Source organism: Agromyces sp. H66 (assembly GCF_004959775.1).
Classification (GTDB): domain Bacteria; phylum Actinomycetota; class Actinomycetes; order Actinomycetales; family Microbacteriaceae; genus Agromyces.
This window is the reverse complement of sequence record NZ_SJZG01000007.1, coordinates 113,880-226,094: the sequence shown is the minus strand read 5'-3', so window position 1 is coordinate 226,094 and position 112,215 is coordinate 113,880. Positions and strand designations below refer to the sequence as shown.

Genomic DNA, 112,215 nt, shown 5'->3' with positions numbered 1-112,215 from the left:
CACAGCTGTGACGGTGACGAACCGGGTGATGGGCGTGCCGGAGTTGGTGATGAACTGCTTCGAGCCGTTGACGACCCACTCGTCGCCGTCGAGCACGGCCGTGGTACGCGTCGCTCCGGCGTCGGATCCGGCCTCGGGCTCGGTCAGGCCGAATCCGGCCAGCGCCCGCCCCGCCAGGAGGTCGGGCAGGTACTCCGCCTTCTGCTCGTCGGTGCCGTGCCGGTAGACCGGCATCGCGCCGAGTCCCACGCCTGCCTCGAGCGTGATGGCGATCGACTGGTCGACGCGGCCGAGCGCCTCGATGGCGAGGCACAGCGCCATGTAATCGCCGCCCTGGCCGCCGACCTCCTCGGGGAAGGGCAGGCCGAACAGGCCCATCTCGCCCATCTGCCCGACCACGTCCATCGACAGCGTGTGGGTGCGGTCGGCCTCGTACGACTGCGGGGCGACGACGGTGTCCGCGAATTCGCAGACGGTGTCGTAGAGCTCCTGCTCCTCGTCGCTCAGCTGATACGGCATGGGTTGCTCCTCATTCCTGGTGGGATGCGCTCGGTGCGGCGCCGTCGTGCGGGCCGCCCGAGGGGTCGGGGTCGGATGCCTCGGTGGGCTCGGCGTGGGGTTCGATGCGGGCGACCGCCTGGTCGCGGGCCACGAGATCGCCGACCGCGACCGAGATGCGCACGACTCCGTCGAGCCCCGCGACGACGCGGTGCTCCATCTTCATCGCCTCGATCGCGATGACGGCGTCGCCCTCCTCGACGGCATCGCCGTCGGCGGCGAACACGGCGGTCACGGTGCCGGGCATGGGCGCGCGCAGTTCGGGCTCGGCGGCGAGGCCGCCCCGCTCGGCCGCGTCGCGACGGCGCTGGGCGTGCGTGCGGCGGTCGATGCGCACGAACGCCGCCGCCTCGCCGCCGTGGTGCACCCAGACCACGTCGTCGCCGACCCGCACGACCGGCCCGTCGTCCGCGCCGGAGCCCGCGGGCATGGCGGCGACGGTACGGATGTCGTGCGGATGATCGCGCGGAGCGAGCAGCACCTCGGGTGCTCGAACGACGCCCGGGCGCCAGCCCGTGGCCGAGCGCCAGGCGGCGGGGCCGGCGGCATCCGCTCCGAGCCGTGCCCGGGCCTCCTCGCCGGCGAACCGCCGGGCCGCCGCCTCGACGAGCGTCGGCGACGGGTCGACGACGCCGGCACCGGCCTCGGGCATGCGGTCGATGAGCCCCGTGTCGAGGCGGCCCGCCTGCACGTCGGGCTCGGCGATGAGGCGCCTGAGGAACCCGACGTTGGTGTCCACGCCGAGCACGACGGTGTCGGCGAGGGCCCGGTCGAGGCGCTCGAGCGCCTCGGCGCGGTCGGCGCCGTGTGCGATCACCTTGGCGATCATGGGGTCGTAGTGGGCCGTGACCTCCTGGCCCTCGGCGATGCCCGCGTCGACCCGGACGCCCTCGCCGGCGGGCGGGCGCCACGCGAGCACCGTTCCGGTCGACGGGAGGAAGCCGCGGTGCGGCGTCTCGGCGTAGACCCGCGCCTCGATCGCGTGGCCGGCGAGCCGAACGTCGTCCTGCGCGAGCTCGAGCGGCTCACCCGCCGCGATGCGGAGCTGCTGCTCGACGAGATCGACGCCCGTGACGAGTTCGGTCACGGGGTGCTCGACCTGCAGGCGGGTGTTCATCTCGATGAAGAAGAACTCGTCGGGCGCGACATCCGACACCAGGAACTCCACCGTGCCGGCGCCGAGGTAGCCCACGCTCCGCGCGGCGTCGCACGCGGCCCGGCCGATGCGCTCGCGGGTGGACGCATCGAGGAGCGGCGACGGCGCCTCCTCGACGACCTTCTGGTGCCGACGCTGCAGCGAGCACTCGCGCTCGCCCAGGTGGATCACGGTGCCCGCGGCATCCGCCAGCACCTGCACCTCGATGTGCCGGGGACGCTCGATGAGGCGTTCGAGCAGGAGCGTGTCGTCGCCGAAGGCCGCGGTGGCGACCCGGCGCGCGGCGCCGATCGCGGTCTCCAGCTCGGAGGCGTCGCGTGCCACCTGCATGCCCTTGCCGCCGCCGCCGGCCGAGGGCTTCACGAGGATCGGGAATCCGACGTCCTCGCCGGCCGCGATGAGCGCCGCATCGTCGAGCTCGGGGTCGGCGACGCCGGGCACGATGGGCACTCCGGATGCCGCGACGTGCCGCTTGGCGCGGATCTTGTCGCCCATGACCTCGAGCGCCTCGTCGCCGGGGCCGACGAACACGATGCCGGCGTCGCGGCACGCCCGGGCGAAGCCGGCGTGCTCGGAGAGGAAGCCGTAGCCCGGGTGCACGGCCTCGGCGCCCGCGGCGAGCGCGGCGGCCACGATGCGATCGGGGTCGAGGTAGCTGTCGGCGGCGGGCGCCGGCCCGATGTGCACGGCCTCGTCGGCAAGGCGCACGTGCGGGGCGTCCGCGTCGGCATCGGAGAACACCGCGATCGCCCGGATTCCGAGCCGCTTCAGGGTGCGGATGACGCGAACCGCGATCTCGCCGCGGTTGGCCACGAGCACGCGGTCGAACGGGCGCGACCCGCGGGCGACGGCGACCGGTGCGGTCGCGAGGATCGGGGCGATGTCGGGCGTGCTCATGAGCGTCTCCATCCGCCTCTCTGCAGGACCGCGCGCCATGATCAGTTAGCGCGCACTAACCGGATCTGATGTTAGTGCTCGTTAACTGAATTGACAAGAGGGCGTCGCGAGCGGATCAGCTCGCCGGGATCGCCAACGCGTGGCACAGCCGGTCCAGCCCGAACTCGAACGCCCGCTCCACCTCGCCCCCGAGGCGGAACGCGCCGGCGAGCTCCATGCTCACGAACCCGGTCGCCCACGCCGTGAACGTGCGCGCCGCATCGAGGACTCGTTCCTCCCCCGCGAGCCGGGCGGCCACCCGCAGCACCGGAGCGCTCGCCGCCTCGAGCGAGGCGGGGTCGAGGCGAAGGTCGGTGCCGGGCGCGAGGATGAGACGGAATCCGGCCGGCCGTTCCCGTGCGAAGTCGCGGCCCGCGCGCACGAGACGCGCGAGCGCGAGTCGCGGATCGTCGTCGGCATGGGTCGCGGCAGCCTCGACGCGTGCCCCGAGCTCGCGGAGCGTCGCGTCGGCGACCAGGGCGACGAGGTCGCCGCGGTTGCGCACCCGCTTGTAGAGGGAGGGTGCGCGCACGCCGACCCGGTGCGCCACCGCCTGCATCGTGAGCCCCTCGTGCCCGCTCGATTCGAGCAGGTCCCGCGCCGCTCGAACGATCTCCTCGAGTGACGTGCGCTCGGGCGTCGGCATCGGTGCCCCTCCTCGGTGATACGATCGGATCCATCCTAAGCTATTGACCATAGCTACTTCAGCTATGTATCATAGCCATCGATCACCCGATCGCCCGCAACCCGCAGGAGACACCATGAAGCTCGCACCCTCGCTCCATCGCGTCGGCAACGACATCGTCGCCGTCTACCTCGTCGATGCGCCCGAGGGCGTGACGGTGGTCGATGCGGGGCTCGCCGGCCAGTGGAAGGAGTTCCTCGGCGAACTCGACGCCATGGGCCGCTCGATCGACGACGTTCGCGGCATCGTGCTGACCCACGGCGACTCCGACCACATCGGCTTCGCCGAGCGGCTCCGGCGCGACCACGGGGTGCCCGTGTACGTGCACGAGGCCGATGCGGCCCGCGCCCGTGGCGAGGAGTCGACCAAGCCCGCGTGGGGGCACATGAAGCTCGGCGCCGTCGCCCGGTTCCTCTGGTACGCGCTGCGCAAGAACGGGCTCACCACGACGCCGATCGCCGAGGTCGTCACCGTCCGCGACGGCGAGGTGCTCGACCTGCCCGGTTCGCCCCGCGTCATCGGGCTCCCCGGCCACTCCCCCGGCTCGATCGCGATCCACGTGCCGGCGGTCGACGCCGTCTTCGTGGGCGACGCCCTCACCACACGGCATGTGCTCACGGGCGCCGACGGCCCGCAGCCCGCACCGTTCACCGACGACCCCCGCGGGGCACTCGCATCGCTCGCCCGGCTCGAGGGTCTCGGCGCCACCTGGGTGCTGCCCGGCCACGGCACGCCGTGGAACCGCGGGGTCGACGAGGCCGTGCGCGAGGTGAATCGCGCGGCCGCGGCATCCACTCAGTGAGGCGCGCCCTACATCCGGAACAGGCCGAAGGCCGGCTCGGGCAGCGGCGTGCGGCTCGCGAGCTCCAGGGCGAGCGCGAGCACGGTGCGGGTGTCGGCGGGATCGATGATGCCGTCGTCCCAGAGCCGCGCGGTCGAGTGGTAGGGGCTGCCCTGCTCCTCGTACTGCGCGCGGATCGGCTCGCGGAACGCCTGCTCCGCGGCATCCGGCCACTCCTCGCCGCGCACCGCGAGCTGGTCGCGCTTCACGGTCGAGAGCACGGATGCCGCCTGCTCGCCGCCCATGACGGAGATGCGCGCGTTCGGCCACATCCAGAGGAACCGCGGCGAGTACGCGCGCCCGCACATGGAGTAGTTGCCCGCGCCGAACGATCCGCCGATCACGACGGTGAGCTTCGGCACGCGCGTGGTCGCCACCGCGGTGACCATCTTCGCGCCGTGCTTGGCGATGCCGCCCGCCTCGGCGTCGCGGCCCACCATGAAGCCCGAGATGTTCTGCAGGAACAGCAACGGGATGCCGCGCTGGTCGCACAGCTCGATGAAGTGCGCGCCCTTCATGGCCGACTCGCTGAACAGCACGCCGTTGTTCGCCACGATGCCGACCGGGTGGCCGTCGAGGTGCGCGAATCCCGTGACGAGGGTGTCGCCGTACTCGGGCTTGAACTCGGCGAACTCGCTGCCGTCGACGAGCCGCGCGATGACCTCGCGCACGTCGTAGGGCTGCTGCACGTCGACCGGCACGGCCGCGGTGAGCCCGGCCGGGTCGACGGCGGGCGGGCGGGACTCGCGCACGGTCCAGGCGCGGGGCGCCTGCTCGGGAAGGGTCGCCACCATGTCGCGCACGAGCTCGAGCGCGTGCTCGTCGTCGTCGGCGAGGTGGTCGGTGACGCCCGAGACGCGCGAGTGCAGGTCGCCACCGCCGAGCTCCTCGGGCGTGACGACCTCGCCGATCGCGGCCTTCACCAGCGGCGGGCCGCCGAGGAAGATGGTGCCCTGGTTGCGCACGATCACGGTCTCGTCGCTCATCGCGGGCACGTAGGCGCCGCCCGCCGTGCAGGACCCGAGCACCGCGGCGAGCTGTGGGATGCGCAGCGACGACAGCTGCGCCTGGTTGAAGAAGATCCGGCCGAAGTGGTCGCGATCGGGGAACACCTCGTCCTGCAGGGGCAGGAAGGCCCCGCCCGAGTCGACGAGGTAGACGCAGGGCAGGCGATGCTCGCGGGCGACCTCCTGCGCGCGGAGGTGCTTCTTGACGGTCATCGGGTAGTACGTGCCGCCCTTGACGGTCGCGTCGTTGCAGACGACCATGACCGGCCGGCCGTGCACGAGTCCGATGCCCGTGATGATGCCGGCCCCCGGCGAGTCGCCGTCGTAGAGGCCGTCGGCGGCGAGCGGGGACAGCTCGAGGAACGGGCTGCCCTCGTCGAGGAGGCGGTCGACGCGGTCGCGCGGCAGCAGCTTGCCGCGGGCGACGTGCCGGTCTCGGGATGCCTCGGGCCCGCCGAGGGCCGCGGCGGCGAGCTTCTCGCGGAGCTCGCGCACGAGCTCGGCGTGCCCGGCCGCGTTGCGCCTCGACGACTCGCTCGCCGGGTCGATGGCCGTCGTGAGGGTGGTCATGCGTCCGCCTGTCTGCGTCGACGACGCGCCCCCTTGTGCGGGGCACGGGATTTCGGTTAGTGTGCACTAACTCGATTCCCGATGTTAGCGAGCACTCACCGACATGGCAAGCACCCTCGACGCGCACGGCTCACTCGCCGACGGGTCGCCGCGCACCGAGCGCGGCCGCCAGAAGGCCGATCGTCGTGCCGCGATCCTCGCCGCCGCCGCGACGCTCTTCGCGCAGCGCGGTTACGCGGGTGTCACGATCGAGGATCTCGGCACCGCGGTCGGCGTCAGCGGGCCGGCCGTCTACCGGCACTTCCCCGGCAAGGCCGCCGTGCTCGCCGCGATCCTGCAGGGCGCGAGCCGCACCCTGCTCGACGGCGCCGAACGCGTCCTCGCCTCGTCGCCCGACCCGGCCGAGGCGCTCCGCTCGCTCATCCGCTTCCACGTCGACTTCGCCCTCGGCGAGGCCGACGTCATCGTCGTGCAGGATCGCGAGCTCGAGCGCCTCGACCGCGACGCACGACACGAGGTGCGCTCGCTGCAGCGGCGCTACGTCGAGCACTGGGTCGACACCCTCTCCCGACTCCGGCCCGATCGGGCCGAGGCGGAGCTCAGGTTCCGGGCACACGCCGCCTTCGGGCTCCTGAACTCCACTCCGCACAGCGCCCGCATCCCTGGGCGCCGACCCGCCGACGGCACCATCCGCGGCATCCTGGAGGAGATGACATGGGCAAGCCTCATGTCGTGACCCTGCGCGTGACCCGCGACAGGGATCTCGATGCACTGTTCGCGTTCGGGCAGCACGAGGAGGCCGTGCGCATGGCCGCGTTCACGGCACCCGATCCGACCGACCGCGCGACGTTCGACGCGCGCTGGCGGCGACTGCTCGCCGACCCGGGCGTCGACGCCCGCACCGTGCGCGCCGACGGCGAGATCGTGGGCAGCGTCGCCCGCTGGTTCGACGACGACGTGGCCGAGATCACGTACTGGATCGACCCCGCGCACTGGGGCGAGGGCATCGCCACCCGGGCGATGCGGCTCTTCCTCGATGTCATGCCCGATCGCCCGGTGCGCGCCCGCGTGGCCGCCGACAATGCGGGCTCGATCGCGGTGCTCGAGAAGCTCGGATTCCGGCGGGCCGGCAGCGCGATGAGCTTCGCGAACGCGCGCGGGACCGAGATCGAGGAACTGGTCTACCGGCTCGCCTGAGCCGGCCGGTCAGGCCGGCTTCGCCCCGTGCTCGGCGGCGATCTCGCCGATGCGGCGCGCGAGCCCCACGTCGCGCGGCGTGACGCCGCCCGCATCGTGCGAGGTGAGCGCGAACTCCACCCGGCCCCAGCCGAGCCGCACGTCGGGGTGATGGTTCAGCTCGTCGGCGACGACCGCCACCGCGTCGAGCAGGCGCACCGCGCTCCGGAAATCGCTCGTCGTGAAGGCGGCGACGAGGTGATCCTGCGTGTGCCGGAACGCCGTGCCGTCGAGCTCGTCGGCCGTGTCCGCCGGCGAGAGGATGTTGCGTTCGTCCATACGCTCCATCCTCTCGCCGATCGCGGACTCACGCCATGGTCAGGGCGAGACCCGGTTCGCGGAGGATCGCGCCGATGTCGGCGAGGAAGCGCGACCCCTGCGCTCCGTCGACGAGGCGATGATCGAACGAGAGCGACAGCGTCATGACCTCGCGCAGCGCGATCTCTCCGCGGTGCTCCCACGGCTGGCGCCGCACGGCGCCCATCGCAAGGATCGCCGCCTCCCCGGGATTCAGGATCGGCGTACCCGCGTCGATGCCGAAGACGCCGATGTTGGTGATCGAGATCGTGCCGCCCGACAGGTCGGCCGGACTCGTCTTGCCGGCCCGCGCGGTGTCGGCGAGCGCGGCGATCGCGTCGGCGAGTTCGATGAGGGTCATCCGCTCGGCGCCCTTGACGTTCGGCACCACGAGCCCGCGATCGGTCGCCGCGGCGATGCCGAGGTTCACGCCGCCGAACTGCACGATCTCCTGCGCCCCGTCGTCCCAGCGCGAGTTGACCTCGGGCGTGCGCGCCGCGGCGATGCACACGGCCTTGGCGGCCACCGTGAGCGGCGTCACCTTGTGGCCGGCGAAGGCGCGGTCGTCGCGGATGCTGCGCAGGAGCTCCATCGTGGCGGTGACGTCGACCGTGAGGAACTCCGTCACGTGCGGCGCCGTGAAGGCGCTGGCCACCATCGCGGCCGCGGTGTGCTTGCGCACGCCCCGGATGGGAATGCGGGTCTCGGCGGGGCGCTCCCGGGTCTCCGCCGGGCGCTCACGGGTCTCGAGACGGGCTTCGGCCTCATCGACCCGCGGCTGCGTGGCCGATGCCGCCGCCTCCACGTCGGCGCGCGTGATGAGTCCGCCCCCGCCCGTGCCGGTCAGCTCGGCCAGGTCGATGCCGAGGTCGCGCGCGAGCTTGCGCACGGGCGGCGTCGACCGCGGACGCTCGGGACGCATCGGCGGCTCCAGCCGGGTCTCGACCGGGCCGACGTCCGCGACGTCCTGCTGCGCCGGCGCCTCGGGAACGAGGTCGGCCGCGAGCGCCATGCGGCGCGGGCGCCGCTTCGGGCCGCCCTCGTCGCGGGCCCCGTAGCCGACGAGGTTCGGTTCGCGCGCGGCATCCGCGGTGGCGACCGCCGCCTCCGAGGGGGCGACCGCTTCGGCGTGCTCGGCGACCCCGGCATCCTGGGCGGCCGCTCCCCCGTCGGTGTCGCAGGAGAAGAGCGGTTCGCCGACGTTGACGACCTCGCCCTCCTGCGCGTGCAACGCGGTGATGACGCCCTCGTACGGCGAGGGCAGCTCGACGACGGCCTTCGCCGTCTCGACGTCGGCGATGATCTGGTTGAGCTCGACGTGATCGCCGACGGCGACCCGCCAGGCGACGATCTCGGACTCGGTGAGGCCCTCACCGAGGTCGGGCAACGGGAATTCCTTGATCATCGGGCGCCCACCTCCACTCCGCTCAACGAGTTGGGCCGGCCGAGCACCCGGTCGACCCCGTCGAGGATCCGGTCGAGGTCGGGCAGGTGGTGCCGCTCGAGCTTGGCGGGCGGGTACGGGATGTCGTGTCCCGTGACCCGCACGGGCGCCGCTTCGAGGTAGTCGAAGCACCGCTCGGTGATGCCCGCGATGATCTCGCCGCCGAGGCCGCCCTGCTCGCCGGCCTCGTGCGCGACGACCAGCCGACCGGTGCGCCGGACGGATGCCGCGATCGATTCGTAGTCGATGGGCGCGAGCGATCGCAGGTCGATGACCTCGATCGAGACGCCGTCCTCCGCGGCCGCGACGGCGGCGTCGCGCGCGGTCTGCACGAGCGCGCCGTATGTCACGAGCGTGACGTCGTCGCCCTTGGCGATGAAGGTCGCGAGTCCCATGGGCTTCGCGTCGGCGAGGCTCGCCGTCAGGTCGACCTCGCCCTTGACGTGGTAGCGGCGCTTCGGCTCGAAGAAGAGCACGGGATCGTCGCTGGCGATGGCCTGCTGGATCATCACGTACGCGTCGGCGGGGTTCGAGCACGCCACGACGCGGAGTCCGGCGGTGTGCGCGAAGTACGCCTCGGGCGACTCTGAGTGATGCTCGGCCGCGCCGATGCCGCCGCCGAAGGGCACCCGGACGGTCAGCGGCATGCGCACGTTGCCACGCGACCGGTAGTGCAGCTTCGCGACCTGCGCCACGAGCTGGTCGAAGCCGGGGTAGATGAATCCGTCGAACTGGATCTCGACGACGGGGCGGAAGCCGCGGTACGCGAGGCCGACCGCGGTGCCGATGATGCCGGCCTCGGAGAGCGGCGTGTCGACGACGCGGTTCGGCCCGAACTCGGCCTTGAGCCCGTCGGTCACGCGGAACACGCCGCCGAGGGTGCCGATGTCCTCGCCCATGAGCACGACCCGGTCGTCGCTCGCGAGCGAGCGACGGAGTCCCTCGTTGATGGCCTTGCCGAGCGTCAGCGCGGTCATCGTGCTCCTCCCTCGGCACCGGATGCCGCGGCATCCGTCTCGTCGTACATGGCGAGGTAGCGCGCATAGTGGTCGCGCTGGCGCGCCAGGTGGGTGTTGGGCTCGGCGTACACGTGGTCGAACACGCTCATCGGCTCGGGGTCGGGAATGGTGGTGACGGCGGCACGCAGCTCGGCCGCCGCGGCACGGGCCTCCTCGGCGACCTCGCGCTCGAGCGCGTCGGCGTCGGCGCCCGTGGCCGCGAGCAGCGCGAGCACGCGCGCCAGCGGGTCGCGTGTGCGCCAGTCGGCGAGCTCGTCGTCGGTGCGGTAGCGCTTCGGGTCGTCGGCCGTGGTGTGCGGACCCATGCGGTAGGTCACGGCCTCGATGAGCGTGGGTCCCTCGCCGCGCCGCGCGCGGTCGAGGGCGATGCGCGTCGCGGCGAGCACGGCGAGCACGTCGTTGCCGTCGACGCGGATGCCCGGCATCCCGAAGCCGTCGGCACGCCGCGCGAGGTGCTGCTTCGACTGCAGGCCGACGGGCTCGGAGATCGCCCACTGGTTGTTCTGGATGAAGAAGACCACCGGCGCGTCGAAGCTGGCGGCGAACACGAACGCCTCGTTCACGTCGCCCTCGCTGGTGGCGCCGTCGCCGAAGTAGGCGATCGACGCGGCGTCCGATCCCTCCCACTTCTGGCCCATGGCGTAGCCGGTCGCGTGCAGGGCCTGCGCGCCGATGATGATCTGCGGCACCGCCATCGCGTGCTCGAACGGGTTCCAGCCGGATGCCGCGGAGCCGCGCCACACGGTGAGGAGCTCGGCCGGGCCGACGCCGCGGCACCACGCCACGGCGTGCTCGCGGTAGCTCGAGAACACGAAGTCGTCGTCGCGGAGCGCGCGTGCGGAGCCGATCTGCGCGGCCTCCTGCCCCGCGAGCGGCGGCCACAGCCCGAGCTCGCCCTGGCGCTGGAGCGCCGTGGCCTCGGCGTCGAGTCGACGCACGATCGCCATGTCGCGGAAGAGGCGTGCGAGCGCGTCGGTGTCGACGTCGGCGACCCACGGGTCGTACTCGGGATCGGCGCGTCGCTCGCCGGTGGGGCTGACGAGTTGCACGAAGTGGTCTGGTCGGGTGAGGAGCCCGGTGGCGTCTCGGTCGGATGGGGTCATCGTCGATCCTCGCGTTTCGGCGGGCGCGCCTCGTGAGCTGCCCGCGCCCGGCAACTCTGCCGGATAGTGCGAGCGTACGTCGATCGATCACCTAGCTCAAGCATCCGGTGGACGATTGAGCATGTTGCCCAGTTCCAGCGGTGGACGGGTGGTATCGTGTGGCGTTATGAGAGGCTACGACGCCGTCGACCGATCGCTCCTGACCGCGCTCGCCGCGGACCCGCGCGCGACCGTCGTGGCACTCGCCGACCGTCTCGCGCTGTCGCGGAACACGGTGCAGGCCCGGATGTCGCGGCTCGAGGCATCCGGCGCCTTCCTCTCGTTCGAACGCAGCATCGACCCGGTGCCGCTCGGCTTCCCGCTCGAGGCCTTCATCTCGGTGCACGTGCAGCAGAAGCGGCTCGCCGACGTGGTCGACGAGATCGCCGAGATCCCCGAGGTCATCCAGGCGCACGGCCTCTCGGGGTCGGTCGACCTCCTCGTGCGCGTCGTCTGCCGCGACGCGCACGACCTGTTCCGCATCGACCGCGACATCCTCGCGATCGACGGCGTCGAACGCACCGAGACCTCGCTCGCGATGGGCGAGCTCATCCCGTTCCGCCTGCAGCCCCTGCTCGACCGCAAGGGGTGAGCGCGGTGCGGGTCGCGGTGCTCCGATGCCGGCGGCTGCCGCGATTCGTCACGTGGGAGATCCCCGACGTCGACGCGCTGTTCGGCGACGACCGACTGCTCATCGCGGCGCTCGGAGCGCTCGGCGTGGAGGCCGAGTCGGTCGTCTGGGCCGACCCCGACGTCGACTGGAGCGGGTTCGACGTCGCCGTCCTGCGGAGCACCTGGGACTACATCGACGAGACGGCGGCGTTCCTCGACACCCTCGCCGCCATCGAGGCGTCGTCGTGCACCCTCGTCAACTCCGCCGCCGTGGCGGAGTGGAACGCCCGCAAGACGTACCTCTTCGATCTCGCCGAGCGGGGCGTGCCGATCGTCCCGGCGTTCGAGGCGACCGGCGCCACACGGGCGGCCGTCGCCGCGGCGGAGCGAGAGGTCGAGGCATCCGGGTGGCAGACCGTCGTCGTGAAGCCGGTGGTCGGCGCCGGCGCGTCGGACGTGCGCCGGCTGCCCGCGGCGGAGCTCGGCGCGACGCTCCGGGCGCTCGACGAGGCGGACGAAGCCCACCCCGGGCGCCCGTTCCTGGTGCAGCCGCTCGTGGAGTCGGTGATGAGCGAGGGCGAGTGGTCGTACATCCTCATCGACGGCGCCGTGAGCCATGTGCTGCGGAAACGGCCGGCGACGGGCGACTACCGGGCCCACGGCATCTACGGGGGCACCGTCGAGCCCGCGACGCCGACGCGCGACGATCTCGCGCAGATCGAGGACATGTGGCGTGCGCTCCCCTTCGACCTCGCGTACGCGCGCCTCGACGTGCTGCGAGTCGACGACCGCCTCGCGGTGCTGGAACTCGAGGCCATCGAACCGATGCTCTACCTCGACCTGGCGCCGGGGAGTGCGGACCGGCTGGCGCGAGCGGTCCTCGCCCGATCCGCGGGCTCATGACGAGAGTGCAAAGGGTTCGTTGCAAATAGACCGTTGCAAATGTTTCTTTGCAGCGCTATCTTTGCAACATGAAGGACACGACGCCCGAGGACCTCGAGTCCCAGCCGAGCAGCACGCGACACCCGCTCGTCGACCACGTGCTCACGAGCGCGAGCCTCAAGAGCCTCGCGCATCCGCTGCGCGTGCGCATCTACGATGAGCTCTCCGCCTACGGTCCGATGACCGCGAGTGGCCTCGCGGAACGCCTCGGCGAGTCAAGCGGGGCAACGAGCTACCACCTGCGTCAGCTCGAGCGAGCCGGCCTCGTGCGCGAGGACGAGACGCGCGGCAAGGGCCGCGAACGGTGGTGGGAGCGACGACCGGGCTCGATCTCCATCCCCGACGCCCGCAACCTGCCACCTGGCAGCGCGGAGCGCCTCGCCGTCAAGCTCGTCGAAGACGAGTGGAACCGTTCCCGCGAACAGAACTTCCGCGAGTACACGGCCGAGGGCGAGCAGGTGTTCGGGCCGGAGTGGCTCGACATCGCCACGTCCGACACCATCAACCTGCGCCTCACACCCGATCAGTTGCACGGCCTCGTCACCGACATCGACGTGGTGCTCAAGGACTACATCGACCGGTACAAGCGCACCCCGTCACCGGGCTCGCGCCCGGTGCAGATCCAGATCAACGCGTTCCCGCTCGTGCGCGGTGAGCTCACGACGGAGCCCCCCTCGAAGGAGGACCGATGAATTCCGCAACCCTCTCCCCCGCGTCCGGCCGGCTGTCGGGCTGGGCCGTGCGCGGCGGCCTCGTCCTGGCCCGCTGGGGCCGTCGCCGCGCGAAGCGACGCACCGACCGCGAGCGGCTCCTGCAGCGCATGGCGGCGCAGGCCGCCGCCGAGACCGCGCTCGCCGAGCGCGACGCCGCCCACCGGGCGACCACCTTCGGCCTGCTGTAGCGACGGCCCGCCGGTACTGCCGGAATCGACGGATGCCCCGCCCGAACGTGTCGGGCGGGGCATCCGTGTGATGAGGCGAGGCCCGCCTAGACCTCGACGCCCTCCGCGGGCTCCTCGGCGTGCGTTCCCGAGGCGTCGCGACCGTTGGTGTCGGCCGCTTCGGCCAGCACCGGAGCGAGCGAGAGCTTGCCGCGGTCGTCGATCTTCGTGATCTCGACGAGGATCTTCTGACCGACGCCCAGCACGTCCTCGACGTTCTCGACGCGCTTTCCGCCGGCGAGCTTGCGCACCTCGGAGATGTGCAGCAGGCCGTCCTTGCCGGGCAGCAGCGAGATGAACGCACCGAAGGCGGCGATCTTCACGACCGTGCCGAGGAACTGCTCGCCGACCTCGGGGTTGGTGGGGTTGGCGATCGCGTTCACCTGGGCACGGGCGGCCTCGGCCGACGGGCCGTCGGTCGCGCCGATGTAGACGGTGCCGTCCTCCTCGATGGAGATCTCGGCGCCGGTCTCGTCCTGGATGGCGTTGATCGTCTTGCCCTTGGGCCCGATGAGCTCGCCGATCTTGTCGACCGGGATCTGCACGCTGATCACGCGCGGCGCCGTCGGCGCCATCTCGTCGGGACCCTCGATCGCGGCATTCAGCACGGTGAGGATCGTCGTGCGCGCCTCCTTCGCCTGCGTCAGCGCACCCGCGAGCACCGAGGCGGGGATGCCGTCGAGCTTCGTGTCGAGCTGGATCGCGGTGACGAACTCGGAGGTGCCGGCGACCTTGAAGTCCATGTCGCCCAGCGCGTCCTCGGCACCGAGGATGTCGGTGAGCGCCGCGTAGCGCGTCTCGCCGTCCTTGGTGTCGGAGATGAGGCCCATCGCGATGCCGGCGACGGGTGCGCGCAGCGGCACGCCCGCGTTGAGCAGCGACAGCGTGGAGGCGCAGACCGAGCCCATCGAGGTCGAGCCGTTCGAGCCGAGCGCCTCGGACACCTGGCGGATCGCGTAGGGGAATTCCTCGCGCGTGGGCAGCACCGGCACGAGGGCGCGCTCGGCGAGCGCGCCGTGGCCGATCTCGCGACGCTTGGGCGAACCGACACGACCCGTCTCACCCGTCGAGTACGGCGGGAAGTTGTAGTTGTGCATGTAGCGCTTCTTGGTGACCGGGCTCAGCGAGTCGATCTGCTGCTCCAGCTTGAGCATGTTGAGCGTGGTGACGCCGAGGATCTGCGTCTCGCCGCGCTGGAAGATCGCCGAGCCGTGCACGCGGGGCACGACCTGCACCTCGGCGTCGAGCGGTCGGATGTCGCGGAGGCCGCGACCGTCGATGCGCACGCCCTCCTCGAGCACGCGCGAGCGCACCACGAGCTTGGTGACCGACTTGTACGCGGCGGAGACCTCGGCGATGGCGGACTCGGGGAGCTCGCCGTTCGCGACCTTCGCGGCCACCTCGTCCTTGACCCGCGCCTTGAGCGCGTCGTCGGCGTCCTGCCGCTCGGTCTTGCCGGCGATCTGGTAGATGCCCTTCAGCTCCTCGTACGCGGACGCGGCGACGACGTCGTACGTCGACTGCTGGTACGGCGGGAACGTCGGGTAGTCGGCCGTCTCCTTCGCCGCGGTCGCGGCGACCTGCTGCTGCGCCTCGACGAGCTGCTTGATGAACGGCTTCGATGCCTCGATGCCCTGCGCGATGACGGTCTCGTCGGGCTTGACCGCGCCGGCCTGGATGAGGTTCCACGCGTTGTCGGTGGCCTCGGCCTCGATCATCATGATCGCGACGTCCTGCGAGCCGTCGGCCTCGGTGACCACGCGGCCGGCGACGACCATGCTGAACACGGCCTCCTCCAGCTGCGAGTGCTTGGGGAACGCGACCCACTGGCCGTCGATGAGCGCGACGCGCACGCCGGCGACGGGGCCGGAGAACGGCAGGCCCGAGAGCTGGGTCGACAGGGATGCCGCATTGATCGCGAGCACGTCGTAGAGCTCGTCGGGCTCGATGGCGAGCACCGTCACGACGACCTGCACCTCGTTGCGGAGGCCCTCGACGAACGAGGGGCGCAGGGGGCGGTCGATCAGGCGGCAGGTGAGGATCGCGTCGGTCGAGGGGCGGCCCTCGCGACGGAAGAACGAGCCGGGGATGCGGCCCGCCGCGTACATGCGCTCCTCGACGTCGATCGTGAGCGGGAAGAAGTCGAAGTGCTCCTTCGGCTGCTTCGAGACCGAGGTCGCCGAGAGCAGCATAGTCTCCTCGTCGAGGTAGGCCACGGCGGAGCCCTGTGCCTGCTGGGCGAGGCGCCCGGTCTCGAACCGGACGGTGCGGGTGCCGAACCTGCCGTTGTCGATGACGGCTTCGGCGAATGTGATTTCAGGACCTTCCAAGAGGTCGTCTCCTTTGTTTACCGTCGCACCCCGTATGGGCACGACTCAACGTCGGGAGCAGGAACAGGCATTACGAAACGCATCAGGCGATGCGCTCACGCTGGCCACCAGTAGAAGTTCACCAAGCCGTGCTTGGTAATCCACCACAGGGGACCAGCTTCCTGCCGGCCTGCTCCATGGGTGTTCGATGTTCGGTTGTGGCCTGCATCCGAGTGGATGTCGCACCGCCTCGCGGCACATCAGACGACGGTGTCCATCGGACAACCGCCTCAACTCTATCAGGTGGGGTCGGCAGCGGTGGCCGCGACATCCGTGCCAGACTCGAAGGCATGACGTCCGACGAGCAGAGCACCACCGGCCCCTCCGAGGAGACGAAGCGCAAGTTCCGCGAAGCGCTCGACCGCAAGAACAAGGCGGCCAGGCAACGCGAGGGCGAGTCCCACCTCGATGGCGGCGGAGGCGCCCAGCACAGCCAGGGGCCCGCCGACCACAAACGAGAGTTCCGCCGCAAGAGCGGCTGAGGTCGTGGGCTAGCCCACCCGCACGCCCCGCAGGCGGGGATCGTCGAGCACCCGCGTGAGCTCGGCGTGCTTCGGATCCAGGCCGTCGCCCGCGGCCCGGCCCCGCACCCGACGGACCACCCACGGCGCGGCGTGCCGCACGAGCCAGGCGCCGTCGCCGAGATGACGGTCGTCGCCGCCGCCGTCGTCGTGCATCGCCTGCTCGAGGAGGCCGAGTTCGCTCGCGTGGCGCACGCCGAGCACTTCGGCGGCCCGGTAGGCGAGCACGCGATGGCCGGCCGAGTTCAGGTGCACGCGGTCCTCGGCCCAGACTGCGGGGTCGACGAGTTCGTCGAGCGTGCGGACGTCGAGGAACATGGCGCCCCGCTCCTGCGCGATCACGCGGAGTCGATCGGCGAAGGCCGCGAACCGCGCCTCGAACCACCGTGACGCCGGTCGGCGCGGTAGGAACGGGGTGATCAGCAGCACGTCGGCACCGGCATCCCGAACCCGGGCGACGGCGGTGTCGAGCGCGGCCCCGAGGCGACCGGGGTCGGCGCGCATCCCGACCAGGTCGTTCGCCCCGATGAGCACGCTGACCAGGTCCGCGCCGAGCCGGGTCGCCGCCGGCAGCTGCACGTCGACGGCGTCGTCGACCTTGCGACTGCGCACGGCCACGTTCGCGTAGGCGACCGGGTCGGTCGCGGGAGCCGTCAGGGCGAGGAGCATCGCGAGCCGATCGGCCCAGCCGCGATAGCGCCCGGTCGGCATCCTGGAGGCGTCGCACAGGCCCTCGGTCAGCGAGTCGCCGACGGCGACGTAGCGCCGCCACGGCGGCGTGCGGGGCACCGCGGATTCGGGGATCGCGGGTGCGGCCGCCTGCGCCGGCCCCGGCCGGTCCGCGAGGTCGAGCGTTCGGCGACCGACCGCGGCCCGGGTCGCGACGGCGTCCTCGTAGTGGGCGATGAGCTCGTCGCCGAGCACGTCCCAGCCGCGGCCGAGCACGGCCTGTCGGGCTCGGGCGCCGAACGCCCGGCGCTTGGCGTCGTCGCCGACGAGGTCGCGCACGCGCTCCCGGAGCTCGACGAGGTCGCCGGGCCGGTACAACCAGCCGTCGACGCTCGAGTGCACGAGGTCGAGCGGGCCCCCGCGTCCGGTGGCGACCACCGGGACGCCGCTCGCGAGCGCCTCCTGGACGGTCTGGCAGAACGTCTCGCTCTCCCCCGGGTGCACGAACACGTCGAGGCTCGCCATCGCCTCGGCGAGCGCGTCGCCGCCGAGGAAGCCCGTGAAGCGCGCCTCGGGCAGCAGCCGCTCGAGCGCCGGCCGCGATGGTCCGTCGCCGATGACGACGAGCCGCGCGCCTGGCAGGTCGGCGATCGCCCGCAAATCCTCGACCTGCTTCTCGGGTGCGAGCCGGCCGACGTAGCCGACGAGCACCGCGCCGTCGCCCGAGATGCCGCGCCGCCAGCGCTCGCTGCGCCGATCCGGGGCGAAGCGCTCGGTGTCGACGCCACGTCGCCAGAGTCGCAACCGCTCGGCGTGCACGCCGAGCTCCCCGAGCCGGTCGAGGGCGGAGGTCGACGGCGCGAGCGTGAGCGTCGCGCGGCGGTGGAGCCGCCCCAGGTGCCGCGTGAGCGCGGGCGCGGCACCCGGCACGCCGTAGCGTTCCGCGTACGAGGGGATGTCGGTCTGGTACACGGCGACCGACGGGATCCCGAGCGGCTCCGCGGCCACGAGCCCGCGCCAGCCGAGCACGAACGGCGAGGCGAGGTGCAGCACGTCGGCGCCGTGTCCGCGCATGATCGCGGCGAGCCGGTGCGCGCCCGACATCACGACGCGGACGTCGGGGTAGCTCGGCAGCGGCACCGAGGGCAGGAGCACGGTGCGCGCACCGTGCAGGGGCTCGTCGATGGGTCCCGAGCGCGGTGCGACGACGAGCGCCTCGTGCCCGCGGCGGTCCAGGTGGCGCAGCACCTGCAGCAGCGAGTGCGTCACGCCGTTCATGTGCGGGAGGAACGATTCTGCGAGGAGGGCGACCTTCACGACTCCAGCGTGGGCGAACCCGAGGCTCGCGGGAGCCGGATCGGGGCCCGCGCGCCGAGGATTCATCGAACCTTCGGATGCCGTTCCCCGGCTCGTCCCCGGAGGCCGGCTCGCGGCATCCGAACGTCAACCCCTCGCGTTCTGCCGGCGTTGGGCGGATGATGGGGCCTGTAGGGAACACCGTCATGTTCGAGGGGGAACGAAATGTCATCCGTCGCACGGGTCACCACGATCACCGCCTATTCCGAGACGAGCTTCGAAGACGCCGTCTCGGTCGGCATCGCGCGCGCCTCGGCCACGCTCCGCGGCGTCAAGGGCGCCTGGGTGAAGGAGCAGAAGGTCAAGGTCGAGGGCGACCGCGTCGTCGAGTGGTCGGTCACGCTCGAGGTCACGTTCGTCCTGGACGACTGATCTCCGACTGAGCTCCGGCTGAGCCCTGAGCGGGTCGAGCCCCGCCGACGCGGCGGGGCTCGACGTCCGACGGACGCCGAGCCCGCGACGGACGCCGAGCCCCTGAGTCGGGCCGAGCCGCCCGCGCCGGGGGCTACTCCCCCGCCAGTCCGCCGATGAGGTGGCCGGTGGGTCGATCGAGCGCGAACGGGTCGTTCACGAGCTCGGACCGGTCGGTGCGCTCGACGAGGTCGGCGAACTCCTTCGCGCCGCGGAAGATGCGGTCGGGCAGCGACCGCACGCCGTCGCCGCCGTCGCCCCAGTCGCTCGTCGCGGCGTAGACGCCGGTGGTGACCGGGATGGCGTGCAGGTAGGTGAACAGCGGCCGGATCGCGTAGTCGATCGCGAGCGAATGGCGGGGCGTGCCGCCCGTCGCCCCGATGAGCACGGGCAGGTCGGTGAGCGCCTGCGGGTCGATCACGTCGACGAACGACTTGAAGAGTCCGGCGTAACTCGTGGTGAAGATCGGCGTGACGGCGATGAGCCCGTCGGCCTTCGACACGGCGTCGAGCGCCTCCTCGAGCTTCGGCGGGGCGAAGCCCATGAGCAGGTGGTTCGTGATGTCGTGCGCGAGATCGCGCAGTTCGAAGGTTCGCACCTCCACGTCGACACCGCGTTCGGTGAGGATCCCCGCGGCGTCGGCGGCGAGCCGGTCGGCCAGCTGGCGGGTCGAGCTCGGCGTCGAGAGGCCCGACGAGATCACGACGATTCGCCTGGTCATCGCACGACCGCCTTCCGGGTGGCGGCGGGGCCGAAGGCCGCGCCGGACGTGGTGGCCGTCGCCGCCCCGGCGTCCTGGTAGGGCGAGCCGACCGTGAGGTTGTCGCCGCGGTTCGCGTTCGGCGTGGCCTGGCGCGGCGCCGCATCCCCGTACTTCGCCGTCACGAGGCTCGCGTGCGTGGGCGCGTCGGGCACGTCGGCCGGCCGGTTCTTCGCGAACTCCTTCCGGAGCACCGGCACGACCTCCTCGCCGAGCAGGTCGAGCTGCTCGAGCACCGTCTTCAGCGGCAGGCCCGCGTGGTCCATGAGCCAGAGCTGGCGCTGGTAGTCGCCGACGTAGTCGCGGAAGCCGAGCGTCTTGTCGATGACCTCCTGCGGACTGCCGACCGTGAGCGGGGTCTGCTGGGTGAACTCCTCCAGGCTCGGACCGTGCCCGTACACCGGGGCGTTGTCGAAGTACGGACGGAAGTCGCGTACCGCGTCCTGCGAGTTCCTCCGCATGAACACCTGCCCACCGAGGCCGACGATCGCCTGCGCGGCGGTGCCGTGGCCGTGGTGCTCGTAGCGCTGGCGGTACAGCGCGATCATGCGCTGGGTGTGCGAGGCCGGCCAGAAGATGTGGTTCGCGAAGAAGCCGTCGCCGTAGGACGCGGCCTGCTCGGCGATCTCGGGGGTGCGGATCGACCCGTGCCACACGAACGGGGGCACGCCGTCGAGCGGCCGGGGCGTGGCGGTGAAGCCCTGCAGCGGCGTGCGGAACCGGCCCTCCCAGTCGACGACGTCCTCCCGCCACAGGCGGTGGAGCAGCTCGTAGCTCTCGATGCCGATCGGCAGGCCCTGGCGGATGTCCTTGCCGAACCAGGGGTACACGGGGCCGGTGTTGCCGCGACCGAGCATCAGGTCGACGCGACCGCCCGAGACGTGCTGGAGCATCGCGTAGTCCTCGGCGAGCTTCACCGGGTCGTTGGTGGTGATGAGGGTCGTCGCCGTCGAGAGCTGCAGGGTCGAGGTCTGCCCGGCGATGTAGGCGAGCGTCGTCGTCGGCGAGGACGACCAGAACGGCGGGTTGTGGTGCTCGCCGAGCGCGAAGACGTCGAGCCCGACCTCCTCGGCGTGCGTGGCGATCGTCAGCGTCGCCCGGATCCGCTCGGCCTCGCTCGGCGTATGGCCGGTCGTCGGGTCCTGCGTGATGTCGCTGACGGTGAAGATTCCGAACTGCATCTCGCCCTCCTGGGCTGGTCTTCGTGTTCCATGCGTTTGCATGCAAATGTATCGAACGGATGCCCCGTCGAATCTATTCCCGCCGTCATCGTGCCAGCTGCAGCACCGCCTGGGCGGCGTCCGCGAGCGCCACGCCGTAGCCCCGGCCGTGCCCCGCCGCGTGCACCGCGAGCGGATGCAGCTGATGCACCGGCACGCGCTCCCGCCAGCCCGGGCGCAGCGGTGCCTCGCCGTCGTAGGCCGCGAGCACCTCCTCGACGAATGGGCACCCGAACAGCGCCAGCATCGCCAGGTCGGTCTCGCGGTGGCCGCCGTGCGCGGCGGGATCGATGAGCACCACGCCGTCGGCCGACCAGAGCACGTTGCCGTTCCAGAGGTCGCCGTGGATGCGGGCCGGCGGCTCGTCGTCGTCGAAGGCGCCGGATGCCACGACGGCCGCCGCCCGACGGACGAGGTCGGCCTCCGCGGGCGTGAGGTTCCCGGCATCCTCGGCGATCGGCAGGAACGGAAGCACCCGGTCGCGCGCGAAGAAGGCGCCCCACGTCGACTCGGCGGCGACCGGCATCTCCCGGCGACCGATGAAGAGCGGCCCGTGCCACCCGTCGGGCGGGGCGCCGAAGGCGGCCGCGCCGGCGGCGTGCGTCCGGGCGAGGGCCGCGCCGAAGGCAGCGGCTGCCGCGGCATCGGGTCGCACCTCCTCGATCCGTTCGAGCTCGATCCAGCCCGGACCCGCGGACACGACCGCCGCCACCCGGGCGCCGCGCGCCTCGGCGAGCCACGCCAGCCCGGCCGCCTCGGCCTCGAAGAACCCCTCGGGCGCGTCCGAGCGCCGCTTGACCATGGTTCGCACCGCCCCAGTCTCCCGCACGAGTGCGGGGCCCGCCGCTGACGCGACAGGCCCCGCCTGGTTCGATCGATCCGGGCTACTCCGCCGCGAGCGGACCGTGATCGTGGTCGTGCACGAGGTCGGGGTCGAGTCCGCCGGCGTTGCCGCCGATGGTGCCCTCGGGTCCGGCGGCCTCGGGCAGGTTCAGGCCGCCCGGAACGTTGACACCGGGCACGCCGTTCACCGACTCGGTCGAGTACGAGTACGCGAGCACCGCGAGCGCGACCGCGTCGGCGTTCACGTCGAGCGCGTGCAGGTTCGCGTTGCCGATCGTGTCACAGGCACGGTGGTAGCACTGGTCGTACGACTCGTCGGCGACGCCGCCCCAGATCAGTTGCTGCTCCTCGGTCTTCACGACCTCGGCGCCCGTGAACAGGCCGCCCGCGGGGATGCCCACGCGGATGAACGCGTCGTAGTCGCTGCGCCCGCTGAACTGCGCATCGTCGTACGGCTCGCCCACGCTCGTGTAGTACCGCTCGAACAGGTCCTCGATCTGGATGGAGCCGTCGGGGATCGGGACGCCCGTCGGCGCCGTCCACCCGGACTCGTCGCCGTCGTACACCATGAAGATGTAGTTCGGCGAGGCCACCATGTCGAAGTTGAGGTACAGCGCGATGCGGTCCCGCTCGTCCTGGCTGAGCTCGGCGACGTACTCCTCGGAGCCGATCAGCCCGGCCTCCTCGGCGCCCCACCACGCGAGGCGGATGGTGTTCTGCGGCTCGAGCTTCGAGATGCTCTGCGCGAGCTCGAGCAGCGCGGCCGAGCCGCTGCCGTTGTCGTTGATGCCCGGGCCGGCCTGCACCGAGTCGAGGTGTGCGCCCGCCATCACGACGTTGTCGTCGTTCACGCCGGTCTTCTCGGCGATCACGTTCTTCTGCGGACGCGACTCGGGCTCCGGCACGAAGACGTTCGCCGTCGAGCCGGGCTCCGCGAGCGCCACACCCTGGGGGTAGCTCGCACCGACGACCGGGATGCCGACGACGTTCGATCCGCCCAGCGTGCCGACGATGAGGTCCTGCCGGTCGGCCGTGTCGGCGTCGCCCTGGTTGAAGATGACCACGCCGACGGCGCCCGCCGCCTCGGCGTTCAGCGCCTTGATGGAGAAGTTGCAGCCGCCGCGCTGGATGAGGGCGATGTCGCCCGCCGGGAAGCCGGTGAAGTCGGTCGCCTGGCAGCCGCTCGTGCTCGTGTTGCCGAGGCCGAGCTGGAGGTCGACCGGCGTCACCGCGGCCGTGACGTCGCCGGGGCCGCTGCCCGTGTAGGGCCCCGTCGGATACTGGGCGTGGACCGGCGTCAGCTGCGTCAGCGTCGACGGCCCGACGTACGTGAAGTCGAACTCGTCGATCGAGACGCTCCAGCCGGCCGCTTCGAGCGTGTCGACGACGTAGTCGACGCTCGCCTCGTAGCCCGACGTGCCGGCGGCGCGGGTGTCGCCGTTCGCGTCGGCGATCGCCTGGAAGGCCTCGAGGTGCTCCAGCGCGCCCTCGGCGCTCACGCATTCGAGCAGCCTGTCGACCGTGTTGTTGTTGCGCATCTCGCATGCCGCCGGAGCCGGGGCGGCGAGCGCGGTCCCGGTCGGCACGAGCGCGAGCCCGGCGACGACCGCGGTAGCGACCCCCACCGTTCTCGCGCGCTTGGAAAGTGTGGCAGATGACATCATCGTCTTCCCCTCTCCGGGCACCCCGGTCGGGTGCCGCAATTGGCTGGAAGTCTAGGGCGGTCCCGCACCCGGTGAACAGGTCTTCGGCAGAACTCGGCCCCGTTCCGCACCGATCGAGCGCGGGGCACCGGCGCCGGTGGCTAGACTCGCCGTGATGGGCACGATTTCGGTCATCGTTCCGAGCTACAACGATGCGGGATACCTCGCCGCCTGCCTCGATGCGCTCGCCCAGCAGTCGCGGCCCGCCGACGAGGTCATCGTGGTCGACAACGCCTCGACGGATGCCACGGCCGACGTCGCACTCGCCGCCGGTGCCCGACTCGTCTCCGAACCGCTGCGCGGCATCTGGCCGGCGACCGCGGCCGGCTTCGACGCGGCGACGGGCGACGTGCTCGCCCGCCTCGACGCCGACTCCGTACCGGGGCCGGGCTGGCTCGCCGAGGTCGAGCACCGGATGTCGCGAGCCGACCTCCCGACGGTCGTCACCGGCTCCGGCGTCTTCTACGGGGGCAACGCGCTCATCCGATGGATCGCGCGGAACATCTACATCGGCGGGTACTTCCGGGTGATCGGCCCGCTGCTCGGGCATCCCCCGGTCTTCGGCTCGAACTACGCCATGCGTCGCGACGCGTGGCTGGAGCTGCGCGAGCTCGTGCACCGCGACCGCGGCGACGTGCACGACGACCTCGACCTCTCCTGGTGGATCCAGCCCGGCATGACGGTGGTGCGCGACGACCTCATGATCGTCGGGGTGTCGGCGCGACCCTTCGACAGCATCGAGGGGCTCTGGCGGCGGGTTCGGATCGCGTTCCACACGCTCGCCATCGAGTTCCGCGCGTGGTCGCCGCTCGAGCGCCGCGCGGCGCATCGACGCACGCACGAGCACTGGGGCGCGGCCGACGAGGTCGACGAGCTCGACGACGGCGAGGAGCCGGTGCCGGCCTGACCGGCCCGCGGCATCCCTCGGATCTCCGCGAGGTCAGGGCGTGAGGTCGGTCTCGGCGAAGAGCGCCGCCATGTCGCGCACGAGCTGGTGCGGAGCCGTCTCGCACGGACTGTGCCCGGTCGGGTAGACCACGAAGCGGGCACCGATCTCGGCCGCGTACCTGGCGTGCAGTTCCCTCGGCCACAGGTCGTGCTCGCCGACCGCGACGAGTTTCGGGACCGCGGACGCGTTGACGGCCGCCCGCACGTCGGGGGTGCGCATCATCAGCGCGATGATGTCGTCGACGCTCTCGCGGCGGGTGAGCGCGAACCGTTCGCGCACGAACGCGTGCCGGCCGGGCGGCACCCGGTTGAGGTTGTTGCGGATGCCCCACAGCATGAGCGCGGCGGCCCGCCGCGCGCTGGTGATGCCGCTGATCGGCCCGATGCGCTTGATGCCGCGGAACGCCTGCCCGGGCTCGGGCGGTGCGCTCAGCAGCGTAAGGCTCGCGAACCGGTCGGGTCGCTCGAGGAGCGCCAGCTGGGCCAGGGTGCCGGCGAAGCTGTAGCCGAGCACGTGGGCCGGGCCCGCCGCATCGTCGAGCACGGCGAGGAGGTCGTCGAGGAACAGTCGTTCGTCGTAGTTCGCGCGAGGCGGGGTGAGATTCCACGGCCCGGCGTCGGCGGACTCGTACTGGCCCGCGAGGTCGAAGGACTCGACGCGGTATCCGGATGCCGCGAAGAGCGGCATCATCAGCACGAAGTCCTCCTTCGAGCCGGTGGCCCCCGGCACCAGCAGCACCCGGGGTCCCGCAACGGGACCGAGCGCCACCCGGGCGAGCGGGCCGCTCGGAGCCTCGAAGCGCGAGATCTCGGTGCCGCGCGGGAACGCGCGCCAGTCGAGGTCGGGGATCGCCGCGTCGAGCGCGCGCGCCTCATCGGCCTCGGACGCCGCCTCGGGCGTGCCGCGGCGACGGAAGGATCCCAGTGCCCCACCGAATGCGACCACGCCTTCACGATACCGGCACACAGCCGCCGCACAGGCAACCCCGGCGAGCGGTCGAGTGGGCACGCGTAGGGTGGACGGATGGCTACCGTTGCACTGACCCTGGACGACTTCGAGCAGACCATCCTCGACGGCGGAACCGTCTTCGTGGACTTCTGGGCCGGCTGGTGCGGCCCGTGCCTCCAGTTCGCCCCGAACTACGAGGCGGCCGCTGAGGCAAATCCCGACCTCGTGTTCGCGAAGGTCGACACCGAGGACCAGCAGCAGTTGGCCGCGGCGATGAACATCACCTCGATCCCGACGCTCATGGCCTTCAAGGACGGCATCGGCGTCTTCGCGCAGGCGGGAGCACTGCCCCGCGCCATGCTCGACGACCTCATCTCGCAGGTGCGCGCCCTCGACATGGACCGGGTGCGCGCCGAGCTCGCGCGCCAGGAGACCGAGCAGGCCGTCGCGTCGAGCGAGGCCACCGAGGCCTGAACGCGCGGAGCGTCCGGAACGAGCGGATGCCGCGAGCCGCGGTCACCCGTCGCGGCCGGCGTCCGCGAGCCCTTCGAGCCCGCTGAGGTCGAGTTCGACCCCGAAGGGGCGCGCGGCGCCCGTGACGAGTGCGGGGACGCGAACGTAGCGGCCGTGCTCGCGGAGGTCGTCGAGCAGCTCGGTCCACCGGTCGGCGGACGCAGGGCCGAGGAACCCCGCGTGCCGGGGTCGGTCGCCGCCGACCAGCTGCACGCCGACACGGTATCGGCGGGAGAGCCAGCGGCTCGCTCGCGGCACGAGCACGGCGTGCTGCTCGGCGCCGCCGGCGAGCCGCGCCAGCTCGATGGCGGACTGGTGGCGCTGTGCGTCGTCGACGGGCACGACCGTGCGCACGTCGCGCTCACGGCGAGCGGCGTCGACGACGTCGAGCCCGTCGAGCGTCGAGAGATCGCCCCACCGGTCGGGGTTCTCACGTCGCGTCGATCGCACGAGCGCGGCGATCAGCCAGGCGAGCGCGGCGACGATGAGTGCGATGAGCCCCCAGAACAGCACCGGCGGGGCGTCGGGCCGCACGACGCCCGTGAGCACCAACAGCACCAGCAGCACGAGGTACGGGAGTGGCTCCCAGCTGAGGAGGGGCTTCGAGCGGGGCGCGGGCATGGAGTTCAGGCTAGCCGCTGCGCCACCTCGTCGAGCACTGATTCGTCGCCGGCGTAGAGGCCGTGTTCGCGCGGCCAGTGCGAGACGACGTCGGTGTAGCCCAGCTCGGCGGCACGCCCGATCGCGTCGTCGAACGCGCCGACGCTCGCGAGGCTGTACCGCCCCTCGCCGTCGAGCGAGAGCGTGCGGTCGATGGTCGACGGATCGCGGCCCGCGTCGGCGCACGCGTCGTCGAGGCGGCGGATGAGCTCGCCCGCCCGGCGCCACCACGCCTCGGGGTCGTCCGCGGCGCCGGCCGTGGTGACCCAGCCGTCGGCGATGCGCACCGCGAGGGCGAGCGCCTTCGGCCCGTCGGCGGCGAGGTGCAGCGGCATCCGCGGATGCTGCGACGGCGCGCCGACCATCCGCGCGCCGTCGGCGGTGTACCAGCGACCCTCGAACGAGATGCCGTCGGAACCCGGCGGCTCGAAGCGGAGCAGCACGTCGAGGGCCTCCGCGAACTCGGCGAAGCGTTCGAAGCGCTGCCGAGGGGTGAGTTCGGGCTGGCCGAGCACGAACGCGTCGAACCCGGTGCCCCCTGAGCCGACGCCGAGGAGCATCCGGCCGCCGGAGATCTGGTCGACGGTGGCGATGTCCTTCGCGAACGGCACCGGATGCCGGTAGTTCGGGGAAGCGACGAACGTGCCGAGGCGGATACGCGTCGTCACGGTCGCCGCGGCCGTGAGCGTCGGCACGGTGGCATGCCAGCGCTCGCCCGCGAGCCCCCGCCACGCGAGGTGGTCGTAGGTCCACGCGTGGTCGAAGCCGTACTCCTCGGCGGCACGCCAACGGCGCCCCGCCTCGGGCCAGTCGTATTGCGGGAGGATGACGATGCCGACGCGCATGGGCCGAGTCTAGGGCGCGACGCGGGACCGCTCGGGGTCCCGTCGGGTCGCCGCAGAGACCGGGACGAGGTCGACGTCGAGCGCGATCGCCGCGGGATCGGGCGCCCGCCGTTCGAACCGCACGAGCACGATGCCGCCGAGGATGAGCGGTCCTCCGATGGCCTGCACGGGGCCGATCGCCTCGCCGAGGAGCGCCCACGCCACGACGGCGGCGAAGATCACCTCGGAGAGGCCGAGGAACGAGGAGAGCCGGGTGCCGAGCATGCGGATCGCCTGGATGCCGGCGACGTAGGCGAAGGCGGTCGAGAAGGCGGCGACCATCAGCACGGGCACCCACCACGGCGCAGTGCCGCCGAGGAAGTCGACCTCGACGAACGCGACCTCGAACGGCACGAGGCCCACGAGCGCGGCGATGCCGAGCACCACGGCACCGATGAGGAGTCCGGAGGCAGCCAGTGCGATGGGCGGCACGCCGAGGTCGTCGCGTTCGCCGATCACGTAGTAGACGGCGACGCCGAGCATCGCGACGCCCGCCATCGCGACGCCGAAGGGGTCGAGCGCGCCGCCGGCGGGGTCGACCACCAGCACGAGGCCGGCGATCGCCACCACGGAGCCCGCCAGCACGACGACCTGGGGCACGTGCCTCGTGCGCACCCACGCGAACAGCACGAGCGCGACGGGAGCGAGGTACTCGATGAGCAGGGCCGTGCTCACGGGAATGCGGGCGATCGCGGTGTAGAACACGAGCTGGACGCCGGCGACCGCAATGACCGCGTAGACGAGCACGGTCCACTTCGCGCGCCAGAGCGGACGCAGGTCGAACTTCAGCGCGACGAGTCCGGGAACGGCCAGCAACAGGGCGGCGACGCTCACGCGGAACAGCACGGCGGCGCCGGGTGACCAGCCCGCCTCGAACAGCGGCTTGACGATGGCGCCGCCCGCGCCGAACGCCAGACCCGCCGCCAGGCCCAGCGCGATGCCGAAGATGCCGCGCGTACCGCCCATGTGTTCGCCCCTGTCATGCCTGAAACTGGTTATGCTCGTGACAGTACTCGCATCGAGTGTCAGGAGTCAAATGATTTTCACCCATGACACGGAGGCGGCCCTGGGGTTCGTCGCCGCGCTCGCGGACACCGCGCCCGGGGCATCCGATTCGGGCGACGACGAGCTCGGCGACCCGGGGCAGCTCGCCCACCTGCTCGACGTGTGGAGGTACTCGGGACGCCGCGACGGCGACGAGCGCGAACTCGCCGAGGTGCGCGACGCGCGCAGTCGCCTGCGGACGCTGTGGCTCCTCGACCGCGATGACGCGGCCGACGCCGTCAACGAGCTGCTCGCCGAGGCGCACGCACTCCCCCGGCTCGTGCGCCACGACGGCATCGACTGGCACATCCATGCGACCGAGCCCGATGCGCCGCTCGCCCGGCGCATCCTCGTCGAGGCCGCGATGGCCCTCGTCGACGTCATCCGATACGACCAGATGGACCGGTTGCGCGAGTGCGACGCCGACGACTGCGAAGGCATCTTCGTCGACCTGTCGAAGAACTCGTCGCGCCGGTTCTGCAGCACGCGCTGCGGCAACCGGATGGCGGTGCGGGCGTACCGGGCGCGCACCGCGTGACGCGTGCGACCGGCCTAGCTCCGCTGTCCGGCGTGCTCGCCCTCGGCGATCTCCTCGATGGCCGTGTCGATGAACGCGGGCAGGTCGGCTGGGCGCCGGCTCGTCACGAGGCCCTGGTCGACGACGACCCGCTCGTCGCTCCAGTTCGCCCCCGCGTTCACGAGGTCGGTCTTCAGGCTCGGATACGACGTGAGGCTGCGCCCACGCACCACGCCCGCCTCGATGAGGAGCCACGGGGCGTGGCAGATCGCGGCGACGGGCTTGTGCTGCTCGAAGAACGCGCGCACGAACGCGACCGCGTGCACGTCCATGCGCAGGTGATCGGCGTTCACGACCCCGCCGGGCAGCACCAGGGCGTCGAAGTCCGACGCATCGGCGGTCGCCACGTCGAGGTCGACGTCGAACGTGTCGGCCTTGTCGGTGTGATGGAAGCCGAGCACGGTGCCCTCGATGGGCGAGACGAGCACGACCTCCGCCCCCGCCTCCCTCACGGCGTCCCATGGCTCGGTGAACTCGACCTGCTCGAAGCCGTCGGTCATGAGGAAGGCGACCTTCCGGCCGGCGAGTCGGGCTGCCATGTCGGATCTCCTCTCGTCTGCCGACTACGCTACGGAGACGCTCCCCGGACCGCTACGGGGTTGACAACGTCGGGCGCGGGATCACCCGCCTGGCGTTCACGATCGCCAGCGCGGCGAGGAGCAGCACGAGCACGACGTCGGCGGCGATGTAGAGGTAGTGGAACGGCGACTGCCCGGGCTCGGCGCCCGCGATCACGAGGTCGGTGCGGGCGTTCAGCGGCGGCCGGATCACGAGGATCTCGACCAGCAGCACGACCCACACCCCGCCGAGGAGCCACGCCGACAGGCGTCCGGGTCGCGGGCGGATGACGCTCGCGATGGTGAGCACCGCGGCGATGGCGACGCCGAGGATGTTGAGCGCCGTGAACACGAGCCGGCCGATGCCGAGGCCGAGCGGAATCGTGATGCCGGGCGCCGTGAACTTCAGCGGCGCCTCGATGAACGAGATCGCGATCACCGCGCCGAGCCAGAATGCGGGCAGGATGACGCGCAACGCGAGGGCGAGCCGGGACATGCCTCCACCGTAGGCGCGGAGGCGGGGCATCCGCGAATCGCCCGGGGCTGCGGCGGCGGCGGCATCCGGTCGTGACATGACGAAGGCCCCTGCCGGGGGCAGGGGCCTTCGCAAGAAGATCGCGGTGTCAGCGAGAGCCGCGCGGACTGTGCGCTTAGCGACGCAGACCGAGACGCTCGATGAGCGAGCGGTAGCGGTTGATGTCGACGTCGGCGAGGTAGCCGAGCAGACGACGACGCTGACCGACGAGGAGCAGCAGGCCACGACGCGAGTGGTGGTCGTGCTTGTGCTCCTTCAGGTGCTCGGTGAGGTCCTTGATCCGCTTCGTGAGGAGCGCGATCTGGACCTCGGGGGATCCAGTGTCACCGGGGTGCGTCGCGTACTCTTCGATGATCGCCTTCTTGACGTCTGCTTCGAGTGCCATAGATGGGATCCCCTTTCTCTCGTTGCGCGCTGCCCGGGGCCGTGTGCCTGGGCTCTCTTGATGCGCGGCCGATTTCACGGCAACCTCAATACTCTAGCAGAGCGGATGCCGCGACGGCGCCTGTCGCTCGCCCGCCCCACGGCGATAGTGTCGGACCTGCGGCTCGACCAGCCGCGCCATCAGCACGACACCACAACGACGTCGAGGAGTGCACACATGAAACGACGAATCATCCCCCTCGCGGCCATCGCGGCCGCGGCGCTCATGGTCCCGCTCAGCGCGACCGCCGCACAGGCGGCCGGCACCGAGGGCGAGCTCGTGGACATCTGCGAGGAGCTCTACGCAGACACGTTCGGAACACCGAACGCCGAGCCGCTCGGCGCCTGCCAGTGGGACATGGCGCTCATCGGCGCCGGCACCGAGAGCTTCGCCAACGCCTCGGGCGAGGGGGTGAGCGTCGGAGTCATCGACAGCGGGGTCGACCTCACCCACCCCGACATCGAGCCGAACCTCGACCTCGACCGCTCCTGCTCGTTCATCTTCGATGACACGCCCACCGCGAATCCGGCCGAGATCGCGAACGGCGACTGCTCGAACAAGGGCGCGATCGACGACCTGAGCGGTCACGGCACCCACGTCGCGTCGACGATCGCCGCGCCCGTGAACGGGGTCGGCATCGCGGGCATCGCCCCCGAGGCGACCATCGTCGCGCTCAAGGCGTGCACCGAGGGCGGATACTGCTTCGCCGACTCGGTCGCCGCCGCACTCCGCTACGCGGGCGACCAAGGGCTCGACGTGGTCAACCTGAGCCTGTTCGCCGACCCGTACCTCTACTACTGCAAGAGCGACGCCGAACAGCGGGCCATCCTCGCGGAGATCGAGTCCGCGGCCCGGTATGCCACCCAGCGCGGCGTGCTCATCGTCGCCTCGGCGGGCAACGAGAGCGCCGACCTGCAGCACCCCGGCGAGGACGCCATCAGCCCCGATTGGCCTCCCGGCTCCGAGGAGACCCGCGACGTCGGCAACGAGTGCCGCGTCGCGCCCGCTGAGCTGCCCGGCGCACTCACCGTCTCCTCGGTGGGCCCCGTCGGCATCGACGGCTACGACCTGTGGATCGCCGACTACTCGTCGGTCGGCATGTCGCGCGTGGACGTGACCGCGCCCGGCGGCGACTACTTCCGCGCGACCGGAACCGTGCAGGACGCCGTGCTCGGCGCCCTGCCGATGGACAGCGAGATCTGGGCCGGGTACGACCCGCTCAGCGCCTTCTACCCGGGCATGACCGTGATCAGCGGCGGTGCGGGCTACGGGTACCTGAACGGCACGTCGATGTCGTCGCCGCACGCCGCGGGCGTGGCGGCGCTCGTCGTCGACCGCCACCCCGGCTGGTCGCCCGGCGCCGTGAAGGCGGCCGTGATGCGCACGGCCACACCGCTCGCCTGCCCGGCGGACTGGCAACCGCTCAACGCCGGCGACGAGCGCGAGCGCTGCTACGGCGACGAGGGACGCAACTCGTTCTTCGGCACCGGCATCGTCGACGCGCTCGCGGTGTCGATGGGCTGAGCCGGCCTCGATGAGCGGATGCCCCGGCCGATTCGACCGGGGCATCCGTCGCGTCGGGTGACATCGCCCGGGCACCTCGGCAGACTGGCGCCATGGGATTCACGATGAAGCGCGTCTACGAACCCGCCGAGGCATCCGACGGCTACCGGGTGCTGGTCGACCGACTCTGGCCGCGCGGGGTGCGCAAGGAACGTGCCGAACTCGACGAGTGGGCGAAGGACGTCGCGCCCTCCCCCGACCTGCGCACCGAATGGCACCATCACCGCGAGCGCTTCGAGGAGTTCGCGGCGCGCTACCGCGAGGAACTCGACGCGAATCCGGCAGCGGAGGCACTCCTCGGGCTCGGCGCGGACCACGACCGCGTGACCCTGCTGTTCGGCGCCCGCGACGAGCACGTCAACCACGCGGCGGTGCTGCTCGAGTGGCTCGGCGAGCACGGGGCGGCCGTCGAGGCGTGACCTTGCGGTCGTGTCGCCCGTCGGGCCGGTATTACACCCACGACCGGGGCTTTCGCAGCACGACTCAATGTCAGAGGGTCCTGCTTGAATGGACCCATGCCAGCCACCCCCGACGCCACGCCGCACGCGGCGCTCGAGCGTGAACTGGCGGCGATCACCGCGCACGAGCGCGCCATCCGGCGGCTCCACGCCGAGCAGTACCGCCGCATCCAGCGGGCGCGTGAACTTGCGGCCGTGGCCGAGGGCGTCACGCCCACGAGCACCTCGAGCGAGCGCGACATGGCCACCCGCTCGTTCGTCGCCGAGCTCGCCACCACCCTCGGTCAGCACGAGGCATCCGCGTCGCGCCTGGTCGCAGAGGCTGCACGTCTCACCGGGCCGCGCAGCGCGACCCTCGACGCACTCGAGGCGGGCGCACTGGCGGTCACGCAGGTGCGATCGGTGCTCGAACTCACGCAGGGTGTGCCGGCCGAGGTCGCCGACGCCGTCGAACGGGTCGCCCTCGATGCGGCATCCGACGCGACCGCCCTCGGCATCGTGTCGACGAACGCCGACCTCCGTCGCCGCATGCGCCGGGTGCGCGAGCGGATGCATCCAGAGCCTCTGGCCGATCGGCATGCTCGCGCGGTCGCCGAGCGACGCGTCTGCGTCGATCCCGCGCCCGACGGCATGGCCTGGTTCGGGCTCTACGTCGAGGCCGAGCGAGCGGTCGCCATCGACGCCCGCCTCACGGTGCTGGCCGCACGCGAGGCATCCGGCGACACCCGCACGACCGCGCAGCGGGCCGCCGACCTCGCCGCCGACCTGTTGCTCGGCGGGGTGCTCGCCGACGACGACCGCACGCGTCGGGGTGCAGCGGGCTCGACCGGAGCGGTACGGCCGTGCATCAACGTGACCGTGCCGATGCTGACGCTGCTCGGCCTCGACGACGAACCCGCCGAACTCGAGGGCTACGGCCCGATCGACCCACACACGGCCCTGCGGCTCACAGCGCACGCACCCTCGATGCGTCGCATCCTCGTGCACCCCGAGATCGGCACCGCCCTCAGCTACGGTCGCGAGCACTACCGCGCACCCGCCGACCTCGACGGCTTCGTGCGCGTGCGCGACGGGCGGTGCCGCTTTCCGGGATGCTCCCGCCGCGCCGAGTACGCCGATCTCGACCACACCGTGGCGCGCGGCCACGGCGGCGAGACCGCCGATACGAACCTCGCGGCCTTGTGTCGACACCACCATCGCCTCAAGCACGAGAGCGGCTGGCGCGTCGTGCAAGAGGGCGGCGGGGTCATGCGGTGGACCTCGCCTGCCGGGCACGTGCTGCGAACCCTGCCCGAGCGGCCGTTCATGCCGGTGGGCGCGGGTGAAGGGGTGAGTCCGCCGATCACGCGTTCGGAGTCGTTCATCGACGACCCGCCGATTCCGCCCGACCCGCTCGACTCGTTCGAAGATGAGTGGCAGTCGTTGCTCGAGCGGTACGACCCGGTGCGGTTCTGAGCGCCTGACCGACCAGGGCTCGGCCAGGCGCGGGGCGAACCGTCCCCCTCAGCCGCGCACGCGCTTCGCCAGCTCCGCGGCCGCCGTCGCGGCGAGGTCGCCGCGCGCCTCCCACCGATCGGCAGCGTCGCCGAGATATCCCGCGCGCGCGACCCGCAGCGCCTCGGCGGCCGCGGCCGCGGCAGCGACAGTGCCCGCACCCTCCCCCGCCTCACCGAGCCGCTCGATCGCCCACTCGGCCGCGACATCCTTCGCGACGAACTCACCCGTCTCGAGCGTCACCCACATGCGGGCGAGCGTGAGCAGCACGTTGCGCTCGTCGCCGACGAGGTCGTCGAGCAGCGCGGGCAGCGACGCGAGGATGCCGCGGCGCACGTCGGCGGCCGGCACGGGCTCGAGCACGTCCGCGAGCCGCCGGCCGCGCAGCCGCCGATGGGCGCCCAGCGCCTGCGCCAGCAGCAGGGCGAGATCGGGATCGTCGTTCGCCGACGGGATCGCGCCGCCGGCGAACTCGTCACGCAGCCACTCGCCGTACTGCAGTTGCCGACGAGGCGGGAAGCGCCACGGCACGACCTCGTCGAGTGCGACCACCGTGAGCTCCACCGGCCGGCCGGGCACGATCGTCGCTCGTCGCCCCGAGATCGGCAGCAGGCCGTCGACGATCACCCGGGCGTCACCCGCCGCGAGCGCGGTCGGCACCACGACGAGCAGGTCGAGGTCGCTGTCGCGGCGCAGTCCGCCGGCCGCCGCCGATCCGTACAGCACGGTCGAGACGACGCGATCGCCGAGCACCCGGTCGACCACGTCGAGCACCCGGTCGAGCTGTACGGCGTCGGCGTACGAGGCATCCTCGGCTCGCGGCATCCGCTCGCCCTCGCTCACACCGGCACGAGCGGGAAGATCGCCGGCCACCCGTTGTGGGCGTACACGATCACCGCGAACACGATGGCATCGAAGAGCAGGTGCACCACGAGCACGTACGTGAGCGACTTCGTGAGCTTGAACGTGTAGCCCTGGATGAGGGCGAACGGGATCGTGAGCAGCGGCCCCCACGACTGGTAGCCGAGTTCCCAGAGGAACGAGACGAACACGACGGCCTGCAGCACGTTCGCCTGCCAGGTCGGGAAGTGCCGCCGCAGCAGCGCGAACACGGTGCAGATGAAGAACAGCTCGTCCCAGGTGCCGACGGCGTTGACGCCGACGAACAGGCGTGCGATCTCGTCGGGCGCGGTCACGGTCGGCCAGTTGTTGTAGACGCCCGAGGTGATGAAGTAGAACGGCAGGATGAGCCATCCGGCCGCGATGACGCCGATGAGATAGAGCCACTGCGTGCGCGTCCACCGGCGACCCGTGCGCCACGGGAAGCGGATGACGCGGTCGCCGTAGACGTAGCGCGAGATGAGGTAGGGCACCGCGACGGCGGATCCGAGCACCACCGCGAAGCGCGCCATGCTCGGGTAGCTGATGTCGGCGCGCAGCGAGATCGTCGAGATGATGACCTGCCCGAGTGCGATGAGGGCGAGGTCGGCGAGCAGGCGGCTGGTGCGGCCCGAGCGATCGGTGAGCCAGGCGGCGACCAGTCCCGCCGCGAGCATGGCGTAGCCCGGGATCAGCTGTATGAAGCCGAACAGCAGCACGGCCGCGCCGCACACCAGCACGGCCGGAACGAGGCCGATCGGGTGGGTTCGCACCTCGGACGGTGCGGCGAGCGTGGCGGACACCCCTTCAGCTTCCCATGGCTGTCGGCGGATCATGCCACGATCGGTGCATGACGCGGATGCCCCGGCCCTCACTCCATCCGTCGCAACACGCGGCGATCGTGCCGCCCTACATGCTGGCCCGCATCGCGACGTGCGAAGACCCGCGATTCGGCCTGGCCGCAGACGCCGCTCGGCGCTCGCTCGTGCGCGACTGGTCGATGCTCGAGTGGCGCATCGCCGGTGAGCCGCCGTCGTTCGTCATCCACGACCACGCCGCGCGCGACGAGCGGCCGGCCGCAGCCCCCGGCAGGGGTCCGCAACCCGATCGGCGCATCTTCGACGCCGAGGGCGACGACAAGCTGCCCGGCCGCCTGGTGCGTCGCGAGGGCCAGCCCGACACGGGCGATCGGGCCGTCGACGAGGCCTACGACGGCCTCGGCGACACCTTCGAGATGTTCGCGCGCGTGTTCGCCCGCGACTCCATCGACGACGCGGGCATGCCCCTCGAGGCGACCGTGCACTTCGGCGACCGCTACGACAACGCCTTCTGGGACGGCGAGCGCATGGTGTTCGGCGACGGCGACGGCGAGATCTTCCGCGGGTTCACGAGCTCGCTCAGCGTCGTGGGCCACGAGCTCGCGCACGGCGTCACCGAGCGCACCGCGAAGCTCCGCTACCAGGGGCAGTCGGGCGCCCTCAACGAGCACGTCTCCGACGTGTTCGGCGCGCTCGTCGAGCAGTACTCCATGGGGCAGGACGCCGAGTCCGCCACGTGGCTCATCGGCGAGGGCGTCTTCACCGACGCCGTCGAGGGCCGCGCCATCCGCTCCATGATCGAGCCCGGCACCGCCTACGACGACGACGTGCTCGGCCGCGACCCGCAGCCCGCCCACATGGACCGCTACATCGACACCGTCGAGGACAACGGCGGTGTGCACCTGAACTCGGGCATCCCGAATCGCGCGTTCGCGCTCGCCGCCATCGAGCTCGGCGGGTTCGCCTGGGAGCACGCGGGCCGGGTCTGGTACGACGTGCTCACCTCGGGGCGGCTTCAGCCCACGAGCGACTTCCGGGCGTTCGCGCGCGAGATCGTGCGCGCCGCGAACGAGCGGTACGGCAGCACCTCGCGTGAGGCGCGAGCCATCGCGGCCGGCTGGGCGGAGGTCGGCCTCGGCGTGCCGCCGGTGCCGTAGCGGATCGTCGGCCGATGCGCGACCCCCGGCGCCGTGCACACGCACCGGAGTACCATCGCGACATGGACGTCATCGTGTCGCGCAGCGGCGGCCTGGCGGGGCTCCGACTCGTCTGGCATGTCCACGTCGATCAGCAGCCCGATCGCGACGACTGGTACCTGCTCATCCGGCAGGTGCCGTGGGAGCAGGTCCCGCCCGTGCCGCCCGAGCCCGACCGGTACGTCTACCGCATCCGCTGCGAGCCGCACGAGGCGACCCTCGCCGAACGCCAGCTCACCGGTCCGTGGCGACGTCTCGTCGACCGGGTGCAGGAGACGGCGGAGCCCGAACGGGCGCGATCGACGAACGGGTCCGACCGGCGTTTCCCGCCGCCTGGTCACGACGCCTGACGGGCTGCGTTCAACTCTCGACGTCCTCGTGCAGTTCGCCGCGCACGATCGAGTCGCCCGAATGCGCGGGCTCCCCGTCCAGCGGCTCGGCGGAGACATCCACGATCGGGTACTCGCCGAGGTCGATGCCACTCGGAACCGTGAACCGACCGGATGCCCCGTCGAGGAGTCCGAGGCTCACGAGCCCCGAGGCATCCGACCGGATCAGCCACACCTCGCGCACGGCGCCCGACGGCACCGGCGAGTCCACGTCGACGACGATGGACCGGGCGCCGTCGGCATCCTCCTCGACGAGGGCCTCGCCGCTGGCCTCCCAGCCGGGGAACGGCTCGAGCGCCGCGCGGGCGAGCACCGTCTGCGACGGCGGCGGCGCCGTCTGCGCGATGCCGAAGCCGATGCCGACGCCCGCGAGGACCCCGACGACCGCCGCGGCGAGCGCGAACGTCCACCACCTGGCAGGAGACGAGCGCTTGGGGGCGGGTGGGGACGGCGCTTCCGTGAGCGGATCCGCCCTGAGTGCGGGGTCGAGTCCGAGCTCGGCGTGGATGCCGGCCCACACCGACGGCGACGGCAGCTCCTCGCCCTGGTCGGACGCGCCGCCGCGGCCGAGGGCCGCGGTGCGGGCGAACGCCTCGTACTCGGCGAGGCACGAGGCGCACTCGTCGAGGTGGTCTCGCGCGGCCGCGTCGGGCTCGTGCCCCTCGAGGGCGAGCACGGCGAGTTCGTCAGGCTCGATGTGCCCCATCGTCCACCTCCCATCGCGTGCGCATGCGCATCAGGCTACGTCGAATATGGCTCTTCACGGTGCCGACCGGCAGGTCGAGCGTCTCGGCGATCTCGGTGTGGCTCAGCTGGTCGAAGAACGCCAGGCGCATGACCCGCTGCGGCACGGGTTCGAGCCGCTCGAGCTCCTCGGCGACCATCGCCCGCTCGGCGAGGTCGTCGTCCTGCACAGGCGGCGACGCGACGGCCTCGGCGGCGAGCGAGTCGCCCAGCCGGCGCTGGCGGGCGCGCGCCTCGTGCGCGTCGGCGATGCGATGCCGGGTGATCCCCACGAGCCACGCACCGAGCGCCGAACGAGCCGGATCGAACCCCGCACGCCCGCGCCAGGCCGAGATGAACACCTGCTGCGCGACATCCTCGGCATCGGTCCGGTCGCCGAGCGATCGCAGCGCCAGGCGGAACACGAGAGCACCCCAGCGGGCATATGCGTCCCGCAACGCCCGGTCGTCGCCGGCGCGGAACCCTGCGACGAGGGCGTCGTCGTCGGCCGGTGCGGTGTCTGCAGCGCTCACGTCCAGCCAGCCACCCCCTCGTCGACCGTCGATCCATCCCCCGGGAACCGGCACGGCCGGCATCGACCGGGCGGGTTCCATCGCTTCGATCAGCATAACCATCGACCCGTCACCCGAGCGGCACCGCGGTCACGATGACGTTGGCGAGGTATCGCCGGGCGTCGTAGTCGAACTCGCCACCGCAGGTGACCAGCGTCAGGCGGGGACTGCCGTCGCGGGCGAACGCGCCCGACCAGTCGACCGACTCCTTCGGCACGATCGCCGTGGACTCGAGCGTGTACGCGTGCACCACTCCGTCGGCCGTGGTCACCTCGACCCGGGTGCCCGCCGGGGCGTCCGCGAGTCGGGCGAACGGCCCGATGTCGTACACGAGCGAGTCGACGTGCGCGGCGATCACGGTCGAGCCGGTCGCACTGCCGGGCGCGGATCCGAAGCGGTACCACGCGGCGATCGCCGGATTCGCCGGCAAGCCCATCCGACCCTGGTCGTCGAGCCCGACGGCCTCGACGGGAACATCGATGCCGAGCTCGGCGACCACGAGCCGCACCGGCGCGGGCGCAGACACCGGCGGCCGGTCGGCGAGGGCGGCCGAGGATCGAGGAATGTCGGGCAGGGCGACCGGCGGCTGTTGAGCGGACGAGGTGACGGATGCCGCGGCCGACGGCGAGGTGGCCGGACCCCCAGGTCCGGCGCACCCGGCCGTCGCCAGGACGACGGCGAGGGCCGCGATGGAGCCCCCCATGACCCCCACCGAGACCCTCGCCCGCGTCATCGCGATCAGCGCTCCGCACCCGCCGCGGCCCGGCGACGTGCCGCAGCCCAGATGAGCCCGACGGCCGCCAGCAGCGAGCCGCCGATCACCGCGGCCCAGACGCCGGCCCCCGAGTCGGGCCCGTTCGTCGCGACGAGACCCGCGGAGCCCGCGGGGACGCCGTCGGGGCTGGAGTTCATGCCCGCGACGGTGACGGTCTGCACGGCGAGGGCGAGGTTCTCGGCCTCGAGGCTGCCCCACGCGTACACGATGGTGTTGGCGCCCTCGGCGACCTCGACATCGGCCGGGCCGAGCACCGGCTCGGTCGTGCCGGTCGCGGCGACCGCCGCCGAGACGGTGCCGGCCGCGAGGTCGAGCTTCGCCTCCTCGGGGTTGGCCAGCGCGGTGATCACCGGGCTCCCGCCCGCGAGCACGTCGACGGCCGGCGCCGCGGCGACGTGGCGCACCGTCAGCCGGCCCTCGCCCGCCGCAAGCTGCGTCGTGTCGTTCGTGAAGAGGGTCGCGGTGGGATCGCCCGCCTCGTTCAGGTGGGCGACGGCGGTGTAGTTCACGCCCGCCTCGAGCGGCAGGTCGATGGGCCCGATCGCGGGCGACGAGGCATCCGCGGCATCCGCCGCCGTGATGGCGACCGTGTACGTGCCGGCCGGGAGCTCGAGCGGCCCCGCGAGATCACCCGGCGCGAAGTCGTCGAGCGTGAGCTCGTCGTTCACGTAGACGTCGACGGTGAGGTCGGGAACGCCGTGCAGCACCGAGAGCATGGCGGCATCGGTCTCTGCGGCGTTCGCGGGTGCGGCGCCCGCGAGCGCGACGAGTGCGCCGGCTCCCAGGGCGGCGAGCATGGTCTTCTTCATGGTTTCCTCCAGATCCGGCCCACGTGGGGCGGTGAATTGCCTTCACCACCTGTTTCCGGAGAATCCATGCAAACGGATGCATCGCATCCGAACTTTTTTCAGCCCACGGGTTCGAGCCGCACGATCACGGCCTTCGAGACCGGCGTGTTGCTGCCGATCGCCGTGCTCGAGATCGACACCAGCACGTTCGCCTCGGGGAAGTACGCCGCCGCGCATCCCCGTGCCGTGGGGTACGCGACGATCCGTTGGTTCGGCAGCGCCCGGTCGGGTTCACCCGGCCACTCGCTGATCACGTCGACCCGGTCGCCGTCGGCGAGGCCGAGCTCGGTGAGGTCGTCGGGGTTCACGAACACGACGTCGCGGCCCTTCTTGATGCCGCGATACCGGTCGTTGAGGCTGTACACCGTCGTGTTGAACTGGTCGTGCGAACGGAGCGTCTGCAGGATCAGGCGCCCGGGAGGGCACTCGATGCCGTCGAGCGCGTTGGTGCTGAACTGCGCCTTGCCCGTGGCGGTGTTCCAGGTGCGCGAGTCGCGCGGCCCGTTGGGCAGCACGAATCCGTCGCGGCGGCGCACGTCCTCGTTGAACCGCTCGAACCCGGGCACGACCCGGCTGATGTGGTCGCGGATCACGTCGTAATCGCGCTCCATGCCCGACCAGTCGATGTCGGTGGCGTCGCCGAGCGTCGCACGCGCGATGCCCGCCACGATGGCGACCTCGCTGCGCACCTCGTCGGAGATCGGCGCGATGCTGCCGTGCGAGGCGTGCACGGCGCAGACGCTGTCCTCGACCGAGACGAACTGCGGGCCGGTCTCCTGCAGGTCGACCTCGGTTCGACCGAGCGCCGGGAGGATGAGCGCCTCCTCGCCCGTGACCACGTGCGAGCGGTTGAGCTTCGTGGAGATCTGCACGGTGAGCTTCGCCCCGCGCATGGCCGCCTCGGCCGCGGCGGTGTCGGAGATGGCACCGACGAAGTTGCCGCCGAGCGCGATGAAGACCTTGACCTTGCCGTCGCGCATGGCGTGCAGGGTGTCGACCGCGTCGAGCCCGTGCCGGCGCGGCGGCTCGAACGAGAACTCGCGTGCCAGCGCGTCCATGAATTCGTCGGGCATCTTCTCCCAGATGCCCATCGTGCGGTCGCCCTGCACGTTCGAATGCCCGCGGATGGGCGACGCACCGGCGCCCGGCTTGCCGATGTTGCCGCGCAGCAGCAGCAGGTTCACGATCTCCTTGATCGTGTCGACCGCGCGGCGCTGCTGGGTGAGGCCCATCGCCCAGGTGATGATGACCCGGTCGGCGGCGATGTAGCGGGCGGCGAGGTCGTCGAGTTCCTCGCTGGTCAGGCCGGTCGCCCTGAGCACCTCCGCCTCGTCGAGGTCGGCGAGCCCCTCGGCGAACGACTCGTACCCCGCGGTGTGCTCGGCGAGGAAGGCGTGATCGAGCACCGTTCCGGGCGCGGCCGCCTCGGCGTCGAGCACGCGCTTCGACACCGCCTGCAGCATGGCCAGGTCGCCGCCGGACCGGATCTGGAGGTGCCGATCGGCGATCGCCGTGCCCCGGCCGATCACGCCGCGCACCTTCTGCGGGTTCTTGTAGCGGATCAGCCCGGCCTCGGGGAGCGGGTTCACGGCGACGATCTGTCCGCCGTTGCGCTTCGTCTCCTCGAGCGCGGTGAGCATGCGCGGATGGTTCGTGCCGGGGTTCTGGCCCATCACGATCACGAGGTCGGCCTTGCCGAAGTCGTCGTACGCGATCGTCGACTTGCCGACGCCGATGACCTCGCCCAACGCCGTGCCGGTGGACTCATGGCACATGTTCGAGCAGTCGGGCAGGTTGTTCGTGCCGTAGGCGCGCACGAACAACTGGTACAGGAACGCGGTCTCGTTGGCGGTGCGACCGCTCGTGTAGAACGCCGCCTCGTCGGGCGAGTCCAACTCGCGCAACCGTTCGCCGATGAGCTCGAAGGCGCGGTCCCAGCCGATCGGCTGGTAGTGGTCGGAGCCCGCCGGCTTGTACATCGGCTCGACGAGACGCCCCTGCTGGCCGAGCCAGTACTCCGTGGCATCCTGCAGTGACGACACCGGATGCTCCGCCCAGAACGAGCTCGGCACCTTCAGCGGCGTGGCCTCCCAGGTGACCGCCTTCGCGCCGTTCTCGCAGAACTCGAAGGCGCTGCGGTGGCTCGGATCGGGCCACGCGCAGCTCATGCAGTCGAAGCCGTCCTTCTGGTTGAGGTCGAGGAGCAGCCGCGCGGCGCGCACCGGTCCCATGCTTCGGATCGACGCGTCCAGCGTGCGGATGACCGCCTCCGCCCCGGCGGCCTCGTGCTTCGGGTGCCCGACTTCGAGGTCGGGGTACTCGGCGTGTTCGGGAATCGGGCGGGTCATGCGCGCACCTCCAACGTGGCGTCGGCGGATGTCAACCGCTCATCTCCGGCATAGACGACGAGGGACGCCCCGCGCACGAAGCCCGCGAGCGTCAGGCCGACCTCGTTCGCGAGGTCGACGGCGAGCGACGACGGGGCCGACACCGCGGCGAGTGCGGGAATGCCGGCCATCGACGCCTTCTGCGCGAGCTCGAAGCCCGCCCGGCCCGAGACGACGAGCACGGTGCCGCGGAGCGGCAGGAGATCCTGCTGCAGGGCCCAGCCCACGACCTTGTCGACGGCGTTGTGGCGGCCGACGTCCTCGCGGACCACCAGGATCTCGTCGCGCTCGACGTCGACGAGGGCGGCCGCGTGCAGGCCGCCCGTGCGCTCGAACACCGCCTGGGCGTCGCGCATGCGGTCGGGGAGCCCCGCGAGCCACGCCGGATCGAGGCGCACCGGGTCGCCGGCGACCTCGTACGACGACCTGGACCGTACCGCGTCGATCGAGTCCTTGCCGCAGAGCCCGCAGGCGCTCGTCATGGTGAGCGCATGCTGCGCGGTCGCGGCGGGCGGCGCGACGCCGGGAGCGAGCGCCACGTCGACCACGTTGTACTCGCCGGAGCCCTCGAACGGATCGCCGGCGCAGTGACGGGCGCCGAACACGTCGTCGCGCCGGCGCAGCACCCCCTCCGAGACCAGGAGGCCCAGCGCGAGTTCGATGTCGTGCCCGGGCGTGCGCATCGTGACCGCGAGCGCCGTTCCGCCGACCCGGACCTCGAGCGGCTCCTCGACCGTCAGTTCGTCCTCGCGCCGCGAGGTGCGCTCGCCGAGCGTGTACCGGGCGACGCGGCGACGTGCCGTGATGCGTGACATGGGATCACCGTTCCCTTCGAAGCGAGCGCAGCACGCCGACGGCGATGAGCCCCTGCGCCGCGAGGTAGGTCGACATGACGACGAGGTCGTGCAGGGCGAAGTCGTAGCCCGGCAGGAATCGACCGAGGCCGAGCACCGAGTCTGACACGACGAACAACGCGCCGCCGACGGCGACGAGCCGGCCGTGCCAGGCGGCGGTCACCGCCATGGCCGCGAGCACGAGGCCGTAGAGCGCCACCGGCACGAGGAGCGCCCCGGTGTGCGGCCCGAGGAGCGCGAGGAACACCGGGTACCAGGCGAGGTAGACGAGCGTCCAGGCCGGCGGGAATCGCCCCGTTCGAGGCATCCGGAGGAACAGCGCGATGTAGACGACGTGCGCGCCGAGGAAGGATCCGAGGCCGGCGATGAATGCGAGCGTGCCGGGGAAGGAGAGGGCCACGTCGCCAGCCCAGGAAAGCGCGATGGCCAGCACGAGCAGTCGAACGGTCGCACCGGTCGCACCGGTCAGGGGCCGGGCGACGATCACGACTGCCAGCGCGAGCAGCGGCATGAGCAGGGCCTTGCTCGCCGTGACCGCCCAACCCGGCCCGGTGGCGAGGATGACGAGGTGCGCCGCCGCGGCGATGAGGTACGGCGCGAACGCCGCGAGCATCGCTCGGGTGGGGGTGCTGCGCGTGGGCGCGATCGTCTCGGTCACGTCGTCGTGCCTCTCTCGATAGGTATTTCGATGCTAACCCCTGGGAGAGGCCCCGACGGCGCCGTCATCCATTGCGCGGAAACGCGCGAAGGCCGCCGGGAGCACCGGCGGCCTTCGGGGAACGGGATCGGGGCTCAGCTCACGCCGAGCAGGTCGATGACGAAGATGAGCGTCTTGCCGGACAGCTGGTGGCCGCCGCCCGCGGGCCCGTAGGCCTTCTGCGGCGGGACCGTGAGCTTGCGACGACCGCCGACCTTCATGCCGGGGATGCCCTCCTGCCATCCGGCGATGAGGGCCTGCAGCGGGAAGTTGATGGACTGGCCGCGGCTCCACGACGAGTCGAACTCTTCGCCGGTCTCGTACTCGACGCCGAGGTAGTGCACGTCGACGGTCGAGCCGGGCGTCGCCTCGGCGCCTGTGCCCTCGACGACATCCTCGATGACGAGGTCTGCGGGGGCCGGGCCCTCGGGCGCGTCGACCTCGGGCTTGCTGTTGGTGTCAGTCATGCGTCCCATCCAAACCGACCGAGGGCCGACGGACAACCGTCCCGAGCGCTCTTGCGCTGACTGCGAACAGCCTGCACGCTGGAATCCGAGAACTCGTCGCCTGGTAGAGATGTCGGCCGTGCCACACCACAGGGCGGCGAGTCTCTTGTGCGGGTAGTGCAGTGCGCGGGGCTTCAGGCGAGCACGTCGGCGAACCATCCGAAGACGTCGTTGTAGAACCGCGACGGGCCCATGCCTTCGCAGTGACCGCCCCCGCCGTCTGCCTCGCGGTACATCGTGAATCGCTTCTCGTCGACCGTGAGCCGGTCGAAGAATCCCTTCGTGTCGGTCTGCGCGAAGTCGCCCTCGCCGTAGGAGACGAAGGTCGGGCAGGCGATCCGCTCCACGTCGACCGTGTACTTCGCCATCTCCTGGGCGTAGGCGAGCGGCGAGTCGAGTCCGTGCGCGCGGGCGCGCGACAGCCAGAACTCCTGCCCGTGCACGCCCGGGAAGGCCGCCCAGATGGCGTCGTCGAAGGCGGGATCGGCGGCCTCGTAGAGCGAACGGAGCTGCTGTGGCATCCGGGCCATGAAGCCCCCGAGCATGTCGAACTGCGCCGGGTCGGCGGCGAGGGCCCGGATGCGCGGCTCGGCGCTCGCGGCACGCGGTGCGAGGTAGCCTCCGAAGCTGCGCCCGAGGATGCCGATGCGCTCGGCGTCGAGGTCGTCGCGCGTCTCGATGAAGTCGATGACGGCCGAGACGACCACCTCGAAGTCGGGACGGAAGCCGATGCCGCGGTCGTAGAGCATCTCGGCCTGGCCCGGGCCCGAGAACACGACGACCGTGAGTCCCCGCGCGGCCGCCTCCATGGCGCCGAGCGAGTAGTACTCCTCGGAGGGCGAGTCGTATCCGGTCGGCATGAGAAGGGTCGGTCCGGTGGCGCCGGCGGCACGGATGACGTAGCCCGAGAGCTCCACCCCCTCGAACGGGATCGTGATCGGCTCGGCCGGGTACGGCAGGTCGGGCGCCGCGGCCCGGAACGCCGCTTGGCAATGGTGGAAGGCAGCGAGCAGCGCCTCGCCCTGCTGCTCGCGCCGCGTGAAGAAGTACGCCGCGCGGTAGTACTCGCTCGCGCGCAGGTGAGCGGATGCCGCGTTCACGCGGTGCCCGGCCGCCCGCTCCGCTTCGGCGAGTTCGCGGAGCGACTCCGCGGCCGCCCACCATTCGCGATACCAGCTGTCGTAGTCGCCGGGCGTGATGCGTGCGGCGATGGCGAAGATCTCGCCGAGGTCGCAGCATCCGTTCACCGCCTTCGCGGCGGTGCGCTGGAACTGCTGGTCGAACTCCACGTTCTCGAAGTACAGCTTCACATCGGCCTCCCCTGGCGCCTCTCGCCGCGGGCCAGCCTATGGTCGCCGCGCGCCCAGGCCCGGTGCCGACCGGCCGGATGCCCCGGGAACTGGGGGTGCGCGGCGTCTCAGCGGAGCAGCGCCGCCCGGTCGGCCGTCACGGCGGTGAGCAGCGCCCGTTCGTCGGCGGCGTCGCGGCTGCCGCCGCGTCCCGTGACGAGCCGATGGCGGGTGAGCGCGAGGTGCGTGGCATCCGTGATCATCTTCCGCATCGCGGCGGTGCGGCGCGGCGTCTGCGAGCGCGCCCACGCGATGGCCTGGCGCCGCCCTGCGGGCGTCGCGAGCATCTCGACCTCGGCGGGACTGAACCATCCGGCGGCGCCGTACTCGGCCAGGCGGGTGCGGGTCACGCGCATCTCCTCGGCGCGGAGGAACCACGTCAGCAGGATGAATCCGATGAAGATGGGCACCTGCACGGTGAAGTAGAGCCCGACGGCGTCGCTCGCGAAGGCGAGCGAACCGTTCCAGAAGCCGTGCAGGAGCACCGCGGCGACGAGGCCGCCGAGGAACCAGCCGATGACGCCCGCCCGGCCGCCGCGCCGGGCGCCGATGCCGAGGGCGAGCCCGGTGCAGGCCGTGAACAGCACGTGCGCGAACGGCGAGAAGAGCCCGCGCACGACGAAGGTGGTACCGAGTTCGGCCGCGCCGCCCTCGGCGAGCGCGGCGCCGAAGTAGAGCACGTTCTCGGTGAACGCGAATCCCGCCGCGACCGTCGCGCCGTAGACCAGGCCGTCGACGGGGCCGTCGAAGTGCGAGCGCCGGAACGCGAAGAGCAGGAGCACGCCGACCCCCTTCGCCAGCTCCTCGACGATGGGTGCCTGCACGACGGCCTGCATGCCCTCGCCCGGCCGCCCCGATTCGGCGAAGGCGAGCGCGAGCTGCACGCCGAGGTCCACGACCAGCGCCACCGCGACCGAGACCGCCGCGCCCCAGAGGAAGGCGAACCAGAGCGCCCACCTCGGCTCGGGCTCCCAGCGGTCGATCCAGCGCACCGCGAGCAGCACGATCATGAGCGGCACGAGTGCGAGCACCGATCCGATGACGAGGGTCGACACGCCCAGGGCCAGGGCGAGGTACGCGATGACCAGGAGGCCCACGATGCCGGCCAGCACGATGCCGACGGCCGCGAACACGCCGCCGCCCGGTCGCGCGGCGGGTGGCGCGCTCCAGATCGGCGGCGCGGGCGACGGGTTCGGCGTGGGCGACGACTGCGGAGAGCTCACCCGCGCAGCATATCGACCGCGGCCGACGACGCGGCCGTCAGCGGTCGGATGCCTCGAACATGACCCCCGGATTGAGGATGCCGGTCGGGTCGAACAGCGCCTTGATGCCGCGCTGCAGCTCGAACGAGTCGTCGCCCAGCTCGTCGGCGAGCCAGCGCCGCTTGAGGACCCCGACGCCGTGCTCGCCGGTCAGGGTGCCGCCGAGCGCGACGGCGGTGCGGAACATGTCGTCGGCCGCGGCCCAGACGTCGTCCGGCACCTCGTCGCCCGTGAACACGAAGTTCGGGTGCAGGTTGCCGTCGCCCGCATGCGCGATCGTGGGGATCTCGACGCCGTACCGGCGGCCGATCTCGTCGATCGCGCGGAACATCTCGGGCAGCCGCGAGCGCGGCACGGCGACGTCCTCGATGAGCACCTGGCCCGAGGCCGCGAGCGCCGGATGCATGGCGCGTCGGATGTCGAGCAGGCGCTCGCCGTCCGCGGCATCCTCCGATCGCGAGACCCGGCCGCCGACCGCGGCGAAGATCTCCGCGATCCGGTCGGCCTCGATGCCGGCGCCCTCGGCGTCGCTCTGCGCGAGCAGGAACGTCTCACCCGGCGCGATGTGCTCGATCGGAGTGCCGGCGATGCCGGCGTCGCCGAGGTACGCGGCGACCCGGGCGAGCCCCGCCGCGTCGATGAGCTCGAGCACCGCCGGACGGATGCGGGCGGCGGTGACCGCTGCGGATGCCGCGGCCGCGGCCTCCACGTCGGGGAACGCCGCGGCGACCGTGACGACCTCGCCCCGCGCGATCGGGCGCAGGCGCACGGTGGCCTCGACGATGACGCCCAGCGTGCCCTCGGAACCCGTCATGAGCGCGGTGAGGTCGTAGCCCGTCACGCCCTTCACCGTGCGGTGGCCGGTGCGGAGGAGGCGACCGTCGGCGAGCACCACCGCGAGACCGAGCACGGCCTCGCGGGTCACGCCGTACTTCGCGCAGTGGAGGCCGCCGGCGTTGGTGGCGATGTTGCCGCCGATCGACGAGATGGCACGGCTCGCCGGGTCGGGTGCGAACCAGAGGCCGAGCGGGGCGAGCGCGTCGTTGAGGTCGCCGTTCAGCACGCCGGGCTCGACGACCGCGAGCTCGTCGGCCTCGGAGACCTCGAGGATCCGGTTCATGCGGGAGAGGTCGAGCACGATCGCGCCCGGGCTCGCGATGGCCCCGCCTGCGAGTCCGGTGCCGGCACCGCGCGGCACCACGGGCGTGCGGGTCTCGGACGCGATGCGCATGACGTGCTGCACCTCCGCGACGGATGCCGCGTGCACCACCGCGAGCGGCGGGGTCGGGCTGCGCCATCCCGACATGTCGTCGCGGCTCGCGTCGAGCACGTCGGGATCGATCGAGACGGCGGCCCCGAGGACCTCCTGGAGGCGGGCGAGCGTGGACGGCGGCATCCCTCCACCCTAGCGACGCGGGCGATGTCCGATTTCCGCCGGTCGATGTCGGCGGCGCGTGCGACGCTGGAGGCATGACCACCGCATCGCGAACGCTCCGACCGACCGTCGATCCGCTCGACGACCCGGTCTTCGCCGAGCGGTACCGCGCCATGCAGTCGCGCGACGCCCGCTTCGACGGCCAGTTCATCACGGGCGTCCACTCGACGGGAATCTACTGCCGGCCGAGCTGCCCGGCCGTCGCACCCAAGCCCTCGAACGTGAGCTTCTACCTCACGGCCGCGGCCGCGCACGAGGCNTGAGCTTCTACCTCACGGCCGCGGCCGCGCACGAGGCGGGGCTCCGCGCGTGCAAGCGGTGCCTGCCCGACGCCGTGCCGGGCTCCCCCCAGTGGGACCTGCGCGATGACCTCGCCGCCCGCGCCATGCGGCTCATCGCCGACGGCGTCGTCGAACGCGAGGGCGTGCCCGGGCTCGCGGCACGCCTGGGTTACACGCCGCGTCACCTCACCCGGGTGCTCACGGCAGAACTCGGCGCGGGCCCCCTCGCCCTCTCCCGCGCGCATCGGGCGCAGACGGCGCGGTCGCTGCTGACCGGCACGACCCTGCCCGTTGCCGACGTCGCGTTCGCGTCGGGCTTCGGCAGCGTGCGCCAGTTCAACGACACCATCCGCGAGGTCTACGAGCGCAGCCCCCTCGAGCTCCGGGCGGCGGCGCGTCTGCGGCGGCGGGGGCGGGCGAGCCGGCCCGATGACCCGGCCGCAGCGGTCCACGCCGACGCGGGCGGCATCGTGCGGCTGCGCCTGCCCGCCAGGCCGCCGTTCGACGCCGCCGGGGTGTTCGCGTGGCTTCGGGCGCGGGCGCTCCCCGGCGTCGAGGCGGCCGGCGCCGACGCATACCGGCGCACCCTGCGCCTGCCCGGAGGGCCGGCGCTGGTACGCCTCACGTCGAACGACGACCCCGGCGCGCCCGCCGTCGACGTCGAGGCGCGGCTCTCCACCCTCGCCGACCTCGCGCCGCTCGTGGCGCGCGTCCGGCGCCTGTTCGACCTCGACGCCGACGCCGTGGCGATCGACGCGGCGCTCGCGGGCGACCCCGCGCTCGCGGCATCCGTCGCCGCCGTGCCCGGCATGCGCGTGCCCGGAAGCCTCGACGCCCACGAACTGGTGTTCCGCGCGCTCGTCGGGCAGCAGGTCTCGGTCGCGTCGGCACGCACCGCGCTGGGCCGTCTGGCGGCCGAGCTCGGCGAGCGGGTGCCGACCGCGCGGGGCGACGAGCCCGACCTGCTCTTCCCGACCGCGAGTGCGATCGCCGAGGAGGGCGAGGCGGTGCTGCGCGGACCTCGGGCCCGCATCCGCACGATCGTCGACGTGGCGCGACGGCTCGACTCCGGCGACCTCGTGGTGGCACCCGAACGCGACCGCGACGAGCTCGTCGCCGACCTCCTCGCGGTGCCGGGCATCGGCCCGTGGACGGCCGGCTACCTCGCCATGCGGGTCACCCGAGCCCCCGACATCCTGCTCACGAGCGACCTCGCGCTGCGCAACGGCGCCGCACGCCTCGGGCTTCCGAACGCGGCGAGGGATCTCGACGTCGCCGGACTGCGCTGGGCGCCGTGGCGAAGCTACGCGTCGATGCACCTCTGGCGTGCCGCGGCGGCAGACGCAACGGCATGACGCCCGTGCGGCTTGTCGACGCCCTCGCGCGCGCACACGGCTTCGTTGTGCACCGCACTCAGCTTTCGCCCGCCGGGCGCCCGATAGCCTGAACGGGTGAAGTTCGCGCACCTGAGAGTCGAAGGCCAGCACACCCCTCGACTCTCGGTGGTCGTGGCTGAGGCGGCACTCTTCCTCGACGAGGTCATGGAGGCCCCGCCGCGCGACCTGCAGGACCTCATCGAGCGCGGCCCCGGCGGGCTGGCCGAGGTGCGCGAGGCCGTTGACACGGCCCTCGCCGCGGGCGCTTCGCTGACCCCGGTGCATGAGCTGCGACACTCGTCGGCGGTGCTGCGGCCGGCCCAGATCATCGCGATCGGCGCCAACTACGCCGCGCACGCCTCCGAGCTGAAGCTTCGAAGCGAGACCGCCATGACCATCTTCTCGCTGTGGCCGAACTCGCTCACGGGTCACGGCGCCACCACCGCCTGGCCCGAGGATCTCACCAAACAGGTCGACTACGAGGCGGAGCTCGGCGTGATCATCGGGCGCCCGGCACGCGGCGTGCACGTGCGCGATGCACTCGACTACGTGTGGGGCTACACCGTCGTCAACGACATCACGGCGCGCGACCTGCAGTTCAGCGAGGCGCAGTGGTCGCGCTGCAAGTCCTTCGACGGCTTCACGCCCACGGGCCCCGTCGTGGTCACCTCCGACGAGATCCCCGATCCGCAGGATCTCTGGCTCACCACGAACCTCGACGGCCGCATCCTGCAGGATGCCTCGACGAACGAGATGGTGCGCACGGTGGCCGAGATCATCTCCTACCTGTCGCGCTCGGCGACGATTCCCCCCGGCACGCTCATCTCCACGGGCAGCCCCGGCGGCGCCGGGTACTCCAGAAACCCCCAGGTCTTCCTGCGCGACGGCTCGACCGTGACGGTCAGCATCGAGGGCATCGGCTCGCTCACCACGCACTGCCGCGTGATCTGATCGCAAGCGGGTCCAGCCGCCGTTCCGCCCCGTGTTTCCGTTCTCGCCCGGGGTGCCCGCTGGAGCGAGCGCGCGCGTGTGTCGGCCACCGTTCGCCGAGAGTGCAGTCCGCGCCCCGCTCGGGGCGCCGAGTGCACGCTCGACGTATCCGGCACAGGCCATCCCCACCGGACTCCCAGCATTTGCACCGCGTCGTCAGAAGCACGGCATAGCCGCGACCGCGACCGTGGATTCACGGCACCTCCTCCCCGGTGCCGCGACGAAAGGATTCCCCATGAACGACCAGAGCACTCCCGACACCACGGCGCCGGCGCCGCGACGCGGCGGCCGCGCACGACGGGCCGGCCTGATCATGGCCGGCGTGGCCGGCGCCGCGGTGATCGGCACCCTCACCATGGGCGCCGCGGCCGCGCAGGCCACGCCCTCGGAGGTCGCCGCCGAGTCGACGACCTCGCAAGCGCAGCACCAGAACCAGCACCGGTACGGATCGAATGCGTCGGATGACGCGTCGCGCTCGCACGGCGACGGCGAAGCCGGTGGCGACCACGCGCGCAAGGGCGACGGCGCTGGCCGGATGTCCGGCGAGCGGGGCACGGGCGGCGACGGCGAGTGCGACCACGCCGCGCACGGCGACACCGGCTCCGACGCCGACGAAGGCTCCGACACCGACGACGCGACGAGCTGACGCGACCACTCCGCGCGGCGGCCGTCGGTCATCGCTCGGTCCTCAGGGCCCGGGCGAACCGGCGGTCGCCAACGCGTCGGCGCGGCATCCGCTCGCCCCACCGAGGCCGCGCGAGCCGAACGTCACCTCGCCCGGCGTTTCCATTCGCGCGCCACGTTCCCACTGCAACGGGAACCCTGCGCGGGAACGGGAACACCGGGCGCTGGGTGCGCCCGGCGCTACTCCGACGGCTCGCCGTGCAGGTCGATGACCGGGATCGCCTGCGTGATCGGGTGGAGGCCCGAGAGCCGCGACGGTGCGAGCTGCCGCTCGACGTCCTGGCGCGTCATGAGGCCGGCCTCGACGACGAGATCGGCCACCGGCCGGCCGGTCGCCAGGGCCTGCTTGGCGAGCGAGGCCGCGGCGGTGTAGCCGATGGACGGGATGAGCGCGGTGATGACGCCGACGCTCGACGCGACCATGGCATTGAGCCGATCGACGTTCGCGGTGATGCCGTCGACGCAGTTGACCCGAAGCGTCCAACAGGCCTGGCGCATCCAGGTGATCGACTGCAGCAGCGAATGCGCGATGACGGGTTCGAAGGCGTTGAGCTGCAACTGACCGGCTTCCGCGGCCATGGTCACCGTGACATCCGTGCCCGCGATCGCGTACGCCACCTGGCTGACCGCCTCGGGGATGACGGGATTGACCTTGCCCGGCATGATGCTCGAGCCCGCCTGCCGCGGCGGGAGGTTGATCTCGCCGAGGCCCGCCTGGGGTCCGGAGGAGAGCAGGCGCAGGTCGTTGCAGATCTTCGAGAGCTTGATGGCACTGCGCTTCAGGGAACCGGAGAACGACATGAACGCTCCGGCGTCGCTCGTCGACTCGATGAGGTCGGGCGCGGTCTCGAGGTTCAGCCCGGTGATCTCCCGGAGGTGGCGCACCGCCGCCGCGGCATACCCGGGGTCGGCGGTGATGCCCGTGCCGATCGCGGTGGCCCCGAGGTTGATCTCGGAGAGCAGCCAGATGGTCTCGGTGAGCCGGGCGTGGTCCTCGCCGAGCGTCGTCGCGTACCCGTGGAACTCCTGGCCGAGCGTCATCGGCACCGCATCCTGCATCTGGGTGCGGCCCACCTTGAGGATGCCGTGGAACTCGTCGGCCTTGCGCCCGAAGGACTGGCGCAGCAGCTCGAGCTCCGACAGCAGCGTCTTCAGCGAGAGCGCGAGTGAGATCTTCAGGGCGGTCGGATACGTGTCGTTCGTCGACTGGCTGCGGTTGACGTCGTCGATCGGATGGAGGATGTCGTAACGGCCCTTGGCGTGGCCCGCGATCTCGAGCGCGAGGTTCGTGATGACCTCGTTCGCGTTCATGTTGGTCGACGTGCCCGCACCGCCCTGGATCACGCCGACGACGAACTGGTCGTGATGCTCACCGTCGATGACACGTTGGCACGCCTCGTCGATCCACGCCGCCTTCTCGGCGTTCAGCACGCCGACGTCGCGGTTGGCGCGAGCGGCGGCCTGCTTCACCGAGGCGAGCGCCACGATGAGCTCGGGATAGACCGAGATCGGTCGCTTCGAGATCGGGAAGTTCTCGAGCGCACGCATGGTGTGCACGCCCCAGTACGCATCGGCCGGGACCTCGACGGTGCCGAGCGAATCGGTCTCCGTCCGGGTGGCCGGCTGCGGTTCGTCGGGCTTGATCACTCGCTCCTCCGCGATGGTGTGCTCGGGCAGGTGTTCGGGTCGGGTCATCGACACGGTGTTGGCTCCATTGCCTCGTGACGCGCGGGATCGCCGCGCTGGATACTCGTCTCCGAGCCTACCGCCGCGGGCGCACGGGAACGGGCGGCGAGGCCCCGGCCCCGCCGCCCCTCCCCGACCGTCAGACCTTGTCGGACTCGGCTTCCGGCGTGTCGACGCCGTCGGCTGCGAGGAGTGCGGCCTCGACCTCGCCGCCGTAGCCCTCCGCCTGCGGGTCGCCGTGCAGGCCGCCCGAGACCGCGTACTCCTCTTCGGGAGAGAGGACGAGGCGGTGCCGGCCCCAGAGGGCGAACACGAGCAGCATGACCGCGTACACCACGATGATCGCGACGATGGCCGGCAGGAAGGTCGGGTTCAGGAGGAACCCGAGGAAGATGAGCGCGGCGATCCCGGCGGCGACGACGGCGCCCGGAACACCCCACGGGCTGCGGTACGGCCGCTTGGCGTTCGGGTACTTTCGTCGCAGGATCACGAACGCCACCATCTGCAGGATGTACGCGAGCACCGCGCCCCAGACCGCGATGTTCAGCACGATCGCCCCGGCGACCCCACCGGCGCCGCCGGCCGCGTCGACGATGACGAGCGCGACGAAGCCGATCAGTCCGCCGGCGACGAGCGCGACCCACGGGGTCTGCCGTGCACCGGTGAGCGAGAGGAACTTCGGGTAGTAGCCGGCCCGCGAGAGCGAGTACATGTTGCGGCCGTAGGCGAACATGATGCCCTGCAGCGACGCGAGCAGGCCGACGAGGGCGAAGAGCGCGAGGAGCGCGGCGAGCTGGTCGCCGACGATCGCGCGGAACCCGTCGAGCAGCGGCTCGCCCGCCGACCCCGTGGCTTCGGCCCCGAGGACGCCCGTGTTCAGGAAGAGCACGAGCAGGCCGGTGACGATGAGGGTGCCACGCGCCCAGAGGCCGGCCCGCGGGATGTCGCGCACCGGGTTGTGCGACTCCTCCGCGGCGAGCGGCAGTTCCTCGATTCCGAGGAAGAACCACATCGCGAACGGCAGCGCGAACAGGATGGGCAGCACGCCGTGCGGCAGGAACGCGGTCTGGCCGGCGTCGGGCGCGATGTCGAAGAGGTTGTCCCACGCGAACTGGCCGGAGAACAGGGCCATGGCCGAGAAGACCAGCAGGATCCCGATCGAGATGATCGAGACGACGATCGCGAACTTGAACGAGATGTTCGCGCCGGCCGAGTTCAGGCCGATGAAGACGAGGTAGAGGATGACCCACCAGATCCACGCCGGCATCGAGAAGCCGAGCAGCTCACTGGTGATGCCGTCGGCGTACGCCGCGGAGAAGTACACGATGACCGCCGTCGTCGCGACGTACTCGATCGTCTCGGCGAGGCCCGTGATGAATCCGCCCCACGGCCCCATCGCCGCGCGCGAGAACGAGTACGCCCCGCCCGTGTGCGGCATCGCCGAGGCCATCTCCCCGATGGAGAAGATGAGGCCGTAGTACATGGCGACGAGGATGGCGAAGGCGATCAGCATGCCGCCGAACCCGGCGAAGTCGATGCCGAAGTTCCAGCCGGAGAAGTCGCCCGAGATGACCGCCGCGACGGCGAGGCCCCAGAGGCCCCACACACCGGCAGCGCGGGTGAGTCTGCGTTTCTCGAAGTATCCGGAGTCTGCGGTCGTGTACTTCACTCCTGAGACTCTCAGGGTGTCTTTCGCCATCGATGGCTCCCTTGCTCTCATCGCGCGGCCTTGGGGGACGGCGCGGGGTGCGATGCGGTTGGCCCCGACTATAGAGCGGGAATGGTCGCCCGTACAGACCTTTTTTCGAGAGCCATTGCGACACGGCTGCGATTCCGCGCAAATTGCCGCTGTCGTCGGAGCTCGCGCATGTGATGTAATGGTCGGCATCGCAGACCTTTTACTTCGCTCGAGGAGGAGCTCACGGATGTCGGCACCGACCGGATACCTCTCGCTCGACCAACTCCGCAGCGCCGTGGCCGACGGCCACGTCGACACCGTGGTGGTGGCCTTCACCGACATGCAGGGCCGACTCGTCGGCAAGCGCTCTTCGGCGAGGCTCTTCCTCGAGGAGATCTCGCACCACGGCGCCGAAGCGTGCAACTACCTGCTCGCCGTCGATGTCGAGATGAACACCGTCGACGGCTACGAGATGTCGAGCTGGGAGCGCGGCTACGGCGACATGGCGCTCGTCCCCGACCTGTCGACGCTCCGCATGGCGCCCTGGCTCGATGCCACGGCGCTCGTCACCGCCGACCTGCAGTGGCTCGACGGACGCCCGGTCGAAGCATCCCCCCGACGCATCCTGCAGCGCCAGCTCGAGCGACTCGCCGAACGAGGCCTCACCGCCCACGTCGGCACCGAGCTCGAGTTCATCGTCTTCGACGACTCGTACCGCGACGCCTGGCGCAAGGGCTACCGTGACCTCACCCCGGCGAGCGACTACAACATCGACTACGCCCTGCTCGCGTCGACCCGCATGGAACCGCTGCTGCGCGACATCCGCAACGCCATGGACGGCGCCGGCATGTACTGCGAGGGCGTGAAGGGCGAGTGCAACCTCGGGCAGCAAGAGATCGCGTTCCGCTACACCGACGCCCTCGGGACCTGCGACAACCACTCGATCTACAAGAACGGGGCGAAGGAGATCGCCGACCGGCACGGCAAGTCGCTGACGTTCATGGCCAAGTTCAACGAGCGCGAGGGCAACAGCTGCCACATCCACATCTCGCTGCGCGGCGACGACGGCGGCGCGGTCTTCAGCGATCCCGATGCCCCGCACGGCATGTCGAAGCTGTTCCGCCACTTCCTCGGCGGCCAGGTCGCCGGGATGCGCGAGCTCACCCTGTTCTCGGCCCCGAACATCAACTCGTACAAGCGCTACGTGCCGGGCAGCTTCGCGCCGACGGCGATCGCCTGGGGCCTCGACAACCGCACCTGCGCACTTCGCGTCGTGGGCCACGGGCTCGGCATGCGCGTCGAGAACCGGGTGCCCGGCGGCGACGTGAACCAGTACCTCGCCGTCGCCGCGCTCATCGCGGCCGGGCTGCACGGCATCGACCACGAACTCGAGCCCGGCGACGTGTTCATGGGAAATGCCTACGAGAGCGACGTGGCGCGCGTGCCCGCGACACTCCGCGAGTCGGCCGAACTGTTCGCCGGCTCCGCGCTCGCGCGAGAGGCGTTCGGCGACGAGGTCGTCGAGCACTATCTCAACAACGCGCAGGTCGAGCTCGCCGCGTACGACGCGGCCGTCACGGACTGGGAGCGGGTGCGTGGCTTCGAACGACTCTGAGCGCGAGTGGCACGGCCCCGGCACCACGGCGGCGCCGGTCATCGGCGTCACCACCTACCTCGAGCAGGCGCAGACGGGGGTCTGGGACGTGCCCGCCTCGTTCCTGCCGAAGGTGTACCTCGACGCGGTCACCGACGCCGGCGGCATCGCCGTGCTGCTGCCGCCGCAGCCCGTCTCCCCCGAGATCGCCCGCTCGGTCGTCGCGACCCTCGACGGTCTCATCGTGTCGGGCGGCGCCGACGTCGACCCGGCCCGCTACGGCCGCGAGGCGCACCCGCGCACCGGTGCACCGCGCACCGACCGCGACGAGTGGGAGGATGCCCTCCTCGCCGAGGCGATCGCCGCGGAGCTGCCGTTTCTCGGCATCTGCCGCGGCGCCCAGGTGCTCAACGTGGCCCTCGGCGGCACCCTCACGCAGCACCTGCCCGACGTGGTGGGCTCCGAGAAGTACCAGCCGGCCCCTGCCGTCTTCGGCGAGGGCGAGGTCACCGTCGAGCCGGGATCGCGCCTGGCGTCGGTGCTCGGCCCCGACTCCGGCGCGCTGTCCGTGCACTTCTACCACCACCAGGCGCTCGACGAGGTCGCCGACGGCCTCACCGTCACGGCTCGCAGCGAGGACGGCGTCATCGAGGCCGTCGAGCTCGACTCGGTGCCGTTCGGCCTCGCCGTGCAGTGGCACCCCGAGGAGAACGCCGCCGATCGCCGGCTCTTCGCCGGCCTCGTCGACGCCGCCCGTACGCATCGCATGAGAAGGAGCCGTTCGTGAGCCACACGATCCTGAACCCCGCCGACGGAGAGGTCGTCGCGACCGTCGCCGCCGCCTCGGTCGAGGAGACGGATGCCGCGATCGCGCGCGCCGCCGTCGCACAGCGCGACTGGGCGGCCGTCGCGCCCGCCGACCGCGCCCGGGTACTGCGCCGGTTCGCCGACGCCGTGGACGGCGCCGTCGAGGAGCTCGCGGCCATCGAGGTACGCAACTCGGGACATCCCATCGGTCAGGCCAGGTGGGAGGCGGGGCACGTGCGCGACGTGCTCGAGTACTACTCGGCCGCACCCGAGCGGCTGTTCGGCCGCCAGATCCCCGTCGCGGGCGGACTCGACGTGACGTTCCAGGAGCCGCTCGGCGTCGTGGGCGTCATCACGCCGTGGAACTTCCCGATGACCATCGCGTCATGGGGCTTCGCGCCGGCGCTCGCGGCCGGCAACGCGGTCGTGCTGAAGCCGGCGGAGTGGACGCCCCTCACGAGCATGCGACTGGCTGAGCTCGCGCTCGAGGCCGGACTGCCCGAGGGTCTCTTCCAGGTGGTGCCCGGCAAGGGCTCGGTCGTCGGCGAGCGGTTCGTGACGAACGAGACGGTGCGGAAGGTCGTGTTCACGGGCTCGACCGAAGTCGGCAAGCACATCATGGCCGGATGCGCCGAGCAGGTGAAGCGCGTGACGCTCGAGCTCGGCGGCAAGAGCGCCAACATCGTGTTCGCGGACGCCGACCTCGAGCGCGCGGCGGCCACCGCCCCGTACGGCGTGTTCGAGAACGCCGGGCAGGACTGCTGCGCCCGCAGCCGCATCCTCGTGGAGCGGAGCGCGTACGAGCGCTTCATGGAACTCCTCGAGCCCGCCGTGCAGGGCGTGAAGGTCGGCGACCCCGCCGACGAGACCACCGAGATGGGCCCGCTGGTGGCACGCCAGCACCTCGAGCGGGTGCGCTCGTTCGTGCCCGACGACACCGACGTGGCCTTCCGCGGCGCGGCGCCCGACGGTCCCGGCTTCTGGTTCGCGCCCACCGTGCTCACCCCGTCGCGCGACTCGCGGGCGGCGCGAGAGGAGATCTTCGGCCCGGTCGTGTCGGTCTTCCCGTTCGACGACGAGGGCGACGCGATCAGCTTCGCGAACGCGAGCGAGTACGGCCTGTCGGGCTCGATCTGGACCCGCGACCTCAGCCGCGGCATCCGCGTGGCCCGAGCCGTCGAGTCGGGCAACCTCAGCGTCAACTCGCACTCCTCGGTGCGCTACGCGACGCCGTTCGGCGGGTTCAAGCAGTCGGGCCTCGGCCGCGAGCTCGGGCCCGACGCACCCCTCGCCTTCACCGAGACGAAGAACGTCTTCATCGCCGTCGACCCGGCCTGAACCCAAGGAGCACCATGGCAGACCTTCCCCGCATCGACCTGACCCAGCGGCTCGCCGGCCGCGTCGCCGTCATCACCGGCGGCGCCTCCGGCATCGGCCTCGCCACCGCGAAGCGCCTCGCCGCCGAGGGCGCGCGCATCGTCATCGGCGACATGGACGCCACGACCGGCCCCGCCGCGGCCGAACTCGTCGGCGGCCTGTTCGTGCAGGTCGACGTCACCGACGAGGAGCAGGTGAACCACCTGTTCGACGAGGCGGCGCGCCTGTACGGCTCGGTCGACATCGCGTTCAACAACGCGGGCATCTCGCCGCCCGACGACGACTCGATCGAGACCACCGAGCTGCCCGCCTGGCAGAAGGTGCAGGACGTGAACCTGAAGTCGGTGTACCTCTGCTCGCGCGCGGCGCTGCGGCACATGGTCGCGCAGGGCCGCGGGTCCATCATCAACACCGCCTCGTTCGTGGCGGTGCTGGGGTCGGCGACGTCGCAGATCTCGTACACGGCGTCGAAGGGCGGCGTGCTCGCGATGAGCCGAGAGCTCGGCGTGCAGTTCGCCCGGCAGGGCATCCGCGTGAACGCGCTGTGCCCGGGGCCGGTGAACACGCCCCTGCTGCAGGAGCTGTTCGCGAAGGACCCCGAGCGCGCCCAGCGCCGGCTCGTGCACATCCCCGTCGGCCGGTTCGCCGAGCCCGAGGAGCTCGCCGCGGCCGTCGCGTTCCTCGCCAGCGACGACGCGTCGTTCATCACCGGCTCCACGTTCCTCGTCGACGGCGGCATCAGCTCCGCGTACGTCACGCCGCTCTAGGCTCGAGACATGGATCGACGGGGGGACCAGGGCGACGCGGATGCCACGACCGCGGGTGTCGCCGCGGTCGGCGGCACCGCCTCGGCCGCCGAAGCCGCCGAGGTGCTGAGCGCCGGCCTCCTCCTGACGCCCGCCCGGCCGGCGAACGCGTTCGAGGAGACGGTGCAGCGCCTGCTCCAGTCGATCCGACTCGGACTGATCGGCCCTGGCGAGCGGCTGCCGCCGGAGCGCGAGCTCGCGGGGATGCTCGAGGTGAGCCGCGACACCCTTCGTGAGGCGCTCGCGTCACTCGCCGAGGCCGGATGGGTGACCTCCCGCCGCGGCCGCAACGGCGGGACGTTCGTCGCGCTCGAGCTGCCGTCGCCCTCGCCCCGCCCGGTCGGCGTCGGCGACGACCGGCTCGCGCAGGCCGCGCACCTCGAGGACACGCTCGCGCTGCGCGCCGTGATCGAGGTCGGCACCGCACGTCGCGCCGCCGAGCGCGAGCTCAGCGCCGTCGACCGCGAGCGGCTCTGGCAGGCCTACGAAGAGTGCCGGTCGGCGTCGGGCGGGCAGTACCGCATGGCCGACTCGCGCCTGCACCTGCTCATCGCCGAGGTGCTCGGCGCGCCGAGCCTGATCCCCCTCGTCGCCGACGTGCGCATGCGCGTGAACGAACTGCTCGACGGCATCCCGCTCCTGGCACCGAACATCGCGCACTCCGATGAGCAGCATCGCGCGATCGTCAGCGCGATCCTCCGCGGAGGCCCCGACGAGGCCGCGGCCGCGATGGCCGAGCACATCGATGGCACCGAGGCGCTGCTGCGCGGCTTCTACGCCTGAACGAAGCGGGGCCGGGTCAGCCGGCGCCGGCGCCTGCGATCAGCCAACGGCGCCGACGCCTGCGGATCAGAGGAATGCGAACGGCAGGAACGCGAGGCCGACGGCCAGCGCGCCGAGCGTCACGAGCACGGTACCGCCGAGCATCACGGCGTTCAGGACGATGCCCCAGATCGCCATGGTGCGCGACCCTGGCTCGCGCTTCAGCGCCATGATGCCGAGCACGAGGCCCGCGGCCGGTACGAAGAACGTGAGGCTCGCCACGATCGACACGAGGCCGAGCACGAGGCTCGAGATGCTGAACCCGCGCGTCTCCTCCGCGAGCGCGGGGGCCGCCGCGTACGGGTTCGGCTCGCCGAACGGCGCCTGCGGCTGGGTGGGGGTTGCGGTGGTCATGAGGTGGACTCTCCTGTCTCGGGGTGTGCTTCCACGTTACGGATGTCGCGGGATGCCCCGGTATGGGGCTATCCCCCGGATCCCGGCGTGGGCGAGCAGCCGCCGGTCCAGGTCGCGGGCGACCGCGTCAGCGGTGCAGTGCCGGGACGATGAGGTAGATGCCGACGAGCACGGCGAGGCCGCTCACGGCGAAGCAGGCCCAGGCGCCCACGAGCGCGGCACGCTTCTGCCCCTCGGTGAGCGGACTCCGCTTCGCGGCCTTCGCCGCGCGCTTGGCCGCGGCCCTCGCCTCTGCCGGCGAGACGACGGTGATGGCGTCGGTGAACTCGGCCGGCGTGACGATCGGGGTGCGCCCTGAGAGGGTGAGGAGCCGGATGCCGAGCGCGTAGGCGCTGACCACGACGGCGGCCCCGATGAGCGCCGCCACGAGGACGATGAGGAACGCCAGCCAGTCGATCACAGCGTCACCTTCCGCTTGGGCTTGGGATTGCGCTTGATCTTCACGGCGCGTCCGGAGACCGCGACCTCGCTGAGCACGTTCCGGTGCGACACCTCGTTGCGGCGCGACCACAGGAAGATGGTCGTGATGACGACGACGCCCGCGATCGCATCGATGACGATCCCCGCGATGCCGAGGTGCGCCACGAGCGCCGCGAGCGCGCCGACCGCGCCGGCGGCGGGCAGCGTCATGAGCCAGCCGATGCCGATGCGGCCGGCGGTGCGCCACCGCACCTTCGAACCCCGGCGGCCGAGGCCCGAGCCGATGACCGAGCCCGATGCGACCTGCGTGGTCGAGAGCGCGAAGCCCAGGTGGCTGGACGCGAGGATCGTGGCGGCGGTCGAGGTCTCGGCGGCGAACCCCTGTGCGGGCTTCACGTCGGTGAGACCGGTGCCGAGCGTCTTGATGATGCGCCACCCGCCCATGTACGTGCCGAGTGCGATGGCGATCGCGCACACGACCACGACCCAGAACTGGGGGCCCGTTCCCGCGGGCTGGAGGTTCACCGAGATGAGCGTGAGCGTGATGACGCCCATGGTCTTCTGCGCGTCGTTGGTGCCGTGCGCGAGCGCGACGAGCGAGCTCGAGAAGATCTGCGCGTACCGGAACCCGTCGCGGCCGTCGGGCTTGCCGTCGTAGCGACGGGTGATGGCGTAGGCGAGCTTCGTGGCGCCGTACGCCACGAGCCCGGCCGTGAGCGGCGCGAGGAGCGCGGGCAGGATCACCTTCGACATCACGACCGAGAGATCGATGGCCTGCATGCCGAAGCCCACGAGGGCCGCACCGATGAGGCCGCCGAACAGCGCGTGGCTCGACGAGGACGGCAGGCCCAGCAGCCAGGTCACCATGTTCCAGACGATGGCCCCGATCAGGCCCGCGAAGATGAGCTCGGGAGTGATGAACACGCCGTCGTCACCCTCTCGGATGATGCCGCCCGAGATGGTCTTCGCGACCTCGGTGGACAGGAATGCCCCGATCAGGTTCAGGATGGCGGCGAGGCCGACGGCGACCTTCGGACGGAGTGCGCCGGTCGCGATGGGGGTCGCCATGGCGTTCGCCGTGTCGTGGAATCCGTTGGTGAAGTCGAAGAAGAGCGCCAGTGCGATGACCAGCACGACGATGAGGGTGAGATCCACCGGCGTCTTTCTCTGGATCGGTGCGTCGAGATTCACCGGATGTTCACGGGACGGGGGTTGCGAATGCCCGGCTCGGCCGGTCACCCCGCACGATACTACGCGACCGACTCCCGCTCCTCCACCACGGTCGCGAGGTCCGCGCCGAACACGAAGGTCCGGCGGACGGATGCCCCGCCGAGCACGCCGGGCAGCCAGCGGCGGGCGTCATCCCACATCTGGCCGTACGGCACGCGCGCGAGCGGAAACCACTCGGGGTCGAGCTCGTCGGACCCGCGCGGATCACCCGTCCAGGTGCGGCAGACGAAGACGCTCGACTCCTGGCTCCACGATTCGCGGTACGGGAAGTGGTAGCTCACCAGACCGCGCGGTTCGAGGTCGGATGCCGCGACCACGAGTCCCGACTCCTCGAGCACTTCGCGCACGATCGCGTCGGCGGCGGTCTCCCCGCTCTCGAGTTTGCCGCCGGGTGCCACGTAGTTGCCGATGCCGAGGCCCTTCTTCTTGCGTCCGAGGAGCACCTCCGTGCCGCCCGCGTGCTCGCGCAGGAGGTAGCAGACGCAGACCTGTGGCAGCGGCATCCGTGCACCTCGGCTTTCCACGGTCCCTGAGCCTGTCGAAGGGCGAAGTATCAGCCGAAGAGGATCTTCGCCTCGTCGTACCGGTGCTGGGGCACGCGGTTCAGGCTGCCGACGGCCTCGGCGATCGACACGGTCTCGATATCGGTGCCGCGGAGGGTGACCATCGAACCCCACGCGCCGTCGTACGCGGCATCGACCGCGTGCATGCCGAGACGGGTCGCGAGCACCCGGTCGTAGGCGCTCGGGGCGCCGCCGCGCTGGATGTGGCCGAGCACGGTGTGACGCGACTCGATGCCGGTGCGCTCCTCGATCATGGGGGCGAGCTTCTCGGCGATGCCGCCCAGGCGCGGACGGTTGAACGCGTCCAGGCCCAGGTGGGAGTGCGCCTCGTCCATGGTGTCGAGCTTGAAGCCCTCGGCGACCACGACGAGCGGCGCGCGGCCGCGCTCGCGGACCGAATCGACGTAGTGGCAGATCTCGTCGATGCCCATCGGCTGCTCGGGAATGAGGATGGCGTGCGCGCCGCCCGCCATGCCGGAGTGCAGCGCGATCCAGCCGACGTGGCGGCCCATGACCTCGAGCACCATGCACCGGTTGTGCGACTCGGCCGTCGTGCGCAGTCGGTCGATCGCCTCGGTGGCGATCTCGACGGCCGTGTCGAAGCCGAACGAGTAGTCGGTGGCCGCGAGGTCGTTGTCGATGGTCTTCGGGACCCCGATGATCTTCAGGCCGGCGTCGGTGAGCCGCTGTGCCGCGGCGAGCGTGCCCTCCCCGCCGATCGCGATGATCGCCTCGATGCCGTTCTCGTCGAGCATGCGCTGGATGTTCTCGGGCCCGCCCTGCTCGCCCTCGAACGGGTTGGTGCGGCTCGAGCCCAGGATCGTGCCGCCCTGCTTCGACAGGCCCCGCACGTCGTGGCGCGTGATCGGCACGAGGTCCCCCTCGACGACGCCCTTCCAACCCCACCGGAATCCGACGAACTCGGTGTCGTGCGAGATGACGCCCTTCAGCACGGCTCCGCGGATGACCGCATTGAGGCCGGGGCAATCGCCGCCGCTCGTGAGGATCCCGATCTTCATGGTGTGGACGACTCCAAGGTGCTCGACTCGAACATGGTTGCTGCCGGAGGCCACGGCGTCGGGGCGTTTCGACTGCCGCAGTCTATAGCGTTCCCGAGCCGCGCTCGGTTCCCGCCTAGAGGGCGCCGTCGAGGGCGGAACGCAGCAGGTGCTGCAGCGCGTCGAGCTGCACCGAGTCGGCCGAGCCCGGCTCGACGTCGCTGCCGTCGAGCGCCCGCAGCGCGAGGCCCTGCTTGGCGTCGATGAGCTCGGCGATGCGCGCGTCGATGGTGTGCGCCGCGATGATGCGCCACGCCGTGACGGGCTCGTCCTGGCCGATGCGGTGCACGCGATCGATGGCCTGCGTCTGCTCGGCGGCGGTCCAGCTGAGCTCGGCGAGCACCACGTTCGAGGCGGCCTGCAGGTTCACGCCGACCCCCGCGGCGGTGAGCGAGCAGACGGCCACGGCGACCTCGGGATCCTTGTTGAACGCGTCGATCGCGGCCTGGCGCTGCAGCGCCGTCTGGTCGCCGCGGAGTGAGACCGTGCGGAGCTCACGGGCCGCGAGCGCGGCCTCGGCCTGGTCCATCACGTCGATGTGCTTGGCGAAGAACACGACCTTGCCGACCGACCGTGCGAGCTGGGCGGCGTAGTCGGCCGCGAGACCGGCCTTCGCCTGGCCGATGCGGCGGACCATCGTGAAGACGTTCTCGCCGGACTTCGCCGACTTGGACTCCTCGAGCTCGGCGTGAGCGACCGCACGGATGAACTGGTCGCGCTGGTCGTCGTCGAGGTCGCCGATGCGCAGCCCCCGTGCCTCGACGAGCGCGCGGAAGCGCCCCACGAGCCGGTTGCCGAGCTCGCGCTCGGCGGCGCGCACCGAGCGGCCCAGTTCGTCGTCGAGCTCGACGGGCAGGTCGGCGATGCGCTTGGCCGGCAGGTCTGCGGCGACGTCGACCTTGCGGCGCCGCACGATGCCCATGTCGATGACGATGCGCCGGGCCTCGGGGTAGAACGCGAGGTCGGCGGGCGTGAGGCCGGTCTCCTCGAGCTTGCCGAGGAGCGCCGGCGACGGCCGGTCGCCCTCGATCCAGCCGAGGAACTGCCAGATCGCCCGGAAGTCGTCGACATCGTTGATGAGCGGCGTGCCGGTGAGCGCGAGCAGCAACGGGTCGCCGCCGGGCGTCGTGCGACGGATCCGGTCGGCGAGCGTCAGCACGTTGCGCGATCGCTGGGACTGCAGGTTCTTGATGAAGTGCGCCTCGTCGACGACCATGCCGCGGAAGCCGAGCGTCGACAGCCACGCCATGTGCCGGTCGAGCACGTCGTAGTTCACGACGACGACGTCGGCGAACGCGTCGAGGGTGTCGCCGTCGCCGTGGATCACGGTGGCCCGGCGGTGCGGAGTCCAGCGCTCCACCTCGCGCGCCCAGTTCATCTTCACGACGTTCGGCACGACGGCGAGCAGCGGGTAGGCGTCGGCGACGGATGCCGCGAGCACCGACTGGGCCGTCTTGCCGAGCCCCGGCTCGTCCGCGAGGAGGAACGTGCGGTGGCCGAGCCTGGCCGACTCGATGAAGCGGGCCTGGTGCTTCATGAGCTCGAGCCCGCGCGGAGCGAGCCGGTCGACGACGGGCGCCTCGGGCAGTTCCATCGAGGCGGCCTGGCCTCCCGAGCCGATCTCGAACGACTTGAACAGCGGGCCGAGCAACTCCCAGTTCGCGAGCCGGCGCACGGGGACTGTGGGCGTTGCGACGCGCGAGAAGTCGGGCGCGAGGAACGGGTTCGCCAGCTGGCGGGCGCGCACGGATGCCGGGATGACCTGGTTCTCGGCCAGTTCGGGTGCGGGCGCGGCGACCTCACGCGTGATGATGAGCTCGTCGGGACTGAGCTCGGCCCCGGACTCGAGCAGCCAGTCGCGGCGGAATCGCTGCGCGACCGTGGAGATCGACGCGTCGGGCTCCAGCAGCGAGATGAGGCTCGTGTCGCGCGCGGCCGTCTTCGCGAGGATCTGGGCGATCCCGTCGAGGCGCTTGAGAAGCTCGGTGCGGGCGGCGTCGCCGAGATCGGGGTCGGCCTTCACCCGCGCGCGTTCCTCGCGCATGAGGAGCGCGATCACCTGGAACTTCGTGCGGTTCGTGGGACCGAGCTTGCCCTTCTGGGCCTTGGTCTCGACCTCGCGCACCTTGCGCGCGAGGATCGGGATGATGGGGGCGTCGTCGTCGCGCGATCGGGTGCGCTGACGCTGCCTCGTCTGCTGGGCCATGGTCCTCCCGTTTCTGGCCTACTGCGTCGCGCCTCCTGCACCGGTCGCGGTGGCCGGACCGCCGGGGGCATCGGGGATGTCCTCGCTCGCGGTACGCCGAATCCCGAACCGAGCAGCACGTGAGCTGAGTCCACGCGGTCGGCCGAAGAACGGATTCGTCGGGCGCTCCGTCCATTCTAGCGGTTCGACGGCACGCTCCGCGACGCGGTGAGCCGTCCGGCCCATCCGGCACCGTGCGGACACCGGCGACTCGGCCTATGCTTCTGGCATGGACGATCTCGCGGGGGCGGACGTCACGCCCGAGGACGACGACTTCACGGTCGCACAGGACACCGAGTTCGAGGAGACCGAGCTCGCCTTCGAGGACGATGAGCGCACGCTCGACGACAGCCTCAAGGACGAGATTCCGGGCATCGACGAGGAGCGCCGGGTCGCACTCCCCGACGAGCCGGTGCCCGCCGAGGAGGACTGAGCCGCGCCGTGCCGGCGGCGTCAGACGCCGCCGCCGCCGCCTCCGCCTCCGCCGCCGCCCGAGGACCCGCCGCCACCCGAGCCGCCCGACGACGAACTCGAGCTCGAACCCGACCACGAGGCGCTCGAGGCCGAGGAGAACGACGAGACGGATGCCGCGAACACGGCCGCGTTGAACCCGTCCCGGCCCGAGTACCAACCGGGGCTCTCGCCCGTCTGCTCGTAGAGCGTCGCCAGTTCGCGACTCCACTCGCGCTCGAGACCGAAGAGCGCCGCATACGGCAGGAGCCGCTCGTGGAGCTTCAGCACGACGGCGGAATCGAGCGCGGTCGCCGTGGCGGCGGGCCGGTCGACGCGCAGCGCCCCGCTCGGGCTCTGCAGCACGCGGAGGCGGTCGGCCTCGGCGAGCCGGATGTAGAGCTTGAGGCCCTCGAGGTGATCGCGCAGCTCACGGCCCGCCTCGGTGAGGGGCCGCACGTCGGCGACCGCGATGATGGCGGCGATGGCCGCGCCGATCGCGAGGATGAACAGGAGGGCGGGCCACGCGCCGCCCCGGTTGTCGTCGAGGGCCATGATGCCGAAGATGAGACTGAGCGCGGCGAACGCCGCCGCGCCGATCGCCAGCAGCACACGCACCCCGAGATCGGGCTTGCGACGCAGTCCCATGGTGACGACGCCCTTCCTGACCTGCTGGCGGATGGACAGCAGGCGCTTGCCGAGCGCGGTGTCGCGCGACTTCAGGTCGCGGCGCGCACCCGGCACGGGGAATCCGCTGAACAGCGCCGACACGACGGATCGGGCGTCGGCGTCGCCCGCCTCGCCGCCCATGAACTCCACCGCGTAGCGCTTTCGGCCGGTCTCGACGATCCGGAGCTCGCCGTCGACCGCCCGTTCGAGGATGGTCGCCGTCACGCCCTTCCCCGCCTGCCCCACCAGGTCGGACGACACCATGGCGCTGACGCGGGGCGGCTCGTACTGCGCGATGATCGTGCCTCGACCGGGGTGGTCCCGCCAGCGCGTGAGCCGCAGCACGATCGCGGTGATCAGGGCCGCGACGGCGCCGGCCGCACCGACGGCGCCCGTGATGGCCGCAGCCGATGCGCCGAACGACTCGTCGCGGGGCTCGAATGTCTCGGCGTCGAATCCGACGGCGATCGTGAGGTTCTCGTAGGGGCCGAGGCCGACGGCCTCCGCCGTCACGACGGGCGGGAGCGTCTCGGTGGCCTCGAGCGACTCGCAGGGCGTCGAGGATCCCGCCCAGCCGCGGTAGCACGCCACCGCGCCGGTGAAGCCCTCGCCGACCTCCTCCGACATCCGCAGCTCGGCACGGACGCGCCCGAACGGCTGCGCCCAGCCCGTGCCGTTCACGTCCCAGTAGAACTCGTCGAGATCGGCGTCATCGGGCTCGAGCGTGACGTTGTGCTGGCGGTAGCTGATGACGTAGGTCTGCTCGCCGTGCACGTAGTCGTCGGCGCGGATGGTGATGAGCAGGAACACGCCCTCCTCGTCGCGCTCCACCTCGAACGGCCGCGGCGTGCCGTTCTCGTCGGTCACCGACTGCACGCTGATGTCGGTCGGATGCCCCTGGTAGCGCAGCGGGATCGCCCGTCGGATGCCGCGGTTCTGGTCGAACTCGGGGAAGACGGCCACGAGCGTCTCGGTCGTGTCGAGCACCGACCGCCGATCCTCGTCGCGGCTCAGTTCGTACACGGCGTCGAAGGACGCGAACGTGAAGTCGTCGACGCCCGCGGGCAGTGCCGTGACGGATGCGGCCGGCCCGACGGCCGCCGCGGGCGGCACTGCGGCGGCGGCCCCGGCGGGTCCCAGCGCGAGCACGAGGGCGGTGAGGGCGAGGACGGCGCGAACGCTGGCACGGACCATGCCCCAACGGTATCGCCCCACGGCCGATCCGATACCTCAGCGGGGTATCTGGACCCACGCGGTATCCTGAGGTCGTGATCGACGACATCAAGAAGCGCGCCCTGCACCGCACGAAGATCATCGAGGGCCAGTTGCGCGGCATCGAGAAGATGATCGAGAACGAGGACTACTGCGTCGACATCATCACGCTCTCGCTGGCGGTGCAGAAGTCGCTCGGCTCGCTCAACAAGCTGCTCGTCGAGAACCACCTGCGCACGCACGTCACCGACATGTACGAGGCGGGCGGCGACCGGCGCGATGACGCGGTCGCCGAGCTGCTGCGGATCTTCGAGCTCTCCAACAACCGCGGGTAGCGGATGCGGCGCATCGAGATCGTCGTCGGCGACATCACGCGCGAGCGCACGGACGCGATCGTGAACGCCGCGAACTCGAGCCTCCTCGGCGGCGGCGGGGTCGACGGCGCCATCCACCGCGCGGGCGGGCCCGCCATCCTCGAGGAGTGCCGCCGGCTCCGGGCGACCACCCATCCCGACGGGTTGCCGACGAGCGAGGCGGTGGCGACCCGGGCCGGCCGCCTCCCGGCCCGCTGGGTCATCCACGCCGTCGGCCCGGTCTGGCCCGGACCCGGTCCCGAGGCGGACGGGCGACGGAAGCTCCTCTCGAACGCGTACCGCAACGCGATCGACCTCGCCGCCGAGCTCGGCGCCACCTCGATGGCGGTCCCGGCCATCTCGGCCGGGATCTACGGCTGGCCCGCCGACGACGCCGCGATCGTGGCGCTCGACGCCGCGACGGAGGCCGAGCGGGCGCCGGCGCTCGTGCGGTTCGTGCTGTTCTCGGCGCGTATGCACGACGAGTTCCGCGCGGCCGCCGATCGACTCGGCGTCGACGTCGACGTCGCCTGACGCGAGATCACGTGCCCGGCGCGGTGACCGCGAGCCACTCGTCGAGTTCGCTCGGCTGGTCGGTGATGATGCCGTCGACGCCGAGCTCGCTCACCTCCTGCCACGTCTCGTGCGTGTTCAGGGTGTAGCAGAGCACCGCGATGCCCTCCTCGTGCAGCGCCTCGAGGGCGCCCGGCACGGCGGTGACGGATGCCGCGGTGGTGCCGAACCCGATGATGCCGAGCCGTTCGGCCAGCGCCACCGGCTCGGCGGGCAGTTCGCGGATGAGCATGATGCGCGGCGTCGAGGGCGACACCTGCTGGATCGCGAAGAGCGTCTCGAGGCTGAAGCTCTGCAGCACGACACGGCCGCGCAGGCCGTGGCGTTCGACGAGGTCGAGAACCCTGCGCACGTCTTCGACGTGCCAGTCGGCCTTCAGCTCCACGAGTGCGCGGGCGGTCTCCCGGCGGGCGAGCGCCGCGAGGAACTCGTCGAGCGTCGGCATCCGCTCGCCGGCGTACATGCCGCTGTACCAGCCGCCGACGTCGAGCCGGCGGAGGGCGGCCAGGTCGAGGTCGCCGACGCTGCGCCGGTCTCCCGCCACGCGCTCGAGGCTCGTGTCGTGGAAGAGCACGGGAACGCCGTCACGGCTCAGGCGGACGTCGGTCTCGACGAAGTCGAGTTCGTCCATGGCGAGCTCGAGCGCGGGCATCGTGTTCTCGGGCGCCTCGGAGCGGTCGCCGCGGTGACCGACGATGAATGCGGGATCGCCCGGCAGGCGCAGCGCGCCGAACACGTCGACCGCCGAAGCCGTGGTGGGCGTCGCGGCGACGAACAGGAGCGCCGCGATGGCGGCGGTGCCGATGAGCGCGAAGGCGATGCGCACGGCGCGTCGGGGCGGTTGCAGGAGCCGGTCGAGCACGGTTCGGGCCTTTCCACCGAACGCGCGACCCTGCGCGACGGTGCACGCCACTCTAGCAAGACCGTTACCGTTTCGTTACCTCTGATTCGCCCGCGCGTGTCGCCGCCTCGGCCTCGGCGGTGATGCGGTTCGCCATGCCCGCGAAGATGACGCCGTGGAACGGCGCCATCGCCCACCAGTACAGGCGGCCCGCGAGCCCCTTCGGGAAGAACACCGCACGCTGGCGGTATTCGGCGCCGCCCGCAGCCTCGGAGACGGCGAGCTCCAGCCATGCGCGGCCGGGCACGCGCATCTCGGCCCGCAGCCGGAGGAAGCGTCCGCGCTCGATCGCCTCGACGCGCCAGAAGTCGACGGCATCGCCGACGTGCAGCACCTCGGGGTCGCGTCGACCGCGGCGCAGCCCCACTCCCCCGGTCATCTTGTCGACCCAGCCCCGCAGCGCCCAGGCGAGCGGGAGCGAGTACCAGCCGTTCTCGCCGCCGACGCCCTCGATGATGCGCCAGACGTCGTCGATCCCGGCCGATGACCGCCGCCTGCGCTCGTCGACGTAGACCGTGTGCCCGGCCCACTCGGGATCGCTCGGCAACGGGTCACTCGGCGCGCCGGCGACCTCGGCGTTGCGCCAGCTCGTCTCGACGTCGCCCGCCCGCTCGCGCTCGAGTGCGAGTCGGACGGCCGCGCGATACGGCAGGAGCCCCTCGATCGGCGGCGGGATCACCTCGTCGACGTCGTGGTCGTGCATGACGCAGTCGAACTGCAGCGACTCGATGATCGGCACCGCGAGCCGCCTCGGGATGGGCGTCACGAGGTTCACCCACTGCCCGGCGAGCCACGGGGTGAGCACGGGCAGCGCCGCGATCGGGCGTTGCGGGAGCCCCGCCTCCACGGCGTAGCCGTTCATGAGCTGCCCGTAGCGGTACACGTCGGGTCCGCCGATGTCGAAGGCGCGGTTCACCTCGGGCGGCAGGTCGGCCGCGTGGAGGAGGTAGTGCAGCACGTCGCGCACGGCGATCGGCTGGATGAAGCTGCGCACCCAGCGCGGCGCCGGCATGTACGGCAGCACCTCGGTGAGGTGGCGGATCATCTCGAACGAGGTCGAACCCGAGCCGATGACGACGCCCGCCTGGAGCACGACGGTGGGCACGCCCGACGACAGGAGGATCTCGCCGACCCGGGCTCGCGATCGCAGGTGCCGCGAGAGTCGTGCACCCGCGGGGTGCAGTCCGCCGAGGTAGACGATGCGTCGCACGCCGTGCCGCCGAGCCGACGCGGCGACGTTCCGCGCGATGCCGAGCTCGACGGACTCGAAGTCGCCGCGACCGCCCATCGAGTGCACGAGGTAGTAGACCACCTCGACGCCCGCCATCGCACGATCGACGGCCGCGACGTCGGCGAGATCGCCCTCGACGACGCCGACGGCGGCCGCCCACGGCACGTCGCGCAGGCGTTCGGGGCGACGGACCAGCACCCGCACGTCGTGTCCGGCCTCGATCAGCCGCGGCACCAGCCGGCCGCCGATGTAGCCGGTGGCGCCCGTCACGAGCACTCGCACGTCGTTCCCCCTCGGACGCACGGCCGCGGATCAGGACCGTTCGTTGCCTCGACGATAGTTGCCGCTGGCTCGCGCGAGCAGGTGCTGCACCTGTGAATCATCCGCGCGTTGCAGCGCCGCCACGAGGCGTACCGCAGCATGACCGCCCACCGTCATCACCGCTCGGCCGCCCCGCGAGACGATCACGCCGCCCTGCCTGGTGACGCGGTAGTCGAAGGGATCGGCGACGAGTCGCCTCCGCTCGTCCGATGCTCCGTTGCGTCCGGACATGCTCGCCTACCGCAGGCTCTTGGTGTGCCAGACCGTCTTCGTCTCGGTGAACGCGCTGATGCGCCCCAGCGCCGGCGCCGCGGCATCCGGACCCTGCTCGGGGCGGAGCACGCGCTTCAGCGTGTCGGCCGCCTCGATCTCGAGCGAGATCCAGTCGAGGTCGCCCGCCCCCACGAGGTCGAGCGCGTTCACGTCGGCGTGGCTCGCGAGCCACGGCGCGATCTCGGCCGGCGAGCCCGTGAGCACGTTGACGACGCCCTTGGGCACGTCGCTCGTCGCGAGCACCTCGGCGAGGCTGATGGCCGACAACGGGAACCGCTCGCTCGCGACCGCGACGACCGCGTTTCCCGCGACGAGCGCGGGAGCGACGGTCGACACGAATCCGAGGAGCGAGGAGTCCTGCGGCACGATGACGGCGACCACGCCGGTGGGCTCGGGCACCGAGATGTTGAAGTACGGCCCGGCGACCGGGTTGGCGTTGCCCGCCACTTGGGCGAACTTGTCGGCCCATCCCGCGTACCAGACCCAACGGTCGATCGCCTCGTCGACCTGCGCGGATGCCACGGCGCGCGTGACGCCCTCGGCCTCCTCGATCTCGGCGACGAACTGCGCCCGGCGCCCCTCGAGCAGCTCGGCGATGCGGTAGAGCACCTGGCCGCGGTTGTACGCGGTGGCGCCGCCCCAGCCGGCGACGGCCGCACGCGCGGCCACCACGGCATCGCGGGCGTCCTTGCGGGACGCCTTCGCGGCGTTCGCGAGGAACGCACCCGATGCGGACACGACCTCGTAGGTGCGGCCCGACTCGCTGCGCGGGAAAGCGCCGCCGATGTAGAGCTTGTAGGTCTTCGGCACGGCGAGGCGGCTCACTTCGCGGCTCCCTTCTTCGTGGGCTTGGGCGTTCGGCGGGCGCGACGCGCCGGCTTCTCGGAGGCCGCCTCGCCAACGGCGGATGCCGCGGCCCCACCGGTCTCCAGACGGCGCTGCGCGCCTGCTCGACCGCCGACGGACGACGCCGGCTTCAGGTACGCGGCGAGCCCGTGCCGGCCGCCTTCACGGCCGTAGCCCGACTCCTTGTACCCGCCGAACGGGCTCGACGGGTCGAAGCGGTTGAACGTGTTGGCCCAGATGACGCCCGCGCGCAGCTGGTCGGCGACCGCGAGGATGCGGCTGCCCTTGTCGGTCCAGATGCCGGCCGACAGGCCGTACGGCGTGTTGTTGGCCTTCGCGATCGCCTCCGCGGGCGTGCGGAAGGTCAGCACCGAGAGCACCGGACCGAAGATCTCGTCGCGCGCGATGCGGCTCGAGGTCTGCACGTTCGTGAAGATCGTGGGTGCGTACCAGAACCCGTTCTCGGGGATGTCGCAGGGTGCGCTCCAGCGATCGGCCCCCTCGGCGACGCCGATCTCGGAGAGCTCGTGGATGCGCTCGAGCTGCTCCCTGGAGTTGATCGCGCCGATGTCGGTGTTCTTGTCGAGCGGATCGCCGAGCCGAAGGGTCGACAGGCGCAGCTTCAGGCGCTCGACGACCTCGTCGTGGATGTTCTCCTGTACGAGCAGGCGCGAGCCCGCGCAGCACACGTGCCCCTGGTTGAAGAAGATGCCGTTGACGATGCCCTCGATCGCCTGGTCGATGGGCGCGTCGTCGAACACGATGTTCGCGGCCTTGCCGCCGAGTTCGAGGGTGACCTTCTTGTCGGTGCCGGCCACCTGCTTGGCGATCGCCCGTCCGACCGCGGTCGAGCCCGTGAATGCCACCTTGTCGACGCCCTCGTGCGCGACGAGCGCGGCCCCGGTGTCGCCGGCGCCCGTGATGATGTTCACGACGCCGGGGGGAAGGTCGGCCTGCTGCAGGATCTCGGCGAAGATCAGGGCGGTGAGCGGGGTCGTCTCGGCCGGCTTCAGCACCACGGTGTTGCCCGCGGCCAGCGCGGGCGCGATCTTCCACGCGAGCATCAGCAGGGGGAAGTTCCACGGGATGACCTGCGCCGCGACGCCGAGCGCGCGCGGGTCGGCGCCGAGTCCGGCGTGGTCGAGCTTGTCGGCCCAGCCCGCGTAGTAGAAGAACCAGGCCGCGACGAGCGGCACGTCCACGTCGCGGGACTCCTTGATGGGCTTGCCGTTGTCGAGCGACTCGGCGACGGCGAGCTCGCGGGAGCGCTCCTGCACGAGGCGCGCGATGCGGAAGAGGTACTTGCCGCGGTCGCGACCGCTCATCTTCGACCAGGTGCGGTCGTAGGCGCGACGGGCGGCGGCGACGGCGTCGGCGACATCCGCCTCGTTCGCGTTCGCGATCGTGGCGATGTGCTCCTCGGTCGCGGGCGAGATGGTCTGGAACGGCGTGCCGCGGCCGTCGACGAACTCGCCGTCGATGAAGAGTCCGTACCGGTCGCGCAGCGAGAGGATCGCGCGCGACTCGGGGGCCGGGGCGTATTCGAGGAAGCTCATGGGGTATCCCTTGGTCTCGGTCCCGAGGAGGCCCGTCAGGGCCGTCTCGAAGGGTCAGTCGATCGTCACGTAGTCGGCGCCGGAGTAGTGCCCCGACGTGGTCTTCTGGCGCTGCAGGAGCACGTCGTTCAGGAGGCTCGACGCGCCGAACCGGAACAGGTGCGGCTGGAGCCACTCCTCGCCGGCCGTCTCGGCGACCGTGACGAGGTACTTGATGGCGTCCTTCGAGGAGCGGATGCCGCCCGCGGGCTTCACGCCGATGCGCTGCCCGGTCATCAGGTGCCAGTCGCGCACGACCTCGAGCATGAGGAGCGTGACGGGCAACGTCGCGGCGGGTTGGACCTTGCCGGTGGACGTCTTGATGAAATCGCCGCCCGCGAGGATCGAGAGCCACGACGCCCGACGGACGTTGTCGTAGGTCACGAGCTCGCCGGTCTCGAGGATCACCTTGAGACTCGCACTCGTGCCGTCGGGGCGACGGCAGGCCTCCTTCACGGCCGCGATCTGGTCGAAGACCAGTCCGTACCGGCCGGCCAGGAACGCCCCGCGGTCGATGACCATGTCGATCTCGTCGGCGCCGGCGGCGACGGCCTCGGCCGTGTCGGCGAGCTTGACGTCGAGCGATGCGCGTCCGGAGGGGAACGCCGTGGCGACCGCCGCGACGGCGATGCCGCCGTCGTCGGGGTCGCCGTGGGCTCCGCCGAGGGCGTCGATCGCCGACGGGACCATGTCGCCGTACACGCAGACCGCCGCCACGCGAGGCGTCGTGGCATCCGCGGGATCGGGGTTCATGGCCTTCGCGACGAGCGATCGCACCTTGCCGGGCGTGTCGGCACCCTCGAGGGTGGTGAGGTCGATGAGGGAGATGATCCGGTCGAGCGCCCAGCTCTTGGACGTCGTCTTGATGGAGCGCGTGCCGAGCGCGGCGGCGCGCTGCTCGAGTCCCACGGCGTCGACGCCCGCGATGCCGTGCAGGTAGCGCCGCAGGGTGGCGTCGTCTGGTTCGCCCCCGAGCACGGCGAGCGCGCGCTCCCGGGCGGTGACGAGGGAGGTGCCTGCGCTGATCGGAGCTGGCATGGTGATGACCTGGCTTTCCGTGTTGATGGCGCTGGCGCGGCCGGTGGCGCGTCAGCCGTCGAGCAGATGGAGGGCGGTGGCCTCGTCGGTGACGAGCACCGAACAGAGGCCGCTGCGCACGACCGCGTCGGCGACCGCGTGCTTGGCGGTGCCGGCGACGACCGCGACGGCGAGCGGAGCGGCGCGCAGTTCGTCGAGCGTGAGGCCGACCGTGCGCGCGTCGAGCGCGGGGTCGACGATGTTGCCGTCGGAGTCGATGTAGCGACCGACGACATCGCCGACGGCGCCCTTCTGCACGAGCAGGTCGACGTCGGCGGGCGAGAGGTAGCCGCTCTCGACGTGCACCGAGCTGTGGTCGGCCGCGCCGGCGCTGAACAGGTACGCGTCGGCCGATCGAGCGAGCTCGATGACGCCCGCGACGACGCGGTCGGACTCGATGGCCTCCTTGGTGGCCAGTCGCTCCAGGATCGCGGGGCTCGGCAGGAGCGTGGCGCTGCCGCCGCCCTTCTGCGCGATGCCCACGGCCGTCGCGGCCGCGGTGCCCGGGCGGCGGTTGAGGCTCACGCCGCCGTTGATCTGCACCACGTTGACGCCGGTGGCCCAGCCGTTGCGCAGGTGCTGCGAGATCTCGAAGAGCGTGCGGCCCCAGCTCACGCCGAGCGTGCGGGGCACCGGCCGGAGGGCGGTGAGGTAATCGGCGGCGGCCTGGGCGGTGCGCTCCTGCAGCTCCTCGGGCGACTGCACGCCCGCGGTCGAGACCACGATGGCGTCGTCGAGGCCGCGCTCCTCGCGGAGCCGCCGCTCGATGGGCAGTCGGCGCGCGCGCGGGTGCAGGATCTCGATGCGGATGAATCCGCGCTGCTTGGCCTGTGCGAGGAGCCGCCCGACCTTCCACCGGGTCAGGCGCAGCGCCTGCCCGATCTCGTCCTGGGTCTTGTTCTCCTCGTAGTAGAGCTCGGCCGCCCGAATCGAGAGCAGCTCGTCGACCTCGTCCACACGCTTCCTTCCGCTTCGAGTCCCAGCGTAGGCAGCCCGATGCGCAACGGCAACACTCGCTGGCGATCCTGCTCACATGAGCAAGCGGGGACCGGATGCCGCGCGCCTATGCTGGTGCCATGCACCGGGCCCTCGCACTCGCGGTCGACTTCGGAGGCACCAAGGTCGAGGCGGCCGTCGTCGACGACCAGGGCCGCCTCCTCCCCGGCTCCCGGCACCGCCGGCCCACCGGTGCCGGGGCCACGAGCGCAGAGCTCACGACCGCCGTGCGCGAGGTCGTCGTGGCCGCGCTGGCATCCCTGCCCGACGGCGTCGTCCTCCGGGGCGCCGGCATCGGCGCCGCCGGCCCGGTCGACGCCGAGCATGGCCTCGTGTCGCCGCTCAACGTGCCGGCCTGGCGGGATCATCCGCTCGCGGCATCCGTCGCCGCACTCGTGCCCGAGGCACCCGTGACCCTCCGCATCGACGGCCTGTGCATCGCGCTCGCCGAGCACTGGGTCGGCGCGGGCCGGGGCGCCTCGAACCTGCTCGGCATGATCGTGTCGACGGGCGTCGGCGGGGGCCTCGTGCTCGGCGGGCGCGCCGCCCCGAGCCCCACCGGCAATGCGGGCCACATCGGGCACGTCGAGGTCGGCGGGTTCGACGACGCGTGCGCGTGCGGCGGACGCGGATGCCTCGAGGCGGTCGCCTCGGGGCCGCGCACGGTGGCGTGGGCGCGCACGCGGGGCTTCAGCGGTTCGACCGGCGAGGAACTCGCCCTCGCGCACGCGGCCGGAGATCCGGTCGCCATCGCCGCGGTCGCCCGCGCGGGCGGCGCGCTCGGACACGCCATCGCGTCGGCGGCGAACCTGCTGGACCTCGACGTCGTCGCGATCGGGGGCGGATTCTCCAGGGTCTCCCCCGCGCTCTTCGACCACGCCCGCGCCGCCGTCGCCGGACGCACGGCGTTCCCGTTCGTCGCACGGGTGCGGATCGTGCCGTCGGGGCTCTCCGACGAGGGTCCGCTGATCGGTGCGGCCGCGCTCGTGCACCGGCCCGAGCTGCTCGCCTGAGCGTGCGCGAGGTCACGCCTCCGCGTGCTCGTCCTCGAGGTACCTCGGCCGTGACGCGACGAGACCGGCGATCGCGGCGGGCACCGCAGAGCCGAGCAGGAACAGGAGCGGCCAGAGCCAGCCGCCGGTCACGTCGTGCAGCAGGCCGACTGCGAATGGGCCGACCGCGACCATCAGGTAGCCCACCGACTGCACGAACCCCGACAGGGCGACCGCGCCCTCGTGCGTACGCGTGCGAAGGTTGACGAGCACGAGCGAGAGCGGGAAGAGCAGCGGTCCGATGCCGGCGATCGCCACCCACAGCCAGGTCTCGAAGGTGGGAGCCAGGATCAGGCCCGCGTAGCCCACCACGATCGCGGTCGATGCGATGCCGACGAGGAGCCGCACCTTCCCATGCCGAGCCGCGATGATGGGAATCACGAGGCCGGCCGGCAGGCCCATGGCGGCGAAGAGCGAGAGCAGCGCGCCCGACTCCGCGGGCGTGGTGCCCGCGATGTCGCCCAGGATCGAGGGCAGCCACGCGAACACCGCGTACGCGTTGAAACCCGACACCATGAAGAGGATCGTGACGGCCCAGGCCAGCGGCGAGCGCAGCGCGAAGCGGAGCAGCCCGGGCGCCGCGCCCTCGGGCAGAACTTCGGCGGCCTGCCGGCGCGGATGCACGAGGAGCGCGAGCCACGGCAGCAGCGCGACGGCGGCCACGACCGCCCAGAGGCCGAGCGAGACCCGCCAGCCCGCGGCATCCGCCACCGGCACGGCGATGAGCGGCGGCGTGAACGTGCTCACCGACATCGCCGTCACGTACAGGGTCGTCATGAGCCCGATCCGGTCGGGGAAGTAGCGCTTCACGAGGGGCGGCAGCAGCACATTGCCGACGCCGATCGCCGCGAACGTGAGCATGCTGGCGGCCACCAGCCACAGCGCGTCACCGGCGAGCCCGCGTCCGGCAAGGCCGATGGCGAGCGCCACGAGCGACCCGATGAGCGCGATCTCGAGGCCGACGCGTTTGGCGAAGCCCGGCGTGGCGATGCCGAAGACGGCGTAGCAGAGGGGCGGGAGCATGCCGAGCAGGCCCACGATCACGGGTGAGAGCGCCACGTCGCGCTCGAGTTGCACGATGATCGGCGACAGCGAGGCCACGGCCGTTCGGAGGTTGAAGGCGACGAGCACGATGCCGACCAGCGCGAGCGTTCGCCCGGCCCACAACGGACGGGGCTGGATCGGGTGCATCATCACGAGTCTAGGCTGGTGGCGTGGCCGACTTCGCCCGCTACCTCCCGCTCAGTCAACGGCCGCGCGCCGACGAACGCGACGTGACGAGCGACCGACGAGCGCCTACGGCGGCCGTGCTGCGCGAGATCGCCCGCGCGCTCCGCGCCGTCGGAGAACCGGGGTGGACCGCACCCACCGACGACGGCGGCACGGTCGCGGCGGTCGTCGAGCACCTCGTCGCCGGCTTCGATCGGCGCCCCGTACGCCGCACGCTCGACGCGGCGCAGCGCGCCCTCGGCATGCAGGCGGATCCCCACGCTCCCGCCGTCACCCCCGACGCGCCGACCCGCGCCGCATTCGCGCTGGAGTCCCGCGCGACGCACATCACCGACCGCCGGCAACCCACCCGCCTCGTCGAACTCGACGACGCCGTCGTCGCGGCGGTCCTCGTCGGCGACGCGCTCGGCGCCGACCTGGCCGTGCCGGCGCTCGCGTCGGGAGCCGTGGCACTGCGCCGGGCGGCCGCCGCCCCGACGCCGATCCGGGCCGTCATCTCGGGCCACAGCCTGCACGCGACGGATGCCGGCTGGACCATCGGTCACGGACCGGCGCTCGCCGGCACGGCACGCGAGCTCATCCGGTTCCTCGCCGGCATCGGCGACGCCGCACCCGGACCGGCGCGCGAGGGCGAACCCGACGAGGACTGAGTCGGAGGCGACTGACCCGGCGGCGACCGACCCGGTGGCGACTCAGTCGGCGAGCACCGCGCGGGCGCGATCGACGTCGTCGCGCATGGTCTCGACGAGGTCGGGGACGCTCGTGAAGGCGACCATGCCGCGGAGGCGCTCGACGAACTCGACGTCGACGACGTGATCGTAGAGATCGAGGTCGCGATCGAGCACGTAGGCCTCGACCTGCTTCTTCGGCACGCCCTCGAACGTCGGGTTGTCGCCGACCGAGATGGCCGCCGGATACCGGGTGCCCGCATCCGTGAGCCAACCGGCGTAGACGCCGTCGGCGGGGATCAGCCCCTCCGACTCGGGACTGAGGTTCGCGGTCGGGAATCCGAGCTCGCGACCGCGCTTCGCGCCGTGCACGACGAGGCCCGAGACCGTCGGCGTGTGGCCGAGGAGCTCCGTCGCCTGCCGCACGTCGCCCTCCGCGAGGAGCTCGCGGATCCACGTGGAGGAGACCCGGCGTCCCGACTCGGGACGCACGTCGTCGACGACCTCGACCCGGAAGCCGAACGTCGCGCCGAGGTCGACGAGGAGGTCGACGTCACCGGCACCGCGTGCCCCGTAGCGGAAGTCGCTGCCCACGAGCACGGCCTTCGCGTGCAGCGCGTCGACGAGCACGCGCTCGACGAACTCGGTCGCGGGCACCGACGCGAGCGCCCGGTCGAACGGCAGCAGGAGCGTGGCATCCACTCCCGTCGAGCCGATGAGCTCGAGTTTCTGCCGCACGCTCACGAGCGACTCGGGGCACTTGTCGGGCGCGAGGAGCTCGAGCGGATTGCGGTCGAACGTCACGACGACCGAGCGCAGGTCCTCGGCCGCGGCGATATCGTGCACCCGGTCGATGACCGCACGGTGGCCCACGTGCACGCCGTCGAACTTGCCGATCGTCACCACGCTCGGCCCGAAGCCCGGCGGGACGGCGCCGAGTCCCTTGAACGTCCTCACGCGGCATCCGCCCCGTTCGCGCCCCGGCTCGGCGCAGCCGGCGGACGATGCTTCGCGAGCCACCACATGCCGAGCACGGGCAGCACCAGCGGGATGAACAGGTAGCCGCGACCGAACCACGACCACACCGTGTCATGGGGGAAGAGGTCGGGGTACACGATGCTGAGCGTCCCGATCACGAGGACCCCCGTGAATTCGAAGACGATCGTCGCCCAGGCGACGCGATACCAGCCTCGACCGGAGCGCACGAGCGCGACGGTCGCGACGACGTACACGGCCGCCGCGAGCGCGGAGAGCGCGTAGGCGAGCGGCGCCTCGTCGAACTTCGCGACGATCTGCACGAAGGATCGGCCCAGCGCGGCGAGCGCGAGCACGCCGTAGACGGCCACGAGCACGCGCCCGATGCCGCTCATCCGGCGCCTGCGATCGGTCTCGGGCCGGGCACTCTGCACGTTGGTCATGTCGTTCGATTCTCTCAGACGCGGCTAGGCCTGCTGCACGGTCCAGATCTGCAGCATGCGGTACACCATGACCGCGACGGCGAGCGCGGCGACCCCCAGCACCACGGTCGACCAGCGGCTGCGCTCGAGCAGCCCCCAGAAGATCGCGGCGGGCGGCAGCAGCAGCGCGCCGACGAGGTACGTGTAGAACTCGAGGAGGCTACCGGTCGCCTCGTTGCCGAACGCGGGCGCCGCGATGGCGACGACGAGCTGCACCACGAGCAGCACCTCGACGAGTGCGAGCGCGCCGTTCGTGACGTCGTTCGGCGCGCGTCCCGCGAGGCCGAGCACGATGCAGAGGAGGCCGGCCGTGACGGCGACCGCGAGCTGCACCCACGTGAACCAGTCGATCATGCGTCCGCCTCCTCGGGTGGGAACCCGGTCACGACCTTCAGGGTGTCCCCTCGTCGCTCGACGATCGCGACGAGCCGCCCGTCGGGGCCGATCGCGGCGATGGCGTCGCCCGGCGACAACGCCGGGGCTCCGGATGCCTCGATGCGCTTGCCGTGACCCAGGTCGGTCGCCTGCTGCGCCGTGAGGTGCACGACGGGCAGCGCCCGCCTCGCGGCATCCGCCGGGCTCACGAGCGAGGCCGCGACGTCCAGCTCCTCGAGCACGGCCGCCTCGTCGACGTCGAAGGCGCCGATCCGGGTGCGGCGCAGCGCGGTGAGGTGGCCGCCCGTGCCGAGGTGCTCGCCGAGATCGCGGGCGAGCGCACGGACGTACGTGCCCGACGAGCATTCGACGCGCACGTCGGCGTCGACGAACTCGTCGCCGCGGCGTACCGCGAGCAGGTCGAACGCCGCGACCGTCACGGTGCGCGCGGCGAGCGTCACCTCTTCACCGTCGCGCACGCGCTGGTAGGCGCGCTTGCCCGCCACCTTCACGGCGCTCACGGCGCTCGGGACCTGCTCGATGACGCCCGTGAGCCGTCGCATGCCGGCCGCGACGGCCTCCTCGGTCGCCGCGTCGAGCCGGTCGGCGGATGCCGCGGCGAGCGGTTCGCCCTCGGCGTCGTCGGTCGTCGTGCCCAAGCCGAGCCGGATGGTGGCGAGGTACTCCTTGTCGAGGCCGACGAGGTGGTGGAGGAGCCTCGTCGCGTGGTTCACGCCGAGGACGAGCAGCCCCGTGGCCATCGGATCGAGGGTGCCCGCGTGGCCGACCTTGCGGGTACCGGCGAGGCGGCGCGTGCGGGCCACGACGTCGTGGCTGGTGATCCCCTTCGGCTTGTCGACGAGGAGGATGCCGCTGTTCACGCCGTACAGGCTAACAGTCCGGGCACGCCCGACCGCCCGGGGGCCGGTCCGCCCCTACGCTGGGAGGGTGAGGATCGGGATCATCGGCGCCGGCGCGCTCGGCGGCACGTTCGCGGCGCTGCTCGCGCGGGCGGGACACGAGGTCGAGGTGACGGCCCGCGGCGTTGGGCTCGAGGCGATCCGCTCGGGCGGGATCCGGCTGAGCGGCGGCTACGGCGAGACGCAGGCGCGCGTCGCCGCGTCGGAGGTGCTGACGAGACGTCCCGACCTGGTGCTCGTGTGCACCAAGGCGCAGGACGCGGCGGCCGCGATCGGCGCGAACGCCGCGACCGTCGACGGCGTGCCCGTCGTCGTCGTGCAGAACGGGCTCGAGGGCGTCGCGACCGCCGAGCGGCTCCTCCCGCACTCGTCGTGCATGGGCCTCTTGTCGATCATCGCCGCGAACTACACCGAGCCGGGGGTGGTGCGGGTCACGACACCGGCGACGAGCTACCTCGGGCGCGGCGACGGCCCGCCCGACGAGGAGAGCCGCCGCACCGCCGCCCTGCTCTCCGAGGCGGTCCCCGTCGTCGCGATCGGCGGGTTCCGCGGCGCGCAGTGGACGAAGCTCATCGTCAACATGCTGAACGCCGTGCCGGCGATCGTCGGTCGCAGCGTGCAGGACGTCGTCGACGACCGCCGCCTGCGCCGGGTCGTCGCCGCGTCGATGCGCGAGGCGGTGCGAGTGGGCATCGCCCGCGGCATCCGGTTCGGGTCGCTGCAGGGGCTCGGCGACCGGCGGCTGCGGTTGTTCGCGCGACTGCCGCTCGGTCTCGGGCAGCTCCTGCCATGGCTCATGCGCGTGCGCATGGGCAGCGTGCCGAACCTGGGGTCGACGCAGCAGAGCCTGCGTCGCGGCCAGCCGACCGAGGTCGACTACCTCAACGGGGCCGTCGTGCGCGAGGCATCCGCCGCCGGCCTCGACGCGCCCGTCAACGCGGCGCTCACCGAACTGGTGCACGAGGTCGAGGCGACCGGATCGCACCTGCCCGACGCGCGCGTGCTCGCCGCCGTGCCGGGGTGAGCGCGGTCAGCAGCTGTCGAAGTACCGGCGTTTCGGATGTTCGGGGTCGCGATCGTCCACGACCGCCGAGGCCACGAGCCGCGGGTCGGTCTCGGCGTATGCGAGCACGTCGGCCGGATCGGTGGGCTCGCCGTCGAGCGCGATCCGCACGTCCCACAGGTCGCTGAGCCGCGACCGCAGCAGGAAGCGGCCGTCGATCACGAGGATCGCGTCGGCGGGCCCGGTGATCCACTTCGGCTCGACCCAGGTGTCGCGGGCCGGGTCGAACGTGCTCGTCACGAACGCCGTCGACCCACCCATCCGAAACGGCTCGACGAGCACGCGACGCAGGGCCGACTCGTCGAAGCCGTAGTGGTAGTACCGGGCGGGCGTGTCCTCGCCGAACTCGTCCTGCGCCTCCCGCGATCGGTGGAAGCCCTCCATGCTCGCGCGGAACACCCGGTGGCCCCGCTCGCGGAGCACCGCCGCGAGGTCGTCGGCGAACCGCGTCTTGCCAGTCTGCAGCGGACCGTCGATCGCGACGATCGTGCGGCCGCGTCCGTGGTGCTGCATGATCTCGTCGGCGAGCCCCCTGAGGAACGTGACGCGCGGCGTGGTGACCAGTTCCATGGCAAGGATCGTAGTGCGCCGGACCTAGGCTGAGGGGATGCCGCGTTCCGATGCCGACCTCGCGGCCGAGCTGAACCGATGGTTCGCGGATGCCGCACGTCCGCTGCCCTGGCGCGCCGCCGAGGTGTCCCCGTGGGCCGTGCTCGTCAGCGAGTTCATGCTGCAGCAGACCCAGGTCGCACGCGTCGTGCCGCGCTGGGAGGCGTGGATCGCGCGGTGGCCCACCCCCGCCTCGCTCGCCGCCGAGCCGCCCGCCGAGGCGGTGCGCGCCTGGGACCGACTCGGCTACCCGCGGCGGCCGCTGTGGCTGCACCGCGCGGCCGTCGAGATCGTCGAGCGGCACGGCGGCGAGGTGCCTTCGGCGCTCGACGACCTCCTCGCCCTGCAGGGCGTCGGGCCGTACACGGCGCGGGCCGTCGCCGCCTTCGCGTTCGGGAAGCGGCATCCGGTGGTCGACACCAACACCCGGCGCGTCATCGCGCGCGCGGTGCTCGGGCAGTCCGAATCCGGGCCGCCGTCGACGGCGCGCGACCTCGCGACGATGTCGGCGCTCCTGCCCGAATCGGATGCCGCGGCGCGCATCTTCAACGCGGCGGCGATGGAACTCGGCGCCACGGTGTGCACGGCGCGCTCCCCGCGCTGCGACGCATGCCCGATCGCGGAGTCGTGCGCGTGGCGCGCGGCGGGCTTCCCGGTGTACCGCGGGCCGCGGCGAGCGGTGCAGTCGCGATTCGAGGGCTCCGACCGGCAGGTGCGCGGGCTCGTCATGCGCGAGCTGCGCGCGGCGCACCGACCGGTCGCGCGCGGCGAGCTCGAGGGGCTGTGGCCGGATGCCGCGCAACTCGAGCGCGCGATCGCGAGCCTCGTCGACGACGGGCTGGCGGTCGATGACGGCGCGCTCGCACTGCCCGTCGCCTAGCCGGGTGGCCCGTCGCGCATCCGGAGCATGTTGGTCGATCGGTGCCGCACGGGTTGCGGCTGGGTCACGCCGCGCGGTGGAGCCCCTGAGCGACGGCGCGCATGACGACGTCCTGGACCTCGTGCCACCGCTCGACGACCGCGCGGTATCCGACGCGCACCACGTGGTAGCCCATGAGCATGAGCGCGGCATCGTGGGCGATGTCCGAGTCGCGCTGCGGCCCCACATGATGACCACCGTCGATCTGCAGCACGAGCCGCTCGCCGATGAGGAAATCGACGCGATGACCCGCGATCCACGCCTGCGGCACGATGGGAAGGCGCAGCCACCGCAGCCTCGGCACGACGAAGCTCTCGAGTCCGGAGTCCGACCACGGCGACGCGATCTCGCAGAGCAACCGCGCGGCCGGACCCAGGTCGAGGCGCCGCATCGCCTCGATGCTGACGAGTCCCTTCTGCAACGCCGACTCCCAGACGGCCAGCGCATGGTCGCGTGGCCGGCAGTCGGCGACGAGTGCGAGGACGTTCTCGATGGGGTCGACGAGTGCATCGGGTTGGCGCGGCACCACCGGTCGGGCCCAGTGCACGTGGCGGTCGTCGGCGTGCACGAGGCCGGCGTGAGCGGGCGCCCCGACATGCGGTTTCGTCTCGTCGAGCACCCAGAGTCCGAGCCGGCGTGCCTGGGTCACGCACGTGAGCACGACGCCCCGCTTCGCGGCACCGACGAGGTCGTCGTCGGCGTCGGGCTGCGCGACCCAGCCCCGGCGCACTCGCACGAGTGCATGGTCCGCAACGGTGTGCGCGATGACGTACGGGGAGTGCCCGTCGGCGATGAGGCGTGGCGTGCGCGCGACACCACCCGCCTTCCGCACGGCATCGACGGCGAGGGAGGTCTTCGATGGGAGCGACGTCACCCGACCAGTCTCGATGCCGACGCGTCCACGCGGCCTGCTGCGGGCGGGCGGTCGCACGGATCGGGCAGCCCGGCGACTGGGGAGGACGAGTGCTCGCGCACCGCCCGTTCCCGCACCAGGCGCTCGCGCATCCGAGGAGATCGCGATAACCGAGGACCGGTCGGCCGAGGCCGACCTCGAATGCCCCGGATCTCCTCGGTTGCGCGGACGAGTTGCCGCGACATCCGGAGCGGGCGGCTCAGCGGCTGCCGGGCTCCTCGTCGTCGTCCTCGAGATCGCGCGGCTTCACGTAGGGGTCGGCCTCGCCGGCGTACGCCGCCGTCGAGGCGAGCACCGACGTCTCGGCGTCACGGGTGCGCGCCTCGCGGAGGAGCGCCTCGATGTGCTCGGCGTTCTCGGGGATCGCATCGGGGATGAACTCGAGCGACGGGGTGAGCCGCGCGGTGATGTTGCGGCCGACCTCGCTGCGGAGCATCCCGGTGGCCGCCTTGAGCGCGAGCGCCGAGTCGCGGCGCTCCTCGTCGGAGCCGTACACCGTGTAGAAGATGCTCGCGTGCTGCAGGTCGCCCGTGACGCGCACGTCGGTGATCGTCACGAAGCCGAGCCGCGGGTCGCGGAGTCCCTTGTCGAGACGTCGCGCGACGATCTCCTTGATACGGTCGGCCATCTTCCTGGCCCGTGCCGGATCGGCCATTCCTCTGCCCTTCTCTCACCACGCGCCGGCTTGCGCCGGCGGGGTCCCGCTCTCTTCCCGAGTGAATCGGGGAAGGGGCCCCGCTCTTCACTCGGGAAGAGAGCGGGACCCCGACCCTCGAGCACCTAGGCGCGGGGCTTCTCCCGCATCTCGATGGTCTCGATCTCGTCACCGACCTGGATGTCGTTGTACTTGCCGAGGCCGATGCCCGCCTCGAAGTCCGTGCGGACCTCGGTGACGTCGTCCTTGAACCGGCGCAGCGACTCGATGGCGAGGTTGTCGCCCACCACGACGCCATCGCGGATGACACGAGCCTTGGCGTTGCGCGTGATCGTTCCCGACCGCACGATGACACCGGCGATGTTGCCGAACTTCGAGGAGCGGAACACCTCGCGGATCTCGGCGACACCCGACTGCACCTCTTCGAACTCGGGCTTGAGCATGCCCTTGAGCGAGTTCTCGATGTCGTCGATCGCGTTGTAGATGACGTTGTAGAAGCGCACGTCGACGCCCTCGCGCGCGGCGCGCTCGCGCGCCTTCACGTCGGGTCGCACGTTGAACCCGATGACGATCGCGTTGTCGATCGTCGCCAGGTCGATGTCGCTCTCGGTGACGGCACCCACACCGCGGTGGAGGATGCGCAACTGCACCGAGTCGTCGACCTCGATCTTCATGAGCGATTCCTCGAGCGCCTCGACGGCACCCGACACGTCGCCCTTGATGATGAGGTTGAGCGCCTCGACCTTGCCCTCCTCGAGCGCACGCGTGAAGTCCTCGAGCGAGATGCGCTTGCGGGCCTTCGCCAGCTGCGCGTTGCGCTCGGCGGCCTCGCGCTTCTCGGCGATCTGGCGGGCGGTGCGGTCCTCCTCGGTCACGAGGAAGGTGTCACCGGCTCGCGGAACGCTCGAGAGGCCCTGGACCTGGACGGGACGCGACGGCGTCGCGGCGAGCACGGGGTCGCCGTTCTCGTCGGTCATCGCGCGCACTCGGCCATAGGCCGTGCCCGCGACGATCGCGTCGCCGACCCGGAGCGTGCCCGACTGGATGAGCACGGTCGCCACGGCACCGCGGCCCTTGTCGAGCTTCGCCTCGATGGCGACGCCTCGCGCGTCCTTGTCGGGGTTCGCGCGCAGGTCGAGCCCGGCGTCGGCGGTCAGGAGCACCGCGTCGAGCAGCTCCTGGATGCCGATGTTCTCGCGTGCCGACACGTCGACGAACATGACGTCGCCGCCGTACTCCTCGGCCACGAGGCCGAACTCGGTGAGCTGCTGGCGCACCTTGGCGGGATTCGCGTCGGGCTTGTCGATCTTGTTCACCGCGACCACGACCGGCACGTTCGCCGACTGCGCGTGGTTCAGCGCCTCGATCGTCTGCGGCATGATGCCGTCGTCGGCCGCGACCACGAGGATCGCGATGTCGGTCACCTGGGCACCACGGGCACGCATGGCGGTGAACGCCTCGTGGCCCGGAGTATCGATGAAGGTGATCGCGCGCTCCATGCCCTCGTGCTCGGTGTGCACCTGGTACGCACCGATGTGCTGGGTGATGCCGCCGGCCTCGCCCGCGACGACGTTCGCGTTGCGGATGGCGTCGAGAAGTCGCGTCTTACCGTGGTCGACGTGGCCCATGACGGTGACGACCGGCGGACGCGCCTCGAGATCCTCGTCGCTCTCGCCCTCGAGCTCGGCATCGAGGTCGATGTCGAAGCCCCCGAGGAGCTCGCGGTCCTCGTCTTCCGGGGAGACGACCTGGATCTTGTAGCCGAGCTCGGCGCCGAGCACCTCGAAGGTGGCCTCGTCGAGCGACTCCGTCGCGGTGGCCATCTCGCCGAGGTGGAAGAGCACCGTGACGAGCGAACCCGGGTTGGCGTCGATCTTGTCGGCGAAATCGGAGATCGAGGCGCCTCGGCGCAGTCGGATGACGGTGTTGCCGTCACCGCGGGGAACGCTCACGCCGCCCAGCGACGGAGCCTCCCGCATCTCGAATTCCTGCCGCTTCGTGCGCTTCGACTTGCGGGCCTTGCTCTTGCCGCCACCGCGGCCGAACGCTCCGGCCGTGCCGCCGCCGGGGCCGCGACCACGGCCACCGCCGCCGCCGGGACGCGGGCCGCCGAAGCCGCCCGCCCCGCCGGGACGCTGGAAGCCGCCGGGGCCGCCGGGACGTGCTCCGGCACCGCCCCCGCCGCCGCCCGGACGCTGGAAGCCACCGCCACCCGGACGACCGCCGGCGCCTGCCGGACGGGGTCCGCCGGGACGCGGGGAGCCGGGCCGCGGGGCCTGGGGGCGCGGGATGTTGCCGGGGCTCGGGCGCTGGCCCATGCCCTGCGAGCTCGAGAAGGGGTTGTTGCCCGGGCGCGGCTGGGCGGGGCGTGAGCCCATGCCCTGCGAGCTCGAGAAGGGGTTGTTGCCGGGACGCGGCGCGCCGGGACGCGGCGCGGGACGCGGGATGGCGCCGCCCGGCTTGGGCGTGGCGGGCTTCGCGACGTCGCTCGACGCAGCGGGCTTCGCGGCCTCGGCGGCGGGCGCGGCCGGAGCCGCCTTCTCGGCGGCGGCCTTCTCGGCCGCGGCCTGCGCCGCCTTCTCCTCGGCCTGCGCCTGGCGCTCGGCGACCGTCATCGGCGCCTCGGCCGGGGCCGTCGGAGCCGGCGCGGCCTCCGCCTTGGGGGCCGGGCGAGGACCGGGCTTCATGCCCGGCTTCGCGCCGGCGGTGGTCGCCTTCGCGGGCGCCGCAGCCGCGGGCGCCGCCTTCGCGGCAGCGCCGGCCGCCTCGAGCGCAGCCTTCAGTCGGCGCGCGACGGGGGGTTCGATGCTGGACGAGGGTCCCTTGACGTACTCGCCCATCTCCTTGAGCTTCTCAAGGGCGATCTTGCTGTCGACACCGAGTTCGGATGCGATCTCGTGTACGCGTGGTTTCGCAGCCACTTCTCTCCTGTTCCGGGCCCACCCCGAAACAGGGATGGACCATCAATGACGGACGGGTCTCATTTCGAGCCGCTCATGAGTTGTCCATTAGCCGTTCAGCCTGTTCTCTACATTGCTGGTGTCCACCTCGCCGCGGATGCGGAGTGCGCGTCCGAAGGCGCGTCGCCGCACGGCGAGCCGGTAGCACTCGAGCGTCGGATGAAGCCACGCACCCCTGCCCGGAAGCACAGCCGAATCATCGGCGACGACCTGGGAGTTCCGGAGAACGACCCTCAGAAGTGAGGATCGCGGGGCACGAGAACGGCATCCGATGCACGTTCTGACGGGTTCCATCCTACACCTCCGGGCGGTACGCCCGCCGACGCCCCCGAGCGGCCTCAGTTCGACTCGACGATCGAGTCGGGCTGGATGTCGATCTTCGCCCCGGTCAGCTTGGCCGCGAGCCGGGCGTTCTGCCCCTCCTTGCCGATCGCCAGCGACAGCTGGTAGTCGGGCACGAGTGCACGCACGGCCCGCGTCGAATCGTCGATGACGAACGCCTTGGTGACCTTCGCGGGGCTCAGCGCGCTCGCCACGAACGTCGCCAGGTCGTCGTTCCAGTCAACGATGTCGATCTTCTCGTTGCCGAGCTCCGCGGTGACGGCGCGCACGCGCTGGCCGAGCTCGCCGATGCAGGCGCCCTTGGCGTTGACGCCGGGCTGGTTCGCGCGCACCGCGATCTTGGTGCGGTGGCCCGCCTCACGGGCGAGCGACACGATCTCGACCACGCCCGAGGCGATCTCGGGAACCTCGAGCGCGAACAGCTTGCGCACGAGCGCGGGGTGCGTGCGCGAGACCGTGATCGACGGGCCCTTCGCCCCCTTCGCGACGCTGGTGACGTAGACGCGGATGCGCTGGCCGTGCGGATACTCCTCGCCGGGCACCTGCTCCTCCGGCGGCAGGATCGCCTCGACGGTGCCGAGGTCGATGTGCACCATTCGCGGGTTCGGCCCCTGCTGGATGATCCCGGCGACGATGTCGCCCTCGCGCCCGCGGAACTCGCCGAGCACGGCGTCGTCGGCCAGGTCGCGCAGTCGCTGGTTGATCACCTGCTTGGCGGCGAACGCGGCGATGCGCCCGAAGTCGCTCGGACTGTCCTCGGCTTCGCCGATGACGTTGCCCTCCTCGTCGAGCTCGGGCACGAAGATCGAGACGTGACCCGTCTTGCGGTCGAGGTGGGCGCGTGCGCCGTTGGGATTCGTGTGCCCGTGCTGCGCGGGGTTGGTGTGCTTCAGGTAGGCCATCAGGATCGCCTGCTCGATGATCTGCACCAGTTCGTCGAACGGGATCTCCTTCTCGCGCTCCATCATGCGGAGCACGCTGAGGTCGATATCCATCGCCGGCCTCCTCTATTCAGCTCTCAGCCGCTTCCCCTCGGAGCGGACACTCTACGGTACCGGATGTCGCGGGCCCTCGACATCCGCGGATGCAATTCCATGTTCATGGGTATTGACATGAAATCACCATTCGGTGTTAATGGCTATTGACATGAAAATGGCGACACGCACCTACACCATGCGAGCCCGGGCGGAGCAGGCCGAGCAGACGCGGCTCCGGATCCTCGATTCGGTCGTCGCGCTCGCGGCCGAGCGCCCCCTCGCCGCCTGCACGCTGCCCGCCATCGCGGAGCGCGCCGGGGTCGCGGTGCAGACGGTGCTCCGCGCGTTCGGGTCGCGCGACGGCGTCTTCGCCGCGGCCATCGAGCGCACCGGCGACGACGTGATCGCCGAGCGGCTCGCCGACCCCGACGACATCCCCGCGTCGTTGCGCGCCCTCGTCGAGCACTACGACCACCGGGGTGATCTCATGCTGCTGCTGCTGGGCCAGGAACGGTGGGAACCCGTCGCCGCGACCGCGGTCGCCCGGGGCAAGAAGGCACACCGCGACTGGGTGAGCGCCGTGTTCGCCCGCGCGCTCGCTCCACTCGATTCCGGCGCCGCCGAGCACGCGACCGACCTGTTGGTGGCGGCGACCGATGTCTTCACGTGGAAGCTCTGGCGGCGCGACCTCGGCCGGAGTCACGACGAGACCCTCGACCGCATGCGCGAGCTCGTGGCATCCCTCATCGACCGCATCGAGCAGAAATCCCCGCCAACCCCCCGGGCCTGAAGGGAAGCACCATGTCCACCATCGCCATCGTCACCGTGGCCGGCGGCGGCAACGTGCCGCCGACGCTGCGCATCGCCGACGAACTCGTGCGGCGCGGGCACCACGTCGAGGTGCTCGGCCAGCGTCGCCAGGCCGATCGGATCGCAGCTGCCGGCCACGCGTTCCGCCCGCTCGAGTCCCTCGACTTCTGGGACCGGTCCGTCCGGCAGAGCGTCCCCGCCGCCGTCCGGGACGCCGCGCGGCTCGCCGCCGACCGAGGGGTGGAGCGGGAGGTGCGCAGCGCCGTCGCGGACGCCGACGCCGCACTCGTCGACTGCCTGATGCCGTCCTCGGCGCGCGGGGCCCTGGCAGCGGGCGTGCCCGTGGCACTCCTGTTCCACACCTTCCTGGAGTACTGGGAACGAGGGTTCCGCCGGGGGCCCGTGGGCCTGGCCGCCCGGATCCGCGGCACCGATGCGCTCTCCGTCTGGCGCGACGCGGATGCGCGACTCGTCGCCTCGGATCCGGAGTCGGACCCCGCAGCGGCTCGGCGAAGCGGGCTCGCGCGCGCGGCCGAATGGGTGGGACCACTCGAGACGGGCGAGCCCACGGCTGCCGACCCCTCGGCACCGCCGCTCATCGTCGTCAGCCTGTCGACGACCTGGTTCCCCGGCCAGACCGACGTCTACCAGCGAATCGCCGACGCGCTCGCCGCACTTCCCGTCCGGGGCGTGCTCACCCTCGGCGGGCTGCGGCTCGACCGCGAGTTGCGCGTACCCGGAAACGTGACCGTGCTGGAGCGCGCGGATCATGACGACCTCCTCCGGCGGGCGTCGCTCGTGATCGGGCACGGTGGCCACTCGACCACATTCCGGGCACTCGCGCACGACGTGCCGCTCGTGCTGGTACCCATGCACCCGTTGCTCGACCAGCCGATGATCGCGAGGTCGGTGGAGGCCGCCGGAGCCGGGCGCATGCTCCCCCGCACGTCGTCGTCGGCGCGGTTCGCGGCGGCCGTCGCCGACGTGCTCGCCGACGAGCGCGCCCGCACCGCCGCAGCGCGCCTCGGTGGGCGCATCCGGTCGACGGATGCCGCCGGCTCGGCCGCCGACGCCCTCGAACGGGTCGCCCGCGACCGCTCGCGGGGCTCGGCCCGTCTCGCCTGACCGGCGGCGCTCGCATCGCGGCATCCGGCGCGATACGAGCGGCGCTCCCCGACGAGGTCGCCGCGCACTGGCATGCTGTGCCCATGGATGCCGTGAACGACCTCGTGCTCACCGGCGGCGACGCCCTCTGGACCTGGATCGTGCTGCCCATCGTGGTGCTGCTCGGCCTGTACTTCACCGTGCGATCGGGCGTGGTGCAGTTCCGCCTCATCCCCGAGATGCTGCGCACCCTCACCGACAAGACACCGCGCGACGAATCGGGCGAGCCGCAGTCGGTCTCGGCGTTCCAGGCGTTCACGATCTCGGCGGCGTCGCGCGTCGGCGTCGGCAACATCGCCGGCGTCGGCACCGCCATCGCGATCGGCGGCCCCGGCGCGATCTTCTGGATGTGGCTCATGGCGTTCATCGGCGGTGCGTCGGCCTTCGTCGAGTCCACGCTCGGCCAGCTGTTCAAGGTGAAGGACAAGGACGGCTTCCGGGGCGGCCCCGCCTACTACATGGAGCGCGGGCTCAGGGCGCGCTGGATGGGCATCCTGTTCGCCGTCATCCTCATCGTCTGCTTCCCGTTCGCGTTCTCGTCGCTGCAGGCCAACACCATCAGCGCGAGCTTCACCTCGACGATCGCCCCCGACGGCGCCGCGGACTGGGTCGCCTGGGCCGTCGGCGCGGCCCTCGCCGTGCTCACCGGGCTCGTCGTCTTCGGCGGCGTCCGCCGCATCGCGCACGTCACGCAGGCGGTCGTACCCCTCATGGCGCTCATCTACCTGCTCGTGGGCCTCGTCATCGTCGCGATGAACCTCACCCGCGTGCCCGAGGTGTTCGCGTCGATCTTCACGCAGGCGTTCGGGTTCAACGAGCTGCTCGGGGCGACGCTCGGCACGATCGTGCTCACCGGCGTCAAGCGCGGCATGTTCTCGAACGAGGCGGGTCTCGGGTCGGCACCGAACGCCGGCGCGAGCGCCGCGGTCACCCACCCCGTGAAGCAGGGCCTCGTGCAGACCCTCGGCGTCTACTTCGACACGTTCCTCGTCTGCACGATCACCGCGTTCATCATCCTCATGTCGAACCCCGATCTCGAGAACGCCACGCGCGGGATCGGCCTCACCCAGGAGGCCATCGTCTCGAACCTCGGCGCGTGGGCGAGCGTGCTCCTCACGATCGTGGTGTTCCTGCTCGCGTTCAGCTCCATCCTCGGCAACTACTACTACGGCGAGTCGAACATCGAGTTCATCACGACCCGTCGCTCGGTGCTCACGGTCTACCGCGTGCTCGTCGTCGTCGCCATCTTCGGCGGATCCATCGCATCGGCCGACCTCATCTGGAATACCGCCGACAGCGTGATGGGGCTCATGGCCCTCGTGAACCTCGTGGCCATCGGGCTGCTCTCGGGCATCGCCTTCCGGCTGCTCCGCGACTACACGCACCAGCGACGGCAGGGGCGCGACCCCGTCTTCACGCGCGACCGACTCCCGGATGTCCCGGGCATCGAGTGCTGGGTCGACGAGCGCTCGGTCACCGGCCCCATCGACGTGCCCACGGCGGTGCACCAGGCCGAGAAGCACCGCGACCACCTGCACCACGAGTGAGCGCGCGCAGCTCCCCGACCCTTCGCCGAGCACGATCTCGGGCGCGTTCGCAAGGGGGCGCGTCGCCGAGACCGCCGTGGCTACGCTGACCGCATGAACACGGACACCGGCAAAGCCGTCGCCCGCTCGGCCCGGAGCTCGCGCACCTTCCGCGCCATGGCCCGAGTGGGCTATGTGGTGCTCGGCATCGTGCACGTTGTCATCGGCGCCATCGCCATCTCGGTCGCGGTCGACGCCGGCGGCGGCGAGGCCGACCAGGGTGGTGCGATGGAGCAGGTCTCGCGCGTGCCCTTCGGCATGGTCGTGCTGTGGGTCATCGCGCTCGGGCTCTTCGCGCTCGGCGTGTGGCAGATCGGCGAAGCGGTCGTCGAACGCGACCCCGACACGAAGAAGAAGTGGGGACGGCGCATCAAGTACCTCGGCACGGCGATCGCCTACATCGCGATCGGCGCCACCGCGCTCACCTACGCACTCGGCGGGCGGTCCGACTCATCCCAGTCCAGCGAGACCATGACCGCGCAGCTGCTCGCCGCACCCGGCGGCATCGTGCTGGTCGTGCTCATCGGGCTCGTGACGCTCGGCGTCGGAGTCGCGTTCGTCGTGCGCGGCGTCAGGCGATCGTTCGAGAAGCAGCTGTCGCTGCCGGCCGGCAAGGTCGGCGACGGCGTGCGCACCCTCGGCATCGTCGGCTATGTCGCGAAGGGCATCGCCATCGGGGTCGTCGGCGTGCTGTTCCTCGTGGCCGCGCTGACCCACGATCCCGAGAAGGCCGGCGGGCTCGACGCGGCGCTGAAGAGCCTCGCCGACCTGCCGTTCGGGCAGGTGATCCTGTGGCTGGTGGGCGCCGGACTCGTGGTCTACGGCGTGTACTGCTTCGCCCGCGCCAAGTACGCCCGGCTCTGACCGGCGTCAGACCGAGGCGTTCGCCACGGGGGCGTCCGGGTCGCCCGAGCCGCCCGGCGCCTCGCGGCGCAGCTCATCCACGACCTCGCCGATCGGCACCGTGACGCGGTCGCCCGACGCGCGGTCCCAGACCTCGACGAGGCCGTCGGCGACGCCGCGCCCGGCGATCACGATCTTCGGCACGCCGATGAGCTCGGCGTCGCCGAACTTCACGCCGGGCGAGACCTTCGGACGGTCGTCGTAGAGCACCTCGTACCCCGCGCGCTCGAGGTCGGCGGCGACCTCCTCGGCCGCCTCGAAGACCCGCTCGTCCTTGCCGGTGGCGAGCACGTGCACGTCGAACGGCGCGACCGACGCGGGCCACACGATGCCCTTGTCGTCGTGGTGGCCCTCGGCGATGATCGCCATGATGCGCGTGACACCGATCCCGTACGAGCCCATCGTGACCGTGACGAGCTTGCCGTTCTCGTCGAGCACCTTCAGGCCCAGCGCGTCGGCGTACTTGCGTCCGAGCTGGAACACGTGGCCGATCTCCACGCCGCGGGCCAGCTCGACCGGTCCGGAGCCGTCGGGGGCCGGGTCGCCGGCGCGCACGTCGGCCGCCTCGACCACGCCGTCGGCGGTGAAGTCGCGCCCCGCGACGAGCCCGAACACGTGCTTCTCGTCGAGGTTGGCCCCGGTGATCCACTCGGTGCCGTCGACGACGCGAGGGTCGACGAAGAAGCGGATGCCGGTCGACGACTCCGCACCGAGCACGGGACCGTCGGGCGACCACGGGCCGATGTACCCCTTCACGAGTCCGGGATGCTTCGCGAAGTCGGCTTCGGTCGCCGCCTCGACCTCAGCCGGGGCGAAGGCCACCTCGGCGCGCTTCAGCTCGATGTCGCGGTCGCCGGGCAGGCCGACGACCACGACCTCGCGCGTGCCGTCGAGGTGGGTGAGCGCGAGCACGACGTTCTTCAGCGTGTCGGCCGCCGTCCAGGGCCGCCCGTCGGGGCGCGGGTACTCGGCGTTGGCGAGGTCGACCAGCGTCGTGATGGTCGGCGTGTTCGGGGAGTCGAGCACGACCGGCGCGGGAAGCCCGTCGTACGGGATCGGCTCGGGCGCGATCGTGCGGAACGCCTCGACGTTCGCGGCGTATCCGCCCGCCGACCGCACGAACGTGTCCTCTCCGACGGGGCTCGGGTGCAGGAACTCCTCGCTCTTCGAGCCGCCCATCGCCCCGGCATCCGCCTCGACGATGACGTAGTCGAGGCCGAGCCTGGCGAAGATGCGTTCGTACGCGTCGCGCTGCTTCCGGTAGCTCTCGTCGAGGCCCGCGTCGTCGACGTCGAACGAGTACGCGTCCTTCATCGTGAACTCGCGGCCGCGCAGAAGCCCGGCGCGCGGACGCGCCTCGTCGCGGTACTTGTCCTGGATCTGGTAGATGGTGAGCGGCAGGTCCTTGTACGAGGAGTAGAGGTCCTTCACGAGCAGCGTGAAGACCTCCTCGTGCGTCGGGGCGAGCAGGTAGTCGGCGCCCTTGCGGTCCTGCAGGCGGAACACGCCCTCTCCGTACTCGGTCCAACGGTTGGTGACCTCGTACGGGTCTCGGGGCAGGAGCGCCGGGAAGTGCACCTCGTGCGCGCCGGCGGCGGTCATCTCCTCGCGGATGATCTGCTCGATCTTCGCCTTGACCCGCAGGCCGATCGGCAGCCACGCGAACACGCCCGGCGCCTGGCGGCGGATGTAGCCGGCGCGCACCAGCAGTCGGTGGCTCGCGACCTCGGCGTCGGCGGGGTCTTCGCGGAGCGTGCGGAGGAAGTAGTTGGAGAGGCGAGTGGGCACCCGACGATTCTAGTTGCGCGGTCCGCCTAGGCTTGGCGCATGCCCCAACGCCGGTCCCGCATCGCGGTCTCCGCGGCCCAGGGCGAGCTCGCGGAGGCGCTCGCCGAGCTCCGGGTCGAGCTCGAGCTGCCCGGGTCGTTTCCCGCTGACGTGCTGGCCGAGGCCGCGGCCGCGGCATCCGCCATCCCCGAACCCGAGGTCGACCGCCGGGACCTGCCGATGCTGACGATCGACCCGCCCGGTTCGATGGATCTCGACCAGGCGCTGCACCTCGAGCGTCGGCCGGGCGGCTACCTCGTGCACTACGCGATCGCGGATGTCGCGGGCTTCGTGCACCCCGGAGGTGCCGTCGATCTCGAGGCCCGCGGGCGGGGGCAGACGCTGTACGCCGCCGACGGCCGGGTGCCGTTGCACCCGCCCATCCTGAGCGAGGACCGCGTGTCGCTCCTGCCGGGCGTCGACCGGAGCGCCTACCTCTGGTCGTTCGTGCTGGATGACTCGGGTGCGGTCGAGGCCACCCGGCTGGAGCGGGCGCTCGTGCGCTCCCGCGAACAGCTCGACTACGTCGAGGCGCAGGAACGCATCGACGCGGAGACCGGCGACCCGCTCGACCTGCTCCGTGAGATCGGACTCGCCCGTATCGAGCAGGAACGCGCACGCGGGGGTGCCAGCCTGAACGTGCCCGATGAGGAGATCGTCCGCACCGACCACGGTCACTACGAACTCAGGCGGCGCCGGTTGCTTCCCGTCGAATCCTGGAACGCGCAGCTCTCACTGATGACGGGGATGGCCGCCGCCGAGCTCATGCTCGAGGCCCGGGTCGGCGTGCTGCGCACCATGCCGAAGCCGACCGAGGAGCGGATCGCCGCGTTCCGCACGCAGACGGAGACCCTCGGCCGCCCGTGGGCCGAGGGCGTCGCCTATGGCGAGTACCTCCGCACCCTCGATCGCGACGACCCCGCTTCCCTCGCGATCATGCAGGCGGCGACCGGCCTGTTCCGCGGCGCAGGCTACGTCGCCATGGACGGCGACGTGCCCGCCGACCCGATCCAGTCCGCGCTCGCGGCGCCGTATGCGCACGTCACCGCACCCCTCCGCCGCCTCGTCGACCGCTGGGGCCTCGTCGTGTGCGAGGCGCTGAGCACCGGTCGTCCCGTGCCGGGCTGGGCCCAGGATTCGCTGCACGAGCTCCCGTCGCTGATGGGCGCATCGTCGCAACGGGCGAGTCGGCTCGAAGCGGCATCCGTCGACCGGGTCGAGGCCGCGGTGTTGTCCGACCGGGTCGGCGAGCGGTTCACCGCGACGGTGCTCGAACTCCGAGGCGACGACGACGCGCTGATCCAGCTCGCGGAACCCGCGGTCACGGCGAAGTGCCGGGCGGTGCACGAGATCAGCGCCGGCGAGCGCATCGCGGTCGTGCTCGAGCACGCCGACATCCGCTCGGGGTCGGTCGGATTCAGGACCGCACTCGACTGACCGACGGCTCGTACGCCCTCCGCAGCCGGAATCAACTGTCAAGCCCCGTGCGCGTGCCGACGTGGGATGCGACGGTGGGATCGAACGAAGGAGCTTCATCATGAGCAACCCCGACCCCATCGTCTCGCCCGACGACGGCACCGAGGAGGGAGCGGCGACCGATCCCGACCGCCCCCGCGAGGACGGCCTGCCAAGGGATCCCGACGCCACCGAGCACCTCGACGTCGACATCACCGACGCCGGCGAGTAGCGTCACCCCGTCACCCCGACGGCTCCTGGATCACGCGCTCGGAGTTGCCGGAAGGCGTTCGAGCACGTCGGCGGCACGCTCGGCCCCCGACGACCGACGCAATCGCTCGCCCAACCGCCGCACACGCGCCGTCGTGGCGGGGCTCTCGAGCACGCCCGCGATCGCGGCGCGCAGTTCGGCGGGCGTGACGTCCTTGTCGGCCTGCCCACCCACCCCCGCGCGCGCGACCGCGGCGGCGACGAGATGATGGTCGGCATGGCGCGTCATCGGCACGACGAGCACTGGCACGCCTGCCGCCAGCGCACGCATCGTGGTGCCGTGGCCGCCGTGCCCGATGAGCAGCCGGGCCGAACGCAGCAGCGACCCGTGGTCGCCGAAACCGCGCACCTCAATGCCCGGCGGGGCCGGCAGCGCGGCGGGATCGATGGCCGGACCTGCCGTGACGACGGCGCGCACGCCGAGATCGGCGAGCGCCCTGATGACCCTCGCGATCGCATCGAGTTGCCCGGGATAGGCGATCGTGCTGAAGCTCACGAGTACGTGACCGTCGCGATCCGTCGTCTGCGGGGGAACGGCGTCGGGGATGACCGGACCGACTTGGACGATGCGGTCGCGCGGGATGCGCCCGGCGCCCACCTGGTCGAACTCGGGGTCGGTCGCGAGCACCAGCGTCTGCGGCATCCGGTCGCGCGCGAACGGCGACGTGCCCGTCGCGCGGAGCCACAGTCCCATCGGCGAGCGCGGCGACCACTGCCCTTCCCAGTACCCGAGCAGAGTGTGCAGGAACATCGCCGCCGGGATGCCGCTGCGTCGCGTCGCGTCGAGTGCACCCGGCACCATGCAGTCGACGAGCAGGGCATCGGGACGCTCGCGTGCGATCGCCGCTTCGAGGTCGCGCCCGATCCCCCGATCCGATGCGAGCGGCAACCAGGCGAGCATGCTCCGCACGCCCGGATCGGCGACGCGCGGATTCCACGGCCGAGCCCGTTCGAACGCCTCGAGCCGCCCGGCGAGACCCGCTCGCTCGAGCTCGGGAACGAGGCCCGCGTGACCGAGGATGCGGACCCGGTGGCCGCGCGACTCGAGCTCCTCGGCGATGAGGAGCGTCGGCGACACGTTCCCCCCGGCGAGCGGCAGTACGGAGAGGAAGTGCGCCACCTCGGTCGCGCCTACGGCGTCAGCACCTGCGGCGTGCCGGTCGGGGCATCCGCGCCCATCTCGTCGGCGATGCGGTTCGCCTCGGCGATGAGCGTCTCGACGATCTCCGACTCGGGCACGGTCTTGATGACCTCGCCCTTCACGAAGATCTGGCCCTTGCCGTTGCCGGATGCCACGCCGAGGTCGGCCTCGCGTGCCTCGCCCGGTCCGTTGACGACGCAACCCATGACGGCGACCCGCAGCGGCACGCTCATGCCCTCGAGACCGGCGGTGACGTCGTTCGCAAGCTTGTAGACGTCGACCTGCGCGCGCCCGCACGAGGGGCACGACACGATCTCGAGCTTGCGCTCGCGGAGGTTCAGCGACTGCAGGATCTGCAGGCCGACCTTGACCTCTTCGACGGGCGGGGCCGACAGCGACACGCGGATGGTGTCGCCGATGCCCTCGGCGAGGAGGATGCCGAAGGCGGTGGCGCTCTTGATGGTGCCCTGGAAGGCCGGGCCGGCCTCGGTCACGCCGAGGTGCAGCGGCCAGTCGCCCCGCTCGGCGAGCAGGCGGTAGGCCTTCACCATGACGATCGGGTCGTTGTGCTTCACCGAGATCTTGAAGTCGTGGAAGTCGTGCTCCTCGAAGAGGCTCGCCTCCCACACGGCGCTCTCGACGAGCGCCTCGGGCGTGGCCTTGCCGTACTTCTCGAGTAGGCGCGGGTCGAGCGAGCCCGCGTTCACGCCGATGCGGATCGACACCCCCGCCTCTTTCGCACGCCGGGCGATCTCGCCGACCTGGTCGTCGAACTTGCGGATATTGCCCGGGTTCACGCGGACGGCGGCGCACCCGGCGTCGATCGCGGCGTACACGTAGTTCGGCTGGAAGTGGATGTCGGCGATGACCGGGATCTGGCTCTTCTTCGCGATGATCGGCAGCGCCTCGGCATCGTCGCGGCTCGGTACGGCCACGCGCACGATGTCGCAGCCCGACGCGGTGAGCTCGGCGATCTGCTGGAGGGTCGCGTTGATGTTCGGCGTGGGCGTCGTGGTCATCGACTGCACGCTGATCTGGGCGTCACCGCCGACGAGCACCTTGCCCACCTTGATCTGGCGCGACTTGCGTCGCTGGGCCAAGACCTCAGGGACTTTGGGCATTCCGAGATTCACTGCAGGCACGGTTCGAGTCTACGACCGGCGAGGTGAACGCTTCCTCAATCGAACGGATGCCTCACGCGCAGCCGTCGTAGATAGGCATCGGTGCGCGGACCTTCGTGACGGTGACGGGAGCATCCCAGTTACCCCAGTCGACGAAATCGACACCGATTCGCGCGGTGTGGACGCTCCCGTCGGCCCACGTCTCGTCCCGCTCGATGTAGTCGAGGTACGGACCCGAGCATCCGCTCGGATTCACCTGCAGTCCGGGCATCGCCTCGAGTTCCGTCCACGGCGTGCCTGCGTCGACCCCGTGGACGGTCGTCAGGGCGATCCCCGACCGTGCAGGTTCAGTGAACACGACGGAGTAACTTGGCCGATTCAGCGTTCGAGGTTCGGCCGCGAAGTCCGCCCAACGATCGACGAACCGGTTCTCCCACAGTTCGAAGCCGTCCCAGCGATGCGCCGTCGTCGGCGGGAAATGGTTGTTGCCGGGGTGCTCCTCGTCCACCGGAGGGGCTCCGAACACCGTGCTCAGCGTCTCGATCGCTGGCCCCGCCGGTGCCAGGTAGTCGAGGGACGCGACGACGGTACCCGCACCGTCGCGAAGCTCGAGCGACTCGGGTCGCGCCACGAGCGCCGCCACCGTCGTCAGCGGGTCCACGGGCTCCGCGGTCGGTGTCGGGGAGGCCTCCGGGGCGGACGCAGCGACATCGGGGGTCGACGTCGGCGCCGCGGAGCCGCCGAGACATCCCGACAGCGAGAACACGAGCGCGACGGCGCCGGCGACGGCGCCAACTCGGACGGATCGGGACATCGGACTCCTCAGTGGGTGACGGGGGCTGGACGCCCTGCAACGATCGTGCCAGCGGCGCGGCGCCCATGGGCACCACGCCGCATCACGGTTCCGTATCGGAGCCGTTCGCGAGCGTCAGGCCGCCGCGCGGTCGGCCCCCTCGATGAGCGCCAGCAGCGCCGCCCGGAACTCGTCGGGGTGCTCGAGGTGCGGCGAGTGTCCGCAGTCGGCGAGCTCGAGCTCGGTGAACGAGCCGCCTCGCTCGGCGTAGCGCTCGAGCACGGCACGGGTCTGCGCGATCATGGGCTGCGGCGGTGCGACCTCGGCGCCGGGCCATCCGGGGATGATCCCGAGGGCTCCGAGCTGGTTGAGGTCGAAGAACGAGGCGTCGCCGACGATCGCGTCCTGCATGCCGTGCACCCAGAGCACCGGCGGCTTCGGGTCGACGTCGACGATGCCCGTCGTGTCGAACACCGTCGGCGCCATGGTGTTCAAGATGCCGCGGCCGCCCGGCGCGAACCCGGGCCAGTTCTCCGACGGCGTGGAGTCGCCCGGGTAGTTGTCGAGGCCGGTCTTCGTCGTCAGCATCGACTCGATCCAGATGTCCTCGTGCTCCGGCGAGTTGCCCGCCGCGACGTACGTGGCCCGGTACACCGCGCGCGGCGAGCCCTCCTCGTCGCTGCGGTCGCCGGCGGCGAGGCGAGCCACGAAGTCGGGATTCGCTCCGCCACCGCCGGTGCCCGCGGCATCCGGGGTGAGCAGCGAACCGTCGAGCGCGGTCCCGCCGAAGCCGTACGGCGAGACGGGCGCCTGCAACGTGAGCGAGGCGACGAGCTCGGGCCGATCGAGGAGCAGCTGCATCGCGACGCCGCCGCCCATGCTCCAGCCGACCAGGTGCACGGCGCCGAGGCCGAGCGTGTCGATGACGGATGCCACGTCGTCGGAGAAGTCCCGGACGCCGCGCGTCGCGTCGACCGGCAGCGTCTCGCTGTCGCCGAACCCGCGGAGGTCGACGGCGAGGGCACGCACGTCGGCGGGCAGGGACCGCATCATCGGCTGCCAGAACAGCGACGACGAGACGTTGCCGTGCACGAAGAGGACCGTGCGCGCGACGGCGGACCGGGCATCCGACGGACGCTCGAGGACGTTCGCGGCGAGACGCGGGGTCTGCACCCGGCGTGCGGTGATGCCGGGAAGGATGGTGTCGACCATGGTGGTTCCGTTCAGTCCGTGATGAGTGGGGGTTCGGTGGCGGCGACGACCTCGTCGACCGTGACGCCGGGGGCGAGCTCGACGAGCCGGAGGCCCTCGGGCGTGACGTCGATGACCGCGAGGTCGGTGATGATGCGATCGACGACTCCCCTGCCGGTGAGCGGTAGGGAGCACTCGTTCACGATCTTCGGCGATCCGTCCTTCGCGACGTGCTCCATGAGCACGATGCGGCGCTTGGCGCCGTGCACGAGGTCCATGGCACCGCCGGGGCCCTTCACCATCTTGCCCGGGATCATCCAGTTCGCGAGGTCGCCAGTGGCCGACACCTGCATGGCGCCGAGGATGGCCGCGTCGATCTTGCCGCCGCGGATCATGCCGAAGCTCGTCGCCGAGTCGAAGTACGCGGCGCCGGGAAGCACCGTGACCGTCTCCTTGCCGGCATTGATGAGGTCGGGATCGACCTCGTCCTCCGTGGGGTACGGCCCGACGCCGAGGATGCCGTTCTCGGACTGGAGCAGGATGGTCGTGCCCTCGGGCACGTAGTTCGGCACGAGGGTGGGCAGGCCGATGCCGAGGTTCACGTAGGAGCCGTCGGGCAGCTCCTTCGCCGCCCGCGCGGCCATCTCGAGACGTGTGAGTGCCATGATCAGGCTCCTTCCGGCATCTCGCGGGATGCCGCTTTCTCGGGCGAGACGGTGCGGCGCTCGATGCGCTTCTCGATGTCGGTGCCGACCACGACGACCCGGTCGACGTAGATGCCGGGCAGGTGCACGGCATCGGGATCGAGATCGCCCGGCTCCACGACCTCCTCGACCTGCGCGATGCACACGCGCCCGGCCATCGCCGCAAGGGGCGAGAAATTGCGCGCCGACTTCTCGAAGACGAGGTTGCCGAAGCGATCGCCGCGCAACGCGTGCACGAGCGAGAAGTCCGTGGTGATCGCCTCCTCGAGCACGAACTCGTGCGGCTCGCCCGCGACGTCGAACGTCTGCACGGGCTTGGCCGGGCTCGCCACCGCGATCGAGCCGTCGGCGTTGTACCGGCGCGGCAGTCCGCCCTCGGCGACCTGGGTTCCGACGCCCGTCTGCGTGAAGAACGCGGCGATCCCGCTGCCGCCGGCCCGGAGCTTCTCGGCGAGCGTGCCCTGCGGGGTGAGCTCCAGCTCGAGCTCGCCCGAGAGGTACTGCCGCTCGAACTCCTTGTTCTCGCCCACGTACGACGAGGTCATCTTCGAGATGCGCCGCTGCGCGAGCAGCACCCCGAGGCCCCAGTCGTCGACCCCGCAGTTGTTCGAGACGACCTTGAGGTCGTCGACTCCGGCCTCGAGCAGCGCCTGGATGAGCACCATCGGGATGCCGCACAGGCCGAACCCGCCGACGGCGAGGCTCGCCCCCGCGGGGATGTCGGAGACCGCCTCCCGGGCGGACCCGACGACTTTGTCGAGTGTCACGATGCACCTTCCTTCATCTCCGCGGCCTCGAGCCGGGTCCGGACCACCGGGATCACGTTCCCCGCACCCTCGGCCGTCATGACGATCGTGTAGTGGTTGACGTCGGGCACCTCGTGCACGACCAGCTGCGGCATCCGCTCGGCCCACTCGGCGACGACCTCCTCAGGGTAGAGCGGTGCGGCGTCGAGCAGGCCCCGTGGCGCGCGGAAGAAGTCGACCGGGCCGGGCAGCCCGGCGAGCGCGTCGGCGTAGCCCGCCGACCCGTCGAGCTGCAGGGCGTTCTCGGCCACGGCCTCGGCGCTCGCCGAACTGCGCAGCGCGGGCTCGGTGCCGTCGATGTCGTATTCGACGTAGGCCTCGATGGCGTCGTTCCAGTACGGTCCGAGCGCGGGATGCCGCCGCCAGAAGTCGAGGTAGGCCGCACGATCGGGAAAGGTCATCGAGAGGCGCTCGAGGGCCGGGCCGAGCAGCACCGCCGGCAGGTCCTCCGGCGAGACGCCCACGGGGTTCGGCACGGGCAGGCCGCCGTCGATGAGCACGATGCCGGCAACCCGATCCGGGTGCCGCTCGGCGAACCGCGCCGTCACGAACGCGCCCATCGAGTGCCCGACCACGAACGTCCGGTCGACCTCGAGGGCATCGAGCGCCGCGGCGAGGTCGTCGGCGTGGCGCTCGAGCCCGTAGGGACCGGGCAGCGTGTTGCTGCGTCCGCGGCCCCGGAGGTCGGCGGCGATCACGCGGCGGTCGGCCAGCGCGTCGGCCACCAGGTCCCACGATCGGTGGGTGGCGGAGATGCCGTGCACGGCGAGGATCGGCAGGCCCGGGGCATCCGCTCGCCAGTGACCGCCGGCCAGGGTGCCGCCGTCGACCGGCGCGGAGAAGGTCGAGTAGCTCACCGGGCGCTCCATCCGCCGTCCATGGTGTAGCTCGCGCCCGTCACCATGCCGGCGTCGGGGCTCGCGAGCCACATGGCGAGACTCGCGACCTCGGCCGGCTCGACGAGCCGCTTGATCGAGGATTCGGTGAGCATGATCTTCGGCAGCACCTCCGACTCGGGGATGCCGTGCACGCGCGCCTGGTCGGCGATCTGCTTCTCGACGAGCGGGGTGCGCACGTACCCGGGGTTGATGCAGTTGCTCGTCACCCCGTGCGGGCCGCCCTCGAGCGCCGTGACCTTCGAGAGTCCCTCGAGACCGTGCTTGGCCGCGACGTAGGCCGACTTGAACGGCGACGCGCGGATGCCGTGCACGCTCGAGATGTTGATGACCCGACCGAAGCCGCGCGCGTACATCCCGGGCAGCGCGGCGCGGATCAGGAGGAACGGCGATTCCAGCATGATCCGGAGGATGAGCGAGAACCGCTCGGGCTCGAACTCCTCGATCGGACGCACGTGCTGGATGCCGGCGTTGTTCACGAGGATGTCGGCCTCGAGCTCGAGATCGGCGAGCGCCGCGGTGTCGCCGAGGTCGACCTGCCACGCCTCGCCGCCGAGCTCGCCCGCGACCTTCTCGGCCGCCTCGCCGTTCAGGTCGGCGATGACCACGTGCGCGCCGGCCGCCGCGAAGGCTCGGGCGCAGGCCTCGCCGATGCCGCTCGCGCCGCCGGTGACGATCGCGCGTCGTCCACTGAGATCGGTCACGATTCCTCCTTCTCCCCCGCGTCGGAGCGCGGGCCCTGCGCGAGATCGGGTCGCCCGAGGGCTCCGCCGATGAAGCGCATCATCTCGTCGAGCACGTGCTCGGGAACGCGGCCGGTGCCGCTGGCCGTCGGGTCGGCGTCGTCGCCCGGTGCCGAATCGGGGTCGCCCCAGAGCACCCAGCGCATGCCGATCATCTCGCCCACGCCCATGAGCGCCCACGCGGCGACGGTCGGGTCGATGTCCCAGATCTCGCCGTCGGCCGCGGCCTCGCGGAGTCCGTCGATGTATCCCTCGACGATGCGCGTGTAGTGCAGCCGCAGCGCCTCGGGCGAGACGATCTCGGCCTCGCGCACCACCCGGTAGAGCGCCGGGTGCTCGGCCGTGAACCGGAAGAACGCCGCGAATCCGGCGCGTTCCGCCTCGAGTCGGCTCGTGGCCCCGCGGGCGCCCTCGCTCATCGCCTGGCGCACCCGGTGGTTGAGGTCCTCGACGAGCTCGTTGAAGATGTCGAGCTTCGAGTCGAAGTACAGGTAGAAGGTGCCCTGGCCGACGCCGGCGCGGTCGGTGATGCGGGAGACGGATGCCTCGTGGTAGCCGTGGTCGGCGAACACGCGCTCGGCGGCGGCGAGGAGCTTCGCCCGGGTCTCGACGCCGCGGGCGGTGCGGGGTGCCGCGCTCATCGCGCCTCCTCCTCGACCCGCGGGGCGGCGGCCGCAGCTCGGTCCGCGAGCACCCGGCGAAGCACCTTGCCCGCGGTCGAGCGCGGCAACTCGTCGACGAAGTGCACCTCGCGCGGCACCTTGAAGCGGGCGAGCGAGGCACGTGCGAACTCCGTGAGCTCGGCGGCATCCGTCATCCGACCGCGCCGCACGACGATCCAGGCGGCGCCCGCCTCGCCCCAGCGCTCGTCGGGGACGCCGACGACCGCGACGTCGGCGACGGCGGGGTGGCCCATGAGCACCGCCTCGACCTCGGCGGGAGCGACGCCCTCGCCGCCCGAGATGTAGATGTCCTTGATGCGGTCGACGATCGTGAAGTAGCCGTCGGCGTCGCGCCGCACGAGGTCGCCCGTGCGGAGCCAGCCGCCGACGAGGGCCGCCTCGGTGGCCACCGCGTCGCGGAAGTACCCGGCGAACACCGACGGGCCGTGCACGAGGAGCTCGCCCTCGGCCTCGCCGTCGAGGTGCTCGCTCGTCGCGGGGTCGGCGACGGCGACGTCGACGTGCGGATAGGGCTTGCCCGCAGAGCCGACCTTCGTGCGCGCATCCTCGTCGGGCAGGCAGAGCACGTTGGGCGACGCCTCGGTGAGCCCGTAGCCCTGGGTCAGGGCGACGCCGCGCGCGTGCCAGGTTCGCAGCAGCGCGGGCGGCATCGGGGCTCCGCCGACGATGGCGTGCGCGAGGCTCGAGAGGTCGGTGTCGTCGAAGTCGGGATGCTGCGCCAGGAACAGGTAGTTGGCGGGCACGCCCATCATGGTCGTGATGCGCCGCTCCTGGATGAGGTGCAGCACGCGGCCGGGGTCGAAGGTGCGCTCGAGCACCACGGTCGCGCCCGTCCACCACGCCAGGAGCGGCGTGATGTTCCAGCCGCCGACGTGGTACTGCGGCATGACGGCGAGCACGGTGTCGCCGGCGCCGACCTCGGCGATACGAGAGAACGAGAGGTTCGTCCAGAAGCAGTTCGCGTGCGTGAGCACGGCGCCCTTGGGCGTCGCCGTGGTGCCCGACGTGAAGATCATGAAGAGCGCGTCGTCGTCGTGGACGTCGCGGCGCACGGCCGGCGCGTCGCCCGCGCCGCGTGCGCCGGGCGGAGGCACCTCGCCCTCGACGCCGTGCATGCCGAGCGGCGCGGTCGGGATGCGTCGCGCCAGGCGCGCGAGCGTCGCCTTCGCGAGCGACTCGAACTCGGCCTCGACGAGGAGGAGCGCGGGCTCGGCGATCTCGAGCTGCGCCGCGAGCTCGCGCGGCGCGAGACGCCACGACAACGGCACGAGCACGAGGCCGGCCTTGGCGCACGCGAAGAACAGCACGACGTGGTCGGCGCTGTTGCCGGTGATGGTCGCGATGCGGTCGCCGACGGCGTATCCGGCCGCCCGGAGGCCCGCGGCGAGTCGCTCGGCTCGCGCGTCGAGCTCGCGGTAGGTGACGACGACGCCCCGGTCGTCGATCGCGATGCGGTCGGGGGTCGCCCGGGCGCGATCGCGCGTCCAGCGCCCGAGCGTGTGCAGGCCGTCAGGCATCCGTTGCCTCCTCCGCCTCGACCGGATGCTGCTTCCGGCCTGAGCGGATGCGCTGCGGGATCCCCGCGATCCCCCCGGGCAGGAACAGCACCACGAGGATGAACAGCGTTCCCAAGATGAACAGCGGCTCGCTCAGCGGGACCCGGAGCACCGCGGGCAGCCCGGCGATGAAGTCCGAGCCCGCGAGCGCCGTGAGCCGCTGATCGAGCAGTGTGTAGACGATACCGCCGACGATCGCACCCCAGCGATACCCCACCCCTCCGAGCACCACGATGACGAGCAGGGTGAGGGTGAAGTCCGCGGTCGCGATGCGCGGCGAGGCGCCCGATTGGAGCAGCAGGTAGCCCATGCCCGCGATCGCCGCGAGCACGGACGCGACCACGAAGATGAGCAGCTTCACCGAGTACGGGCGGATGCCGATGACGCGCACCCGCAGCTCGTTCTCGCGCGCGGCCTCGGCGACGTGGCCGGCGCGACTGCGCTCGACCCACAGCACCACGAGGTAGACGAAGACGAGCACGGCGAGCGCCATCCAGTAGAGGTTGCGCGTGTTCACGACGCCGACGAGTCCCTCGGGGACGTTCGCGATGTCGAGGGAGAGCCCCTCGTCGCCGCCGGTGGCGGAGTCGGGGTTGCGGCGGATCAGCACCGATCCCGCCTGGGCGAATGCCAGCGTGACCATCGCGAACGAGATGCCGGTGACGCGCAGCGCGAGCGCGCCGACCGTCGCGGCGAGCACGAGGCCGAACACGAGCGTGATGCCGATCGACGCGGCGAAGACGAGCCCGCTCGGCCACTCGGCGGGAGCGAACGCGTCGAGCGACATGCCGAGGCCGTAGGCGCCGGCCGCGAAGAACAGCGCGTGACCGAACGAGAGCAGGCCCGCGAGGCCGAACATCATGCGGTAGCTGAGCGCGAGCGCGGCGATGAGCATGGCGTACGCGAGCAGCTGCAACGTGCCGGGCGTGTAGGTCGGCCCGGGCAGCACGCCGGGGATCTCGATCGCGAGCAGCGGCAGCACCGCGAGCCCGACGACGAGCGCGACGCCGCCGAGCACGATGGGGAGCGGGCGACGGCGAGCGGATGCCGCGGGCGGCGGTGCCGACGGACGAGCGGGTGCCGGGGCATCCGTGAGTTGCGGGTTCATGCGACCTTCCCCAGGAGTCCGCGCGGGCGGACGAGCAGGACCACGGCCAGCGCGACGACGACCACGAAGTCGCCGGTGCCGGCGAGGTAGAAGTTGGCGAACTGCTGCAGCACCGCCACCAGCACCGACGCGATGGCCGCACCGGTGAGCGACCCGAGTCCGCCGATGACGGTGACGATGAACGCGAAGATGAGCAGCACCGAGCCGAGGTGCGCCGAGACGTACCCGTAGTAGACCGACGCGAGCACGCCGCCGAGTCCGGCCGCGGCGCCGCCGATGGCGAACACGATCGTGAACGAGCGGCGCACGTCGATGCCGAGGGCGGTGACCATCGACCGATTCTCGACGCCGGCCCGGATGATGAGGCCGTACCTGGTGCGCCGCAGGAACAGCACGATGCCGCCGAGCACGATGAGCGCGCACGCGATGAGCAGGAACCGGTCGTTGGGGATCTTCGCACCGAGGATCTCGGTCGTCTGCGCGAGCCAGTCGGGCTTGCGCGTGTAGATCGGGTCGGTGCCCCAGATGCCCTCGAACAGCGCGACGCTCGCCAGTGCGAGGCCGACGGTCACGAGCGCCTGCTCGATGTGCCGCTCGTACAGCCGCCGGATGAGGAGGTACTCGGTCGCCGCCGCCACGATGGCGCCGACGGCGAGGCCGACCATGGCCGACAGCGCGAGCCCCCACCAGGTGCCGTCGGAGACCCGCCGCCCGACCTCCCAGCCGAGGAAGGCCGCGATGGTGAGGAACGAGCCGTGCGCGAAGTTCAGCACGCCCATGAGGCCGTAGATGAGCGACAGTCCGCTCGCGACGAGGAAGTAGAGGGCCCCGAGCCCCAGGCCGGTGATCAGGAGGAGGACGACGGTGCTCATCGGGCGCTCCCCGCCGTGCTGTCATGCGGATCGGCGGCGTCGTGCACGCCGAGGAAGCGCTGGATGCGGTCCTCGTCGTCGAGGAGGTCGGATGCCGTGCCGGTGAACACGACCCGGCCGCCCGAGAGCACGACGACGCGCTCGGCGAGCTTGCGGATGACGTGCAGGTTCTGCTCGACCAGGAGGATGGGCACCGTGCGGGCCGCTTCGGCGAGGGCGTCGGCGACCTCGTCGACGATGCGCGGGGCGAGTCCCTTGGTGGGCTCGTCGACGAGCAGGAGCCGGTTCTCGTTGACGAGGGCCCGGGCGAGGGAGACCATCTGCTGCTGCCCTCCTGAGAGCGTGCCGGCGCGCTGCGCCCGGCGATCGTGGATGTCGGGGAAGAGCCGCTGGATGAACTCGCGGCGGGGTGCGGCGTCGCGTTCGGCGAGCCGCAGGTTCTCGGCCACCGTGAGCGACCCGAACACCTCGCGGTCCTCCGGCACGTAGCCGACGCCCTGCTGCACGATGCGGTGCGTGGGCATGCGGTCGATGCGCGTATCGCCCAGGTGCACCTCGCCCGTACGGTCGATGAGGCCGAGGATCGACTTGATGGTCGACGTCTTGCCGACGCCGTTGCGGCCGAGGAGGGCCGTGACACCGGTCGCGGGGACCTCGAACGAGACGTCCTCGACGACCTGTTGTCCGCCGATGCGGCCGTGGAGGCCGGCGACGCGGAGGATCGGCTCGCTCACACCGCCTCCCCGAGGTAGGCGGACTGCACGGTGGGGTTCGCCATGACGGCCTCCGGCGTGTCGACGGCGAGGAGCTCGCCGTGGTGCATGACCGCGACGCGGTCGACGAGTCCGAGCACGACCTCCATGTGGTGCTCGACCATGAGCACGGTGCGGCCGCCTCGGTGCAGGCCGCGGATGACCTCGGTGAGCGCCGGGACGTCGGCCGAGCCGACGCCGGCCATGGGCTCGTCGAGGAGGATCACCTTGGGGTCCATCGCGATGAGCATGGCGATCTCGAGCTTGCGCTTCTCGCCGTGCGAGAGACCGGATGCCACGGCCTCGGCGCGGTGCTCGAGGCCGACTTCGGCGAGGGTTTCGAGGGCGCGCGTGGTCGCGGCATCCGTACGTCGCGGCGTGCGGAAGACGCTCGTCGCGCCGCCGGCGTGCGCCTGGGCGACCAGCCGCACGTTCTCGACGACGGTGAGGGCCGGGAAGAGGCTGGAGGTCTGGAACGTGCGCCCGAGGCCGGCGGCGGCCCGGCGGTGGATCGCGACGTGGGTCACGTCCTGCCCGTCGAGCAGCACGCGGCCCTCGGTCGGGCGGATGACGCCGGAGACGACGTTGAAGAGCGTCGTCTTGCCGGCGCCGTTCGGCCCGATCACGCCGAGC

At 71.7% G+C, this 112,215-nt stretch carries 113 protein-coding genes and 1 pseudogene (2 of these 114 running past the window's edge); 38 read left to right on the top strand and 76 right to left on the bottom strand.

Annotation, left to right across the window (positions count from 1 at the left end):
• From EZM51_RS13760 to EZM51_RS13750, 3 genes are all read right to left on the bottom strand, one after another.
• Nucleotides 1–519: the beginning of an acyl-CoA dehydrogenase family protein gene (locus EZM51_RS13760; protein WP_136708828.1), read on the bottom strand. The gene continues 645 nt to the left of window position 1, outside the view; 519 of the gene's 1,164 nt are visible here — the first part of the coding sequence; the start codon lies at nt 517–519; the stop codon falls past the left edge of the window.
• Between the two features lie 10 nt (nt 520–529).
• Complete coding sequence (locus tag EZM51_RS13755; RefSeq protein ID WP_136708827.1) at nt 530–2,611, bottom strand: acetyl-CoA carboxylase biotin carboxylase subunit; 2,082 nt, start codon at nt 2,609–2,611, stop codon at nt 530–532.
• Between the two features lie 115 nt (nt 2,612–2,726).
• A complete protein-coding gene (locus EZM51_RS13750; RefSeq protein WP_136708826.1) occupies nt 2,727–3,296 on the bottom strand; it encodes a TetR/AcrR family transcriptional regulator in 570 nt (189 codons plus the stop codon).
• A gap of 115 nt (nt 3,297–3,411) precedes the next feature.
• On the opposite strand from EZM51_RS13750, the gene EZM51_RS13745 reads away from it, so the two are divergent.
• Entirely contained in the window at nt 3,412–4,137 is a 726-nt protein-coding gene (locus EZM51_RS13745) for an MBL fold metallo-hydrolase (RefSeq protein ID WP_136708825.1), read from the top strand.
• 8 nt (nt 4,138–4,145) lie between these two features.
• On the opposite strand, the gene EZM51_RS13740 is transcribed toward EZM51_RS13745, so the two are convergent.
• Nucleotides 4,146–5,753 (bottom strand): carboxyl transferase domain-containing protein, encoded by a 1,608-nt coding sequence (locus tag EZM51_RS13740; RefSeq protein WP_136708824.1) that lies wholly within the window; start codon nt 5,751–5,753, stop codon nt 4,146–4,148.
• A 103-nt stretch (nt 5,754–5,856) separates the two neighbouring features.
• On the opposite strand from EZM51_RS13740, the gene EZM51_RS13735 reads away from it, so the two are divergent.
• The gene (locus EZM51_RS13735; protein ID WP_136708823.1) at nt 5,857–6,489 is read left to right on the top strand and encodes a TetR/AcrR family transcriptional regulator; all 633 of its coding nucleotides are present in this window, start codon (nt 5,857–5,859) and stop codon (nt 6,487–6,489) included.
• A complete protein-coding gene (locus EZM51_RS13730) occupies nt 6,468–6,950 on the top strand; it encodes a GNAT family N-acetyltransferase (protein WP_136708822.1) in 483 nt (160 codons plus the stop codon). The genes EZM51_RS13735 and EZM51_RS13730 overlap by 22 nt, the downstream gene beginning before the upstream one ends.
• A gap of 9 nt (nt 6,951–6,959) precedes the next feature.
• Here EZM51_RS13730 and EZM51_RS13725 read toward each other — a convergent pair whose 3' ends face one another.
• The 4 genes from EZM51_RS13725 to pdhA are packed head-to-tail and all read right to left on the bottom strand — an operon-like array spanning nt 6,960 to nt 10,852.
• Complete coding sequence (locus tag EZM51_RS13725) at nt 6,960–7,268, bottom strand: 4a-hydroxytetrahydrobiopterin dehydratase (RefSeq protein WP_169053910.1); 309 nt, start codon at nt 7,266–7,268, stop codon at nt 6,960–6,962.
• A 28-nt stretch (nt 7,269–7,296) separates the two neighbouring features.
• Nucleotides 7,297–8,691, bottom strand: a complete 1,395-nt coding sequence (locus tag EZM51_RS13720; protein WP_136708820.1) for a dihydrolipoamide acetyltransferase family protein — start codon at nt 8,689–8,691, stop codon at nt 7,297–7,299.
• Nucleotides 8,688–9,707, bottom strand: a complete 1,020-nt coding sequence (locus tag EZM51_RS13715) for an alpha-ketoacid dehydrogenase subunit beta (protein ID WP_136708819.1) — start codon at nt 9,705–9,707, stop codon at nt 8,688–8,690. The genes EZM51_RS13720 and EZM51_RS13715 overlap by 4 nt, the downstream gene beginning before the upstream one ends.
• Nucleotides 9,704–10,852, bottom strand: coding sequence for a pyruvate dehydrogenase (acetyl-transferring) E1 component subunit alpha (gene pdhA, locus EZM51_RS13710; protein ID WP_136708818.1), 1,149 nt, complete (start codon nt 10,850–10,852; stop codon nt 9,704–9,706). The genes EZM51_RS13715 and pdhA overlap by 4 nt, the downstream gene beginning before the upstream one ends.
• A gap of 166 nt (nt 10,853–11,018) precedes the next feature.
• On the opposite strand from pdhA, the gene EZM51_RS13705 reads away from it, so the two are divergent.
• The 4 genes from EZM51_RS13705 (at nt 11,019) to EZM51_RS13690 (ending at nt 13,346) form a co-directional block, all read left to right on the top strand.
• Nucleotides 11,019–11,483 (top strand): Lrp/AsnC family transcriptional regulator, encoded by a 465-nt coding sequence (locus tag EZM51_RS13705; protein ID WP_136708817.1) that lies wholly within the window; start codon nt 11,019–11,021, stop codon nt 11,481–11,483.
• Nucleotides 11,480–12,406 carry a hypothetical protein gene (locus EZM51_RS13700; protein ID WP_136708816.1) on the top strand — a complete coding sequence of 309 codons (927 nt, stop codon included), beginning with the start codon at nt 11,480–11,482 and terminating at the stop codon, nt 12,404–12,406. The genes EZM51_RS13705 and EZM51_RS13700 overlap by 4 nt, the downstream gene beginning before the upstream one ends.
• Before the next feature lie 68 nt (nt 12,407–12,474).
• Entirely contained in the window at nt 12,475–13,137 is a 663-nt protein-coding gene (locus tag EZM51_RS13695) for a helix-turn-helix domain-containing protein (RefSeq protein ID WP_136708815.1), read from the top strand.
• The gene (locus tag EZM51_RS13690) at nt 13,134–13,346 is read left to right on the top strand and encodes a hypothetical protein (protein WP_136708814.1); all 213 of its coding nucleotides are present in this window, start codon (nt 13,134–13,136) and stop codon (nt 13,344–13,346) included. Before EZM51_RS13695 ends, EZM51_RS13690 begins: the two co-directional genes overlap by 4 nt.
• A gap of 86 nt (nt 13,347–13,432) precedes the next feature.
• On the opposite strand, the gene EZM51_RS13685 is transcribed toward EZM51_RS13690, so the two are convergent.
• A complete protein-coding gene (locus EZM51_RS13685) occupies nt 13,433–15,715 on the bottom strand; it encodes a polyribonucleotide nucleotidyltransferase (protein WP_136708813.1) in 2,283 nt (760 codons plus the stop codon).
• Nucleotides 15,716–16,044: 329 nt separating this feature from the next.
• Here EZM51_RS13685 and EZM51_RS13680 point away from each other — a divergent pair, with 329 nt between their 5' ends.
• A complete protein-coding gene (locus tag EZM51_RS13680) occupies nt 16,045–16,236 on the top strand; it encodes a DUF5302 domain-containing protein (protein WP_136708812.1) in 192 nt (63 codons plus the stop codon).
• 9 nt (nt 16,237–16,245) lie between these two features.
• On the opposite strand, the gene EZM51_RS13675 is transcribed toward EZM51_RS13680, so the two are convergent.
• On the bottom strand, nt 16,246–18,261 hold the full coding sequence (locus EZM51_RS13675) for a glycosyltransferase (RefSeq protein WP_136708811.1): 2,016 nt from the start codon (nt 18,259–18,261) through the stop codon (nt 16,246–16,248).
• Nucleotides 18,262–18,465: 204 nt separating this feature from the next.
• Here EZM51_RS13675 and EZM51_RS13670 point away from each other — a divergent pair, with 204 nt between their 5' ends.
• Entirely contained in the window at nt 18,466–18,672 is a 207-nt protein-coding gene (locus EZM51_RS13670; RefSeq protein ID WP_136708810.1) for a dodecin family protein, read from the top strand.
• 133 nt (nt 18,673–18,805) lie between these two features.
• Here the strand turns inward: EZM51_RS13670 and EZM51_RS13665 are convergent, their stop codons facing one another.
• From EZM51_RS13665 to EZM51_RS13650, 4 genes are all read right to left on the bottom strand, one after another.
• Nucleotides 18,806–19,432 carry an FMN reductase gene (locus EZM51_RS13665; RefSeq protein WP_136708809.1) on the bottom strand — a complete coding sequence of 209 codons (627 nt, stop codon included), beginning with the start codon at nt 19,430–19,432 and terminating at the stop codon, nt 18,806–18,808.
• Nucleotides 19,429–20,652: an LLM class flavin-dependent oxidoreductase gene (locus EZM51_RS13660; RefSeq protein WP_136708808.1), complete on the bottom strand. Its 1,224-nt coding sequence runs from the start codon at nt 20,650–20,652 to the stop codon at nt 19,429–19,431. Before EZM51_RS13660 ends, EZM51_RS13665 begins: the two co-directional genes overlap by 4 nt.
• 85 nt (nt 20,653–20,737) lie before the next feature.
• Entirely contained in the window at nt 20,738–21,520 is a 783-nt protein-coding gene (locus tag EZM51_RS13655) for a fructosamine kinase family protein (RefSeq protein WP_282568144.1), read from the bottom strand.
• Between the two features lie 55 nt (nt 21,521–21,575).
• Nucleotides 21,576–23,159 (bottom strand): M28 family peptidase, encoded by a 1,584-nt coding sequence (locus tag EZM51_RS13650; protein ID WP_248305656.1) that lies wholly within the window; start codon nt 23,157–23,159, stop codon nt 21,576–21,578.
• A 193-nt stretch (nt 23,160–23,352) separates the two neighbouring features.
• Here EZM51_RS13650 and EZM51_RS13645 point away from each other — a divergent pair, with 193 nt between their 5' ends.
• Nucleotides 23,353–24,144 carry a glycosyltransferase family 2 protein gene (locus tag EZM51_RS13645; RefSeq protein WP_136708805.1) on the top strand — a complete coding sequence of 264 codons (792 nt, stop codon included), beginning with the start codon at nt 23,353–23,355 and terminating at the stop codon, nt 24,142–24,144.
• Between the two features lie 33 nt (nt 24,145–24,177).
• On the opposite strand, the gene EZM51_RS13640 is transcribed toward EZM51_RS13645, so the two are convergent.
• Nucleotides 24,178–25,035, bottom strand: coding sequence for an alpha/beta hydrolase (locus EZM51_RS13640; protein WP_248305660.1), 858 nt, complete (start codon nt 25,033–25,035; stop codon nt 24,178–24,180).
• A gap of 174 nt (nt 25,036–25,209) precedes the next feature.
• Between EZM51_RS13640 and EZM51_RS13635 the strand changes: the two genes are divergently transcribed.
• Nucleotides 25,210–25,608: a thioredoxin family protein gene (locus tag EZM51_RS13635; RefSeq protein ID WP_136708804.1), complete on the top strand. Its 399-nt coding sequence runs from the start codon at nt 25,210–25,212 to the stop codon at nt 25,606–25,608.
• Between the two features lie 42 nt (nt 25,609–25,650).
• Here EZM51_RS13635 and EZM51_RS13630 read toward each other — a convergent pair whose 3' ends face one another.
• Genes EZM51_RS13630 through EZM51_RS13620 form a run of 3 tightly spaced genes read right to left on the bottom strand, consistent with a single transcriptional unit; the run spans nt 25,651 to nt 28,157 of the window.
• The gene (locus EZM51_RS13630) at nt 25,651–26,268 is read right to left on the bottom strand and encodes a hypothetical protein (protein WP_136708803.1); all 618 of its coding nucleotides are present in this window, start codon (nt 26,266–26,268) and stop codon (nt 25,651–25,653) included.
• 5 nt (nt 26,269–26,273) lie between these two features.
• Nucleotides 26,274–27,152 (bottom strand): LLM class flavin-dependent oxidoreductase, encoded by an 879-nt coding sequence (locus tag EZM51_RS13625; protein WP_136708802.1) that lies wholly within the window; start codon nt 27,150–27,152, stop codon nt 26,274–26,276.
• Between the two features lie 9 nt (nt 27,153–27,161).
• A complete protein-coding gene (locus tag EZM51_RS13620; protein WP_136708801.1) occupies nt 27,162–28,157 on the bottom strand; it encodes an EamA family transporter in 996 nt (331 codons plus the stop codon).
• A gap of 70 nt (nt 28,158–28,227) precedes the next feature.
• On the opposite strand from EZM51_RS13620, the gene EZM51_RS13615 reads away from it, so the two are divergent.
• Nucleotides 28,228–28,773, top strand: a complete 546-nt coding sequence (locus EZM51_RS13615) for a CGNR zinc finger domain-containing protein (protein ID WP_136708800.1) — start codon at nt 28,228–28,230, stop codon at nt 28,771–28,773.
• Nucleotides 28,774–28,787: 14 nt separating this feature from the next.
• Here the strand turns inward: EZM51_RS13615 and EZM51_RS13610 are convergent, their stop codons facing one another.
• The 3 genes from EZM51_RS13610 to rpsO all read right to left on the bottom strand — a co-directional run bounded on the left by EZM51_RS13610 (nt 28,788) and on the right by rpsO (nt 30,289).
• Nucleotides 28,788–29,351, bottom strand: a complete 564-nt coding sequence (locus EZM51_RS13610) for a type 1 glutamine amidotransferase domain-containing protein (protein WP_136708799.1) — start codon at nt 29,349–29,351, stop codon at nt 28,788–28,790.
• Nucleotides 29,352–29,403: 52 nt separating this feature from the next.
• Nucleotides 29,404–29,865, bottom strand: a complete 462-nt coding sequence (locus EZM51_RS13605; protein ID WP_136708798.1) for a hypothetical protein — start codon at nt 29,863–29,865, stop codon at nt 29,404–29,406.
• A gap of 154 nt (nt 29,866–30,019) precedes the next feature.
• Nucleotides 30,020–30,289, bottom strand: coding sequence for a 30S ribosomal protein S15 (gene rpsO, locus EZM51_RS13600; protein ID WP_130351110.1), 270 nt, complete (start codon nt 30,287–30,289; stop codon nt 30,020–30,022).
• Nucleotides 30,290–30,505: 216 nt separating this feature from the next.
• On the opposite strand from rpsO, the gene EZM51_RS13595 reads away from it, so the two are divergent.
• From EZM51_RS13595 to EZM51_RS13585, 3 genes are all read left to right on the top strand, one after another.
• A complete protein-coding gene (locus EZM51_RS13595) occupies nt 30,506–31,852 on the top strand; it encodes a S8 family serine peptidase (RefSeq protein ID WP_169053909.1) in 1,347 nt (448 codons plus the stop codon).
• A 92-nt stretch (nt 31,853–31,944) separates the two neighbouring features.
• Nucleotides 31,945–32,310, top strand: a complete 366-nt coding sequence (locus EZM51_RS13590; protein ID WP_136708796.1) for a DUF488 family protein — start codon at nt 31,945–31,947, stop codon at nt 32,308–32,310.
• Between the two features lie 96 nt (nt 32,311–32,406).
• A complete protein-coding gene (locus EZM51_RS13585; RefSeq protein ID WP_136708795.1) occupies nt 32,407–33,804 on the top strand; it encodes an HNH endonuclease signature motif containing protein in 1,398 nt (465 codons plus the stop codon).
• 48 nt (nt 33,805–33,852) lie between these two features.
• On the opposite strand, the gene EZM51_RS13580 is transcribed toward EZM51_RS13585, so the two are convergent.
• Together EZM51_RS13580 and EZM51_RS13575 are read right to left on the bottom strand one after the other, a co-directional pair.
• Nucleotides 33,853–34,668, bottom strand: a complete 816-nt coding sequence (locus EZM51_RS13580) for an aminoglycoside adenylyltransferase family protein (protein WP_136708794.1) — start codon at nt 34,666–34,668, stop codon at nt 33,853–33,855.
• Nucleotides 34,669–34,682: 14 nt separating this feature from the next.
• Nucleotides 34,683–35,525, bottom strand: coding sequence for a CPBP family intramembrane glutamic endopeptidase (locus EZM51_RS13575; protein WP_136708793.1), 843 nt, complete (start codon nt 35,523–35,525; stop codon nt 34,683–34,685).
• Nucleotides 35,526–35,572: 47 nt separating this feature from the next.
• Here EZM51_RS13575 and EZM51_RS13570 point away from each other — a divergent pair, with 47 nt between their 5' ends.
• Both EZM51_RS13570 and EZM51_RS13565 read left to right on the top strand, forming a co-directional pair.
• Nucleotides 35,573–36,697, top strand: coding sequence for a M4 family metallopeptidase (locus tag EZM51_RS13570; protein WP_248305655.1), 1,125 nt, complete (start codon nt 35,573–35,575; stop codon nt 36,695–36,697).
• Between the two features lie 62 nt (nt 36,698–36,759).
• The gene (locus tag EZM51_RS13565) at nt 36,760–37,086 is read left to right on the top strand and encodes a protealysin inhibitor emfourin (protein WP_136708792.1); all 327 of its coding nucleotides are present in this window, start codon (nt 36,760–36,762) and stop codon (nt 37,084–37,086) included.
• Between the two features lie 10 nt (nt 37,087–37,096).
• Here the strand turns inward: EZM51_RS13565 and EZM51_RS13560 are convergent, their stop codons facing one another.
• The 11 genes from EZM51_RS13560 to EZM51_RS13510 form a co-directional block, all read right to left on the bottom strand.
• The gene (locus EZM51_RS13560) at nt 37,097–37,831 is read right to left on the bottom strand and encodes an anti-sigma factor (RefSeq protein ID WP_136708791.1); all 735 of its coding nucleotides are present in this window, start codon (nt 37,829–37,831) and stop codon (nt 37,097–37,099) included.
• A complete protein-coding gene (locus EZM51_RS13555) occupies nt 37,812–38,381 on the bottom strand; it encodes a sigma-70 family RNA polymerase sigma factor (RefSeq protein ID WP_248305654.1) in 570 nt (189 codons plus the stop codon). The genes EZM51_RS13560 and EZM51_RS13555 overlap by 20 nt, the downstream gene beginning before the upstream one ends.
• Before the next feature lie 109 nt (nt 38,382–38,490).
• Nucleotides 38,491–39,123, bottom strand: a complete 633-nt coding sequence (locus tag EZM51_RS13550; RefSeq protein WP_169053908.1) for a class F sortase — start codon at nt 39,121–39,123, stop codon at nt 38,491–38,493.
• A 35-nt stretch (nt 39,124–39,158) separates the two neighbouring features.
• Complete coding sequence (locus tag EZM51_RS13545; RefSeq protein WP_136708789.1) at nt 39,159–40,004, bottom strand: DUF4397 domain-containing protein; 846 nt, start codon at nt 40,002–40,004, stop codon at nt 39,159–39,161.
• Between the two features lie 98 nt (nt 40,005–40,102).
• On the bottom strand, nt 40,103–42,391 hold the full coding sequence (locus EZM51_RS13540) for an FdhF/YdeP family oxidoreductase (RefSeq protein ID WP_136708788.1): 2,289 nt from the start codon (nt 42,389–42,391) through the stop codon (nt 40,103–40,105).
• Nucleotides 42,388–43,245 (bottom strand): formate dehydrogenase accessory sulfurtransferase FdhD, encoded by an 858-nt coding sequence (gene fdhD, locus EZM51_RS13535; protein ID WP_136708787.1) that lies wholly within the window; start codon nt 43,243–43,245, stop codon nt 42,388–42,390. The genes EZM51_RS13540 and fdhD overlap by 4 nt, the downstream gene beginning before the upstream one ends.
• 4 nt (nt 43,246–43,249) lie before the next feature.
• Nucleotides 43,250–43,942 (bottom strand): lysoplasmalogenase, encoded by a 693-nt coding sequence (locus EZM51_RS13530; RefSeq protein ID WP_136708786.1) that lies wholly within the window; start codon nt 43,940–43,942, stop codon nt 43,250–43,252.
• A gap of 134 nt (nt 43,943–44,076) precedes the next feature.
• On the bottom strand, nt 44,077–44,448 hold the full coding sequence (locus EZM51_RS13525; protein WP_136708785.1) for an FKBP-type peptidyl-prolyl cis-trans isomerase: 372 nt from the start codon (nt 44,446–44,448) through the stop codon (nt 44,077–44,079).
• Between the two features lie 173 nt (nt 44,449–44,621).
• The gene (locus tag EZM51_RS13520; RefSeq protein WP_136708784.1) at nt 44,622–45,797 is read right to left on the bottom strand and encodes an alpha/beta fold hydrolase; all 1,176 of its coding nucleotides are present in this window, start codon (nt 45,795–45,797) and stop codon (nt 44,622–44,624) included.
• A 107-nt stretch (nt 45,798–45,904) separates the two neighbouring features.
• Entirely contained in the window at nt 45,905–47,059 is a 1,155-nt protein-coding gene (locus tag EZM51_RS13515; RefSeq protein WP_248305653.1) for a PrsW family intramembrane metalloprotease, read from the bottom strand.
• Nucleotides 47,060–47,096: 37 nt separating this feature from the next.
• Nucleotides 47,097–48,494: an FAD-linked oxidase C-terminal domain-containing protein gene (locus EZM51_RS13510; RefSeq protein WP_136708783.1), complete on the bottom strand. Its 1,398-nt coding sequence runs from the start codon at nt 48,492–48,494 to the stop codon at nt 47,097–47,099.
• Between the two features lie 74 nt (nt 48,495–48,568).
• Here EZM51_RS13510 and EZM51_RS13505 point away from each other — a divergent pair.
• From EZM51_RS13505 to EZM51_RS13495, 3 genes and pseudogenes are all read left to right on the top strand, one after another.
• Nucleotides 48,569–50,169: pseudogene (locus EZM51_RS13505) on the top strand (AlkA N-terminal domain-containing protein).
• Between the two features lie 96 nt (nt 50,170–50,265).
• A complete protein-coding gene (locus EZM51_RS13500; RefSeq protein ID WP_169053907.1) occupies nt 50,266–51,141 on the top strand; it encodes a fumarylacetoacetate hydrolase family protein in 876 nt (291 codons plus the stop codon).
• Nucleotides 51,142–51,415: 274 nt separating this feature from the next.
• Complete coding sequence (locus EZM51_RS13495; RefSeq protein ID WP_136708782.1) at nt 51,416–51,826, top strand: hypothetical protein; 411 nt, start codon at nt 51,416–51,418, stop codon at nt 51,824–51,826.
• Nucleotides 51,827–52,044: 218 nt separating this feature from the next.
• Here EZM51_RS13495 and EZM51_RS13490 read toward each other — a convergent pair whose 3' ends face one another.
• Together EZM51_RS13490 and EZM51_RS13485 are read right to left on the bottom strand one after the other, a co-directional pair.
• Complete coding sequence (locus tag EZM51_RS13490) at nt 52,045–53,559, bottom strand: aspartate ammonia-lyase (RefSeq protein ID WP_136708781.1); 1,515 nt, start codon at nt 53,557–53,559, stop codon at nt 52,045–52,047.
• A gap of 130 nt (nt 53,560–53,689) precedes the next feature.
• Nucleotides 53,690–55,249 (bottom strand): amino acid permease, encoded by a 1,560-nt coding sequence (locus EZM51_RS13485; RefSeq protein WP_136708780.1) that lies wholly within the window; start codon nt 55,247–55,249, stop codon nt 53,690–53,692.
• A 226-nt stretch (nt 55,250–55,475) separates the two neighbouring features.
• Here EZM51_RS13485 and EZM51_RS21105 point away from each other — a divergent pair, with 226 nt between their 5' ends.
• Genes EZM51_RS21105 through EZM51_RS13465 form a run of 5 tightly spaced genes read left to right on the top strand, consistent with a single transcriptional unit; the run spans nt 55,476 to nt 60,595 of the window.
• A complete protein-coding gene (locus EZM51_RS21105) occupies nt 55,476–56,843 on the top strand; it encodes a glutamine synthetase family protein (protein WP_248305652.1) in 1,368 nt (455 codons plus the stop codon).
• A complete protein-coding gene (locus EZM51_RS13480; protein ID WP_248305651.1) occupies nt 56,824–57,609 on the top strand; it encodes a gamma-glutamyl-gamma-aminobutyrate hydrolase family protein in 786 nt (261 codons plus the stop codon). The genes EZM51_RS21105 and EZM51_RS13480 overlap by 20 nt, the downstream gene beginning before the upstream one ends.
• The gene (locus EZM51_RS13475) at nt 57,606–58,967 is read left to right on the top strand and encodes an aldehyde dehydrogenase family protein (RefSeq protein WP_136708778.1); all 1,362 of its coding nucleotides are present in this window, start codon (nt 57,606–57,608) and stop codon (nt 58,965–58,967) included. The genes EZM51_RS13480 and EZM51_RS13475 overlap by 4 nt, the downstream gene beginning before the upstream one ends.
• A gap of 14 nt (nt 58,968–58,981) precedes the next feature.
• Complete coding sequence (locus EZM51_RS13470) at nt 58,982–59,773, top strand: 3-oxoacyl-ACP reductase (protein WP_169053906.1); 792 nt, start codon at nt 58,982–58,984, stop codon at nt 59,771–59,773.
• 9 nt (nt 59,774–59,782) lie between these two features.
• Nucleotides 59,783–60,595, top strand: a complete 813-nt coding sequence (locus tag EZM51_RS13465; RefSeq protein WP_136708777.1) for a GntR family transcriptional regulator — start codon at nt 59,783–59,785, stop codon at nt 60,593–60,595.
• A gap of 66 nt (nt 60,596–60,661) precedes the next feature.
• Here the strand turns inward: EZM51_RS13465 and EZM51_RS13460 are convergent, their stop codons facing one another.
• From EZM51_RS13460 to EZM51_RS13435, 6 genes are all read right to left on the bottom strand, one after another.
• On the bottom strand, nt 60,662–60,988 hold the full coding sequence (locus EZM51_RS13460; protein ID WP_248305650.1) for a DUF4190 domain-containing protein: 327 nt from the start codon (nt 60,986–60,988) through the stop codon (nt 60,662–60,664).
• Nucleotides 60,989–61,115: 127 nt separating this feature from the next.
• On the bottom strand, nt 61,116–61,448 hold the full coding sequence (locus tag EZM51_RS13455) for a peptidase (RefSeq protein ID WP_136708776.1): 333 nt from the start codon (nt 61,446–61,448) through the stop codon (nt 61,116–61,118).
• The gene (locus EZM51_RS13450) at nt 61,445–62,623 is read right to left on the bottom strand and encodes an inorganic phosphate transporter (protein ID WP_136708775.1); all 1,179 of its coding nucleotides are present in this window, start codon (nt 62,621–62,623) and stop codon (nt 61,445–61,447) included. The genes EZM51_RS13455 and EZM51_RS13450 overlap by 4 nt, the downstream gene beginning before the upstream one ends.
• 95 nt (nt 62,624–62,718) lie before the next feature.
• The gene (locus EZM51_RS13445; RefSeq protein WP_136708774.1) at nt 62,719–63,201 is read right to left on the bottom strand and encodes an 8-oxo-dGTP diphosphatase; all 483 of its coding nucleotides are present in this window, start codon (nt 63,199–63,201) and stop codon (nt 62,719–62,721) included.
• 50 nt (nt 63,202–63,251) lie between these two features.
• Nucleotides 63,252–64,280 (bottom strand): 6-phosphofructokinase, encoded by a 1,029-nt coding sequence (locus EZM51_RS13440; RefSeq protein ID WP_136708773.1) that lies wholly within the window; start codon nt 64,278–64,280, stop codon nt 63,252–63,254.
• A gap of 115 nt (nt 64,281–64,395) precedes the next feature.
• The gene (locus EZM51_RS13435; RefSeq protein ID WP_136708772.1) at nt 64,396–66,525 is read right to left on the bottom strand and encodes a DEAD/DEAH box helicase; all 2,130 of its coding nucleotides are present in this window, start codon (nt 66,523–66,525) and stop codon (nt 64,396–64,398) included.
• A 268-nt stretch (nt 66,526–66,793) separates the two neighbouring features.
• Here EZM51_RS13435 and EZM51_RS13430 point away from each other — a divergent pair, with 268 nt between their 5' ends.
• The gene (locus EZM51_RS13430; RefSeq protein ID WP_136708771.1) at nt 66,794–66,997 is read left to right on the top strand and encodes a hypothetical protein; all 204 of its coding nucleotides are present in this window, start codon (nt 66,794–66,796) and stop codon (nt 66,995–66,997) included.
• A 20-nt stretch (nt 66,998–67,017) separates the two neighbouring features.
• On the opposite strand, the gene EZM51_RS13425 is transcribed toward EZM51_RS13430, so the two are convergent.
• On the bottom strand, nt 67,018–68,877 hold the full coding sequence (locus EZM51_RS13425) for a DUF2207 domain-containing protein (RefSeq protein ID WP_136708770.1): 1,860 nt from the start codon (nt 68,875–68,877) through the stop codon (nt 67,018–67,020).
• A gap of 74 nt (nt 68,878–68,951) precedes the next feature.
• On the opposite strand from EZM51_RS13425, the gene EZM51_RS13420 reads away from it, so the two are divergent.
• Together EZM51_RS13420 and EZM51_RS13415 are read left to right on the top strand one after the other, a co-directional pair.
• Nucleotides 68,952–69,230, top strand: a complete 279-nt coding sequence (locus EZM51_RS13420; RefSeq protein WP_136708769.1) for a metal-sensitive transcriptional regulator — start codon at nt 68,952–68,954, stop codon at nt 69,228–69,230.
• A 3-nt stretch (nt 69,231–69,233) separates the two neighbouring features.
• Entirely contained in the window at nt 69,234–69,782 is a 549-nt protein-coding gene (locus EZM51_RS13415; protein WP_136708768.1) for an O-acetyl-ADP-ribose deacetylase, read from the top strand.
• 7 nt (nt 69,783–69,789) lie between these two features.
• Here EZM51_RS13415 and EZM51_RS13410 read toward each other — a convergent pair whose 3' ends face one another.
• From EZM51_RS13410 to EZM51_RS13380, 7 genes are all read right to left on the bottom strand, one after another.
• A complete protein-coding gene (locus EZM51_RS13410) occupies nt 69,790–70,683 on the bottom strand; it encodes a glycerophosphodiester phosphodiesterase family protein (protein ID WP_136708767.1) in 894 nt (297 codons plus the stop codon).
• A gap of 64 nt (nt 70,684–70,747) precedes the next feature.
• The gene (locus tag EZM51_RS13405; protein ID WP_248305649.1) at nt 70,748–72,256 is read right to left on the bottom strand and encodes an SDR family oxidoreductase; all 1,509 of its coding nucleotides are present in this window, start codon (nt 72,254–72,256) and stop codon (nt 70,748–70,750) included.
• A 9-nt stretch (nt 72,257–72,265) separates the two neighbouring features.
• Complete coding sequence (locus EZM51_RS13400) at nt 72,266–72,505, bottom strand: hypothetical protein (protein WP_136708765.1); 240 nt, start codon at nt 72,503–72,505, stop codon at nt 72,266–72,268.
• Between the two features lie 6 nt (nt 72,506–72,511).
• Entirely contained in the window at nt 72,512–73,372 is an 861-nt protein-coding gene (locus EZM51_RS13395; protein WP_136708764.1) for an aldehyde dehydrogenase family protein, read from the bottom strand.
• The gene (locus tag EZM51_RS13390) at nt 73,369–74,949 is read right to left on the bottom strand and encodes an aldehyde dehydrogenase family protein (RefSeq protein ID WP_136708763.1); all 1,581 of its coding nucleotides are present in this window, start codon (nt 74,947–74,949) and stop codon (nt 73,369–73,371) included. Before EZM51_RS13390 ends, EZM51_RS13395 begins: the two co-directional genes overlap by 4 nt.
• A gap of 54 nt (nt 74,950–75,003) precedes the next feature.
• The gene (gene deoC / locus EZM51_RS13385) at nt 75,004–76,026 is read right to left on the bottom strand and encodes a deoxyribose-phosphate aldolase (protein ID WP_136708762.1); all 1,023 of its coding nucleotides are present in this window, start codon (nt 76,024–76,026) and stop codon (nt 75,004–75,006) included.
• Nucleotides 76,027–76,077: 51 nt separating this feature from the next.
• The gene (locus tag EZM51_RS13380) at nt 76,078–77,022 is read right to left on the bottom strand and encodes a sugar-binding domain-containing protein (protein WP_136708761.1); all 945 of its coding nucleotides are present in this window, start codon (nt 77,020–77,022) and stop codon (nt 76,078–76,080) included.
• Nucleotides 77,023–77,141: 119 nt separating this feature from the next.
• Between EZM51_RS13380 and EZM51_RS13375 the strand changes: the two genes are divergently transcribed.
• Entirely contained in the window at nt 77,142–78,074 is a 933-nt protein-coding gene (locus EZM51_RS13375) for an ROK family protein (protein ID WP_136708760.1), read from the top strand.
• Between the two features lie 12 nt (nt 78,075–78,086).
• On the opposite strand, the gene EZM51_RS13370 is transcribed toward EZM51_RS13375, so the two are convergent.
• Nucleotides 78,087–79,304 (bottom strand): MFS transporter, encoded by a 1,218-nt coding sequence (locus EZM51_RS13370; RefSeq protein WP_136708759.1) that lies wholly within the window; start codon nt 79,302–79,304, stop codon nt 78,087–78,089.
• A gap of 23 nt (nt 79,305–79,327) precedes the next feature.
• Here EZM51_RS13370 and EZM51_RS13365 point away from each other — a divergent pair, with 23 nt between their 5' ends.
• Nucleotides 79,328–79,993: a hypothetical protein gene (locus tag EZM51_RS13365; RefSeq protein WP_136708758.1), complete on the top strand. Its 666-nt coding sequence runs from the start codon at nt 79,328–79,330 to the stop codon at nt 79,991–79,993.
• A gap of 42 nt (nt 79,994–80,035) precedes the next feature.
• Here EZM51_RS13365 and EZM51_RS13360 read toward each other — a convergent pair whose 3' ends face one another.
• Genes EZM51_RS13360 through truB form a run of 4 tightly spaced genes read right to left on the bottom strand, consistent with a single transcriptional unit; the run spans nt 80,036 to nt 82,733 of the window.
• Nucleotides 80,036–80,968 carry a bifunctional riboflavin kinase/FAD synthetase gene (locus EZM51_RS13360; RefSeq protein WP_136708757.1) on the bottom strand — a complete coding sequence of 311 codons (933 nt, stop codon included), beginning with the start codon at nt 80,966–80,968 and terminating at the stop codon, nt 80,036–80,038.
• On the bottom strand, nt 80,965–81,429 hold the full coding sequence (locus EZM51_RS13355) for a hypothetical protein (protein ID WP_136708756.1): 465 nt from the start codon (nt 81,427–81,429) through the stop codon (nt 80,965–80,967). Before EZM51_RS13355 ends, EZM51_RS13360 begins: the two co-directional genes overlap by 4 nt.
• Before the next feature lie 24 nt (nt 81,430–81,453).
• Nucleotides 81,454–81,822, bottom strand: a complete 369-nt coding sequence (locus EZM51_RS13350; protein WP_136708755.1) for a hypothetical protein — start codon at nt 81,820–81,822, stop codon at nt 81,454–81,456.
• The gene (gene truB, locus EZM51_RS13345; protein ID WP_136708754.1) at nt 81,819–82,733 is read right to left on the bottom strand and encodes a tRNA pseudouridine(55) synthase TruB; all 915 of its coding nucleotides are present in this window, start codon (nt 82,731–82,733) and stop codon (nt 81,819–81,821) included. The genes EZM51_RS13350 and truB overlap by 4 nt, the downstream gene beginning before the upstream one ends.
• Nucleotides 82,734–82,791: 58 nt before the next feature.
• On the opposite strand from truB, the gene EZM51_RS13340 reads away from it, so the two are divergent.
• Nucleotides 82,792–83,787: a 2-dehydropantoate 2-reductase gene (locus EZM51_RS13340; RefSeq protein WP_136708753.1), complete on the top strand. Its 996-nt coding sequence runs from the start codon at nt 82,792–82,794 to the stop codon at nt 83,785–83,787.
• Between the two features lie 6 nt (nt 83,788–83,793).
• Here EZM51_RS13340 and EZM51_RS13335 read toward each other — a convergent pair whose 3' ends face one another.
• Complete coding sequence (locus tag EZM51_RS13335; RefSeq protein WP_136708752.1) at nt 83,794–84,396, bottom strand: hypothetical protein; 603 nt, start codon at nt 84,394–84,396, stop codon at nt 83,794–83,796.
• Nucleotides 84,397–84,433: 37 nt separating this feature from the next.
• Here EZM51_RS13335 and EZM51_RS13330 point away from each other — a divergent pair, with 37 nt between their 5' ends.
• Nucleotides 84,434–85,315, top strand: coding sequence for an A/G-specific adenine glycosylase (locus EZM51_RS13330; protein WP_136708751.1), 882 nt, complete (start codon nt 84,434–84,436; stop codon nt 85,313–85,315).
• A gap of 64 nt (nt 85,316–85,379) precedes the next feature.
• Here EZM51_RS13330 and EZM51_RS13325 read toward each other — a convergent pair whose 3' ends face one another.
• From EZM51_RS13325 to nusA, 5 genes are all read right to left on the bottom strand, one after another.
• Nucleotides 85,380–86,228 (bottom strand): DUF559 domain-containing protein, encoded by an 849-nt coding sequence (locus tag EZM51_RS13325; protein ID WP_248305648.1) that lies wholly within the window; start codon nt 86,226–86,228, stop codon nt 85,380–85,382.
• Between the two features lie 238 nt (nt 86,229–86,466).
• Nucleotides 86,467–86,922, bottom strand: a complete 456-nt coding sequence (gene rbfA, locus EZM51_RS13320) for a 30S ribosome-binding factor RbfA (RefSeq protein ID WP_136708750.1) — start codon at nt 86,920–86,922, stop codon at nt 86,467–86,469.
• Nucleotides 86,923–87,047: 125 nt separating this feature from the next.
• Nucleotides 87,048–89,843 (bottom strand): translation initiation factor IF-2, encoded by a 2,796-nt coding sequence (infB, locus tag EZM51_RS13315; RefSeq protein WP_136708749.1) that lies wholly within the window; start codon nt 89,841–89,843, stop codon nt 87,048–87,050.
• Nucleotides 89,844–89,930: 87 nt separating this feature from the next.
• On the bottom strand, nt 89,931–90,176 hold the full coding sequence (locus EZM51_RS13310) for a YlxR family protein (RefSeq protein WP_136708748.1): 246 nt from the start codon (nt 90,174–90,176) through the stop codon (nt 89,931–89,933).
• Between the two features lie 44 nt (nt 90,177–90,220).
• Nucleotides 90,221–91,219 (bottom strand): transcription termination factor NusA, encoded by a 999-nt coding sequence (gene nusA, locus EZM51_RS13305; protein WP_136708747.1) that lies wholly within the window; start codon nt 91,217–91,219, stop codon nt 90,221–90,223.
• A 157-nt stretch (nt 91,220–91,376) separates the two neighbouring features.
• On the opposite strand from nusA, the gene EZM51_RS13300 reads away from it, so the two are divergent.
• The 4 genes from EZM51_RS13300 to EZM51_RS13285 all read left to right on the top strand — a co-directional run bounded on the left by EZM51_RS13300 (nt 91,377) and on the right by EZM51_RS13285 (nt 95,625).
• The gene (locus tag EZM51_RS13300; protein WP_169053905.1) at nt 91,377–91,991 is read left to right on the top strand and encodes a TetR/AcrR family transcriptional regulator; all 615 of its coding nucleotides are present in this window, start codon (nt 91,377–91,379) and stop codon (nt 91,989–91,991) included.
• A gap of 11 nt (nt 91,992–92,002) precedes the next feature.
• A complete protein-coding gene (locus EZM51_RS13295) occupies nt 92,003–93,136 on the top strand; it encodes a nucleotide disphospho-sugar-binding domain-containing protein (RefSeq protein WP_136708745.1) in 1,134 nt (377 codons plus the stop codon).
• An 83-nt stretch (nt 93,137–93,219) separates the two neighbouring features.
• Nucleotides 93,220–94,722 (top strand): alanine/glycine:cation symporter family protein, encoded by a 1,503-nt coding sequence (locus EZM51_RS13290; RefSeq protein WP_136708744.1) that lies wholly within the window; start codon nt 93,220–93,222, stop codon nt 94,720–94,722.
• 93 nt (nt 94,723–94,815) lie between these two features.
• Nucleotides 94,816–95,625 carry a DUF1206 domain-containing protein gene (locus tag EZM51_RS13285; protein WP_136708743.1) on the top strand — a complete coding sequence of 270 codons (810 nt, stop codon included), beginning with the start codon at nt 94,816–94,818 and terminating at the stop codon, nt 95,623–95,625.
• A gap of 6 nt (nt 95,626–95,631) precedes the next feature.
• Here the strand turns inward: EZM51_RS13285 and EZM51_RS13280 are convergent, their stop codons facing one another.
• A complete protein-coding gene (locus EZM51_RS13280; RefSeq protein WP_136708742.1) occupies nt 95,632–97,452 on the bottom strand; it encodes a proline--tRNA ligase in 1,821 nt (606 codons plus the stop codon).
• 39 nt (nt 97,453–97,491) lie between these two features.
• Between EZM51_RS13280 and EZM51_RS13275 the strand changes: the two genes are divergently transcribed.
• Both EZM51_RS13275 and EZM51_RS20595 read left to right on the top strand, forming a co-directional pair.
• Nucleotides 97,492–98,928 (top strand): RNB domain-containing ribonuclease, encoded by a 1,437-nt coding sequence (locus tag EZM51_RS13275; RefSeq protein WP_136708741.1) that lies wholly within the window; start codon nt 97,492–97,494, stop codon nt 98,926–98,928.
• A gap of 100 nt (nt 98,929–99,028) precedes the next feature.
• Nucleotides 99,029–99,178 carry a hypothetical protein gene (locus tag EZM51_RS20595; RefSeq protein ID WP_169053904.1) on the top strand — a complete coding sequence of 50 codons (150 nt, stop codon included), beginning with the start codon at nt 99,029–99,031 and terminating at the stop codon, nt 99,176–99,178.
• A gap of 30 nt (nt 99,179–99,208) precedes the next feature.
• Here the strand turns inward: EZM51_RS20595 and EZM51_RS13270 are convergent, their stop codons facing one another.
• The 14 genes from EZM51_RS13270 to EZM51_RS13205 form a co-directional block, all read right to left on the bottom strand.
• Nucleotides 99,209–100,336, bottom strand: coding sequence for a nucleotide disphospho-sugar-binding domain-containing protein (locus EZM51_RS13270; RefSeq protein WP_136708740.1), 1,128 nt, complete (start codon nt 100,334–100,336; stop codon nt 99,209–99,211).
• Between the two features lie 11 nt (nt 100,337–100,347).
• Entirely contained in the window at nt 100,348–101,478 is a 1,131-nt protein-coding gene (ispG, locus tag EZM51_RS13265) for a flavodoxin-dependent (E)-4-hydroxy-3-methylbut-2-enyl-diphosphate synthase (protein ID WP_136708739.1), read from the bottom strand.
• Between the two features lie 73 nt (nt 101,479–101,551).
• Nucleotides 101,552–102,292 (bottom strand): hypothetical protein, encoded by a 741-nt coding sequence (locus EZM51_RS13260; RefSeq protein WP_136708738.1) that lies wholly within the window; start codon nt 102,290–102,292, stop codon nt 101,552–101,554.
• Nucleotides 102,293–102,406: 114 nt separating this feature from the next.
• Nucleotides 102,407–103,483 (bottom strand): alpha/beta hydrolase, encoded by a 1,077-nt coding sequence (locus EZM51_RS13255; protein ID WP_136708737.1) that lies wholly within the window; start codon nt 103,481–103,483, stop codon nt 102,407–102,409.
• Nucleotides 103,484–103,494: 11 nt separating this feature from the next.
• Nucleotides 103,495–104,127 (bottom strand): CoA transferase subunit B, encoded by a 633-nt coding sequence (locus EZM51_RS13250; protein ID WP_211195905.1) that lies wholly within the window; start codon nt 104,125–104,127, stop codon nt 103,495–103,497.
• Between the two features lie 2 nt (nt 104,128–104,129).
• A complete protein-coding gene (locus EZM51_RS13245) occupies nt 104,130–104,933 on the bottom strand; it encodes a CoA transferase subunit A (protein ID WP_136708736.1) in 804 nt (267 codons plus the stop codon).
• Entirely contained in the window at nt 104,930–105,829 is a 900-nt protein-coding gene (locus tag EZM51_RS13240) for an alpha/beta hydrolase (protein WP_248305647.1), read from the bottom strand. Before EZM51_RS13240 ends, EZM51_RS13245 begins: the two co-directional genes overlap by 4 nt.
• On the bottom strand, nt 105,826–106,572 hold the full coding sequence (locus tag EZM51_RS13235) for a 3-hydroxybutyrate dehydrogenase (RefSeq protein ID WP_136708734.1): 747 nt from the start codon (nt 106,570–106,572) through the stop codon (nt 105,826–105,828). The genes EZM51_RS13240 and EZM51_RS13235 overlap by 4 nt, the downstream gene beginning before the upstream one ends.
• Nucleotides 106,569–107,252, bottom strand: coding sequence for a TetR/AcrR family transcriptional regulator (locus EZM51_RS13230; protein ID WP_136708733.1), 684 nt, complete (start codon nt 107,250–107,252; stop codon nt 106,569–106,571). Before EZM51_RS13230 ends, EZM51_RS13235 begins: the two co-directional genes overlap by 4 nt.
• Entirely contained in the window at nt 107,249–108,811 is a 1,563-nt protein-coding gene (locus EZM51_RS13225) for an AMP-binding protein (RefSeq protein WP_136708732.1), read from the bottom strand. Before EZM51_RS13225 ends, EZM51_RS13230 begins: the two co-directional genes overlap by 4 nt.
• Nucleotides 108,804–109,958 (bottom strand): branched-chain amino acid ABC transporter permease, encoded by a 1,155-nt coding sequence (locus tag EZM51_RS13220; RefSeq protein ID WP_136708731.1) that lies wholly within the window; start codon nt 109,956–109,958, stop codon nt 108,804–108,806. Before EZM51_RS13220 ends, EZM51_RS13225 begins: the two co-directional genes overlap by 8 nt.
• Nucleotides 109,955–110,830 (bottom strand): branched-chain amino acid ABC transporter permease, encoded by an 876-nt coding sequence (locus EZM51_RS13215; protein ID WP_136708730.1) that lies wholly within the window; start codon nt 110,828–110,830, stop codon nt 109,955–109,957. The genes EZM51_RS13220 and EZM51_RS13215 overlap by 4 nt, the downstream gene beginning before the upstream one ends.
• Nucleotides 110,827–111,564, bottom strand: a complete 738-nt coding sequence (locus tag EZM51_RS13210) for an ABC transporter ATP-binding protein (RefSeq protein WP_136708729.1) — start codon at nt 111,562–111,564, stop codon at nt 110,827–110,829. The genes EZM51_RS13215 and EZM51_RS13210 overlap by 4 nt, the downstream gene beginning before the upstream one ends.
• Nucleotides 111,561–112,215: the 3' portion of an ABC transporter ATP-binding protein gene (locus EZM51_RS13205; protein ID WP_136708728.1), read on the bottom strand. The gene runs 101 nt beyond the window's last position; 655 of the gene's 756 nt are visible here — the last part of the coding sequence; its start codon lies beyond the right edge, outside the window; it ends in the stop codon at nt 111,561–111,563. Before EZM51_RS13205 ends, EZM51_RS13210 begins: the two co-directional genes overlap by 4 nt.

Coding starts and splice junctions, on each gene's coding strand:
- EZM51_RS13755 (WP_136708827.1), bottom strand. CDS start 2,611: ATGAGCACGCCCGACATCGCCCCGATCCTCGCGACCGCACCGGTCGCC.
- EZM51_RS13750 (WP_136708826.1), bottom strand. CDS start 3,296: ATGCCGACGCCCGAGCGCACGTCACTCGAGGAGATCGTTCGAGCGGCG.
- EZM51_RS13745 (WP_136708825.1), top strand. CDS start 3,412: ATGAAGCTCGCACCCTCGCTCCATCGCGTCGGCAACGACATCGTCGCC.
- EZM51_RS13740 (WP_136708824.1), bottom strand. CDS start 5,753: ATGACCACCCTCACGACGGCCATCGACCCGGCGAGCGAGTCGTCGAGG.
- EZM51_RS13735 (WP_136708823.1), top strand. CDS start 5,857: ATGGCAAGCACCCTCGACGCGCACGGCTCACTCGCCGACGGGTCGCCG.
- EZM51_RS13730 (WP_136708822.1), top strand. CDS start 6,468: ATGGGCAAGCCTCATGTCGTGACCCTGCGCGTGACCCGCGACAGGGAT.
- EZM51_RS13725 (WP_169053910.1), bottom strand. CDS start 7,268: ATGGACGAACGCAACATCCTCTCGCCGGCGGACACGGCCGACGAGCTC.
- EZM51_RS13720 (WP_136708820.1), bottom strand. CDS start 8,691: ATGATCAAGGAATTCCCGTTGCCCGACCTCGGTGAGGGCCTCACCGAG.
- EZM51_RS13715 (WP_136708819.1), bottom strand. CDS start 9,707: ATGACCGCGCTGACGCTCGGCAAGGCCATCAACGAGGGACTCCGTCGC.
- pdhA (WP_136708818.1), bottom strand. CDS start 10,852: ATGACCCCATCCGACCGAGACGCCACCGGGCTCCTCACCCGACCAGAC.
- EZM51_RS13705 (WP_136708817.1), top strand. CDS start 11,019: ATGAGAGGCTACGACGCCGTCGACCGATCGCTCCTGACCGCGCTCGCC.
- EZM51_RS13695 (WP_136708815.1), top strand. CDS start 12,475: ATGAAGGACACGACGCCCGAGGACCTCGAGTCCCAGCCGAGCAGCACG.
- EZM51_RS13690 (WP_136708814.1), top strand. CDS start 13,134: ATGAATTCCGCAACCCTCTCCCCCGCGTCCGGCCGGCTGTCGGGCTGG.
- EZM51_RS13680 (WP_136708812.1), top strand. CDS start 16,045: ATGACGTCCGACGAGCAGAGCACCACCGGCCCCTCCGAGGAGACGAAG.
- EZM51_RS13670 (WP_136708810.1), top strand. CDS start 18,466: ATGTCATCCGTCGCACGGGTCACCACGATCACCGCCTATTCCGAGACG.
- EZM51_RS13665 (WP_136708809.1), bottom strand. CDS start 19,432: ATGACCAGGCGAATCGTCGTGATCTCGTCGGGCCTCTCGACGCCGAGC.
- EZM51_RS13660 (WP_136708808.1), bottom strand. CDS start 20,652: ATGCAGTTCGGAATCTTCACCGTCAGCGACATCACGCAGGACCCGACG.
- EZM51_RS13645 (WP_136708805.1), top strand. CDS start 23,353: ATGGGCACGATTTCGGTCATCGTTCCGAGCTACAACGATGCGGGATAC.
- EZM51_RS13635 (WP_136708804.1), top strand. CDS start 25,210: ATGGCTACCGTTGCACTGACCCTGGACGACTTCGAGCAGACCATCCTC.
- EZM51_RS13630 (WP_136708803.1), bottom strand. CDS start 26,268: ATGCCCGCGCCCCGCTCGAAGCCCCTCCTCAGCTGGGAGCCACTCCCG.
- EZM51_RS13625 (WP_136708802.1), bottom strand. CDS start 27,152: ATGCGCGTCGGCATCGTCATCCTCCCGCAATACGACTGGCCCGAGGCG.
- EZM51_RS13620 (WP_136708801.1), bottom strand. CDS start 28,157: ATGGGCGGTACGCGCGGCATCTTCGGCATCGCGCTGGGCCTGGCGGCG.
- EZM51_RS13615 (WP_136708800.1), top strand. CDS start 28,228: ATGATTTTCACCCATGACACGGAGGCGGCCCTGGGGTTCGTCGCCGCG.
- EZM51_RS13610 (WP_136708799.1), bottom strand. CDS start 29,351: ATGGCAGCCCGACTCGCCGGCCGGAAGGTCGCCTTCCTCATGACCGAC.
- EZM51_RS13605 (WP_136708798.1), bottom strand. CDS start 29,865: ATGTCCCGGCTCGCCCTCGCGTTGCGCGTCATCCTGCCCGCATTCTGG.
- rpsO (WP_130351110.1), bottom strand. CDS start 30,289: ATGGCACTCGAAGCAGACGTCAAGAAGGCGATCATCGAAGAGTACGCG.
- EZM51_RS13595 (WP_169053909.1), top strand. CDS start 30,506: ATGAAACGACGAATCATCCCCCTCGCGGCCATCGCGGCCGCGGCGCTC.
- EZM51_RS13590 (WP_136708796.1), top strand. CDS start 31,945: ATGGGATTCACGATGAAGCGCGTCTACGAACCCGCCGAGGCATCCGAC.
- EZM51_RS13585 (WP_136708795.1), top strand. CDS start 32,407: ATGCCAGCCACCCCCGACGCCACGCCGCACGCGGCGCTCGAGCGTGAA.
- EZM51_RS13580 (WP_136708794.1), bottom strand. CDS start 34,668: ATGCCGCGAGCCGAGGATGCCTCGTACGCCGACGCCGTACAGCTCGAC.
- EZM51_RS13570 (WP_248305655.1), top strand. CDS start 35,573: ATGACGCGGATGCCCCGGCCCTCACTCCATCCGTCGCAACACGCGGCG.
- EZM51_RS13565 (WP_136708792.1), top strand. CDS start 36,760: ATGGACGTCATCGTGTCGCGCAGCGGCGGCCTGGCGGGGCTCCGACTC.
- EZM51_RS13560 (WP_136708791.1), bottom strand. CDS start 37,831: ATGGGGCACATCGAGCCTGACGAACTCGCCGTGCTCGCCCTCGAGGGG.
- EZM51_RS13550 (WP_169053908.1), bottom strand. CDS start 39,123: ATGGGGGGCTCCATCGCGGCCCTCGCCGTCGTCCTGGCGACGGCCGGG.
- EZM51_RS13545 (WP_136708789.1), bottom strand. CDS start 40,004: ATGAAGAAGACCATGCTCGCCGCCCTGGGAGCCGGCGCACTCGTCGCG.
- EZM51_RS13540 (WP_136708788.1), bottom strand. CDS start 42,391: ATGACCCGCCCGATTCCCGAACACGCCGAGTACCCCGACCTCGAAGTC.
- fdhD (WP_136708787.1), bottom strand. CDS start 43,245: ATGTCACGCATCACGGCACGTCGCCGCGTCGCCCGGTACACGCTCGGC.
- EZM51_RS13525 (WP_136708785.1), bottom strand. CDS start 44,448: ATGACTGACACCAACAGCAAGCCCGAGGTCGACGCGCCCGAGGGCCCG.
- EZM51_RS13510 (WP_136708783.1), bottom strand. CDS start 48,494: ATGCCGCCGTCCACGCTCGCCCGCCTCCAGGAGGTCCTCGGGGCCGCC.
- EZM51_RS13495 (WP_136708782.1), top strand. CDS start 51,416: ATGAACGACCAGAGCACTCCCGACACCACGGCGCCGGCGCCGCGACGC.
- EZM51_RS13490 (WP_136708781.1), bottom strand. CDS start 53,559: ATGACCCGACCCGAACACCTGCCCGAGCACACCATCGCGGAGGAGCGA.
- EZM51_RS13485 (WP_136708780.1), bottom strand. CDS start 55,249: ATGGCGAAAGACACCCTGAGAGTCTCAGGAGTGAAGTACACGACCGCA.
- EZM51_RS21105 (WP_248305652.1), top strand. CDS start 55,476: ATGTCGGCACCGACCGGATACCTCTCGCTCGACCAACTCCGCAGCGCC.
- EZM51_RS13470 (WP_169053906.1), top strand. CDS start 58,982: ATGGCAGACCTTCCCCGCATCGACCTGACCCAGCGGCTCGCCGGCCGC.
- EZM51_RS13465 (WP_136708777.1), top strand. CDS start 59,783: ATGGATCGACGGGGGGACCAGGGCGACGCGGATGCCACGACCGCGGGT.
- EZM51_RS13460 (WP_248305650.1), bottom strand. CDS start 60,988: ATGACCACCGCAACCCCCACCCAGCCGCAGGCGCCGTTCGGCGAGCCG.
- EZM51_RS13445 (WP_136708774.1), bottom strand. CDS start 63,201: ATGCCGCTGCCACAGGTCTGCGTCTGCTACCTCCTGCGCGAGCACGCG.
- EZM51_RS13440 (WP_136708773.1), bottom strand. CDS start 64,280: ATGAAGATCGGGATCCTCACGAGCGGCGGCGATTGCCCCGGCCTCAAT.
- EZM51_RS13435 (WP_136708772.1), bottom strand. CDS start 66,525: ATGGCCCAGCAGACGAGGCAGCGTCAGCGCACCCGATCGCGCGACGAC.
- EZM51_RS13430 (WP_136708771.1), top strand. CDS start 66,794: ATGGACGATCTCGCGGGGGCGGACGTCACGCCCGAGGACGACGACTTC.
- EZM51_RS13425 (WP_136708770.1), bottom strand. CDS start 68,877: ATGGTCCGTGCCAGCGTTCGCGCCGTCCTCGCCCTCACCGCCCTCGTG.
- EZM51_RS13415 (WP_136708768.1), top strand. CDS start 69,234: ATGCGGCGCATCGAGATCGTCGTCGGCGACATCACGCGCGAGCGCACG.
- EZM51_RS13400 (WP_136708765.1), bottom strand. CDS start 72,505: ATGTCCGGACGCAACGGAGCATCGGACGAGCGGAGGCGACTCGTCGCC.
- EZM51_RS13390 (WP_136708763.1), bottom strand. CDS start 74,949: ATGAGCTTCCTCGAATACGCCCCGGCCCCCGAGTCGCGCGCGATCCTC.
- deoC (WP_136708762.1), bottom strand. CDS start 76,026: ATGCCAGCTCCGATCAGCGCAGGCACCTCCCTCGTCACCGCCCGGGAG.
- EZM51_RS13375 (WP_136708760.1), top strand. CDS start 77,142: ATGCACCGGGCCCTCGCACTCGCGGTCGACTTCGGAGGCACCAAGGTC.
- EZM51_RS13370 (WP_136708759.1), bottom strand. CDS start 79,304: ATGCACCCGATCCAGCCCCGTCCGTTGTGGGCCGGGCGAACGCTCGCG.
- EZM51_RS13355 (WP_136708756.1), bottom strand. CDS start 81,429: ATGACCAACGTGCAGAGTGCCCGGCCCGAGACCGATCGCAGGCGCCGG.
- EZM51_RS13350 (WP_136708755.1), bottom strand. CDS start 81,822: ATGATCGACTGGTTCACGTGGGTGCAGCTCGCGGTCGCCGTCACGGCC.
- EZM51_RS13335 (WP_136708752.1), bottom strand. CDS start 84,396: ATGGAACTGGTCACCACGCCGCGCGTCACGTTCCTCAGGGGGCTCGCC.
- EZM51_RS13330 (WP_136708751.1), top strand. CDS start 84,434: ATGCCGCGTTCCGATGCCGACCTCGCGGCCGAGCTGAACCGATGGTTC.
- rbfA (WP_136708750.1), bottom strand. CDS start 86,922: ATGGCCGATCCGGCACGGGCCAGGAAGATGGCCGACCGTATCAAGGAG.
- EZM51_RS13310 (WP_136708748.1), bottom strand. CDS start 90,176: ATGGAACCCGTCAGAACGTGCATCGGATGCCGTTCTCGTGCCCCGCGA.
- nusA (WP_136708747.1), bottom strand. CDS start 91,219: ATGGATATCGACCTCAGCGTGCTCCGCATGATGGAGCGCGAGAAGGAG.
- EZM51_RS13300 (WP_169053905.1), top strand. CDS start 91,377: ATGGCGACACGCACCTACACCATGCGAGCCCGGGCGGAGCAGGCCGAG.
- EZM51_RS13295 (WP_136708745.1), top strand. CDS start 92,003: ATGTCCACCATCGCCATCGTCACCGTGGCCGGCGGCGGCAACGTGCCG.
- EZM51_RS13290 (WP_136708744.1), top strand. CDS start 93,220: ATGGATGCCGTGAACGACCTCGTGCTCACCGGCGGCGACGCCCTCTGG.
- EZM51_RS13285 (WP_136708743.1), top strand. CDS start 94,816: ATGAACACGGACACCGGCAAAGCCGTCGCCCGCTCGGCCCGGAGCTCG.
- EZM51_RS13275 (WP_136708741.1), top strand. CDS start 97,492: ATGCCCCAACGCCGGTCCCGCATCGCGGTCTCCGCGGCCCAGGGCGAG.
- EZM51_RS20595 (WP_169053904.1), top strand. CDS start 99,029: ATGAGCAACCCCGACCCCATCGTCTCGCCCGACGACGGCACCGAGGAG.
- ispG (WP_136708739.1), bottom strand. CDS start 101,478: ATGCCCAAAGTCCCTGAGGTCTTGGCCCAGCGACGCAAGTCGCGCCAG.
- EZM51_RS13260 (WP_136708738.1), bottom strand. CDS start 102,292: ATGTCCCGATCCGTCCGAGTTGGCGCCGTCGCCGGCGCCGTCGCGCTC.
- EZM51_RS13255 (WP_136708737.1), bottom strand. CDS start 103,483: ATGGTCGACACCATCCTTCCCGGCATCACCGCACGCCGGGTGCAGACC.
- EZM51_RS13250 (WP_211195905.1), bottom strand. CDS start 104,127: ATGGCACTCACACGTCTCGAGATGGCCGCGCGGGCGGCGAAGGAGCTG.
- EZM51_RS13230 (WP_136708733.1), bottom strand. CDS start 107,252: ATGAGCGCGGCACCCCGCACCGCCCGCGGCGTCGAGACCCGGGCGAAG.
- EZM51_RS13225 (WP_136708732.1), bottom strand. CDS start 108,811: ATGCCTGACGGCCTGCACACGCTCGGGCGCTGGACGCGCGATCGCGCC.
- EZM51_RS13220 (WP_136708731.1), bottom strand. CDS start 109,958: ATGAACCCGCAACTCACGGATGCCCCGGCACCCGCTCGTCCGTCGGCA.
- EZM51_RS13215 (WP_136708730.1), bottom strand. CDS start 110,830: ATGAGCACCGTCGTCCTCCTCCTGATCACCGGCCTGGGGCTCGGGGCC.